The sequence below is a fragment of the Pseudomonas sp. 67(2021) genome, assembly GCF_017491835.1.
Lineage (GTDB): Bacteria > Pseudomonadota > Gammaproteobacteria > Pseudomonadales > Pseudomonadaceae > Aquipseudomonas > Aquipseudomonas atacamensis.
Window position 1 is genome coordinate 1 of sequence record NZ_JAFGYL010000017.1, and the last position, 115,343, is coordinate 115,343.

General features: G+C 60.3%; 98 protein-coding genes and 1 pseudogene (1 of these 99 running past the window's edge). 59 read left to right on the forward strand and 40 right to left on the reverse strand.

Annotated features, from left to right (window positions below):
• Positions 1-283 (forward strand): DUF6124 family protein (locus tag J5M66_RS19635; RefSeq protein ID WP_207817497.1); only part of this gene is annotated, 283 nt, incomplete at its 5' end.
• 63 nt (positions 284-346) lie between these two features.
• Here J5M66_RS19635 and J5M66_RS19640 read toward each other — a convergent pair.
• The 8 genes from J5M66_RS19640 to J5M66_RS19675 all read right to left on the reverse strand — a co-directional run bounded on the left by J5M66_RS19640 (position 347) and on the right by J5M66_RS19675 (position 14,777).
• Complete coding sequence (locus tag J5M66_RS19640; protein ID WP_207809063.1) at positions 347-6,064, reverse strand: membrane-targeted effector domain-containing toxin; 5,718 nt, start codon at positions 6,062-6,064, stop codon at positions 347-349.
• Between the two features lie 129 nt (positions 6,065-6,193).
• Entirely contained in the window at positions 6,194-7,909 is a 1,716-nt protein-coding gene (nagE, locus tag J5M66_RS19645; protein ID WP_130900367.1) for an N-acetylglucosamine-specific PTS transporter subunit IIBC, read from the reverse strand.
• 23 nt (positions 7,910-7,932) lie between these two features.
• On the reverse strand, positions 7,933-10,446 hold the full coding sequence (gene ptsP / locus J5M66_RS19650) for a phosphoenolpyruvate--protein phosphotransferase (RefSeq protein ID WP_207809060.1): 2,514 nt from the start codon (positions 10,444-10,446) through the stop codon (positions 7,933-7,935).
• 34 nt (positions 10,447-10,480) lie between these two features.
• Positions 10,481-11,503: an SIS domain-containing protein gene (locus J5M66_RS19655; protein ID WP_207809058.1), complete on the reverse strand. Its 1,023-nt coding sequence runs from the start codon at positions 11,501-11,503 to the stop codon at positions 10,481-10,483.
• Positions 11,484-12,590, reverse strand: a complete 1,107-nt coding sequence (nagA, locus tag J5M66_RS19660) for an N-acetylglucosamine-6-phosphate deacetylase (protein ID WP_016771551.1) — start codon at positions 12,588-12,590, stop codon at positions 11,484-11,486. Before nagA ends, J5M66_RS19655 begins: the two co-directional genes overlap by 20 nt.
• A gap of 29 nt (positions 12,591-12,619) precedes the next feature.
• Positions 12,620-13,351: a GntR family transcriptional regulator gene (locus J5M66_RS19665; RefSeq protein ID WP_016771550.1), complete on the reverse strand. Its 732-nt coding sequence runs from the start codon at positions 13,349-13,351 to the stop codon at positions 12,620-12,622.
• A 282-nt stretch (positions 13,352-13,633) separates the two neighbouring features.
• Entirely contained in the window at positions 13,634-14,149 is a 516-nt protein-coding gene (locus tag J5M66_RS19670) for a L,D-transpeptidase family protein (RefSeq protein WP_016771549.1), read from the reverse strand.
• A 76-nt stretch (positions 14,150-14,225) separates the two neighbouring features.
• Complete coding sequence (locus J5M66_RS19675) at positions 14,226-14,777, reverse strand: NUDIX hydrolase (protein ID WP_016771548.1); 552 nt, start codon at positions 14,775-14,777, stop codon at positions 14,226-14,228.
• 147 nt (positions 14,778-14,924) lie between these two features.
• Between J5M66_RS19675 and J5M66_RS19680 the strand changes: the two genes are divergently transcribed.
• From J5M66_RS19680 to purT, 5 genes are all read left to right on the forward strand, one after another.
• Positions 14,925-15,524 carry a CoA pyrophosphatase gene (locus tag J5M66_RS19680; protein ID WP_016771547.1) on the forward strand — a complete coding sequence of 200 codons (600 nt, stop codon included), beginning with the start codon at positions 14,925-14,927 and terminating at the stop codon, positions 15,522-15,524.
• A gap of 39 nt (positions 15,525-15,563) precedes the next feature.
• Positions 15,564-16,088, forward strand: coding sequence for a gamma carbonic anhydrase family protein (locus J5M66_RS19685; protein WP_207809056.1), 525 nt, complete (start codon positions 15,564-15,566; stop codon positions 16,086-16,088).
• Positions 16,085-16,300 (forward strand): DUF1289 domain-containing protein, encoded by a 216-nt coding sequence (locus J5M66_RS19690; protein ID WP_039759143.1) that lies wholly within the window; start codon positions 16,085-16,087, stop codon positions 16,298-16,300. The genes J5M66_RS19685 and J5M66_RS19690 overlap by 4 nt, the downstream gene beginning before the upstream one ends.
• A gap of 154 nt (positions 16,301-16,454) precedes the next feature.
• Positions 16,455-16,922, forward strand: coding sequence for a VUT family protein (locus J5M66_RS19695; protein WP_016771544.1), 468 nt, complete (start codon positions 16,455-16,457; stop codon positions 16,920-16,922).
• A gap of 100 nt (positions 16,923-17,022) precedes the next feature.
• Positions 17,023-18,204 carry a formate-dependent phosphoribosylglycinamide formyltransferase gene (gene purT, locus J5M66_RS19700; protein WP_024011715.1) on the forward strand — a complete coding sequence of 394 codons (1,182 nt, stop codon included), beginning with the start codon at positions 17,023-17,025 and terminating at the stop codon, positions 18,202-18,204.
• A gap of 98 nt (positions 18,205-18,302) precedes the next feature.
• Here the strand turns inward: purT and J5M66_RS19705 are convergent, their stop codons facing one another.
• The 3 genes from J5M66_RS19705 to ccsA form a co-directional block, all read right to left on the reverse strand.
• Complete coding sequence (locus tag J5M66_RS19705; RefSeq protein WP_122692785.1) at positions 18,303-19,619, reverse strand: MFS transporter; 1,317 nt, start codon at positions 19,617-19,619, stop codon at positions 18,303-18,305.
• A 232-nt stretch (positions 19,620-19,851) separates the two neighbouring features.
• Positions 19,852-21,093, reverse strand: a complete 1,242-nt coding sequence (locus tag J5M66_RS19710) for a CNNM domain-containing protein (protein WP_207809054.1) — start codon at positions 21,091-21,093, stop codon at positions 19,852-19,854.
• A 12-nt stretch (positions 21,094-21,105) separates the two neighbouring features.
• Complete coding sequence (gene ccsA / locus J5M66_RS19715; protein WP_016771539.1) at positions 21,106-21,918, reverse strand: cytochrome c biogenesis protein CcsA; 813 nt, start codon at positions 21,916-21,918, stop codon at positions 21,106-21,108.
• Positions 21,919-22,128: 210 nt separating this feature from the next.
• On the opposite strand from ccsA, the gene ffh reads away from it, so the two are divergent.
• The 5 genes from ffh (at position 22,129) to rplS (ending at position 25,699) form a co-directional block, all read left to right on the forward strand.
• On the forward strand, positions 22,129-23,505 hold the full coding sequence (gene ffh, locus J5M66_RS19720; RefSeq protein ID WP_007967791.1) for a signal recognition particle protein: 1,377 nt from the start codon (positions 22,129-22,131) through the stop codon (positions 23,503-23,505).
• A gap of 249 nt (positions 23,506-23,754) precedes the next feature.
• On the forward strand, positions 23,755-24,006 hold the full coding sequence (rpsP, locus tag J5M66_RS19725; RefSeq protein WP_003185073.1) for a 30S ribosomal protein S16: 252 nt from the start codon (positions 23,755-23,757) through the stop codon (positions 24,004-24,006).
• A gap of 5 nt (positions 24,007-24,011) precedes the next feature.
• Positions 24,012-24,548, forward strand: a complete 537-nt coding sequence (gene rimM / locus J5M66_RS19730) for a ribosome maturation factor RimM (protein ID WP_016771538.1) — start codon at positions 24,012-24,014, stop codon at positions 24,546-24,548.
• 2 nt (positions 24,549-24,550) lie between these two features.
• Complete coding sequence (gene trmD / locus J5M66_RS19735; RefSeq protein ID WP_038860625.1) at positions 24,551-25,303, forward strand: tRNA (guanosine(37)-N1)-methyltransferase TrmD; 753 nt, start codon at positions 24,551-24,553, stop codon at positions 25,301-25,303.
• A gap of 45 nt (positions 25,304-25,348) precedes the next feature.
• Positions 25,349-25,699 carry a 50S ribosomal protein L19 gene (rplS, locus tag J5M66_RS19740; RefSeq protein ID WP_003175895.1) on the forward strand — a complete coding sequence of 117 codons (351 nt, stop codon included), beginning with the start codon at positions 25,349-25,351 and terminating at the stop codon, positions 25,697-25,699.
• Between the two features lie 164 nt (positions 25,700-25,863).
• On the opposite strand, the gene J5M66_RS19745 is transcribed toward rplS, so the two are convergent.
• On the reverse strand, positions 25,864-27,672 hold the full coding sequence (locus J5M66_RS19745) for a sodium:proton antiporter (protein WP_130899440.1): 1,809 nt from the start codon (positions 27,670-27,672) through the stop codon (positions 25,864-25,866).
• Between the two features lie 108 nt (positions 27,673-27,780).
• Here J5M66_RS19745 and xerD point away from each other — a divergent pair, with 108 nt between their 5' ends.
• The 7 genes from xerD to J5M66_RS19780 all read left to right on the forward strand — a co-directional run bounded on the left by xerD (position 27,781) and on the right by J5M66_RS19780 (position 35,190).
• Positions 27,781-28,677: a site-specific tyrosine recombinase XerD gene (gene xerD / locus J5M66_RS19750; protein ID WP_071174488.1), complete on the forward strand. Its 897-nt coding sequence runs from the start codon at positions 27,781-27,783 to the stop codon at positions 28,675-28,677.
• Between the two features lie 366 nt (positions 28,678-29,043).
• Complete coding sequence (dsbC, locus tag J5M66_RS19755) at positions 29,044-29,775, forward strand: bifunctional protein-disulfide isomerase/oxidoreductase DsbC (RefSeq protein ID WP_016771534.1); 732 nt, start codon at positions 29,044-29,046, stop codon at positions 29,773-29,775.
• Between the two features lie 131 nt (positions 29,776-29,906).
• Complete coding sequence (locus tag J5M66_RS19760) at positions 29,907-31,211, forward strand: homoserine dehydrogenase (RefSeq protein ID WP_207809051.1); 1,305 nt, start codon at positions 29,907-29,909, stop codon at positions 31,209-31,211.
• Positions 31,212-31,317: 106 nt separating this feature from the next.
• Positions 31,318-32,727: a threonine synthase gene (gene thrC / locus J5M66_RS19765; protein WP_024011723.1), complete on the forward strand. Its 1,410-nt coding sequence runs from the start codon at positions 31,318-31,320 to the stop codon at positions 32,725-32,727.
• Positions 32,728-32,847: 120 nt separating this feature from the next.
• The gene (locus J5M66_RS19770; RefSeq protein ID WP_122706120.1) at positions 32,848-34,221 is read left to right on the forward strand and encodes a transporter substrate-binding domain-containing protein; all 1,374 of its coding nucleotides are present in this window, start codon (positions 32,848-32,850) and stop codon (positions 34,219-34,221) included.
• 117 nt (positions 34,222-34,338) lie between these two features.
• On the forward strand, positions 34,339-34,746 hold the full coding sequence (locus J5M66_RS19775; protein WP_016771531.1) for a response regulator: 408 nt from the start codon (positions 34,339-34,341) through the stop codon (positions 34,744-34,746).
• A 162-nt stretch (positions 34,747-34,908) separates the two neighbouring features.
• Positions 34,909-35,190 carry a DUF3509 domain-containing protein gene (locus J5M66_RS19780; RefSeq protein ID WP_016771530.1) on the forward strand — a complete coding sequence of 94 codons (282 nt, stop codon included), beginning with the start codon at positions 34,909-34,911 and terminating at the stop codon, positions 35,188-35,190.
• Between the two features lie 222 nt (positions 35,191-35,412).
• Here the strand turns inward: J5M66_RS19780 and J5M66_RS19785 are convergent, their stop codons facing one another.
• A complete protein-coding gene (locus J5M66_RS19785) occupies positions 35,413-36,612 on the reverse strand; it encodes a CaiB/BaiF CoA-transferase family protein (protein ID WP_123443083.1) in 1,200 nt (399 codons plus the stop codon).
• A 146-nt stretch (positions 36,613-36,758) separates the two neighbouring features.
• Between J5M66_RS19785 and J5M66_RS19790 the strand changes: the two genes are divergently transcribed.
• From J5M66_RS19790 to J5M66_RS19800, 3 genes are all read left to right on the forward strand, one after another.
• Positions 36,759-37,301 (forward strand): YaeQ family protein, encoded by a 543-nt coding sequence (locus tag J5M66_RS19790; protein WP_007908961.1) that lies wholly within the window; start codon positions 36,759-36,761, stop codon positions 37,299-37,301.
• 54 nt (positions 37,302-37,355) lie between these two features.
• On the forward strand, positions 37,356-39,065 hold the full coding sequence (gene recJ / locus J5M66_RS19795) for a single-stranded-DNA-specific exonuclease RecJ (protein ID WP_016771527.1): 1,710 nt from the start codon (positions 37,356-37,358) through the stop codon (positions 39,063-39,065).
• Positions 39,066-39,320: 255 nt separating this feature from the next.
• Positions 39,321-40,427, forward strand: a complete 1,107-nt coding sequence (locus J5M66_RS19800) for an NADH:flavin oxidoreductase/NADH oxidase (protein ID WP_207809049.1) — start codon at positions 39,321-39,323, stop codon at positions 40,425-40,427.
• A gap of 178 nt (positions 40,428-40,605) precedes the next feature.
• Here J5M66_RS19800 and J5M66_RS19805 read toward each other — a convergent pair whose 3' ends face one another.
• Entirely contained in the window at positions 40,606-42,234 is a 1,629-nt protein-coding gene (locus J5M66_RS19805; RefSeq protein WP_071174494.1) for a glucan biosynthesis protein D, read from the reverse strand.
• Between the two features lie 403 nt (positions 42,235-42,637).
• On the opposite strand from J5M66_RS19805, the gene J5M66_RS19810 reads away from it, so the two are divergent.
• Both J5M66_RS19810 and J5M66_RS19815 read left to right on the forward strand, forming a co-directional pair.
• A complete protein-coding gene (locus J5M66_RS19810) occupies positions 42,638-42,823 on the forward strand; it encodes a hypothetical protein (RefSeq protein WP_016771524.1) in 186 nt (61 codons plus the stop codon).
• Between the two features lie 177 nt (positions 42,824-43,000).
• Complete coding sequence (locus J5M66_RS19815; protein WP_207809047.1) at positions 43,001-43,750, forward strand: tellurite resistance TerB family protein; 750 nt, start codon at positions 43,001-43,003, stop codon at positions 43,748-43,750.
• Positions 43,751-44,077: 327 nt separating this feature from the next.
• Here the strand turns inward: J5M66_RS19815 and J5M66_RS19825 are convergent, their stop codons facing one another.
• The 7 genes from J5M66_RS19825 to J5M66_RS19855 form a co-directional block, all read right to left on the reverse strand.
• Positions 44,078-44,431, reverse strand: a complete 354-nt coding sequence (locus J5M66_RS19825; RefSeq protein WP_207809044.1) for a hypothetical protein — start codon at positions 44,429-44,431, stop codon at positions 44,078-44,080.
• Between the two features lie 223 nt (positions 44,432-44,654).
• Positions 44,655-45,056: a hypothetical protein gene (locus J5M66_RS19830; protein WP_207809042.1), complete on the reverse strand. Its 402-nt coding sequence runs from the start codon at positions 45,054-45,056 to the stop codon at positions 44,655-44,657.
• Between the two features lie 143 nt (positions 45,057-45,199).
• Positions 45,200-45,487, reverse strand: a complete 288-nt coding sequence (locus J5M66_RS19835) for a barstar family protein (RefSeq protein ID WP_207809040.1) — start codon at positions 45,485-45,487, stop codon at positions 45,200-45,202.
• 3 nt (positions 45,488-45,490) lie between these two features.
• The gene (locus J5M66_RS19840; protein ID WP_207809038.1) at positions 45,491-50,164 is read right to left on the reverse strand and encodes an RHS repeat-associated core domain-containing protein; all 4,674 of its coding nucleotides are present in this window, start codon (positions 50,162-50,164) and stop codon (positions 45,491-45,493) included.
• Positions 50,164-50,901: a DUF4123 domain-containing protein gene (locus J5M66_RS19845; protein ID WP_207809036.1), complete on the reverse strand. Its 738-nt coding sequence runs from the start codon at positions 50,899-50,901 to the stop codon at positions 50,164-50,166. Before J5M66_RS19845 ends, J5M66_RS19840 begins: the two co-directional genes overlap by 1 nt.
• Positions 50,891-52,933, reverse strand: coding sequence for a type VI secretion system tip protein TssI/VgrG (tssI, locus tag J5M66_RS19850; RefSeq protein ID WP_207809033.1), 2,043 nt, complete (start codon positions 52,931-52,933; stop codon positions 50,891-50,893). The genes J5M66_RS19845 and tssI overlap by 11 nt, the downstream gene beginning before the upstream one ends.
• Positions 52,934-53,068: 135 nt before the next feature.
• Positions 53,069-53,584, reverse strand: coding sequence for an Hcp family type VI secretion system effector (locus J5M66_RS19855; RefSeq protein ID WP_007949952.1), 516 nt, complete (start codon positions 53,582-53,584; stop codon positions 53,069-53,071).
• Between the two features lie 438 nt (positions 53,585-54,022).
• Between J5M66_RS19855 and J5M66_RS19860 the strand changes: the two genes are divergently transcribed.
• From J5M66_RS19860 to J5M66_RS19920, 13 genes are all read left to right on the forward strand, one after another.
• Positions 54,023-55,645: a methyl-accepting chemotaxis protein gene (locus J5M66_RS19860; protein WP_024011735.1), complete on the forward strand. Its 1,623-nt coding sequence runs from the start codon at positions 54,023-54,025 to the stop codon at positions 55,643-55,645.
• Positions 55,645-56,181 carry a chemotaxis protein CheW gene (locus J5M66_RS19865; protein WP_110600177.1) on the forward strand — a complete coding sequence of 179 codons (537 nt, stop codon included), beginning with the start codon at positions 55,645-55,647 and terminating at the stop codon, positions 56,179-56,181. Before J5M66_RS19860 ends, J5M66_RS19865 begins: the two co-directional genes overlap by 1 nt.
• Positions 56,178-57,452, forward strand: coding sequence for a CheR family methyltransferase (locus J5M66_RS19870; protein ID WP_207809031.1), 1,275 nt, complete (start codon positions 56,178-56,180; stop codon positions 57,450-57,452). The genes J5M66_RS19865 and J5M66_RS19870 overlap by 4 nt, the downstream gene beginning before the upstream one ends.
• Positions 57,449-58,132, forward strand: coding sequence for a chemotaxis protein CheW (locus tag J5M66_RS19875; protein WP_110600173.1), 684 nt, complete (start codon positions 57,449-57,451; stop codon positions 58,130-58,132). The genes J5M66_RS19870 and J5M66_RS19875 overlap by 4 nt, the downstream gene beginning before the upstream one ends.
• Entirely contained in the window at positions 58,129-60,399 is a 2,271-nt protein-coding gene (locus J5M66_RS19880) for a hybrid sensor histidine kinase/response regulator (RefSeq protein WP_207809029.1), read from the forward strand. Before J5M66_RS19875 ends, J5M66_RS19880 begins: the two co-directional genes overlap by 4 nt.
• Entirely contained in the window at positions 60,396-61,406 is a 1,011-nt protein-coding gene (locus J5M66_RS19885) for a chemotaxis response regulator protein-glutamate methylesterase (protein WP_110600169.1), read from the forward strand. Before J5M66_RS19880 ends, J5M66_RS19885 begins: the two co-directional genes overlap by 4 nt.
• Positions 61,407-61,454: 48 nt before the next feature.
• The gene (locus J5M66_RS19890) at positions 61,455-62,456 is read left to right on the forward strand and encodes a PleD family two-component system response regulator (RefSeq protein ID WP_207809027.1); all 1,002 of its coding nucleotides are present in this window, start codon (positions 61,455-61,457) and stop codon (positions 62,454-62,456) included.
• Between the two features lie 308 nt (positions 62,457-62,764).
• Positions 62,765-63,860, forward strand: a protein-coding gene (gene prfB, locus J5M66_RS19895; RefSeq protein WP_099758102.1) for a peptide chain release factor 2 whose coding sequence is annotated in 2 segments (ribosomal slippage) — positions 62,765-62,836 and positions 62,838-63,860 — 1,095 coding nt in all. Because the reading frame shifts where the segments join, the coding sequence is not laid out codon by codon here.
• 79 nt (positions 63,861-63,939) lie between these two features.
• Positions 63,940-65,442 carry a lysine--tRNA ligase gene (gene lysS / locus J5M66_RS19900; RefSeq protein WP_207809025.1) on the forward strand — a complete coding sequence of 501 codons (1,503 nt, stop codon included), beginning with the start codon at positions 63,940-63,942 and terminating at the stop codon, positions 65,440-65,442.
• A gap of 105 nt (positions 65,443-65,547) precedes the next feature.
• On the forward strand, positions 65,548-66,261 hold the full coding sequence (locus J5M66_RS19905) for a TetR family transcriptional regulator (protein WP_016771505.1): 714 nt from the start codon (positions 65,548-65,550) through the stop codon (positions 66,259-66,261).
• Between the two features lie 221 nt (positions 66,262-66,482).
• Positions 66,483-67,733, forward strand: a complete 1,251-nt coding sequence (locus J5M66_RS19910) for a flavohemoglobin expression-modulating QEGLA motif protein (RefSeq protein WP_166554750.1) — start codon at positions 66,483-66,485, stop codon at positions 67,731-67,733.
• A 152-nt stretch (positions 67,734-67,885) separates the two neighbouring features.
• On the forward strand, positions 67,886-68,791 hold the full coding sequence (locus J5M66_RS19915) for an alpha/beta hydrolase (protein ID WP_130901164.1): 906 nt from the start codon (positions 67,886-67,888) through the stop codon (positions 68,789-68,791).
• Positions 68,788-69,117, forward strand: a complete 330-nt coding sequence (locus tag J5M66_RS19920; RefSeq protein WP_207809022.1) for a hypothetical protein — start codon at positions 68,788-68,790, stop codon at positions 69,115-69,117. The genes J5M66_RS19915 and J5M66_RS19920 overlap by 4 nt, the downstream gene beginning before the upstream one ends.
• 173 nt (positions 69,118-69,290) lie before the next feature.
• On the opposite strand, the gene J5M66_RS19925 is transcribed toward J5M66_RS19920, so the two are convergent.
• The 3 genes from J5M66_RS19925 to J5M66_RS19935 form a co-directional block, all read right to left on the reverse strand.
• Positions 69,291-70,079, reverse strand: coding sequence for an OmpA family protein (locus J5M66_RS19925; RefSeq protein ID WP_024011746.1), 789 nt, complete (start codon positions 70,077-70,079; stop codon positions 69,291-69,293).
• 55 nt (positions 70,080-70,134) lie between these two features.
• A complete protein-coding gene (locus tag J5M66_RS19930) occupies positions 70,135-70,539 on the reverse strand; it encodes a DUF4398 domain-containing protein (RefSeq protein ID WP_024011747.1) in 405 nt (134 codons plus the stop codon).
• A gap of 378 nt (positions 70,540-70,917) precedes the next feature.
• Complete coding sequence (locus J5M66_RS19935; protein WP_016771500.1) at positions 70,918-71,262, reverse strand: hypothetical protein; 345 nt, start codon at positions 71,260-71,262, stop codon at positions 70,918-70,920.
• 213 nt (positions 71,263-71,475) lie between these two features.
• On the opposite strand from J5M66_RS19935, the gene ppc reads away from it, so the two are divergent.
• The 7 genes from ppc to J5M66_RS19970 all read left to right on the forward strand — a co-directional run bounded on the left by ppc (position 71,476) and on the right by J5M66_RS19970 (position 78,816).
• Positions 71,476-74,106, forward strand: coding sequence for a phosphoenolpyruvate carboxylase (gene ppc / locus J5M66_RS19940; RefSeq protein WP_125927845.1), 2,631 nt, complete (start codon positions 71,476-71,478; stop codon positions 74,104-74,106).
• A 300-nt stretch (positions 74,107-74,406) separates the two neighbouring features.
• Entirely contained in the window at positions 74,407-75,057 is a 651-nt protein-coding gene (adk, locus tag J5M66_RS19945; RefSeq protein ID WP_123443066.1) for an adenylate kinase, read from the forward strand.
• Positions 75,058-75,152: 95 nt separating this feature from the next.
• Positions 75,153-75,827, forward strand: coding sequence for a tRNA (adenosine(37)-N6)-threonylcarbamoyltransferase complex dimerization subunit type 1 TsaB (gene tsaB / locus J5M66_RS19950; RefSeq protein ID WP_207809020.1), 675 nt, complete (start codon positions 75,153-75,155; stop codon positions 75,825-75,827).
• 258 nt (positions 75,828-76,085) lie between these two features.
• Positions 76,086-76,394, forward strand: a complete 309-nt coding sequence (locus J5M66_RS19955) for a hypothetical protein (RefSeq protein WP_016771497.1) — start codon at positions 76,086-76,088, stop codon at positions 76,392-76,394.
• Entirely contained in the window at positions 76,394-77,254 is an 861-nt protein-coding gene (locus J5M66_RS19960; protein WP_024011753.1) for a DUF72 domain-containing protein, read from the forward strand. The genes J5M66_RS19955 and J5M66_RS19960 overlap by 1 nt, the downstream gene beginning before the upstream one ends.
• A 30-nt stretch (positions 77,255-77,284) precedes the next feature.
• Positions 77,285-78,121, forward strand: a complete 837-nt coding sequence (locus J5M66_RS19965; protein WP_123443064.1) for an isocitrate lyase/phosphoenolpyruvate mutase family protein — start codon at positions 77,285-77,287, stop codon at positions 78,119-78,121.
• Between the two features lie 2 nt (positions 78,122-78,123).
• Positions 78,124-78,816 carry an extensin family protein gene (locus J5M66_RS19970; protein ID WP_123443063.1) on the forward strand — a complete coding sequence of 231 codons (693 nt, stop codon included), beginning with the start codon at positions 78,124-78,126 and terminating at the stop codon, positions 78,814-78,816.
• A 3-nt stretch (positions 78,817-78,819) separates the two neighbouring features.
• Here the strand turns inward: J5M66_RS19970 and J5M66_RS19975 are convergent, their stop codons facing one another.
• Positions 78,820-79,440 (reverse strand): hypothetical protein, encoded by a 621-nt coding sequence (locus J5M66_RS19975; protein ID WP_056783179.1) that lies wholly within the window; start codon positions 79,438-79,440, stop codon positions 78,820-78,822.
• Between the two features lie 95 nt (positions 79,441-79,535).
• On the opposite strand from J5M66_RS19975, the gene J5M66_RS19980 reads away from it, so the two are divergent.
• Complete coding sequence (locus J5M66_RS19980; RefSeq protein ID WP_178083765.1) at positions 79,536-80,315, forward strand: class I SAM-dependent methyltransferase; 780 nt, start codon at positions 79,536-79,538, stop codon at positions 80,313-80,315.
• 77 nt (positions 80,316-80,392) lie between these two features.
• Here the strand turns inward: J5M66_RS19980 and J5M66_RS19985 are convergent, their stop codons facing one another.
• Positions 80,393-81,046, reverse strand: a complete 654-nt coding sequence (locus J5M66_RS19985; protein ID WP_207809017.1) for a TetR/AcrR family transcriptional regulator — start codon at positions 81,044-81,046, stop codon at positions 80,393-80,395.
• 94 nt (positions 81,047-81,140) lie between these two features.
• Between J5M66_RS19985 and J5M66_RS19990 the strand changes: the two genes are divergently transcribed.
• The gene (locus tag J5M66_RS19990; RefSeq protein WP_207809015.1) at positions 81,141-82,241 is read left to right on the forward strand and encodes an efflux RND transporter periplasmic adaptor subunit; all 1,101 of its coding nucleotides are present in this window, start codon (positions 81,141-81,143) and stop codon (positions 82,239-82,241) included.
• 6 nt (positions 82,242-82,247) lie between these two features.
• A complete protein-coding gene (locus J5M66_RS19995; RefSeq protein ID WP_207809013.1) occupies positions 82,248-85,316 on the forward strand; it encodes an efflux RND transporter permease subunit in 3,069 nt (1,022 codons plus the stop codon).
• 788 nt (positions 85,317-86,104) lie between these two features.
• Here the strand turns inward: J5M66_RS19995 and J5M66_RS20000 are convergent.
• The 3 genes from J5M66_RS20000 to plsB all read right to left on the reverse strand — a co-directional run bounded on the left by J5M66_RS20000 (position 86,105) and on the right by plsB (position 89,841).
• Entirely contained in the window at positions 86,105-86,794 is a 690-nt protein-coding gene (locus J5M66_RS20000) for a DUF4197 domain-containing protein (protein WP_016771492.1), read from the reverse strand.
• Between the two features lie 27 nt (positions 86,795-86,821).
• On the reverse strand, positions 86,822-87,220 hold the full coding sequence (locus J5M66_RS20005; protein WP_207809010.1) for a YbaY family lipoprotein: 399 nt from the start codon (positions 87,218-87,220) through the stop codon (positions 86,822-86,824).
• 119 nt (positions 87,221-87,339) lie between these two features.
• Positions 87,340-89,841, reverse strand: a complete 2,502-nt coding sequence (gene plsB, locus J5M66_RS20010) for a glycerol-3-phosphate 1-O-acyltransferase PlsB (RefSeq protein WP_207809008.1) — start codon at positions 89,839-89,841, stop codon at positions 87,340-87,342.
• A gap of 236 nt (positions 89,842-90,077) precedes the next feature.
• Between plsB and J5M66_RS20015 the strand changes: the two genes are divergently transcribed.
• The gene (locus tag J5M66_RS20015) at positions 90,078-90,287 is read left to right on the forward strand and encodes a cold-shock protein (protein ID WP_016771489.1); all 210 of its coding nucleotides are present in this window, start codon (positions 90,078-90,080) and stop codon (positions 90,285-90,287) included.
• An 83-nt stretch (positions 90,288-90,370) separates the two neighbouring features.
• On the opposite strand, the gene J5M66_RS20020 is transcribed toward J5M66_RS20015, so the two are convergent.
• The 4 genes from J5M66_RS20020 to J5M66_RS20035 form a co-directional block, all read right to left on the reverse strand.
• Entirely contained in the window at positions 90,371-90,748 is a 378-nt protein-coding gene (locus J5M66_RS20020) for a hypothetical protein (protein ID WP_207809006.1), read from the reverse strand.
• Between the two features lie 75 nt (positions 90,749-90,823).
• Complete coding sequence (locus J5M66_RS20025) at positions 90,824-91,633, reverse strand: putative RNA methyltransferase (RefSeq protein WP_207809003.1); 810 nt, start codon at positions 91,631-91,633, stop codon at positions 90,824-90,826.
• Entirely contained in the window at positions 91,633-92,784 is a 1,152-nt protein-coding gene (gene dapE / locus J5M66_RS20030) for a succinyl-diaminopimelate desuccinylase (RefSeq protein ID WP_024011765.1), read from the reverse strand. Before dapE ends, J5M66_RS20025 begins: the two co-directional genes overlap by 1 nt.
• A 242-nt stretch (positions 92,785-93,026) precedes the next feature.
• Complete coding sequence (locus tag J5M66_RS20035) at positions 93,027-95,618, reverse strand: glycosyltransferase (RefSeq protein ID WP_207809001.1); 2,592 nt, start codon at positions 95,616-95,618, stop codon at positions 93,027-93,029.
• 214 nt (positions 95,619-95,832) lie between these two features.
• Here J5M66_RS20035 and tcdA point away from each other — a divergent pair, with 214 nt between their 5' ends.
• Positions 95,833-96,651 (forward strand): tRNA cyclic N6-threonylcarbamoyladenosine(37) synthase TcdA, encoded by an 819-nt coding sequence (tcdA, locus tag J5M66_RS20040; protein WP_207808999.1) that lies wholly within the window; start codon positions 95,833-95,835, stop codon positions 96,649-96,651.
• 125 nt (positions 96,652-96,776) lie between these two features.
• On the opposite strand, the gene J5M66_RS20045 is transcribed toward tcdA, so the two are convergent.
• The 4 genes from J5M66_RS20045 to J5M66_RS20060 all read right to left on the reverse strand — a co-directional run bounded on the left by J5M66_RS20045 (position 96,777) and on the right by J5M66_RS20060 (position 99,938).
• Positions 96,777-97,181, reverse strand: a complete 405-nt coding sequence (locus J5M66_RS20045) for a SufE family protein (RefSeq protein WP_207808997.1) — start codon at positions 97,179-97,181, stop codon at positions 96,777-96,779.
• Positions 97,178-98,383 (reverse strand): cysteine desulfurase, encoded by a 1,206-nt coding sequence (locus tag J5M66_RS20050; protein WP_207808995.1) that lies wholly within the window; start codon positions 98,381-98,383, stop codon positions 97,178-97,180. Before J5M66_RS20050 ends, J5M66_RS20045 begins: the two co-directional genes overlap by 4 nt.
• 126 nt (positions 98,384-98,509) lie before the next feature.
• Entirely contained in the window at positions 98,510-99,544 is a 1,035-nt protein-coding gene (dapD, locus tag J5M66_RS20055) for a 2,3,4,5-tetrahydropyridine-2,6-dicarboxylate N-succinyltransferase (protein WP_003222105.1), read from the reverse strand.
• Between the two features lie 31 nt (positions 99,545-99,575).
• Positions 99,576-99,938 (reverse strand): ArsC family reductase, encoded by a 363-nt coding sequence (locus tag J5M66_RS20060; RefSeq protein WP_110600145.1) that lies wholly within the window; start codon positions 99,936-99,938, stop codon positions 99,576-99,578.
• 99 nt (positions 99,939-100,037) lie between these two features.
• Between J5M66_RS20060 and J5M66_RS27240 the strand changes: the two are divergent.
• A pseudogene (locus J5M66_RS27240) lies at positions 100,038-100,124 on the forward strand (metal ABC transporter ATP-binding protein); the annotation flags it as partial.
• 106 nt (positions 100,125-100,230) lie between these two features.
• Positions 100,231-101,862 (forward strand): Na+/H+ antiporter, encoded by a 1,632-nt coding sequence (locus tag J5M66_RS20065; RefSeq protein WP_206420990.1) that lies wholly within the window; start codon positions 100,231-100,233, stop codon positions 101,860-101,862.
• Between the two features lie 45 nt (positions 101,863-101,907).
• Here the strand turns inward: J5M66_RS20065 and dapC are convergent, their stop codons facing one another.
• From dapC to map, 3 genes are all read right to left on the reverse strand, one after another.
• Positions 101,908-103,107, reverse strand: a complete 1,200-nt coding sequence (dapC, locus tag J5M66_RS20070) for a succinyldiaminopimelate transaminase (protein WP_122610704.1) — start codon at positions 103,105-103,107, stop codon at positions 101,908-101,910.
• A 222-nt stretch (positions 103,108-103,329) separates the two neighbouring features.
• On the reverse strand, positions 103,330-106,032 hold the full coding sequence (locus J5M66_RS20075; RefSeq protein ID WP_016771478.1) for a [protein-PII] uridylyltransferase: 2,703 nt from the start codon (positions 106,030-106,032) through the stop codon (positions 103,330-103,332).
• 40 nt (positions 106,033-106,072) lie between these two features.
• Positions 106,073-106,855 (reverse strand): type I methionyl aminopeptidase, encoded by a 783-nt coding sequence (map, locus tag J5M66_RS20080; RefSeq protein ID WP_016771477.1) that lies wholly within the window; start codon positions 106,853-106,855, stop codon positions 106,073-106,075.
• A gap of 373 nt (positions 106,856-107,228) precedes the next feature.
• On the opposite strand from map, the gene rpsB reads away from it, so the two are divergent.
• The 9 genes from rpsB to bamA form a co-directional block, all read left to right on the forward strand.
• Positions 107,229-107,966 (forward strand): 30S ribosomal protein S2, encoded by a 738-nt coding sequence (gene rpsB / locus J5M66_RS20085; RefSeq protein WP_003222119.1) that lies wholly within the window; start codon positions 107,229-107,231, stop codon positions 107,964-107,966.
• Positions 107,967-108,157: 191 nt separating this feature from the next.
• Entirely contained in the window at positions 108,158-109,021 is an 864-nt protein-coding gene (gene tsf, locus J5M66_RS20090) for a translation elongation factor Ts (protein WP_016771476.1), read from the forward strand.
• Positions 109,022-109,229: 208 nt separating this feature from the next.
• The gene (gene pyrH / locus J5M66_RS20095) at positions 109,230-109,973 is read left to right on the forward strand and encodes a UMP kinase (protein ID WP_003222124.1); all 744 of its coding nucleotides are present in this window, start codon (positions 109,230-109,232) and stop codon (positions 109,971-109,973) included.
• Positions 109,970-110,527, forward strand: coding sequence for a ribosome recycling factor (frr, locus tag J5M66_RS20100; RefSeq protein ID WP_007954771.1), 558 nt, complete (start codon positions 109,970-109,972; stop codon positions 110,525-110,527). The genes pyrH and frr overlap by 4 nt, the downstream gene beginning before the upstream one ends.
• Positions 110,528-110,541: 14 nt before the next feature.
• Positions 110,542-111,297: a polyprenyl diphosphate synthase gene (gene uppS / locus J5M66_RS20105; protein ID WP_207808993.1), complete on the forward strand. Its 756-nt coding sequence runs from the start codon at positions 110,542-110,544 to the stop codon at positions 111,295-111,297.
• Entirely contained in the window at positions 111,297-112,103 is an 807-nt protein-coding gene (locus tag J5M66_RS20110) for a phosphatidate cytidylyltransferase (RefSeq protein ID WP_016771474.1), read from the forward strand. Before uppS ends, J5M66_RS20110 begins: the two co-directional genes overlap by 1 nt.
• Positions 112,100-113,290, forward strand: a complete 1,191-nt coding sequence (ispC, locus tag J5M66_RS20115) for a 1-deoxy-D-xylulose-5-phosphate reductoisomerase (RefSeq protein ID WP_207808991.1) — start codon at positions 112,100-112,102, stop codon at positions 113,288-113,290. The genes J5M66_RS20110 and ispC overlap by 4 nt, the downstream gene beginning before the upstream one ends.
• 55 nt (positions 113,291-113,345) lie before the next feature.
• Positions 113,346-114,698 carry a sigma E protease regulator RseP gene (gene rseP, locus J5M66_RS20120; RefSeq protein ID WP_110600137.1) on the forward strand — a complete coding sequence of 451 codons (1,353 nt, stop codon included), beginning with the start codon at positions 113,346-113,348 and terminating at the stop codon, positions 114,696-114,698.
• A gap of 74 nt (positions 114,699-114,772) precedes the next feature.
• A protein-coding gene (bamA, locus tag J5M66_RS20125; RefSeq protein ID WP_207808988.1) for an outer membrane protein assembly factor BamA crosses the window boundary here: on the forward strand, positions 114,773-115,343 show its 5' portion. The gene runs 1,805 nt beyond the window's last position; the window shows 571 of its 2,376 coding nt (coding positions 1-571); it begins with the start codon at positions 114,773-114,775; its stop codon lies off the right edge, out of view.

Below are 115,343 nucleotides of genomic sequence, written 5' to 3' on the forward strand. Positions count from 1 at the left end.
CGCGAAAAACCGCGAAGCGATCAAGCGCGCTCTGGATTTTTACCTGTGCCCACAGCCGAGCAAGGCGCGCCCGCCCGGCACCCTGTTTCTGATCCAGCCCGACGTCGACACCGAAACCCTGCTCGCCCATGCCTGTGAATCCCTCGCTTCAGCCAACACTCTGGCCAGTGATTTCGCCGATCAGTTGGGGCGACCGCAGCGCAATACGGCGCTGGCGATTCAGCAGATCATCATGCTCGCTGAGCTGGCGGTGAACCGTGCGCTGGATCGGGTTGATCCGTAGGCGTAAAAAAACCACCGGGCCGTCAAGCCCGGTGGTTTTCCACGACGTGCAATCGCGTGGATGTCACGTCACCTGTGTCAGCTTGACGTCCGTTACAAGCATGTCGACCAAGGTTCGCAGGTATTTGAAGCTCTGATCTTTTTTCCCCCAGCGATCAATGAAGAACAGACCTTTGTCATTGATCTGAATTGGCGTCTCAACGATCTCGCCGGACCTGGATCTATGCACCACACTGGCTTTGCGGGTATCTGCATTTTCGATCAGGAATTGGCCCTGTCGAGTCAGTCTGCTGCGACTGACAGACGGAGGCGCAGCAGGCTTTTTCGTTCCGGGGACGGCCACCTCCATCACAAAGTCGCTGCTCAAGGCCCTCACGTTGGCCTCGTGCTGGCCGCTGACAAATTCCCATGTACCGCGATGAATATCCCTGGCCAGCTCGGGGGCGGTGTCGCGCACGTGCAGGCTGACGGCTGAAAGTGTATCGGCCAGACCTGGCACGCCGAGGTTGTAATTGGTGTGCGCACTGCCGATGAGGGCCACCCATTTATGCGGGCCGTTGGCCAGTTGATCAGCCTCGATCACTTGGGTTGCAAAATAGCTGAACATCTCGTTTCGCGAGACTGCTTTGTCATGCAGGCCCTTGAGGTGGTAGGACGCTGTGCAATCGATCGCTCTGATGCGGATGTTGTATTTGGCTGCTGCCTGGTAGAGCTCCGTGTAGGTATCGCTCCCACCGTAAGCCATCATGTGCCCTCGGTCCTGACGATGCAGGTACGCCTTCAGCCTGTGCGGCATACGTTGGGTTCGCAAAAAAATGTCGAGATCGGCCTGGTGCAGATCGGTGAACAGGTGCTCGACATACAACGTGTCATAGCCTGCTTTCTTGAGCGCTTTCATGTGCTTTTTCAGCAGCGCTTTGCTCGCCACATCGGCATGGGCTTCGCCGATCAGCAGATTCAAGCGTCCGTCGGCCAGCTGCCGCAGAAAAGCCTCGAATGTGCAATCGGAGGTGAGCACCGGCAGGATCGGCGCATCGGGAGGGACGTAGTCGGTGAAGGCGTCTCTGGCGGTTTTTTCCAGGCGCTTGCGCTGGGCGATGAAAGCCTCGTAGGCCGTTCTTTCACTGGAGATCGTCGGGGTGTAATTCGAGTCCATGGAGTAGGGCTTATGCAACATTTCAGCAATATCGTCACGCAGCGGCAAAGCCACATCGAAATCGCTGAAGTGATCAACGGCGCTAGCTGCGGCGGGCGGCCTGGAGACGGGTAGAGGTGCCTTGTAGGTGCTCGGCATCTGTACCAGGAAATCACCTTGCGCAGTCGCATCGCCGGCGATGGCGCCGGGTGTATCCCTGCTTATGCGTGCCGGTTGGTACAGGTCGATGTCTTCAACACGTATGGCTACGGCCTCGTGCAGGTCGGCCAGGCCCGGCGTGTTGTCGAACGTGGTCATGCGCGACTGTTCGGTCAGGGCAATCCAGCGCTCTTCGCCAATTTCGGCCACATCGCTGGCAAGCGCCTTGTGCGAATAGAAGTTTCTGATGGAGTTGTTTCGCGGAGTCAGCGGCGAGACCTCGGACATCACCATGATCCCTTCGAGTTTATAGCTGGCCGAGCCGTCTAGCGCATGGATGCTCATGCCTTTTTCCCGGGCCCTGCGCACCAGCGCCAGGTAAGAAAAAGCTGCGTCCGGCGCATACCCCATGGCTTTGTCGAGCGCCTTCAGGTGTTTGTTGATATGAAACCAGGAGCCGTTCCTGTTGAGCTTTTCCAGTTTGAGATGAAACACGTCACCCGGCAGGTATTCGAGAAAGAGATGCTTGTAGCCGTTCGCCACGAGGACGTCGAGATGCTCGATCAATAACTGTTTGCTGGCGATCGAACCAGGTTGTGCACCGATCACCAGGTTCTTCGCGGCGAATGCATCGCTGCCGATCAACTGTGCGAATGAGGTATTGGCGGCAACCGCCGGCACTTCGGCACGGGCGGGCAGCGGTGCGAGCCGGGCAAAATGGCGCGTGGCGTCTTTGGTGAGTTTTTCGACCTGTTCCAGATAGGCTGTGCGTACCTCGCTCAACTCATCGACCACCCGGGCCATGATGGTCTGCCGCGGGATACCCATATCGCTCAGTTGCAGCAATGCCTCGCGCGATTGCGGCACCAGCAACGTTTCGACGCGCTCGCGGTAGTCGATCGCGACTCCATAATCTTTGTGCGGACCGGGTGTATCGGGCACAGCTTCGTATTTCGGTGCACCGCCGGACAGGCCGCTGCGCACCATCACCCCGTCGGAATTGCGTACGGTCAGAATGCCGGTCGAAAGCAGTCCGGAGCCATTCGGATCCGGGCGGTAGAGCAAATAACGGCCCAGCGCGTCCGGGTTGTTACTGGCGTAATACGACTGTCCTCTAAAAGCGACCGCCTGCATATCGTCCCAGACGGGTTCAGTGGCCATTTGATCGACCAATGCCAGAGCACTCTGTTGCTCATCGCCGGCAGTGGCGACAGCCTGACGCAACGGGCGCCGGACGGGCTTGAGTGACCGTAGCGCCGGACGCAGATCCGTCACCACCGCGCCGGCACTGTTGAACAGATAACCAAGCAAGTGCCGGAACGCTTCGTTGTTGTTGCCCTGACGATAGGCATGCAGGGCGAGCATCGCGTCCTTGAAGGCCAGCAACAGGCCGGTGCTCAGGCTCAACAGCGGGAAGGGCGCGGTGGCGATGGCCGCGACCCACTCAACGCTCGTCCAGATCAGGCCGGCGATCATTTCGGTACGACTGGTGGTGGTCGCGTGGACGTTGTCGATCCGCCGTTGCAGCTTCATGTCATAGAGCGCGGTGAGCAGGTCGCTGACGGCGTCGGCCGGTCGCATCGAGTCGTAGCGGGCGGGGCTGGGGGTGGTTTTGTTGAGGTCTTTGGGCAGCTTCTTGCGGATGTTGTCCAGGTGCGTGCGGACCCGGGTCTGGGCGCTGATACCCACGCGCGATGTGAAGTACTCGACCATGCCCGATTGCAGCAGCAGATAATTGAACAGGCGCGCTTCACGAAAACGCACGCCGTCCGGCGCGTCCGGCGTATACAGCAGAACCGGATTACTGCCATGGCTGAACAGCCAGGTATCGATCACCCATTCGCCGTCGATCATCAACCGGTGGATCGGGTACTTCGTCCGCGTCTGCCCCGACGTTTGATCCATGCTGGTGATGCTTTGCTGGAGCCATTGCAGGTCGCTGCTGGCGATATGTCCTTGCAGCTGGCATTCCAGCGCGGCGCTTTGCATCTGGCGCTGAGTGATCGCCAGCGTCGCGTTGCGGCGGAACGCGTAGCCTTCGCTCTGGGAATTCTGCAGCTCCTTTTTGACTTTGTCGGTATAGCGTTGGCCGATCCACACCCCTGTGACCGAGCGCGCGACATTCTGCGCGGTCAGGCTGCTGATATCGATGCCTTGCGGACCTCTGAAGCGCGCCGAGCGTGAGAATTTCTGCTCGAGAAAACCCACGCCGTCGGCATAGCCGTCGCGATACAGCCGGGTATAGGTCAACGGCTTTGGTGTCCATGAGGGCACGATCGATTTTGGCGAGTAGGCCCAGACGGTGTCAGGATCGACGTCATTGGCCGCACGTTTGAGCAAGCGGTTCAGGCTGAGCTTCGCTTGCTCGTGCACGTAGGCGTCAAATGTCTGGAAACGCCCGCCCGACAGCGGATGTTGATTGAATGCGAGCAGTGCGCCCTCGGCGTCGTCGCTCAGCGTCGTCAGTTGTCGGCGATTGGCCGCAGTGGTCGAGCGATACCATACCGGGGTGCTGAAATCGTAATCATCGATGCGTGTGGCAAGCATGTGTTCAGCCATCGCTTTGAGGCAATCGAGATGGTTGCCGAGGTGATCGAAAGTCACCTTCTGGTGCTCCGCTGCTTCTGGTTTGAAGCTCAGCCCCGACAAGACTTTGCGCAGAGCAGGACGAAAGCGCATCGGTGCGCGGCTGACCAGGTAACCGGCCATGGTTTGGGCGGCGTCACTCTGCTTGGCCCACGACAACACATGGGCCTGACATTCGCGCTCACTGTCAAAGGCCTCGAACTGTCGATCGCGTGGGGCTTGTGGCGTGCATAGCAGAACGCGTTTGAGCGCACCGGTCTGATCGTTCTGACGCAGCACCCAAAGGTCTTGGAGTTGCGCACCGTGCAAGCACAGCGTGGCGGCGCGCAACTGTGAATCGCTGCCGCTGCGCAGGCGCTGGATCATTTGCAGGTCGCTGTCGAGCAGGTGCCCTTGCAGCGCTGCGGTATGGGCGAGCGCGACGATGCGCTGATCGAGCATTTGCTCAATGGCAGGTTTGATTGCGGAGCTTGCCTGCATCTGCGTTTGCAAACGTGCGAAGTCGACGCGCGGTTCCAGCTCCAGTGCCTGCTTGATCACCCAGGCGGGCGTCACGTCCGCATACTCGTCGGCTAGCGGCAGGTCGTTGTAAGTCAGGCGGGTGTGGCTGAGAAACTCCGAGCCTGGCAACTCATCGCCGGTGTGCGGGCCGCGCAGGGTCAGCTCAAGCAGGTTGCGCTTGTGCACATATACGCCGTATCCCGGTACCCGCCGGTCGGTGGTGATTTGCAGGTTGTCCGGTTGCAGATCGTCGATTTGCAGATCATCACTCAGACGCTCCAGCCATTGCTGGCGGGCCACGGCCATCAGACTGACCGCGGGGCCCATCAGGTCAAGCAGGTTTTGCCGGGCCTGATTGTAGTTGCCCAGGTGCAAGGCCAGTTCGGCCCGCTTGGCGGCGTCGGCGCTGCGGTACCAGTCCGGGGCGCTGTTGCGCAGGTGCCGTTCGAACAGCGTTTGTGCCTGAAGGGCCAGACGCGGAGTGAGATCCGGCAGCGCAGCGCCGATGGCGCGCTCCAGCTCGGCGATCAAGCGAGCGGGATCCTGCTGCGGGTTAGCGGCGAAACTCAGTGCATATTCGATATCCAGGGTGCGTTTTTCGATCAAGGCATCGTAGATGTGTTCGAACAGCGGTTGGCTGTCGATGGGCGTCAGCTGCAATGGCCAGATTCCTGCTGTACCGATCTCGTGGTAGCGGCTGGGCAGCAGCTGCATCAACTCGTCACGGCTGATGCTGTGCTTCATGGTCTCGAGCAGATGGGCGTCGAGATCAGCCAGGGAATTGAACAGCTCCAGGCCCCTGGCGGGTGTGAACAACACGACGAAACCCGCGCTCTGGTCGGTCAGCAGATCGCTGACTTTCGGGGTGTCGTTTTGCGTAACGACAAAGGCCCCGGCGAGCTCGACGGTGGTTTGCTGATAAGTGAACTGCAACGCATACATGGCCGGACGCAAGAGCGGGCCCAGCGCCAGTTTCTTCATCAGTTCACCAGCCTGCGGGTGCAACAGGCGATCCTTGACGGCTTGTTGCGCCTCGTACTCGAGCGCGGTGAAACCGGCGTCGTATTTAAGGAAGGTTTTCGCCGGTTTGCCGTCGATCTGGTCACGCAGATCCATGTTGATCAGTTGCGTGCTGAGGCGCACCTTCAGCGTGGCGATCAGTTGCTTGCCTGCCTCGCTTTGCAGGTCGCTGGTTGCCAGCGCCTGATAGAGCGTGCGGCTGCGTTGCAGGTAGCTGTCGCGATAGGTTTTCAGCTGCTCTTCGAGGCGTTTGAGATGGGCCTGCTCGGTGCTCGGTTTGTGCTCGGGCAGCAGCGGGGTTTCGGTGTTGAAGAGCAGACGGCCGATCTGGTTGAGATCGTTTTTGATCTCATCGGGTGTGGGTGCGTTGGGGGTGCTCATAGGCACGATTTCCATGCTGGGGATGAAGGGCCAGCATGGCGAGCGGGGCGTGGAGGAGGGTGGTATCCATATATCGTGCGCGAGCCGGATTTTCCCCGCCCGCTCCAGCCCTCCCGTTACCCGCGCAGATCAAACCTGCGCGCTGACCTCCCCGCGACTCAGCAATGTCTCGATCGCCCCGCTCAAACTCGCGGCCTTGTCCCCCACCAGCAAATGCCAGACGCCGCCGTCCAACTGGCTGACACCCAGGCAGCCGAGCGCTTTGAGCTGCGCATCGGACAATGCCTTGGCATCGGCCAGTTGCAGGCGAATGCGGGTCATGGCGATGCAATCGAGTTGCAGCACATTGTCGCGACCGCCCAGTGCATCCAGCCATTGCTGCGCCTCGTTGCGGGTAAGCGCAACGGTCTTCGGCTCATCAGCAACCACTGCGGTTTCCTCCAACGCAGTTCGGCCCAGCGCAGGCATGGCCAAGCGAATCTCATCGGCGATGCTGTCAGCCAACGGCCCGACCACGACCTGCAAACTGCCGCCCTTGCCCGGGCGCACCACCGCCATCGCGCCCAACGCTTTCAGCTCGGCATCCGAAGCCTTGTTGCGGTCGACCATCTCTAGGCGCAGTCGGGTCGTGCACGCACCGACGGTGAGCAGATTCTCGGCGCCGCCCAAGGCTTTGATATACGCACTGGCGCGTTCGGTTTCCGAGAGCACGGTTTTTTCGGCGCTGGCGACGTCTTCGCGCCCCGGCGTCTTCAGATTGAAGCGGCGGATACAGAAGTCGAAGACCAGGTAATAGATGACCGCATAAGCCAGCCCGACCGGCACCACCAGCCAGCCATTGGTCGACTTGCCCCAGCCGAGAATCATGTCGATGAAACCACCGGAAAAGGTGAAGCCCAGATGAATGTTCAAGCCGTTGGTGATCGCCATCGACAGCCCGGTCAGCAGCGCGTGCAGGAGGAACAGCAGCGGCGCGAGAAACATGAAGGCGAATTCGATCGGCTCGGTCACACCGGTGAGAAACGAGGTCAGCGCCATCGACAGGAAGATCCCGCCCATCACCTTGCGCCGCTCCGGCAAAGCGTTGCGGTACATCGCCAGGCACGCGGCGGGCAGGCCGAAGATCATCATCGGGAACATGCCGGTCATGAACTGGCCGCCCTTCGGATCGCCGGCAAAATACCGCGACAGATCGCCGGTCACCAAGGCGCCCGTGGTCGGGTCGGTGAAGTTGCCGAAGACGAACCACGCCATGTTGTTGAGGATGTGGTGCAGGCCGGTGACGATCAGCAGGCGGTTGAACACGCCGAAGACGAAGGCGCCGAGGCTGCCGCTTTCCATCATCAGCGCGCCGAACGCGTTGATGCCCTGCTGGATCGGCGGCCAGATATAGCCGAACAGCACGCCCAGACCCACCGCCGCGAACCCGGTGACGATCGGCACAAAACGCCGGCCACCGAAGAACGCCAGATACTCCGGCAGCTTGATGTCCTTGAAGCGGTTGTACAGCGCACCGGCCATCAGGCCGCTGACGATCCCGGCGAGCATGCCCATGTTGATGGTCGAGTCGAGCACCTTGAGCGTGGAGATCATCACCAGATAACCGATCACTCCGGCGAGGCCGGCGGTGCCGTTGTTGTCCTTGGCGAAACCGACGGCGATGCCGATGGCAAAGATCATCGCCAGGTTGGCGAAGATCACTTGTCCGGCATCGTGAATGATCGCGATGTTCAACAGGTCCGTGTCGCCCAGGCGCAGCAGCAGGCCGGCAATCGGCAGGATCGCGATCGGCAGCATCAGCGCGCGGCCCAGGCGTTGCAGGCCTTCGATGAAGAGTTGGTACATGGCGTTTGTCCTTTTTGTTTTTGTTAGCGCAGAGGCCAATGTTGTTGACAGGCGTGGCGAACGGCGGCGGCGCTGGACAGCTTGAGCAAGTCGCGGCTCAGGCGCTGACATTCGGCTTCATGCAACTGACGTACGCGGTCCTTGATTTCACCGATCTGCACCGGGCTCACCGACAGTTCGGTGACGCCCAGACCCACCAGCACCGGCGTGGCCAGCGGGTCGGAGGCGAGGGCGCCGCAGACACCGACCCAGCGCTTGTGCAACGCCGCGCCTTCGCAGGTCATGGCGATCAGGCGCAGCAATGCCGGGTGCAGGGCATCGACCCGCGCCGCCAGCCCGGCGTGGTCGCGGTCCATGGCCAGGGTGTATTGCGACAGATCGTTGGTGCCGATCGAGAGAAAGTCGGCGTGTTCGGCCAGTTGTTCGGCTTGCAGCGCGGCGGCGGGGACTTCGATCATCACGCCGATCTCCGGGCGCTCGGTAATGCCCAGCTCAAGGCGCAAGGCATCGACGCGCTGGCGGATGTGCAGCAGTTCGTCGACCTCGGTGACCATCGGCAACAGAATCCGGCAACGCGACAACGGCTTGACCTGCAACAGCGCGCGCAGTTGCTGATCGAGAATTTCCGGGCGCGCCTGGGCCAGACGAATGCCGCGCAGACCGAGCACTGGGTTGGCCTCGGCGGGCAGCGGCAGGTAGTCGAGTTGCTTGTCGCCGCCGACGTCGATGGTGCGGATGATCACTGACTTGTCGCCCATGGCATCGATCACCGCTTGATAGGCGCTGCGCTGTTCTTCGACGTCCGGTGCCGTCTGGCGATCGACGAAGAGAAACTCGGTGCGCAACAGGCCTACACCATCAGCACCGTTGGCAAATGCGTCTGCCGCTTCGTTGCTTGAGGCGACATTGGCGACCACTTCGATGTGCACGCCATTGCGCGTTTCAGCGGGCAAATGGGCTTTGGCCTGTTGGCTGTCGCGGCGCTGCTGGCGCTCGATTTGTGCCTGTTGCACTTCGCTCAGGCGCTCGGCGTTTGGCGTCAATTCGAGGCGCCCGTCGTCAGCGTCGAGCACCACGGCCTGATCTTGCGGCTGCTCAAGCAATTGCGCGCCCAAAGCGACGATGCACGGCAGACCTTTGCCGCGCGCCAGAATCGCTACGTGCGAGGTCGCGCCGCCCTCGGCAATGCACAACCCGGCGACACCTTGCGCGCTGAGTTGCAGCAGATCCGATGGCGTCAGTTCGTGAGCGGCAACAATGGCGCCGGCCGGAACCTGATATTGCCAGGCCTCGCCAAGCAGGGCGCGCAGCACGCGTTGCTTGAGGTCGCGCAAATCGTTGGCACGTTCGGCCAGCAGCGGACTGCCGGTGCCTTGGAGCATGTCGCACTGGGTGTCGATCGACTGACTCCAGGCGTGCGTCGCAGCGGTGCCTTGTGCGATGAATTGCTGCGCGGCGTCGAGCAGGGCCGGGTCTTCGAGCAGCGCCATGTGTGCAGCGAAGATCGCTTCTTCGTCGGCGTTCTTGTGCTTTTTCGCCTGGGCGAGGGTGGCGGCGATTTCGCTGCGCACCGCGTTCAATGCCGTTTCAAGCGTCTGCTGCTGTTGCACTGGATCGTGATGGCCCGTATCCGCCGGCAAGGTGATCGCGTTCAAGCGAAACAACGGCCCGGCGACCAGCCCTGGCGCGGCGCAAACACCATGCAACACCCCAGCCTCGGCCGGACGTTTCAGCGCGGCGGTGGTGGTCGGCGCTTGCCCGTGATGATCGTCCGGCAGCGCCGTGGCCAATGCGCTGAGCAGAGCTTGCAATGCGGCATCGGCGTCCGGCCCCTGACAACTGACCTGCACTTCATCCTGCTCACCAATCGCCAGGCCCATCAGACCGATCAGACTGTTGCACGGCGCCGATTTGCCCTTGAAGTGCAGCTGTGAGTGGCTGCTGAAACCCTGGGCGGTCTGGCGGATCAGCGCAGCGGGGCGCGCATGCAAGCCGCCGCGATGAGCAACCTGCACTTGACCACGAACCTCTGGCCCAGCGCTTATATCGGTATTCGCCGCCACCACATTGCGCGCGATGATGTGCAGCAACGGCTCGCCGACTTTCACCGCTTTGAGGGTGATCGGCCGCACCTGAAAATCCGCGCTGTTGGTCAGGATCAACAGGCTGACCAGGCTTTTGCAGTGCTGACCGACCTTGTCCAGGTCATAGCGCAGCAGCGGCTGGCCAAGGCTGACGCGATCGCTTTCCTTGACCAGCATGGCGAAACCTTCGCCGTTCAGTTCAACGGTGTCGAGGCCCAAGTGCAGGAGGATTTCCGCACCGTTGTCGGCGCGCACGGTCACCGCGTGGCTGCTGCGCGCAACGTGGGTGACCACGCCGGTGCAGGGCGAATACAGCGTGTCGTTGAGCGGGTCGATGGCGATGCCGTCGCCCATCGCGCCACTGGCGAACACCGCGTCCGGGACGTTGGCGAGCGTCAGCACCGGGCCGCTGAGCGGGGCGCTGAGGGTCAGCTCTTTATTGTTGTCGGGCATGGCTGGGTCTCATCAGGTGTGCAGTCAGTCGGACTTAATGCGTGCGGGTCACTTTGCTCAAATGGCGCGGCTGATCCGGGTCCATGCCCCGCGCCACGGCCAGGCCTGCGGCCATCACGTAAAAGCTCTGGATCGCCAGAATCGGATCGAGGGCCGGGTGTTCGGCGCGAGTCAGGGTCAGGTCGCGTTCGCTGACGTCATCCGGCGCGGCGAGCAAGACCCGGGCGCCGCGCTGGCGCATTTCCGCCGCCAGGCTCAGCAGGCCGGCCTGCTCGGCGCCGCGTGGGGCGAAAACCAGCAGCGGATAGTGTTCGTCGATCAGCGCCATCGGGCCGTGACGGACTTCGGCACTGCTGAACGCTTCGGCCTGAATCGCCGAGGTTTCCTTGAACTTCAGCGCCGCTTCCTGAGCAATGGCGAAACCGGCGCCACGGCCGATCACCATCAGGCGCTCGCAATCGCGCAGGGCTTCGATGGCCACGCTCCAGTCCTGTTTCGCCGCTTCGCGCAGGCCTTCTGGCAGCGCATTGTGGGCTTGCAGCAGTTCGCGGTCCTCTTTCCAGTGCGCGATCAAACGCGCGCTGGCGCTGAGGGTGGCGATAAAGCTTTTGGTCGCAGCGACACTGCTTTCCGTGCCGGCGAGCAGCGGCAGGCTGAATTCACAAGCCGCCTCCAGTGGCGAATCGGCAGCGTTGACCATCGACACGCTCAGCGCGCCACGCTTGCGCAACAGACGCAGGCTGTTGACCAGATCCGGGCTCTGCCCCGACTGCGAAAACGCAAAGGCGACCTGACCGCTGACTTTCAGCGGCGCCTGCTGCATGGTCACCACCGACATCGGCAACGAGGCCACCGGCACGCCCAGTTGCTGCATGGTCAGGTAGGCGAAGTAGCTCGCCGCGTGGTCGGAGCTGCCACGGGCGACGGTCATCGCCACTTGCGGCGGCTGACGGCGCAGGCGCCCGGCGATCTCGATCATCGGCGCGTCAAGCTGTTGCAGTTGGGCTTGCACGGCCTCGAACGAGGACAGCGCCTCCTCAAGCATTTTTGAAGTCAATGTCTTCTCCTTCGACCATGACGGCGGTCAGTGTGAGTGAGCGATCGAGCCGCACGCAGTCGGCCCAGGCGCCGGGGGCAAGGCGCCCGCGTTCGGTGATGCCAAGGTAGTCGGCGGGAAATTGCGACAGACGCTGCGAGGCTTCGGCGACCGGCAAACCGATCTTGACCAGATTGCGCAGGGCCTGATCCATGGTCAGGGTGCTGCCGGCCAGCGTGCCGTCGGGCAGGCGCACGCCGCCCAGGCATTTGGTCACGGTGTGGCTGCCAAGCTTGTATTCACCGTCGGGCATGCCGGCGGCGGCGGTCGAATCGGTGACGCAATACAGGCACGGGATCGAACGCAGGGCCACGCGAATGGCGCCGGGGTGTACGTGCAGCAGATCGGGAATCAGCTCGGCGTATTTGGCGTGGGCCAGTGCTGCGCCGACGATGCCCGGCTCGCGGTGATGCAGCGGGCTCATGGCGTTGTAGAGGTGGGTGAAACTGCTGGCACCGGCAGCCAGCGCGGCGACGCCTTCCTCGTAGCTGCCGAGGGTGTGGCCGATCTGCATGCGGATGCCACGGCTGCTCAGCTCGCGAATCAACGCATCGTGGCCAGCGATTTCCGGGGCGATGGTGATGACGCGGATCGGCGCCAGCGCCAGATACTCTTCGACTTCGGCCATCAACGCGGTGTGGGCGAAGTTCGGTTGAGCGCCGAGTTTTCCCGGGTTGATGTAAGGGCCTTCAAGGTGTACGCCAAGCACTCGCGCGGCGCCTTTCGGACGCTGTTCGCAGAATTGTCCTACCTCTTTCAGGACATTTGAGATCTCCGCACTCGGCGCAGTCATTGTCGTGGCCAACAGCGAAGTGGTGCCGAAACGCACGTGGGTTCTGCTGATGGTTTCGAAGGCTTCGGCGCCTTCCATGATGTCTTTGCCGCCGCCGCCATGCACATGCAGGTCGATGAAACCCGGCAGCAGATAGGGCAGATCGTTAGCCGCCGGATCGCAGGGCACGCCTTCGATCGACACGACCTTGCCGTGTTCGTGAATCAGCCGGCCGCGAACCCAGCCGCTGGCGGTGAGGATGTTGTCTTCGGACATTTCGCTTCTCTCGTTTGGCTTGCTGCTGATCAGCGGCGAAGCTCTGCAACAAAGTCGTAGTAGTCGTTGCGGCAATAGGTGTCGGTGACTTCGATCGGCGTGTTGTCTTCCAGATAGCCGACCCGGGTCATCAGCAGCATGGCGGTGCCGGGGGCGATGCCGACCAGCGCGGCGAATTCGTCCGAGGCGTTGATTGCCTGGATGTGCTGAAGGGCGCGGACGATCGGTTTGCCGATGCCGTCGAGGTATTCGTAAAGCGAATCGCCCACCGCTTGCGGCCTGGGCATGATTGAGGCGGGCAGGGTGCTCATCTCGATCGCCATGACCGTGTCATCGGCTTTGCGCAGGCGCTTCATGCGCGCCACCTTGTCGTTCGGCGACAGGCCGAGGCGGATCAGTTCTTCGTGGGTCGGCAGGGTGATTTCCCGCTCCAGCCATTTCGAACTCGGTACGAAACCTTTCAGGCGCAGCATTTCGCTGAAGCCGGACAGACGCGACAGCGGTTGTTCCAGCCGTGGGGTGATGAACGTGCCCGAGCCTTGCAGGCGGCGGATCAGGCCTTGCTCGAGCAAGACTTCCAGCGCCTTGCGTGCGGTGACTCGGGAGATGCCGAGCTGGTCGCTGAGGTTGCGCTCGGACGGCATCGCCTGTTCGGCCTTCCACTGCCCGGCATGAATCGCCGCTTCCAGATTGCGCGCCAGTTGCAAGTACAGCGGCGTCGGCTGGGAGTCATCGGGACGTAGGGTTTGAAGGTCGTTCATGTAGGTCGTTTCCGTCGCGAGTATAGGATTGTTGTGGCTCGCTTGTGCGACGGAAGCTAATACCACTTGAATACCATGTCAACGCGATGAACTGGCGTCTGGCCCAATGGATTGGCGGTTGTCAGGGGTCACTGTTTAAAGTGGTATTAGTGGTGGCCCATAAAAAGCAAAAGATCGCAGCCTGCGACAGCTTCTACAGTTGAGAGTGGTATCACCCCTGTAGGCGCCGTCGCAGGCTGCGATCTTTTGATTTATTTTTTTTGCGGTGACCAGCGGTCGAGGTTACGGACGAATCTCGATCATCGTGCCGTCCGGTACCAGATTCCACACTTCACGCATGTCGACGTTGCGCATGGCGATGCAGCCGTCGGTCCAGTCGAGGGTGTGGAATAACTGCTCCGGATTGTCTGCTGAATCCGGGGTGCCGTGGATCATGATCATCCCGCCGGGCTCGACACCTTCACGGCGTGCGCGGGCGGCATCGCTGATGTTCGGGTAGGAGATGTGCATCGACAGGTTGAATTTCTCGCTGGTCTTGCGCCAGTCGATCCAATAGAAACCTTCGGGTGTGCGTTTGTCGCCCTCGATCAGTTTCGGGCCTTTCTTTGCACCCTTGCCCAAGGAGATGCGATAGGTCTTCAGCGGCTTGCCGTCGGCAATCAACTGCAGTTGGTGGGCCGATTTCAGTACCAGGACTTTTTCGATCAGCGGAGTGTTCGAGGGCGTCACGGTGGTCACGAATGACGCTTGCGAAACGCTGACGAACGACAGGCACAACAGGGCAAGCAACCAACGCATTGAAACGATTCCCCAAGAATGACGCAGACACATAGTGATAGATGCAGGTGTGGTTATCGGCAGGGTGCCGCGAAGCTCAAGTGATCGCCGGCTGCACCAGTGGCGGAATCGACTCCGAACGCACCGGGTAAACCTCGCTGCGCCGATCGGCAAAGAAACATTCCAGCGTGCGCCCGACCGTGCGGAAAGCCAGCTCGTCCCAGGGAATGTCGGCTTCTTCGAACAGCTGCACTTCAAGGCTTTCCGGCCCGGCCGCGTATTGCAGATCGGCCAGTTCGGCGCGGAAGAACACATGCACCTGGCTGATATGCGGCACGTCGATCAGCGTGTAGATGCTCAGGTTGCGCACCCGGGCGCAGGCTTCTTCGGCGGTTTCGCGGATGGCGGCCTGCTCGATGGTCTCGCCGTTTTCCATGAAGCCGGCAGGTAGCGTCCAGTAACCGAGACGGGGCTCGATGGCGCGGCGGCAGAGCAGCACTTTCGTCCCCCAGGTCGGTACGCACCCGGCGACGATATTGGGGTTCTGGTAGTGAATGGTCTGACAGCTGTCGCAGACAAATCGCAGCCGCGAGTCGCCTTCGGGAATGCGCTGGGTGACCGGGTTACCGCAGTGGCTGCAAAATTTCATGCTCGGGTTCCTGAATGCTGCGCCTATCTTGGCGTGCAGCGGGGCCGGTCGGCAAGTTGTCGTTTCGCGACACGACGGGTTTCGGGGGCTTGGGCGCTCGCTTTGATTGGTGCATGATGCGGAGCAAGGCACCGATCGAGAACACTCATGCTGGACGAGCTACTGCATAGGGTAAGCAACCACACACCGCGTACGCTGGAGACCGACGCACGTTTCCCCGAAGCCGCCGTGCTGGTGCCGATCACCCGCAGTGACGAACCGGAACTGGTCCTGACCCTGCGCGCCAGCGGGCTTTCGACCCATGGCGGCGAAGTTGCCTTCCCCGGAGGGCGCCGCGACCCGGAAGATCCGGACCTCATATTCACCGCGCTGCGCGAAGCCGAAGAAGAAATCGGCCTGCCGCCAGGTCTGGTCGAAGTCATCGGCCCGCTCAGTCCACTGATCTCCCTGCACGGCATCAAGGTAACGCCGTATGTCGGCGTGATTCCCGACTTTGTCGAATACCAGCCCAATGATGCCGAGATCGCCGCCGTCTTCAGCGTGCCGCTGGAATTCTTCCGCAAGGACCCGCGTGAGCATACCCATCGCATCGATTATCAGGGCCGCAGTTGGTACGTGCCGAGCTATCGCTTCGGCGAGTACAAGATCTGGGGACTGACGGCGATCATGATCGTCGAGTTGATCAACCTGCTCTATGACGCCAAAATCAGCCTGCACCGACCGCCGAAAAGCTTTATCGATACCTGAGCCGTCGTTCGAACGGCCGTGAGCCCTGAGGAAAACAAGATGAAATACCGCCTGGGCGACGCCCGTGTCGAAACCCATCCACAGAGCTGGGTCGCGCCCAATGCCGTGCTGGTGGGCAAGGTTCGCCTGGAAGAGGGCGCCAACGTCTGGTTCAACGCTGTGTTGCGCGGCGACAACGAACTGATCCTCATCGGCAAGAACAGCAATGTGCAGGACGGTACGGTGATGCATACCGACATGGGCTATCCACTGACCATCGGTACCGGCGTGACCATCGGCCACAACGCCATGCTCCACGGCTGCACGGTCGGCGATTACAGCCTGATCGGTATCAACGCGGTGATTCTCAACGGCGCGAAGATCGGCAAGAACTGCATCATCGGCGCCAATTCGCTGATCGGCGAAGGCAAGGAAATTCCCGACGGTTCGCTGGTGATGGGCTCGCCGGGCAAGGTTGTGCGTGAACTGACCGAGGCGCAGAAGCAGATGCTCGAAGCCAGCGCCGCGCACTATGTGCATAACTCGCAGCGGTACGCCCGCGATCTGGTCGAGCAGGAACAATGACGACTGTTGAACGACCAGTCGCCTCGCCCTGCGTGAATATCTGCGCGCTGGACGAAGATGATGTTTGCACCGGGTGCCAGCGCACGGTCGCGGAGATCACCCGCTGGGGCCGCATGAACAATGACGAGCGCCGCGTCGTGCTGGGGTTGTGTCATGAACGGGCGAAGGCGAGTGGATTGGTCTGGATGATTCCCGCGAAGTCAGGCGTCTGAACCACCGCTTTCGCGAGCAGGCTCGCTCCCACCTTGAAAATGCGTTCCACTGTGGGAGCGAGCTTGCTCGCGAAGACGTCGGTGCTGTCACCGCACCTATTGGCGCAATACCAGCGCTCAAGTAACCTGTGCGCCACATTTACAGGCCGCCCCCATGATCTTCCTCATCGCCTACATCAGCAGCGTCGTGCTGATCAACTTCGCCTTTTCCACCGCACCGCACCTGGACATCATCTGGTCGGCCTGGGGCGGCCTGGTGTTCGTGCTGCGCGACATGGTGCAAACGCGCTTCGGTCATGGCGCGATCGTGGCGATGCTGGCGGCGCTGGTGCTCTCCTACATCACGTCCGACCCTTCCATCGCGCTGGCCAGCGCCACGGCGTTCGCGGTCTCCGAGTGCATCGACTGGCTGGTGTTCAGCATTACCAAGCGGCCGTTGCGTGATCGACTGTGGATCAGTTCGGCGCTGAGCATTCCACTGGATACCTTCATCTTCTTCGGCATGATCGACGCCTTGACGCCGCCGGTGATCATCACCGCGCTGGCCTCCAAGTTTGCCGGCGTCACCGCGGTCTGGCTGATCATGGCCTGGCGTGATCGCAAACAGGCTGTCGCCAGCTGAAGCCAAACCCTCGGGTTCATGTAAAATGCCGCGCTTTCTCCCCATGGAAAGCGCACCTGCGTGGCTTTCCTCGATGATCCGCTTCCTTTGAGGACCTGAGATGACCCGTATCGGAACTCCATTGTCGCCAACCGCGACCCGCGTATTGCTGTGTGGCTGTGGTGAGTTGGGCAAGGAAGTGGTAATCGAACTGCAGCGCCTGGGCGTTGAAGTGATTGCCGTCGACCGCTACGCCAACGCGCCGGCCATGCAAGTCGCCCATCGCAGCCACGTGATCAACATGCTCGACGGCGCTGCTCTGCGTGCAGTGATCGAAGCCGAGAAGCCGCACTTCATCGTGCCGGAAATCGAAGCCATCGCTACCGCCACGCTGGTCGAGCTGGAAGCCGAAGGCTTCACTGTGATCCCGACCGCGCGTGCGGCACAGCTGACCATGAACCGCGAAGGCATCCGTCGTCTGGCTGCCGAAGAGCTGGACCTGCCGACCTCGCCGTACCACTTCGCCGACACCTTCGAGGACTACAGCAAAGCCGTTCAGGACCTGGGTTTCCCTTGCGTGGTCAAGCCAGTGATGAGTTCGTCGGGCAAGGGCCAGAGCCTGCTGCGCAGCGCCGATGACGTACAGAAAGCCTGGGATTACGCGCAGGAGGGCGGACGCGCCGGCAAAGGTCGGGTGATCATCGAAGGCTTCATCGACTTTGACTACGAAATCACCCTGCTGACCGTGCGCCACATTGGCGGCACCACGTTCTGCGCACCGGTCGGTCACCGTCAGGAGAAGGGCGACTATCAGGAATCCTGGCAGCCGCAGGCCATGAGCCCGATTGCTCTGGCTGAATCCGAGCGCGTTGCCAAAGCAGTCACTGAAGCGCTGGGTGGCCGTGGTCTGTTCGGCGTCGAGCTGTTCATCAAAGGCGATCAGGTGTGGTTCAGCGAAGTCTCGCCACGGCCGCATGACACCGGGCTGGTGACGCTGATCTCTCAGGATCTGTCGCAGTTCGCTCTGCATGCCCGCGCCATTCTTGGCCTGCCGGTACCGCTGATCCGTCAGTTCGGTCCGTCGGCGTCGGCCGTGATTCTGGTGGAAGGCCAGTCGACCCAGACTGCATTCGCCAATCTGGGCGCTGCGTTGAGCGAGCCGGACACCGCGCTGCGTCTGTTCGGCAAGCCGGAAGTGAACGGTCAGCGCCGCATGGGCGTGGCGCTGGCCCGTGATGAGTCGATCGAGGCCGCACGCGCCAAAGCGACCCGTGCGTCGCAGGCGGTTGTTGTCGAGCTGTAAACCGGGTCGCGGCAGCTATTCGCGAGCAGGCTCGCTCCCACATTTGGAATGCATTTCCCTGTGGGAGCGAGCCTGCTCGCGAAGCTTTTGATCTTCTGTCAGGCAACCTGATTCAGATCGTTATTGCGCGTCTCCTTCAAGCACAAGACCGCAATCAGACTCAACACCGCCGCCGCCGACACATACCCGCCGACATAACTCAACCCACCCATCGCCACCAGTTTCTGCGCAAAGAACGGCGCCGCCGAGGCCCCGACGATGCCGCCCAGGTTGTACGCCGCTGAAGCGCCGGTATAACGCACGTGGGTCGGAAACAGCTCAGGCAACAGCGCGCCCATCGGTGCGAATGTCACGCCCATCAAAAACAACTCGATGCACAGAAACAGCGCCACGCCCCAGGTCGAGCCCTGCGTCAGCAATGGCTCCATGAGAAATCCGGACAGAATCGCCAGCACGCCACCGATGATCAGCACCGGTTTGCGCCCGTAACGGTCGCTGGCCCAGGCCGACAAAGGCGTCGCGGCGGCCATGAACAACACGGCAAAGCACAGCAGGCCAAGGAAAGTCTCGCGGCTGTAACCCAGCGTCGATACGCCATAGCTCAGGGAAAACACCGTCGAGATATAGAACAGTGCATAGCAGACCACCATCGCCGCCGCCCCGAGCAGGGTCGGCGCCCAGTATTGGCTGAACAACTCGACCAGCGGCACCTTGACTCGCTCCTGACGGGCGATCGCATTGGCGAACACTGGCGTTTCATGCAATTTCAGGCGCACATACAGGCCGACCATCACCAGCGCCGCACTGAGCAGAAACGGAATACGCCAGCCCCAACTGCGGAACTGTTCGTCATCCAAGGTCATGGCCAAGGTCAGGAACAGGCCGTTGGCCGCAAGAAAACCAATCGATGGCCCGAGCTGCGGAAACATGCCGAACCAGGCGCGTTTGCCCTTCGGCGCGTTTTCCGTGGCCAGCAGCGCTGCGCCGCCCCATTCGCCGCCAAGGCCCAGGCCCTGACCGAAACGCAGCACGCACAGGAGAATCGGCGCCCAGGCACCAATGCTGTCGTAGCCCGGCAACACGCCAATCAAGGTGGTGCACACGCCCATCAACAGCAGCGAGGCGACCAGCGTCGACTTGCGCCCGATGCGGTCGCCAAAGTGGCCAAACAGTGCCGAACCCAGTGGTCGGGCGAGGAAGGCAATGCCGAAAGTGAGAAACGCCGAAAGCATCTGCGCCGTGCCGGAGGTCTGCGGAAAGAACACCGGCCCGATCACCAGCGCCGCAGCGGTGGCATAAACGTAGAAGTCGTAGAACTCGATGGCGGTGCCGATAAAGCTTGCCGTGGCCACGCGGGTGGCGGAATTGGTCGGCTGGGCAGGCGCGGTTTCGCTGTAAGCGGTTTGGGTCGTCATGCGGTGATCCCTGACAGTCATGAGCTCCAGTGGAGCGAATTATTATGGTCGAACACCCAGGGATGTGGGGTAGGGCGCGAGCGCTGTTTCGAGTAGGAACAGTCGTCGGTTTGCAGCGGAAACAGTCAGGATCCGGGCAGTGCCGGGTAGGCACAGGGATCGACGGCGCTTGGGTAAGCGCCTCGATTATAGGAAGGGGGCTAACGATCAAACAAGCGCAAACAATGCAGCTTTATCGAGCAGGCACCAGAGCAGGCACCGATGAGGTCAGCCAGATCAACACCTTGCTCACCCGGTTCTCCTCGGTCTCGAGGATTTCCAGTCGATAACGCCCGATCTTCAGGCACACCGCGCTTTCCGGAATGGTTTCCAGCGCTTCGGTGACCAGGCCGTTGAGCGTCTTCGGCCCGTCGCTCGGCAGGTGCCAGCCCAGGCACTTGTTCAGGTCGCGGATCGATGCGGCGCCATCGATCACCATACGCCCGTCGGCCTGTGGATGGATGTGCGGGTTGTCGAGGCTGTGCTCGCTTTCGAATTCGCCGACGATCTCTTCGAGAATGTCTTCAAGCGTGACGATGCCCAGCACTTCCCCGTACTCGTCCACGACCATGCCGAGGCGGCGTTGCTGCTTGTGGAAATTCAGCAGTTGCAGTTGCAGCGGCGTGCTTTCCGGGACGAAGTAGGGCTCGTAGCTGGCGGCCAGCAGTGCCTCGCGGGTCAATCCGCCGTTGCTCAGCAAATGGCCGATCTGGCGGGTGTTGAGCACCGCTTCGACCTGATTGATGTCGCTGTGAAACACCGGCAGACGCGTGCGCTTGTTCTCGCGCAGTTGCTCGATGATCTCTTCGATCGAATCGTCGAGGTTGATGCCGTCGACATCACTGCGCGGCACCAGAATGTCGTTGACCGTGATGTTGTCCAGCGCATGAATGCCCGATACCGGATGGCTGCGGACCGGATGCTCGTGATCCTCATCGTGATCGGTCGGCAACTCGTCCTCGCTCTGTTGCACGACCTGCGCCTTGCGCGTGAACGGGGTTATCAACAAAGCGCTGACCCGGCTGAACAGCCACGCGAACGGGTAGACGATTTTCATCGGCACGGTCAGCAGGGCATTGCCGAACGCCAGCACGGCATCCGGATAGCGCCGGGCCACAGTGCGCGGGAAATAATCGGCGAACACCAGCAGGATGCCACCGGCGCCCAGGCAGGCCGCCCACGGGCCGTTTTCTTCGCAGAGAAAAATCGCCAGCAGGGTCGCGATGATCACTGCGAGGGCGCGGCACAGGGTGTTGCAGAGGATCAGGCTGTCGAGCGGGAAGCTCAGCTTCGCCAGCGGTTTATCGCTGGCGCGCGAGGCGATACGTTGCGCAAGCAGGTGCTGCTGCGCGATTTCGACGGCGGTAAACAGCCCTGACCATAAAATCAGCAGGACAAATACCGCGAGCATCGGCCCTATGGGCAAACCGTCCATTTATGCCGCCCGTCAGATGTGCAGAATGTATTCACGAACCAGTTTGCTGCCGAAGTACGCCAGCATCAGCAGGCAGAAACCGGCGAGGGTCCAGCGAATCGCCTTGTGGCCGCGCCAGCCCAGACGGTTGCGGCCCCACAACAGCACGCTGAAGACGATCCATGCCAGGCAGGCCAGCAGGGTCTTGTGCACCAGATGCTGAGCGAACAGGTTCTCGACGAACAGCCAGCCGGAAATCAGCGATAGCGACAGCAGCGTCCAGCCGGCCCAGAGAAAGCCGAACAGCAGGCTTTCCATGGTTTGCAGGGGCGGGAAGTTCTTGATCAGCCCGGACGGGTGCTTGTGCTTGAGCTGATGGTCCTGAACCAGCAGCAGCAACGCCTGGAACACGGCGATGGTGAACATGCCGTAGGCGAGGATCGACAATAGAATGTGCGCGAGGATGCCCGGCTCTTCATCGATGATCTGCACCGTGCCGGTCGGCGCGAACTGCGCCAGCAATACCGTGATCGCGCCCAGCGGGAACAGCAGCACCAGCAGGTTTTCCACCGGGATCCGCGAACAGGCGAGCAGGGTCAGGGCGATTACCGCCGCAGCGATCAGACTGGACGCACTGAAAAAGTCCAGGCCAAGGCCGATCGGGGTCAATAGATGTGTAAGCAGGCTGGCGCCGTGGGCGAGCACGGCGAAGACGCCGAGGCTGACCAGCAGGCGCTTGTTCGCCTTGGCGCCGGTGGCCAGGCGGGTGCTTTGATAGACGGTCGCAGCGGCATAGAGCAGGGCGGCGGCGAGGGTGGTCAGCAAACTGGGTGACAAGGGGAGCATAAATCCTGTTAGGCGAGCCCGAAAGGCGCTGAGTTTGGCATAGAACCGCCACGGCACGAAAGACTCCGCAAGCTGACGGCGAGGTGTCCGCCGGCCGCAGTCTTCGCTATAATCCGCAACCTGCCCACGCCGCAGGCTCGCCGAGCACATGTTGATTCCGGTCTGGGCCGCCATTATCCCGGTTCGTACAGGGCCTGAAAGGATCGCGCAATGTTTGAAAACTTAACCGACCGTCTCTCGCAGACGCTGCGCCATGTCACCGGCAAGGCGAAGCTGACCGAGGACAATATCAAAGACACCCTGCGTGAAGTGCGCATGGCGTTGCTCGAAGCTGACGTCGCATTGCCGGTGGTCAAAGACTTCGTCAATTCGGTCAAGGAGCGCGCTGTCGGCACCGAGGTGTCGCGCAGCCTGACGCCGGGCCAGGCATTCGTGAAGATCGTCCAGGCCGAACTCGAAAGCCTGATGGGTGCGGCCAACGAAGACCTCAACCTGAGTGCCGTTCCGCCAGCCGTGATTCTGATGGCCGGTCTGCAGGGCGCGGGTAAAACCACCACCGCCGGCAAACTGGCGCGCTTTCTTAAAGAGCGCAAGAAGAAGTCGGTCATGGTCGTGTCTGCGGACATTTACCGTCCGGCCGCGATCAAGCAGTTGGAAACCCTGGCCAACGACATCGGCGTGACGTTCTTCCCGTCCGACCTGAGCCAGAAGCCGGTCGACATCGCCAATGCGGCTATTAAAGAAGCAAAACTGAAATTCATCGACGTGGTCATCGTCGATACCGCCGGTCGTCTGCACATCGACGAAGAGATGATGGGCGAGATCAAGGCGCTGCACGCCGCGATCAACCCGGTCGAAACCCTGTTCGTGGTCGACGCCATGACCGGTCAGGACGCCGCCAACACGGCCAAGGCGTTCGGCGATGCGCTGCCGCTGACCGGTGTGATCCTGACCAAAGTCGACGGCGACGCCCGTGGCGGTGCCGCGCTGTCGGTGCGCGCCATCACCGGCAAGCCGATCAAGTTCATCGGTATGGGCGAGAAGAGCGAAGCGCTCGATCCGTTCCATCCTGAGCGTATCGCCTCGCGGATCCTCGGCATGGGCGACGTGCTCAGCCTGATCGAGCAGGCCGAAGCGACGCTGGACAAGGACAAGGCCGACAAACTGGCCAAGAAGCTGAAAAAGGGCAAGGGCTTCGACCTCGAAGACTTCCGCGATCAGCTGCAACAGATGAAGAACATGGGCGGCCTCGGCGGGCTCATGGACAAACTGCCGAGCATCGGCGGCGTCAACCTGTCGCAGATGGGCAATGCCCAGAACGCCGCAGAGAAGCAGTTCAAGCAGATGGAAGCCATCATCAATTCCATGACCCCGGCCGAGCGCCGCGACCCTGAGCTGATCAGCGGTTCGCGCAAGCGCCGGATCGCCATGGGTTCCGGCACGCAGGTGCAGGACATCGGCCGCTTGATCAAGCAGCACAAGCAGATGCAGAAGATGATGAAGAAATTCACCGCCAAGGGCGGTATGGCAAAAATGATGCGCGGCATGGGCGGTATGTTGCCCGGCGGCGGCATGCCGAAAATGTAAAGACTTCGCCGGTCGTCGCACCGGCGCAGACCCTGCAAGGACGCAGGATCAACAGCAAACCCGCACTCGGCGGGAGCTGACTGGCCGTTTTTATCGACGGCTCTCTATGCAAATCTGCACGGCATGCCATGGGCGCCGGAAAAAGTCATTTGCAAAAGTCCGGATATTCCTTAGAATATGCGGCCTTTCGGGCACCCATGCCCGCTGTGCATTTAGATTTGCAGCACCGACTACAGGAACGATGTTCACATGCTAACAATCCGTCTTGCCCTTGGCGGCTCCAAAAAGCGCCCGTTTTACCACCTGACCGTAACCGACTCGCGTAACCCGCGTGACGGCTCCCACAAAGAACAGGTTGGTTTCTTCAACCCTGTTGCCCGTGGTCAGGAAATCCGTCTGTCCGTGAACCAAGAGCGCGTTGCCTACTGGCTGAGCGTTGGTGCACAACCTTCTGAGCGCGTTGCTCAGTTGTTGAAGGAATCTGCCAAGGCTGCGGCCTGAGCAATATGAACGCGACGCCAGCCCCTGCCGATGATTTGATCGTTATTGGCAAAATTTATTCTGTTCATGGCGTTCGCGGCGAAGTGAAGGTTTATTCCTTTACTGATCCGACTGAAAACCTGTTGCAGTACAAAACCTGGACGCTCAAGCGCGAAGGCAATGTCAAACAGGTCGAGCTGGTCAGTGGACGCGGGAGCGATAAGTTCCTGGTCGCCAAGCTCAAGGGTCTCGATGATCGTGAAGAAGCTCGTCTTCTGGCCGGTTATGAGATCTGCGTGCCGCGCAACCTGTTCGCTGAATTGACCGAAGGCGAGTACTACTGGTACCAGCTGGAAGGTCTGAAGGTCATCGACACCCTTGGGCAACTGCTCGGGAAAATCGATCATCTTCTGGAAACCGGCGCCAATGATGTAATGGTCGTCAAGCCTTGCGCTGGCAGCCTGGATGATCGCGAACGCCTGTTGCCCTATACGGAGCAATGCGTGTTGGCCGTCGACCTGGAAGCGGGCGAGATGAAGGTGGATTGGGACGCGGACTTCTGAACGTGGCTAACTTGCGCGTAGAAGTGATCAGTTTGTTTCCCGAGATGTTTTCCGCCATTGGCGATTACGGCATCACCAGTCGTGCGGTCAAACAGGGGCTCTTGCAGCTGACCTGTTGGAATCCGCGAGATTACACGACGGATCGGCATCACACTGTGGACGATCGCCCGTTTGGCGGTGGTCCGGGCATGGTGATGAAGATCAAGCCCCTGGAAGATGCGCTGGCTCAGGCCAAGGCAGCAGCCGGGGAGGCGGCGAAGGTGATTTACCTGTCCCCCCAAGGCCGTCAACTGACTCAGTCGGCGGTACGCGAGCTGGCACAATCGGATGCATTGATCCTGATTGCCGGCCGCTACGAAGGCATTGACGAGCGCTTTATTGAGGCTCATGTCGATGAAGAGTGGTCGATTGGCGACTATGTACTGTCTGGCGGCGAGCTGCCGGCCATGGTCCTGATCGATGCGGTTACACGACTGCTGCCTGGAGCTTTAGGGCATGCGGATTCCGCTGAGGAAGATTCCTTTACGGATGGTCTGCTGGATTGCCCGCACTACACCCGACCGGAGGTGTATGCGGATCAGCGTGTTCCCGACGTGTTGCTGAGTGGCAATCACGCGCATATCCGGCGTTGGCGTTTACAGCAGTCCCTTGGTCGGACCTATGAACGACGCGCCGATCTTCTGGAAAGCCGCTCGCTTTCTGGAGAAGAGAAGAAGCTGCTCGAGGAATACATCCGCGAGCGGGACGATAGTTAACAACGTATCGATGGTAGATCGAACGATTTACCTTAGGAGCACAGCATGACCAACAAAATCATCCTTGCACTCGAAGCAGAGCAGATGACCAAAGAAATCCCTACCTTCGCCCCAGGCGACACTATTGTCGTTCAGGTGAAAGTGAAGGAAGGCGATCGTTCCCGTCTGCAAGCGTTCGAAGGCGTTGTAATCGCCAAGCGTAACCGCGGCGTGAACAGTGCGTTCACCGTTCGTAAAATCTCCAACGGTGTTGGCGTAGAACGTACTTTCCAGACCTACTCCCCGCAGATCGACAGCATGGCTGTTAAACGTCGCGGTGACGTACGTAAAGCCAAGCTGTACTACCTGCGCGACCTGTCGGGTAAAGCAGCACGCATCAAGGAAAAACTGGCTTAAGCCCAGCTTCCGATGCAGAAAAAAGCAGCCTACGGGCTGCTTTTTTGTTGCCCGGGATTTGTGCTGCAAGGATCTTCAGTCTATCTGTGACCGAGTCGCGGCCTTCGCGAGCAGGCTCGCTCCCACCGAAGTCCGAATGTGGGGCCTGCTCGCGAATCGATCCATCAGGCGCTGGAACCTTGCGGTTGAATCAACGCCAGCAACGTCCACCCAGCCCCCGGTTTCAACGCCGTTTCCGGTGTCACCACATGCACCCAGCCGCTGTCATCACGCATGAACAGCAGCGTCGCGCGATTGCCGTGCAGCGCTTGGTAATCCTCCCAGCCGAAGCCGTCCGTCAATGTCGTGCTGTAAAGCTCCGCTCCCTGGCCCATCTGGCCGGCCAGTTTCGAATAGGTCAGTGCCTCACTGCCCAACTGATTGCCCCGGTGTTCCAGGCTCGCCCGATGTTTATCGCTGCGGCGGCTTTCATGGCCGCTGGCCAGACCGAACAGGCGCTGATGACCGAAGTCATGACGAAAGCGCATCGCCGCCAATGTGTTCAGCTCGCCCGACGGTGACAGCGCCAGCAAATGCCCCAGCCCCACCAGATCCAGATGCGCGTCGGCATGCTGCGACGCCGGGTTGCCGAAATAGGTCGGCAAGCCTTCCATGCGTGCCGCGCGGATATTCTCCCAGCTCGAATCGGTCAGCAGCACGCGGCTGCCCAGCTGTTGCAGCGACTTGCCCAATTCACGGGCCGGGCCATTGGCACCAACGATCAGAAAACCGCTTGGCGCCGGTTCAGCGACCTTTAACAGCCGTGCCAGCGGTCGCGCCGTTGCGCTTTGCAAAACCACGGTGCCGATGATTACCGCAAAGGTCAGCGGCACCAGGAGCAGGGCGCCTTCATGTCCGGATTCATCCAGGCGAATTGCGAAAATCGCCGAGACAGCCGCAGCGACGATCCCGCGCGGCGCGATCCAGCACAGCAACGCCCTTTCGCGCCAGCTCAGACTGGAACCGGCGGTGCTGAGCAAAACATTCAACGGACGGGCGATCAGCTGGATCACCAACAGCAGAATCAACACCAGCGGCCCCAGACCAAGCAAAGCGTTCAGGTCCAGGCGCGCCGCGAGCAGGATGAACAGTCCGGAAATCAGCAATACACTGAGGTTTTCCTTGAAGTGCAGGATGTGCCGCACGTCCACGCCTTTCATGTTGGCCAGCCACATGCCCATCAGCGTCACCGCCAGCAGGCCGGACTCATGCATCACCTGGTTGGCACCGATGAAGATCGCCAGCACCGCTGCCAGCGAGGCCAGATTGTGCAGGTATTCCGGCAGCCACTGACGCCGGATCACCGTCCCCAGCAGCCAACCCCCGACGACACCAAACACGGTGCCGCAGAGAATCACCCCGCCGAAGGTGAAGAGGCTTTGCTTGAGGCCATGGCCTTCAGCGCTGGCGATGATGAAGCTGTACACCACGACCGCGAGCAGAGCGCCGATCGGATCGATGACGATGCCTTCCCAGCGCAGGATGTTGGCGATCGAGGCCTTCGGCCGCACCACCCGCAGCATCGGCACGATCACGGTCGGACCGGTGACCAGCGTCAGGCTGCCAAACAGAATCGCCAGCATCCAGTCGAAGCCCAGCAGGAAATGCGTGGCTACCGCGATGACGATCCAGGTCGAAATCGCACCGAGGGTCACCAGTCGATGAACGACGCTGCCGATCTCTTTCCATTCCGACAGGTGCAGGGTCAGGCTGCCTTCGAACAGAATCAGCGCCACTGCCAGCGACACCAGTGGCATCAGCAGCGGGCCGAACATTTCCTGCGGGTCGAGCCAACCCAGCAGCGGGCCGGCCAGAATGCCGGTCAGCAGCAGAAACAGAATGGCCGGCAGCTTCAGGCGCCATGCCAGCCACTGACAACCCAGCGCCGCCGCGCCGATCCCGCCAAATGCCAAGAGAATTTGCTGCTCGTTCATTGATGCTCCCTGTTCCTTGATCTGGCTGGCTATGAAAGACTAGCGGCCATTCCCGTCGTTCACTGTCTATTTGCGCGCAGTGTTAAAAACTGCCTGCCCCGAGCACCCATGCCTGCTATCGACCATCCGCTGATTGATCAATTCCTCGACGCTTTATGGCTGGAGAAAGGCCTGTCCGACAACACCCGCGACGCCTATCGCAGTGACCTCGCGCTGTTCAACGGCTGGTTGCAGGAGAAAAATCTCGAACTGATCAATGCCGGTCGCGAGTTGATCCTCGATCATCTGGCGTGGCGGCTGGAGCAAAACTACAAGCCGCGCTCCACCGCGAGATTTCTCTCCGGGGTGCGTGGCTTTTATCGCTATCTGTTGCGGGAAAAACTGATCAGCGTCGACCCGACGTTGCGCGTCGACATGCCGCAACTGGGGCGGCCGTTGCCCAAGTCGCTGTCGGAAGCCGATGTCGAAGCACTGCTCAAGGCGCCGGATTTGAGCGAAGCCATCGGCCAGCGCGACCGCGCGATGCTGGAAGTGCTGTATGCCTGTGGCCTGCGCGTGACCGAACTGATCAGCCTGACGCTGGAGCAGGTCAACCTGCGCCAGGGCGTATTGCGGGTGATGGGCAAGGGCAGCAAGGAGCGTCTGGTGCCGATGGGCGAGGAGGCGATTGTGTGGGTCGAGCGCTATATGCGTGATGGTCGTGGCGAGTTGCTCGGTGGCCGCCCCAGCGATGTGCTGTTCCCCAGTCAGCGCGGCGAGCAGATGACCCGGCAGACGTTCTGGCATCGGATCAAGCATCAGGCCAAGGTCGCCGGGATCAGCAAGTCGCTGTCGCCGCACACCTTGCGCCACGCGTTCGCCACGCATCTGCTCAATCACGGCGCGGACTTGCGCGTGGTGCAGATGCTGCTCGGGCACAGCGACCTTTCCACTACCCAAATCTATACCCACGTCGCCCGCGCCCGCTTGCAGGACTTGCACGCCAAACACCACCCTCGCGGCTGACACATCCCATAATGTTGAAACACTGACCTGTGGCGAGGGGATTTATCCCCGTTCGGCTGCGCAGCAGTCGCAAACCCGGCTGGCTCGATTTTGACTGAAAGATCGCGGTGGATGGTTCAGGGCTGCTTCGCAACCCGGCGGGGATAAATCCCCTCGCCACAATAATGTGTGTCAGCCACATGTGGTTGTGGGTCAGTTGTACAAGCATGAAGATGTGTCAGTTGCACATGAGAGTGTGGCGACAGGCGCATTCGGCCCTCGTGACCTTATGTGTTAGGCTTTGCCGGTTTGCACGATGGACGGTTATGACCCGGTGTTTCGCACGGGCGTTCTGACCGTTTCATTGGCCCGCCCTCAGGAGTACTCATGCGTCTGACCCAGATTTTCGCCGCCGCCGCCATTGCGTTGGTGAGCACCTTTGCCGTCGCTGACGACGCGGCTGACAAAGCCATTCGTCAAAGCCTGGAAAAACTCGAACTCGAGGTTCCGGTCGAGAGCATCAGTGCCAGCCCGTTGCCTGGCATGTACGAAGTCAAACTCAAAGGCAGCCGCGTGCTGTACGCCAGCGCCGATGGCCAGTACATCGTGCAGGGCAACCTGTATCAGCTCGCGAATGGCAAACCGGTCAACCTGACCGAGAAGACCGAACGCCTGGGCATTTCCAAACTGATCAATGCCATCCCGGTGGCCGAAACAGTTGTCTACCCGGCCGTGGGCGAGACCAAATCGCACATCACCGTGTTCACCGACACCACCTGCCCGTACTGCCACAAACTGCATGCCGAAGTGCCCGAGCTGAACAAGCGCGGCATCGAAGTGCGCTACGTGGCGTTCCCGCGCCAGGGCCTGAATTCGCCGGGTGACGAGCAGCTGCAAGCAGTGTGGTGCTCGAAAGACAAGAAAGCCGCCATGGACAAAATGGTCGATGGCAAGGAAATCAAGGCCGCCAAGTGCGATAACCCGGTTTCCAAGCAATTCGCCCTCGGTCAGTCGATCGGCGTGAACGGTACACCGGCCATCGTTTTGGCCGACGGCCAGGTCATTCCGGGCTACCAGCCGGCGCCACAAGTCGCCAAACTGGCGCTGGGCGCGAAGTAATTCGCATCGTCACGGGCAACCGTTGACGATCGTGGTCCGGCGGCAACAGCGCCGGGCCATCAACAGAGAGCCGCGAGCACGCGGTTGTTTTCCGGCCGACCCTGTGTCGGCCGTTTCATGGGGAGTTCACAGTGAATCCGGTCAAAGTAGGCATCTGTGGGTTAGGGACCGTCGGTGGCGGTACCTTCAACGTACTTCAGCGCAACGCCGAGGAAATTGCTCGTCGTGCCGGGCGTGGAATCGAAGTGGCACAAATTGCCACGCGCACGCCAAAGCCTCAGTTCCAGACGACCGGTATTGCGTTTACCAACGATGTCTTCGAAGTGGCCACGAACCCTGAGATCGACATCGTCATAGAGCTGATGGGCGGCTACACCGTTGCCCGCGAGCTGGTACTCAAAGCCATCGAGAATGGCAAGCATGTGGTCACCGCGAACAAGGCGCTGATAGCCGTTCACGGTAATGAGATTTTCGCCAAGGCACGCGAGAAAGGCGTGATCGTGGCATTCGAAGCGGCGGTGGCCGGTGGCATTCCGGTGATCAAGGCGATCCGCGAAGGCCTGTCCGCCAACCGCATCAACTGGGTTGCCGGGATCATCAACGGTACCGGCAACTTCATCCTCACCGAAATGCGCGAGAAGGGCCGTACGTTTGAAGACGTACTCGCCGAAGCGCAAGCGCTGGGTTACGCCGAAGCCGACCCGACCTTCGACGTCGAAGGCATCGATGCCGCGCACAAGCTGACCATTCTGGCGTCGATTGCCTTCGGCATTCCGCTGCAATTCGACAAGGCTTACACCGAAGGCATCACCAAACTGACCACCGCCGACGTCAACTACGCCGAAGCGCTGGGCTATCGCATCAAGCACCTCGGCGTGGCGCGCAGCACTGACGCCGGCATCGAGTTGCGCGTGCACCCGACGCTGATTCCGGCCGATCGCCTGATCGCCAACGTCAACGGCGTGATGAACGCAGTGATGGTCAACGGCGACGCCGCCGGTTCGACGCTGTTCTACGGTGCCGGCGCTGGCATGGAGCCGACCGCTTCGTCGGTGATCGCCGATCTGGTCGACGTGGTTCGCGCGATGACTTCCGACCCGGAAAACCGTGTGCCGCACCTGGCCTTCCAGCCGGACTCGCTGTCGGCCCATCCGATCCTGCCGATCGAAGCGTGCGAAAGCGCTTACTACCTGCGCATTCACGCCAAGGATCATCCGGGCGTTCTGGCGCAGGTGGCGAGCATCCTGTCGGAGCGCGGCATCAATATCGAATCGATCATGCAGAAGGAAGTCGAAGAGCATGACGGCCTGGTGCCGATGATCCTGCTGACCCACCGCGTGGTCGAGCAGCGCATCAACGATGCGATCACCGCGCTGGAAGCACTGGCTGGCGTCGACGGCCCGGTTGTACGGATCCGTGTCGAACATTTGAACTAAAAGCAGCGGCAAGCTTCGAGCTGCAAGCGGCAAGAGAGAAGCAGTCTGGCTTTTACTTGCGACTTGCGGCTTGCAGCTTGCAGCTCAAACCGAAGGTTTGAAAAAAATGCGATATATCAGTACTCGCGGCCAGGCCCCGGCCCTGAATTTCGAAGAGGTCCTGCTGGCCGGTCTGGCGACCGATGGCGGTCTGTACGTCCCGGAAAACCTGCCACGTTTCACTCAGGAAGAAATCGCTTCCTGGGCCGGCCTGCCGTATCACGAACTGGCCTTCCGGGTGATGCGCCCGTTTGTCACCGGCAGCATTCCGGATGCCGATTTCAAGAAGATTCTCGAAGAAACCTACGGCGTGTTCGCCCACAGCGCCGTGGCGCCACTGCGTCAGTTGAACGGTAATGAATGGGTGCTTGAGCTGTTCCACGGCCCGACCCTGGCGTTCAAGGACTTCGCCCTGCAACTGCTCGGTCGCCTGCTCGATTACGTGCTGGAAAAGCGCGGCGAGCGCGTGGTGATTGTCGGTGCCACCTCTGGTGATACCGGTTCTGCGGCCATCGAAGGCTGCAAGCACTGCGAAAACGTCGACATTTTCATCCTGCACCCTCATCAGCGCGTATCGGAAGTGCAGCGTCGGCAGATGACAACGATCTTCGGCGAGAACATCCACAACATCGCCATCGAAGGCAACTTCGATGACTGCCAGGAAATGGTCAAGAACAGCTTCGCCGACCAGAGCTTCCTCAAAGGCACGCGTCTGGTGGCGGTGAACTCGATCAACTGGGCGCGGATCATGGCCCAGATCGTTTACTACTTCCATGCGTCCCTGCAGTTGGGCGGTCCGGCGCGTTCGGTGTCGTTCTCGGTACCGACCGGCAACTTCGGCGACATCTTCGCCGGTTACCTGGCGCGCAACATGGGCCTGCCGATCAACCAGTTGATCGTCGCGACCAACCGCAACGACATCCTGCACCGCTTCATGAGCGGCAACCAGTACGTCAAGGAAACCCTGCACGCAACGCTATCGCCGTCGATGGACATCATGGTGTCGTCGAACTTCGAGCGCCTGCTGTTCGACCTGCACGGGCGTAACGGTGCGGCGATTGCCGGCCTGATGGACTCGTTCAAAAAGGACGGCAGTTTCAGCGTCGAGCAAGAGCGCTGGACCGAAGCACGCAAGCTGTTCGATTCGCTGGCGGTGGACGATGCGCAGACCTGCGAAACCATCGCCGACGTCTACGAGCAAACCGGTGAAGTCCTCGACCCGCACACTGCCATCGGTGTGAAAGCTGCGCGCGAATGCCGTCGCAGCCTGGATATCCCGATGGTCATTCTGGGGACTGCCCATCCGGTCAAGTTTCCTGAGGCAGTGGAGAAAGCGGGTGTAGGAAAAGCGCTCGAACTACCTGCACATCTTTCTGATTTGTTTGAGCGAAACGAGCGCTGCACGGTTCTGCCAAACGACCTGAAAGCCGTGCAAGCCTTTGTCAGCCAGCATGGCAACCGCGGCAAGCCGCTCTAAGCCAGTAAAAGCTGTCACATTTTGAAGCCCGTCTCCTGACGGGCTTTTTTGTTTCTGCTGCCACACTGCTCGGGTTTTCACCCACGAAGGACGGGTGAGTCGATCACGAAGGAAATGGCAATGCTGTTTTACAGAGGTTTGAAACCGGCACTGGGCTGGTTGTTTTTGTTGGCGGTGCTGGGGTGGACACACAGCGGCATGGCAGCGCAAATGGCACTCGATCAGGCCAATGCGTCAGCCAGTGTCCAGGCTATCGAGCTGGATGCGCACGAGCAGCAATGGATACGTGACAACCCCAGAGTGACGGTGGCATCGGTGCAATATCCGTTGTACCTGTTTCAGGACGAACATGGCCAGTGGAGCGGTCTGAACAACGATGTGCTCAAGCGCGTCAGCGCAATGACCGGCCTGCAATTCGAGCACCAGGAATCGTTCTCTACCGACCATATGCTCGATCGCCTGCAAAGCGGGGTCGCGGACATCAGTACGACCTTGGCCATGAGTGATGATCGCAAGGCGTTTCTCGATTTCAGTCATGCTTTTGGAGGGGCGGGCTGGGTTTTTGTCGGACATGCCAATACCCCGCGGGTGGAGTCTTTCGAGCAACTGGCCAAGCGCGTTCTGGTGCTGCCCGCCCGTCATGCTCTGGAGGATGCGATTCGCCGCGATTATCCGTCGATTGAAATACGCTCGGTGAAAACCTACGCCGAAGCGCGGGCGCTGGTCGAGAGCGGTGAAGCCTACGCAACCATCGAAAACGAAATCGGCGCGCAGCTCTATCCGTTGGGCATGCTCAAGGTCGGTGCACTGGTAGAGGGCAAGTGGGAAGCCGATCATCTGGCTGTACGAAAAGGCATGCCGCAACTACTGAGTATTCTCAACAAGGCGCTGGAAGCGTTCCCTGCGGCGGAGTTGCGGGCGATGCGTCTCAAGTGGCTGGCGGGCGTTTCGCCGCCGCCCGTGCCCTCCGTCTGGGAACGGCTGGTCGAGTGGGCATGTTGGGCGATGGGGGTAATCGGCGTTTTCGGAATGCTGTCGCTGGTGTGGAACAGGCGTCTGGCAGCCGTAATCAAGCTGCGCTGCGCAGCGGAAAAGGAGCTGGGTGATCAACTGGCCTTTCAGCACGCCCTGATCGATTCGATGCCGGATCCGGTGTTTGTCCGTGATCTGCACGGGCGCTTGATCATCTGCAATCGCAGTTACGAGGAAGCACTGTCGGTGCGCCTGGATCAGATGCAGGGGCGCCTGCTGATCGAAGTCGATGCGTTTCCGGAAACCACTGCGCGGATGCTGCACGATGAATTCATCGCCCAGTTGCAAACCCGCAAGTCGCGCTTCAGCAAACGACAGCTGCTGTTCAAGGGCGGGTCTCGCGAGGTTTATCAGTGGACCGTGCCGTTTTACAGCGGTGACGGTAAATTGCGCGGCCTGTTGGGTGGCTGGACCGATATCACTCAGCGCAGGACCGAGAGCGGGTGTCGCTGTCTGCAGTAAAGAAGGGAAATGTCCTGCAAGACGCGGCTACTTTTCTGATGGGAGGCTTAAGACGCCTGCCCTAGAGTGAACGACAACTGCGGTGAGAGTCCGCGATGATCGCTCCAGAGGTCGCCCATGCGCTCGCTTAAAGTCCTGATTCTTGAACCCAACCCGTTCCAGCTGATGGCATTGCATCAAATGCTCAATGCCATCGGCATCTACGATGTATTGACCGCGCCTTCGCTGGCGTCAGCCTTGAGTTCACTGGGGCATCGCGGCGCGGTCGATATCGCCATTTGCGATCCGCAGCTCAAAGGTGGCGATGGGCTGGCTTTGATTCATCACCTGGCGGCGCACCATGAGGCGCGTGCCCTGATTCTGCTGGGCTCGGTCGCGCAGAGTTTGATGAGTGATCTGGAGCCGCTGCTCCGCCAGCAACGCCTGCGCCTGCTGGGACGGCTGCAAACGCCGGTTTCGGCGGTGTTGATGAGAGGTCTGCTGGACAGTTATCTGATCACCCCGCAGGAGCTCATCGAGGCCTGAAACCGGCGAATATTTTTCTGTCATCTTCGCCGTGCATGCTCTGTCAGACTAGGACCCGCAAGGTCGGGACGCGACAGGCAGAACTTTCTTCTCGGGCCGGTGGTCATTTAATGTGAACACGCCCCAGGCACTGTGTTTTCGGACTATTGAGTGGAGATCGAGATGGAAAGTATCAGTCTATTGCTCGGTGAGGCTCTGAGCCCGTATCAGGTGACGCTGACCCCTCGCGGCAGCCATGGTGAATGTCTGGTGACGCTGAAGAACAGCAGCGGCGCCATTGTGGTGGAACGCGAATTCAATCAGGCCCAGTTGAGCGACAAGCGCTTGCTGACCGACGTGGTGGACGGCCTGCACCGTGACGTGATGATCGCCGAAGGGCGGTTGGAACCCTGCGTGATTGCGGCGTTGCGCAATGCAGCTCTGGACAAGCGTCCGGCCCTGTAAAGATGAAATATTTTTTGTGGGAACCTTCCTGCATCCCTGTCAGTCAGACCCCATAACAGCGAGATCAAGCATTGTGCTCCGGTGCTTGTCGCTTGCTGCTACGGGTCTCGAAGCAGACCCCGTTTAACCCCGAGTCGTCTCCCCACTTCTCGGGGTTTCTTTTGCCCGGCGTTTGCGCAGTGCGCGGCTTGTTGCTTGAAAAACCGAAGCGCCCGGCGCTGCTCAGATGGCCCCGTCTTCACGCAGCCGAGCGATTTGCGCCGCGTCGTAGCCCAGATCGCCAAGCACCTGCGCATTGTGTTCGCCCAACTGCGGCCCGACCCATTCGGATGAACCTGGGGTTTCGGAAAGTTTCGGAACGATGCCGGGCATCTTGAAGTCCTTGCCGTCCGGCAGCTTGGCATGCAGGAACATCTCTCGCGCCAGATATTGCGGATCGTTGAACATGTCCTCGGCGCTGAAGATCCGGCTGACCGGTACGTCGGCCTGATTGAGCAAGTCGAGAACAGCCTGCAGCGGTAAGGAATTGACCCAGCGATCAATCACGCCATACAACTCGTCCCGGCGACTGTCACGCCCGTCGTTACTGGCCAGCAGTGGGTCGTTGGCAAGATCTTCGCGGCCAATCACGAGCATGAAGCGTTTGAAGATCGCATCACCATTGGCACCGATCTGCACATGCTTGCCGTCGGCGCTGGTGTGGATCGAAGACGGCGTGATGCCCGGCATGATGTTGCCGCTGCGCTCGCGGATGAAACCGAACACGTCGAACTCCGGCACCATGCTTTCCATCATCGCGAAGATAGCTTCATACAGCGCAACGTCGACCACTTGGCCCAGTCCGCCATTGACCTCGCGATGACGCAGCGCCATCAGCGCACCGATCACGCCCCACAGCGCGGCAATCGAATCACCGATGGAAATCCCGGTACGCACCGGTGGCCGATCTTCGAAACCGGTGATGTACCGCAGGCCGCCCATGGATTCGCCGACCGCGCCGAAACCCGGCTGGTCCTTCATCGGCCCGGTCTGACCGAAACCGGACAGGCGCACCATCACCAGTTTCGGGTTCAGGGCGTGCAGGGTTTCCCAGCTCAGACCAAGTTTTTCCAAGACGCCGGGGCGGAAATTCTCGATGAGGATGTCGGCTTCGCCCAGCAGTTGTTTCAGGATCGCCAAACCGTCCGGGTGTTTCAGATTGAGGGTCAGCGACTTCTTGTTGCGCGCCTGGACGAACCACCACAACGAGGTGCCTTCGTACAATTTGCGCCACTTGCGCAGGGGATCGCCGCCGTCCGGCGACTCGATCTTGATCACCTCGGCGCCGAATTCGCCGCAAATGCGCGAGGCAAACGGCCCGGCGATCAGCGTACCCAATTCAATGACTTTCAGACCCGAGAGCGGTTTGCTGGTGAACGGCATGCGAAATCCTGTAGGACAAGGCTGAACGGATACAGGGTTTTAACATAGCCGGCTGTCAGACGCCGCAGCTCGATCGCCATCAATTCGTTGATTGCCTGTGGCATCGGTTAGACTTGCCGACTTTCCTCGTATCAAGAAGCCCGTTCATGGCCCAGCCGTCCACTACCTACAAATTCGAACTGAACCTCACCGACCTCGACCGCAGCGTCTACGAAAGCGTCAAGCAGACCATCGCCCGTCATCCTTCGGAGACCGAAGAACGCATGACTGTGCGGCTGCTGGCCTACGCGCTCTGGTACAACGAGCAGCTGTCGTTCGGCCGTGGTCTGTCAGACGTGGATGAACCGGCCTTGTGGGAAAAGAGCCTGGACGACCGTGTCCTGCACTGGATCGAAGTCGGCCAGCCGGATGCCGATCGCCTGACCTGGTGCTCGCGCCGCACCGAACGCACCAGCCTGCTGGCCTACGGCAGCCTGCGTGTGTGGGAAACCAAGGTGATCCCGGCGATCAAGAACCTGAAAAACGTCAACATCGCCGCCGTCCCGCAGGAAGTGCTGGAGACCCTGGCCAAGGACATGCCGCGCGTCATCAAGTGGGACGTGATGATCAGCGAAGGCACGATCTTCGTCACCGACGATCGCGGTCAGCACGAAGTCCAGTTGCAATGGCTGCAAGGTGAGCGCGGCTGAGGTCGCGACATCACTGATATTTCCCACGAATCAAAGAGAAGCCTCCTTCGCCCCATGCGTATCGAACCTCGTCAACTGCCTGCCACGCTGCCTTTCCTCGGTGATCTGCCGCCACTGCTGACCCGCCTGTACGCGGCGCGGGGCGTGCAATCGGAAGCGGAGCTGGACAAAAGTCTGGCGCGCTTGATCCCGTTCCAGCAGCTCAAAGGCATTGATGCGGCTGTTGACCTGCTGGTGACGGCATTGGAGCAACGCCAGCGCATTTTGATCGTCGGCGACTTCGATGCGGACGGCGCCACCGCCAGCACCGTCGGTGTACTCGGCCTGCGCCTGCTGGGCGCTGCGCATGTCGATTATCTGGTGCCGAACCGTTTCGAATACGGCTATGGCCTGACGCCGGAAATCGTCGAAGTCGCGCTGACCCGTGAACCGCAACTATTGATCACCGTCGATAACGGCATCTCCAGCGTCGAAGGCGTCGCGGCGGCCAAGCGCGCCGGACTGAAGGTATTGATCACCGACCACCACTTGCCCGGCGATGAACTGCCGCAGGCCGATGCGCTGGTCAATCCGAACCAGCCGGGCTGCGAGTTTCCGAGCAAAGCGCTGGCCGGCGTCGGGGTGATTTTTTATGTGTTGATGGCCTTACGCGCACGCCTGCGCAGCCTTGGCTGGTACGAGAGCAAACCGCAACCGAACATCGGCGAACTGCTCGATCTCGTGGCGCTGGGCAGCGTCGCCGACGTGGTGCCGCTGGATGCCAACAACCGCATTCTTGTGCATCAAGGGCTGGAGCGAATTCGTGCCGGCCGGGCGCGGCCGGGGATCAAGGCGATTCTCGAAGTCGCCAAGCGAGAGGCTGCGCGGATCACTTCCACCGACCTGGGTTTTATTGTCGGCCCTCGCCTGAACGCCGCCGGGCGTCTGGACGACATGAGCCTGGGCATCGAATGCCTGCTCACTGCCGACGCCAATCTGGCGCGGGAAATGGCTGCGCAACTGGACGGCATGAACCAGGATCGCAAATCCATCGAGCAGGGCATGCAGCGAGAAGCGCTGGCGCAGCTCAAGGATCTGCCGGTCGAGTCGATGCCGTTCGGTCTGTGCCTGTTCGATCCGGAGTGGCATCAGGGCGTGATCGGCATCCTCGCCTCGCGGATGAAAGAGCGCTATTTCCGCCCGACCATTGCCTTCGCCGATGCCGGTGATGGTCTGCTCAAGGGCTCCGGTCGCTCGGTGCAGGGCTTCCATATTCGCGATGCGCTGAGCGTGGTCGCGGCGCAGCATCCGAACCTGATCGCCAAGTACGGTGGCCACGCGATGGCCGCTGGTCTGACCTTGCCGCAGGAGAATTTTCCGCTGTTCGCCGAGGCATTCGACGCTGAAGTACGTAGGCAACTTCGCGAAGAAGACCTCACTGGGCGAATGTTGTCGGACGGCACGCTGGCCGTCGAAGAGTTCCACCTCGAACTGGCCCGCGCCTTGCGCCACGCCGGGCCATGGGGTCAGCACTTTCCGGAGCCGCTGTTTCATGGCGTGTTCCAGTTGGTCGAGCAGCGCGTGGTTGGCGAACGGCATTTGAAAGTGGTGCTGAAAAGCGAATGCGGTTCGGTGAAGCTCGATGGCATCGCGTTTGGCATTGATCGCGATGTGTGGCCGAACCCGACGATTCAATGGGTTGAACTGGCTTACAAGCTCGACGTCAACGAGTTTCGTGGCAACGAGACTGTGCAGTTGATGATTGCTCATATCGAACCGCGCTGAAGATCAAAAGATCGCAGCCTTCGGCAGCTCCCACAGGGGATCGCATTCCTCTGTTGGAGCTGCCGAAGGCTGCGATCTTTTCCGGAACCCCCCAAGATCCCCGGTTGTCGACTAGGCTCTAAGCACTGCTTGATTGGCCTTGTGACGTCTTGTCGAATTCTTGCCCGCGGGGGCGGGTGCTACACCCTTTTTCTGTCACTCGTCGACTTTTCAAACAGAACCCTGGAGCCTGCCCACTGATTCGAGAGGTGCCCCATGAGTCTGCTGCTTGAACCCTTTACCCTGCGCCAACTGACCCTGCCCAACCGCATCGCCGTGTCGCCGATGTGCCAGTACTCCAGCGTCGACGGCCTGGCCAACGACTGGCATCTGGTGCACCTGGGCAGCCGCGCGGTGGGCGGTGCCGGCCTGGTTTTTACCGAAGCCACGGCGGTGACCGCCGACGGGCGCATCACCGCCCAAGACCTTGGACTGTGGAACGACGAACAGATCGAACCGCTGCAACGCATCACTCGCTTCATCACCGCTCAGGGCGCGGTCGCCGGTATTCAACTGGCCCACGCCGGGCGCAAGGCCAGCACTCACCGGCCGTGGATCGGCAAGCATGGCAGTGTCAAACCCGAGGACGGCGGCTGGACCCCGGTCGGGCCATCGCCGATTGCTTTCGACCCGCAGCACACCCAACCGAAGCAGCTGGATGAAGGGCAGATCGCCGAAGTGATCCAGGCCTTTGTCGACGCGGCCAAACGCGCGCTGACGGCGGGTTTCAGCGTGGTCGAGGTGCATGCCGCGCATGGCTATCTGCTGCATCAGTTTCTCTCGCCGCTCAGCAATCAACGCCGCGATCAGTACGGTGGTTCGTTCGAGAATCGTATCCGTCTGGTGCTGCAAGTCACTGAAGCGGTGAGGGCGGTATGGCCGGAGGAATTGCCGGTGTTTGTCCGCGTCTCGGCGACCGACTGGGTCGAAGACGGCTGGAATCCGGACGAAACCGTGGAACTGGCGCGTCGCCTTCACACGCTGGGCGCCGATCTCATTGACGTGTCTTCAGGAGGGACTGCTGCAAACGCGGAAATCCCGGTTGGACCCGGATATCAGACGCGCTTCGCCGAGCGGGTACGCAAAGAGTCAGGCATCGCGACCGGTACTGTCGGAATGATTACCGAGCCGGCCCAGGCCGAACACATTCTGCGTACCTGTCAGGCTGATATCATTTTCCTCGCGCGCGAACTGCTGCGCGATCCGTACTGGCCGCTGCACGCCGACGATGATCTGGGCGGACGCAAAGCAGTGTGGCCCGCGCAGTATCAGCGCGCGACCCATCGGGATCAGCCCATTCATGAGTCGGATTTGCGTGATTGATTGAAGGCTGGAAAGCAAAAGCCCCGAACCAGTGATGGCCGGGGCTTTTCTATTCGGCAGAAGTTTGCGTTATCCAGGCGGGCCTCTTCGCGAGCAGGCTCGCTCCCACATTAGGAATGCGGACCCCTGTGGGAGCGAGCCTGCTCGCGAATGACGCCAGAACAGCCGCCTTAGAACCTCAAGGGTATTTACGCTTGTCCGGCGCCGGCGGGAAGTACTGGTACAACCAGGTCTCGCTCAACGTGCGGTCATTGGTGCGAATGAACAGGCGCAGTTCCACCGGCTCGACACTGTCATTGGTCGGGTACCAGTCGAACAGAATCCGATAACCCTTGATGTCATCCAGCACCAGCACGCTGAAGTCCTGCACCTTGCCGTTTGAACAGGTAATCACCGGCTCGATCCCGGTGCCCTGTGGCAGGCGCTCGAGGCCGCCACCGGTGAAGTCCACGGCAAAGCGCCGCGCCCAGACTGGCGGGTAATGCTCACCCGGCGCCCAACCCTCGGTGAAGCCGCCCATGCCCGAACGCGTCGCGTGCACCCGTGCCAGTGGCGTGCCGACCGGTGGCAGGGCGCTCCAGTACAGCTTGTACCCGTAGTTCAGCGAATCACCGGCAGCCACGGGTTTCTTCGGCGTCCAGAAGGCGACGATGTTATCCAGCGTCTCGCCGGTCGTGGGAATTTCCAGCAGATCGATCGAGCCTTCGCCCCAGGCGGTTGTCGGTTCTACCCACAGGCTCGGGCGCTTGCTGTACCAGTCGACGGTGTCCTGATAGTTGGCGAATTCGTGGTCGGTCTGCACCAGGCCGAAACCCTTCGGGTCCTTGTCGGCAAATGCGTTGAATTGCAGCGTCGCCGGGTTGTTCAACGGACGGCAGATCCACTCGCCATTGCCGCGCCACATGGCCAGACGGTCGGAGTCGTGAATCTGCGGGTGAATGGTGTCGCACATCCGCCGTTCGTGGGTGCCGCAGCTGAACATGCTGGTCATCGGCGCCACGCCCAACTGTTCGATGGTGGTGCGTGCGTTGATGTGCGCGTCGATTTCCATGACCACGCGCTCGGCCTGGCAATCGATGTCGAAGCGATAGGCGCCGGTTGCGCTCGGCGAGTCGAGCAGGGCGTAGACCACAAAACGCGTGGCGTTCTTGTCAGGCGTCTCGAACCAGAACTTGGTGAAGTCGGGAAATTCTTCGCGCTTCTTCGCGTAGGTATCAATGGCCAGGCCGCGCGCGGAGAGGCCATATTGGCCAGTAGCATCGACCGCACGGAAATAGCTGGCGCCGAGAAACGACACCACATCATGCCGATCCAGCTCCGGCGCCTTGAACAGTTTGAAGCCGGCAAAACCCAGGTCGCCCTTGAGCTGCTGGGTGTCGACCGAAGTGTTCTCGTAATTGAACAGCGCCGGGCGGAAATGCACCTCGCGCGCCATGCGCGTCTTCGGATCAACGCTGTACATGCGCACCGGCTGACGGAAACCCATGCCGACGTGGAAAAACTGCACGTCCAGCTGACCTTTGTTTTCCTTCCACAAGGAATGCTCGCCGTCGTAGCGGATCGCGTTGAAATTCTGCGGAGTCATGGTCGCCAGGGTTGGCGGCAACACCTGTTTCGTATCCTGATAGGCATTGCCGGCGAGCTGCTTGGCCTGGCGCTTCAACGCCTCGAAATCGAAAGCCTGGGCCTCGCCATCGGCGGCGCCACCATTGGCCGCCCAGGCGCGAGCGGCCAACAGACCCGACGCGGAAAGACCGGTATAGGCCGCAATGGCCATGGACGCTTTGAGCAAATTCCTGCGGTGCATAAATACAACCTGTCGTGTGCAATCCAGCGCCGTTCCTGGCACCTGTCGGATCGGAAATTACGGTTCGGTCATGCCTTCGGCCAAACGCAACGGACTATAAACAGATGCCCGCTAGCTTAATCGGTTCGATTGTCGGGCAAAAAGGCTTGTTTGCGTTGCGCCATCTGGCAATGAAACAAGACATGTCTGTAATTTTTCTGACAGGGCCCTCTGATTTAGAGGGCATATCTGCTTTTTTCGATTAATTACTCTAAAAACCACTTTTCAACGCCGATTTAATTCCTATTCTATGAGCAAGACCGGATACAAGCCTTCGTGCCGGCGGGGCACACGACGCTGCTCGAAGAGGCAGGGCGATGTGAGGTTCAGCAGTTTCTTGACTCAATAGAGAAGGACATCGTCCATGGCAAAAATACAGGGCATCACCGAAATGTTGGGCATCTTTCCTTGCTTGGGCGGCGGGCGCAGAAGACGCCGTCTCAATTCCGAAGAATTGAAGCTGGTGGAGCGTTATCGAGAGCTATCGGAAAGCGACCGGATCGCCATGCGCTATCTGGTGGATGCGATGCGGAGTGTTTCGCGGTTTTAAGGAGGAGGGGAGAAGGGGGCAGGTCGAAAGGCCTGCCCCTTTTCATCGGGTAACGCTCGGAACGGGCCGTTCTGAGTGGCGAGCAACATCTCGAAGCACACTCACGGGGCGGATTGGGGCACTTTCGAACTAGGCTGAGGGCCTTAGATCCGGATAACCCTTGTTTGGAGACGGAACATGAACACCCGTGGATTGCTCGATCAACTGCTCAAGTCCGGGCAGGAAATGCTGCAGAACAAGGCCGGCGGCGCTTCCAGCAAATCGGCTGCCAGCGGACTTGGCGGCTTGCTCGGTGGCTCGTCTGGCTCCAGCGGCCTCGGCGGCCTGCTCTCCGGCGCGGGTGGCGGCGCATTGGCCGCAGGCGCGATGGGCCTGCTGCTCGGCAATAAAAAGGTCCGCAAGGTCGGCGGCAAAGTCGCGATCTACGGCGGCCTCGCTGCGCTGGGCGTACTGGCTTACAAGGCGTACGGCAACTACAACGCCCAAAAAGGCAGCGCACCCCAACGCGAACCGCAAACCCTCGACCGCCTGCCACCCGCTCAAGTCGAGCAGCACAGCCAGGCAATCCTCAAAGCCCTGGTCGCCGCCGCCAAAGCCGACGGCCACATCGACGAGCGAGAGCGCGAACTGATCGAAGGCGAATTCACAAAACTCGACAACGACCAGGAACTGCAACACTGGCTCCACGCCGAACTCAACAAACCCCTCGACCCCACCGACGTCGCCCGCGCGGCGAGCACGCCGGAAATGGCGGCGGAGATGTACATCGCCAGTGTGATGCTGGTGGATGAGGAGAATTTTATGGAGAAGAGCTATCTGGATGAACTGGCACGGCAGTTGAAATTGGAGCCGGGGTTGAAGGTGGAGTTGGAGAGGCAGGTGCGGTTGGCGGGGGAGGGAAGTTCTGGGGGGAAATCGCAGCGTTGAGTTGCGATTTTTCCTGTGTCGTTGAACGGGGCTTCAAACGGAGGTTGAAGTTTGTAATTCCGTTCTGGACCAGGCTCGATTGAAATTACGAGGTGACCAACTTGTTGGGATTTTGTTCGGGTCGTAGCGAGGGAGCGTCAGGCGGGAGCCGTTGAGGTCGATGCTGCTGAGTTGCCCGCCAGGCTGGTGGCGGTAATCGAGTTTGCTGCCATCGGGCAAGCGGCAGTGCTTGAGCTGGCCGACGCTATCGTATTCGTAGCGCAGAGTGCCCCAGTCTTGGTGTTCCTCGATGAGTCGGTCTAGCAGGTCGTATTTATAGGCACACGGCTAATCACTGCCGTCGACGTTGACTAGTCGACGCGAGCGCGTCGATGCTTTAAGTTTTTTTACTTTATCCAACGTGTTATCTAACGCTTTCTCAAGATCGTCCAAAGTTTTGGCCGTTTCGGTATATATAGGTGAATTCCAGTTTTGGTTTGCGATTAATGAGATTCTGAAGGCGCCGTGTTCACTGAATTCGGGATACCATCCAATGTCTATTATTTGCTCGTGCGGGAATGACGCCTGTAATAGATCTTCCCTTAATTTATCTGTGGGGAGCGCAATTTTCGATCCGTCTAGGCTGGTTAATTCGTCAAAAGTTATCTTTCCGTCAAGATTTTTTATCTTTTCAGTATTCATAATTTATTTGTTCTTTTTCGTTGGATTGTAGGTAGGCGCGCGTGTGGCTCCTCCGGGTAGGGTATCCTGCGTCAGGCGGTCGAGGGCATCCCATTGCTAATTAGTGATCGCACCGGATTAGTCGTTACGGGCGATTTGCCCGAATATGTATTGGGGTTAAGTTTTGTTTTCGACATTGCTTGATAATTAAATGCTATCTGGTTACAGGTTTTCTGAGGTTGTTTTAGGGATCTCGCTGCGCGAAGTGGACGCAGTCATGTTCATCTAAGTATATTAATGTGCTTAAGTTTTCAGGGGTTATCCAGAATGGAAAGCCTGTTGATTCGAAAAGTAGCGTTCTTAGGTCTTCTGTGGTTTCAAGCCTCCAAGCGTGAATATGGTCGTCTTGAACTATGAGAATAGGCTTCTCAAAATTTTCCAGTGTGTCAACTGTCTTCCAGTATTCTGGGTCGTGTTTTTTTTTGGTGTTTTCCAGAAAATATGGATCCATATTTTTCGCTTTTGATGAGAAAAATAGCGACGTTAACTTGCTTGTGAGTGCTGATAAATCATGGGTGCTGAATTTTTTATTTTTTATTTTTTGCTGTGCCAATGTTGAATCGATTTCGTTTTCAAAGTAATTCATTGGGCAATATTCAGGCGTAGTTTGCTTTGATATGAAGATTTTTGCAAGTTGTAGGCGCAAGGATGCATTGTCTAATTTGCTTTGCTCTTGATCGGGGTGTGCTTGTCGTCAAGAGAATGCCGCGGTTAAGTAAAAATTGGTTGTTAATTTAATTCGTAGTTAAATTTTTCATCTAAGCCTAGAGAAATGTCTTGGTTTTTAGTTCGTTCGAATATCGCTATTATTTTCTCATATGTTTCGCCAAGATTTTGTTTAGAGTCTCTCGAATTTCGCCATACTATATTAATCGGGCGTTCCACATTCGTGCTTAGCAGGTCCCATAAGGCGTTTAGGTTGTTTCCGTAGTATTGCGAAACGGAAAAGGCAGAAGCTATACGCTTATGAAAGTCTTGTTCGTTTAAGATTGATAAGCCATCAAGTTCAATTATCATTTGTTATTGCTTCCATGTTCCAATTGGGCTGACGGTATCATAGTGATCGCTGGTGATATATAGCAGGCCGTCATTCGAATAGAGTAACCTGGTTCCCGGTTGGTTGCTCCGTGACATTGTGTTGCTGAGGCCGACGTCGGCTTCATACCAAGTTCGGCCAGAGGCGGATGGAAGGATATTTGTATCATTATAGAAAATATCTCCTCCTATCTGCCCACCGGGGACGCTGTTGTTGACTGCCTTACCTGGTTTCCATCCGCTCTGAGCAGCCTGAGCTTTAGTAACGTAATTAGGAGGAAGCTCTCCGGTAGATCGCAGGCTTTCGACTAAGGGGTTAGCGGCCTCAGTCGTTCTAAGGTCCCGTTTCATTGCAGCGTATTTAGCAGCGTTATGGGCAGAGTTGTCATATGGTTCGGGTTGTTCACAATCTTTACTTGCAAGCCCCAACGGATCCACCCAACCCGTAGGATTAGGCACGTACTGGTAGCTATTCAACCCGCCCGCAAGCTTGATCGGATCCGGCGTCAAGAACCGGCCAGTCCCTGGATTGTAGTAGCGGTGGCGGTTGTAATGTAACCCTGTCTCGGTGTCGAAATACTGCCCTTGAAAACGCAGCGGATTATCGATTTCGCTGACATCCAGCGCTGCGAGGTTGCCGTACGCGCGATACTTCGCCGACCACATGATTTCGCCGCTGTAGTCGGTCAGTTCCTGCGGCGTGCCGAGGTGGTCGAGTTGGTAGTAGAACGGGGCCGCTTTTAGCGGGCCTTCGCCGTCGAGCATTGCCAGCGGGCGGAAGGTGCCCGGTTCGTAGATGTAACTGCGGTAGCGGTTCTCGGCGCTTTCAGCGATGAGGCGTTCGCCTTGCCACAGAAACTCGGTGGTGTGACCGTCGACTGACTTTTCAATGCGGCGGCCAAAGGCGTCGTATTTGTAGCTTGCGGTGCTGCCACCCGGCAGGCTGACGCCTATCAGGCGGTGCTGGCAGTCGTAGCGGTATTCGGTGACGAGCTTCTGGCCGGTGCCGCGACGCTCGCGGATCAGGTTGCCGTAAGAGTCGTAGTCGTAGTGGCGGTCGCCTTGCATCAGCAGGCGATTACCTTTGACGTTGGCGAGATTCGCAACGGGCAGGTCATTTTGTCCGAGCAGGTTGCCCGCCGGGTCGTGGGCGAAACTCTCTGGCATGGCGCCGCGCACGCTGATCAGGCGATCCAGCGGGTCGTAGTGATAGCTGCGGTTGCCTTTGCGGCTGTCGTCGATTCCGGCGAGGTTGCCGTTGGCGTCGTAGTTGTAGCGACGCTGGAACAGGTGCTTGTCCCGTTGGCTAACGCTGTGCGCTTGCAGACGTCCCTGTTCGTCGTATTGGTATTGGCTAAGCAGCAGACCTTGTTGGCGCTGTTGCTCTCGACCGGCGTTGAACTGATGAGAGGTCAGGCGAGAACCGTTGAGGTCGATGCTGGTGAGTTGCCCGCCAGGCTGGTGGCGGTAATCGAGTTTGCTGCCATCGGGCAAGCGGCAGTGCTTGAGCTGACCGACGCTGTCGTATTCGTAGCGCAGGGTGCCCCAGCCTTGGTGTTCCTCGATGAGTCGGTCTTGGAGATCGTATTTGTAGGCGAGCGGCCAATGGCCGTCGTCAACGTTAACGAGGCGGCCAAGCACGTCGTAGCTGTAGTGAATCTCTTCGCCGTCGGGTAGCGTTTTTACAAGCAGACGACCTGCGGCGTCACGCTGATATTCGGTGACCAGTTCGCTGCCGTCATCGCCGAACTCGGCTTTCTTCAGCAGTTGGCCGTTGAGGTCGTACTCGTAGGCGGTCCGACGACCATCGAAGCCTGTTTCCTGTTGGATCAGGCCGTTGGCGTAGTAATCAAGGTGGTAGTGCTCGCCGCGCTCGTTTTCGATTTCAGTGAGCAGCAGGCGCGAGTTGTCGTAGCGATAGCGCAGTTGGCTGCCGTCGGGATTGATTCGGCGGCTGACGAGGTGAAAATTGTCGGCATATTCATAGCGGGTGATACGGCCAAGTTCGTCGCGTTCAGCAGTGACATTGCCGTAAGCGTTGTAGCTGAATGCACGAGTGGCGCCGCCGGGCAGCGTAACTTGGGCAAGGCGATTGGCAGCGTCCCATTGGTAATGCGTAATCGCGCCTGACTCTTCCTGGCGGGTGATCTGCCTACCCAGTGCGTCGTAGCGGTACTTGCGTTGACCGCCATCAGGCAGGCGCTCTTCCAATAGCTGGCCGAGATTGTTCCAGCCCAACTGATGGCGGCTGCCGTCCGAATGACGGATTTCCAGCAGACGACCCTGAGGGTCATAGCTGTAGTGGGTGGCATTGCCGTCCGGGTCGATCTGCGCAGTAATATCGCCCTGCCGGTTGCGTTGGTACTTCCAACTGGCTTTGCCGCGCCGAACGTCGCTGACGAAACCATTGATGTATTCGTAAGTGGTGGCTTCGTCTTCCGGCGGGATGACCGCGGTCATCAATCCGTTATCGTCATAGCGATATTCGGTAACGGCGCCCAGCGGATCCTTTTCGGCGATCAATTGGCCTTTGTCGTTGTAGGCCTTGAGATGCTCGGCACCATCCGGATCGATCTTACTGATCAATCGGGCCTGATCGTCGTGGGTATAGACCTCTTCGCTGCCATCGGCGTTGGTTACGGTGACGCTGCCTTTGTCGTCCCAGACGTACTGCGCTTCCATCTGCGAAAAGTTGGCCCAGTGACGAGTGCAGCGAGACAGTTTGCCTTCGTTTTCCCATTCCCAATAGAACGCCGCGCCGCCTGCCAATTGCCGCTCGAGAATGACATGCTGCTCGTTGTAGCGATAACGCTCGGCTTCGCCCGCCGCGTTTTTCGCCTCGATCAGGCGAAGTTGCGCGTCGTAGCTATAGGTGACCAACGTCTGCACGGTATTCCAGACGTCTTCCAGATTATCGGCGGGCAGAAACTGCTGATAATCGACGGCGATGATGTGCTTGCGGTCGTAGCGCAGAAGCAGGGCGCGACCGGCGCCGTTGTCGAGGCGCTTGATGCGACCGTGGATGTCGCGAGTGACGTGCAGGCGATTGCCGTAGCTGTCGCTGATGGCGATCAGGCTTGCACCTTTGCTGTCGTGACGGAAATGGTAGAACGATGGGCGCTTGCCTGCCTGAGCCAAAATCAATTCGGCTGGATCGTCACCCAGGAAAATGGCAGCACGTGAAAGGCTGTTGGTGATGGCCGGACGCTGCTCACTTGGAAGCGGAAACACCGTGGAGCGGTTTTCCTGGTCGGTCCAGATGACTTCGTCGCCGTTGATCTCGATGCGATGAGCGAGCGCGTGGCTCCATCCATAGCCGAGACCGCAGTCGATTTCTACGGCGCTGGTTCTATAGAGGCGGGTCCATTCAAATGGCAGCAGGCCTTCGAGTTGGCCGTCAGTTAGCGTCAGTAACTCTTCGCCAGTGACCATCGAAACAGGGCAGCCGCTAGTGCAAGTATTTGCAGCAGGTTCTGCGCTCTTTTCGGCAGGATTTGTCGCCTGGCTCGATACATCATCAGCGACTTTGCCATCGGCAAGCCTGGCGTTTCTCTTGCCATCAAAACGCAACTCGGAAATCCCGTTCCTGACCTTCGCCGTCACCCCTCGGGCCGCCACTGCGGTGTACTTGGCGACATACTCCATAAAGCCGTTGATGATCTTGAACACCGACTTCACGAAGCCGATCACAGCCTTGATGACAAGCTCTCCGTACTTCTTGAGTCGGGCCGCAAGGTAGATGACGCCGGTACCTTCTGCCGCGATGGTCAATACCACGCCGATCACGATGTCGATCGCAATGCCAACGACAATGGCCGTGGTCATCTTCGCTACATCGCCCGCCATCTTCATCGGCGGCAAGCCCGCCAGCCAGATCACCGCGCTGCGCACCAGCAAAAACAAGGCCGCTTCATCACTGGCCAGCAACATGGCTTTTTTCATGATGTCAGGCGAGCTTTTGGCGACTCTGATCAGCTCGTCTGCGCCAGCGCCGAGATCCTTCGCAAACTTTCCTGGGTCCTGGAGGATGTCGAGCACGAGACTGATGCCGTCCCACACGCCCTTGATCGCTTCCCAGCCACCTTCAAGAATGCCGTTGCCGATGGCCATGGCTGTGCCGGAGGTCGAAAGATTCGACCATTGCGGTTTGAAGCCGGCCCATTCCTTGCGCAGGAAACCTTCAAGGTCCGCAGTCACGCCGCTGTAAGAACTGAAGAGGGCGTCGATCTGCGCCGGGGTCACTTCGTTATGGACGCGAATCGTGTAGAACTTGCCGGGCACACCGCCGGTCCATGCGGCTTTGCCTTGGGCGTCGAGTTTGACCTTGCTGACAGCACCACCGTCCACGGCCACGATTTCGACTTCGATATCGCCGACGGGAATGTCGTAAACCGATTCGAATTTGCTCTCGATCAGCAACGGACCCTTGAGCGGACATTGAGCCACGTTCGAGGTGAAGTTACCGTCGGTCATGCTCACCGTTTTACTGGTGTTGCCCGCCTTGATGACACGCTCCATGCCCAACAAGGACGGCATGTCCGCGGCACGGCTACCCTTGTCGAGGGCCTGTGCATACCAGGTTTTGGTTTGTTCCTGATACAGCTTCAGACTGTCCTTGAAGGTGTTCAGTTGGTTGTCAACAAAGGCAACGCGATCCATCAGCCTTGCTCCAGAATCAGGTGGTTTATCAATGCTTCTTTAAGATTTTGCGGCGCATCCGGGCGGCGCACGAAGCGGGTGATTTTCAGCTTCAGATTGTTCTCGGGCCACGCGGTGTAGAGGTCCGGGCGGTCTTCTTCCAGCCATTGCATCAGGTTGCTGACCAGCGTCGCCGGATTGTCCTTGCTCAACCCTTCCAACAACCCCTTCGGCACCTCCCACCACGGCCAGTCCCGCACCTTCGGCACCACCCTCGACCCCACCTCCAGCGCCTGACCATTGATCAGATACCGCTCAAACACCGGCAGCACTTCACCAGCCTTCTCCCCAAGCCCCCGCAAAATCGGATGAATATGCCGCCCATCCCAAAACCGGAAAAACACCTCGGTGCCATCCGGCATTTTCACCTGCGTCAGGCTGCGCAGATGTTCGAACACTTCGTTCGGCTCTGAACGCGACACCGCCAGCCAGCCCCAGTCGAGGGCGTCGGTGTCGGCGATCCAGGGCAGGAAAACGGAGTTGGCTTTGAGTTCGGTGAGGTAGGGCATCACCGGTTGCCAGGTGGAGTAGGGCGTGCCGCCCCAGATCGGGATGAGTTGGGCGGTGGGTTCGGTGAGGTACAGGGTTTTCAGGGCGTCGGCGTCGCTGGCCGCGCTGACGATCAGGTACAGGCGCTCGCCGCTTTGCAGCGGCTGTTGCGCCAGCCAGTCCTTGGGGGTGATTCGTTCAGATGGCACAGGCACCTGCCTTGCATTTTTCGCATTCTTCACAGAACGGCGCGTTACGTTTCAGGGTGTTGATTTGCGCCGGGGTCAGGACCTGGCCAGCCTTGTCGGCATCCGCCTGTTTCAGCACACCGGGCATCAACGGCGCAGCACCGGTGCCGCTGCCCGGGCTCCCGCCGGAGTTCATGTTGATCACCGGCCCGCTCATGGTCACGCCGCCGGCGTCGATCTTGATGAAGCTGCCGCCGCCGATCAGCGTGAGTTCCGAACCAGCCTCCATCACCACTTTCATGCCACTGCTCAGGTGGATTTCTTGCCCGGCGTCGATGAACTGGCCGGTGCCGATCTTGATGTGCTGATTCACACCGACGGTGAGGTGGTCGTTGGCGCGGGCTTCGACTTTGCGGTCGGCGTAGACGGTGTGGTGTTCTTCGGCTTTGAACTCGGTGTAGCTGTTCTTTTCGACGGTGTCGTGGCGTTCGTTGCCGACGCGGATCTTCTGGTCGTGCTCGATGTTCTCGTCCCAGTCGCGCTGGGCGTGCAGGTAGATTTGTTCCTGGCCTTTTTTGTCTTCGATGCGCAGTTCGTTGTAGCCGCCACCGCCCATCGAACTCAGGGTCTTGAAAGTGCTGCGGGTCTTGTTCGCCGGCAGTGGATAAGGGACGGTGTTTTCCTTGTGATACAGGCAGCCGCTGATCAGCGGTTGATCGGGGTCGCCTTCAAGGAACGTGACGAGCACTTCCATGCCGATGCGCGGGATGGCGATGCCGCCGTACTGGGCGCCGGCCCAGGCGCTGGAGACGCGCAGCCAGCAGCTGGTCTTGTCGTCGGCCTGGCCTTCGCGGTCCCAGTGAAACTGGACTTTGACCCGGCCGTATTCGTCGCAGTGGATTTCTTCGCCTTTCGGGCCGGTGACTACTGCGCTCTGGCTGCCGAGGATTCGCGGTTTCGGGTGGCGCAGCGGCGGGCGGTTGGGTACGTCCCATGGCGTGGCCTGGAAGCGGTTGCGGTAGCCCTGGTGGAAATCGTCTTTCAGCGCGGTGGTGTCACTGGTCACCGACTCCTCGAGCACTTGCGGCTGCTTGCCTTCATGCAGGACTTCGGTGAGCAGCCACAGGTCGTTCCACTTGGCTTTCGGGTGTTCGGTCAGGGCGAGGAAATGGCCGCTGACCAGCAGTGGCTGATCACTCTTGCCTTCGGCGAGCTGGAAGTCGCTGCGATGACGTTCGAGGGCGCGTTTGGCCAAATGTTTGCCGCGCTCGCGGTCGATGAAGCGGCCCGGGTAATCGTAGTCTTCGAGGTCGGGCAGGGCGTCGCCACGGTTTTCGCTTTCCAGGGTCAGGCGCGGTTTTTCGAAGTCGTAGTCGCGGCGGGTGGTGCGGCTGGTGCGGGTTTCCAGGCGCAGGTCGAAACGCTTGATCACCGGGTTGCTGGCGACCATGCCGGAGTCTTGCTGATAGGGCACAGGTGCCAGTTTCGGGAACACCGTCTGGTCGTCGCCGAACACCAACTTGTGCGCGTTGGCGCTGTGCTGGAAGTGGAAGTGAATGCCTTCTTCCTCGCACAGGCGCTGGATGAAGTGCAGATCCGACTCGTCGTATTGCACGCAGTAGATGCGCTCGGGATAGATCGAGCCGGTCTTGAATTCGTAGGCGTTGCTTTGAATGCCGTGCTCTTCGAGCACCATGCCGATGATTTTCGGCACGCTGAGGTTCTGGAAGATGCGCTGGTTGATGCGGTGCGCCAGGTACGCCAGTTGCGGGCGCAGGGTCACCGAATAACGGGTCAAGCGCTTGCCGGAATCGCCTTGCGCGGCGCGGTAGATCTGGCCATGGATGCCGCTGCCATCAGGCGACAGCTGCAGAAAGGCCGGTTTGTGCAGCAGGGTTTCGAGGTCCAGCGACGGCTGCTCACTGACCAGTTCCACCTCAAAGACAAAAGGCTGGCTGATGGCTTCCCGGCCGGTGAGGGTAAACACCTGAAAGTCGGCGGAAAGCCCTTCGATGGTCAGGGCAAAGTGGGTTTCATTGGCCGGCGCGAACATCCCTTGTTCCTCGTGCTGTACAGCGGCGCTCGTCGACGACCGCAAAAAAAGCGGCTCAACGTACGCGAAATTCTGGAGGGGCGTAAACAACATCGACCAGCAGAGCTGGCCGATGCGTGTAACGATCAGCCGTAATTAAACGACTGGAGCACGCCAGTCATCGGAACCCGAAGTACCGGATACTTCGTGGGTCCAGGTGATTTTGCGGTAGGTGAACTGCACTTCTTCCAGGTGGGTGAAGTGCGCGTTACCTGGATCCTGGCAGTTGTGCATTTTGTTGTTGATGGCGACGATGATCGCGTCTTCCAGTTTGGTGGTGTAGTAGTGCTCTTGGGTGCCTTGGGCCGAAGTGCGGTACCACTGGATAACGATTTCGCTCATGCGCTCGCCGGAAGTCAGTGCTGCTTGCAGCAGTGGCGAAGCCTTGTCGTAGACCTTGGTGATAACAACTGGCTTGTGAACGCGCTGACCGGTTGGCTGACCGGATTGCGGGTCACGCGGGATGATCACGTCGTGGGTGAAAGCCTGAACCATGACCTGGTCTTCGTGGCCTTCCTGGTAGGTGTTGCCAACGGAGTCGGCGGTGAAAGCGCCGGCAGTGATCAGGCCTTGTTTTTCGCCGGTAACCGACATGTACGCTGGTGTTGCCATGGGGTGCTCTCCTTGCGGATAAAGTTAGGGTGCCCGGAGGCGAAATCGCCCGGTGGGTGGCTGAGAGTTATCAAGGAGCGTGCCAGGTTTTGCGTGGTGCCCGGGTGGCGGAGGCGTCACGGTAGTCGATGATCACTCGGGGCGATTTTCAGCGGGAAAGTCGGGAGAAAGTGCGCAAGAAGTTGCGCAGTACTGCGCAACTTCTTGCGCACTTGGCTGCAGGGCTTGCGCCGCTTGGGCTACAGGGGATTTAGGCCCTGAAATATTACGACCAACTGCGCAACTTCTTGCGCAGTTGGGCATTTGCCGGGACCGAGGTGACTGCTTCGCGAGCAGGCTCGCTCCCCCAGGGACAGTGCTGCCAGCGAAAGCGTCTTATAAATGAAACACCGCGCTCGGCTATACTCCCCGCATTTCGATCAGGCACGAGGATTCACTGTGAAGAACTGGACGTTGCGCCAACGCATTTTGGCGAGCTTTGCGGTGATTATCGCCATCATGCTGTTGATGGTGGTGCTGTCCTACTCGCGGTTGTTGAAGATCGAGGCCAGTGAAAACAGCGTGCGCGACGATGCCATCCCCGGCGTCTATTACAGCTCGATGATTCGCGGCGCTTGGGTCGACAGTTATTTGCAGACCCAGGAGCTGCTCGGCCTCAAGGATGGCCAAGGCGTTTCCAGTGAAGACGCTGCCGACTACAAGGCGTTCGAGGCGCGTCTGCAAGAGCAGATGGCCAACTATCGCAAGACCATGGCCACCGATGAAGACCGTTCCGAATTCGCCCTGTTCGAGAAGTACCACGATACCTACATGCAGATTCAGGATGCCGTGCTGGACCTGCACAAGCGCAATCTGGAAGCCGATGCCATCAAGCTGTTCAACGAGAAGCTGACCCCGGCGTGGTACACCGGGCGCATGAAGCTCAACGACATCATTGGCGAGAACAAAGTTGTTGCCGATACCGCCATGGCCAACATCGACGACGCGGTGGCAACGGCCAAAGTCAGCATGGTCATTTCCCTGCTGGTCGCGGTGCTGGCCGCCGGCCTATGTGGTCTGCTGCTGATGCGCGCGATCATGGCGCCGATGAACCGCATCGTGACCATCCTCGACATCATGCGCACCGGTGATCTGAGTTCGCGCCTGAACCTTGATCGCAAGGACGAGTTCGGCGCAGTCGAAACCGGCTTCAACGACATGATGACCGAGCTGACGTCGCTGGTATCCCAAGCCCAGCGCTCCTCGGTGCAGGTGACCACCTCGGTGACCGAAATCGCTGCCACGTCCAAGCAGCAACAAGCCACCGCCACCGAAACCGCAGCGACCACCACCGAAATCGGCGCAACCTCTCGCGAAATCGCCGCGACCTCGCGGGATCTGGTGCGCACCATGACCGAAGTGTCCACCGCTGCCGATCAGGCCTCGGTACTCGCCGGCTCCGGCCAGCAAGGCCTGGCGCGCATGGAAGACACCATGCACTCGGTCATGGGCGCGGCGGATCTGGTCAACGCCAAACTGGCGATCCTCAACGAGAAGGCCGGCAACATCAATCAGGTGGTGGTGACCATCGTCAAGGTGGCCGACCAGACCAACCTGCTGTCGCTCAACGCGGCGATCGAAGCCGAGAAGGCCGGCGAGTACGGTCGCGGGTTTGCCGTAGTCGCCACCGAAGTCCGGCGTCTGGCCGATCAGACCGCCGTGGCCACCTACGACATCGAACAGATGGTTCGCGAGATCCAGTCGGCGGTGTCGGCCGGGGTGATGGGCATGGACAAGTTTTCCGAAGAAGTACGCCGCGGCATGTCGGAAGTGCAGCAGGTCGGCGAGCAGCTGTCGCAGATCATCCATCAGGTGCAGGCACTGGCGCCGCGCGTGCTGATGGTCAACGAAGGCATGCAGGCCCAGGCCACTGGCGCCGAGCAGATCAACCATGCGCTGGTGCAGCTGGGCGATGCCAGCAGCCAGACCGTCGAGTCGCTGCGTCAGGCCAGTTTCGCTATCGACGAACTGAGCCAGGTGGCCGTCGGCCTGCGCAGCGGCGTTTCGCGATTCAAGGTCTGATGAGCGAAATCATCGCCAAGCGTGGCGCCGCGCCAGTGGCGAAGCAGGCGCTGTTTCTGCTGTTTCGCATCGGCAGCGAGCGCTATGCTTTGCGCGCCACCGAAGTGGCCGAAGTGCTGCCGCGCCTGCCGTTGAAGCCGATTGCCCGGGCGCCGCACTGGGTGGCCGGGGTGTTCGCCTATCGCGGGGCGGTGGTGCCGGTGATCGATCTCAGCGCGCTGACTTTCGGCCGACCCGCCGAGGCGCGCACCAGCACGCGGCTGGTGCTGGTCAATTATCAGCCGGATCAAGCGCAAGCAGCGCAATGGCTCGGGCTGATTCTTGAGCAGGCCACCGACACGCTGCGCTGTCATCCGCAAGATTTCCAGCCCTACGGCCTCGATAACCGCGAGGCGCCGTACCTCGGCCCGGTGCGCGAAGATGCGCAGGGATTGCTGCAATGGGTGCGGGTCAATGACTTGCTCGATGACGCCGTGCGCAGCTTGCTGTTCCCCGATCCGCCGCGTGATCCGGCGCAGCTTGAGGCGCAGCCATGAGCAGTGAGCAGCGCTTTTTCGATTTCCTCAAGGAACGCATCGGCCTCGATGTCGCGTCGGTGGGCGCGGCGATCATCGAGCGTGCCGTGCGCCAGCGCACCACGTTGTCCCAAGCCGCCCACGCCGACGAATACTGGCAGCTGTTGCAAGGCTCGCGGGATGAACAGCAGGCGCTGATCGAAGCGGTGATCGTTCCGGAAACATGGTTTTTCCGTTACCCGGAATCCTTCGCCACCTTGGGCAAACTGGCCCGTCAGCGTCTCGCCGAGCTGAACAACATGCGCGCGTTGCGCATCCTCAGCCTGCCGTGCTCGACCGGCGAAGAACCCTATTCGATCGCCATGGCCCTGCTTGATGCCGGGCTCAAGCCGCATCAGTTCAAGGTCGACGGCATGGACATCAGCCCGTTGTCGGTGGACAAGGCGCGCCGTGCTGTTTACGGCAAGAATTCGTTTCGCGGGCAGGATCTGCAATTTCGCGATCGGCATTTCATGCCTGAGCAGGACGGCCACCGGGTCAACGAATACGTTCGCGAACAGGTGCGCTGGCAAGTCGGCAATGTCCTCGATCCGACACTGTTGGCGAGCGAGCCAGCCTTCGATTTCGTGTTCTGCCGCAACCTGCTGATCTACTTCGACCAGTCGACGCAAAAGCAGGTGTTCGAAGTGCTCAAGCGCCTGACCCATGTTGACGGCGTGCTGTTTATCGGCCCGGCGGAGGGCAGTCTGCTCGGGCGTTTGGGCATGCGCTCGATCGGCATCCCGCAGTCGTTCGCTTTCAGCCGTCATAGCGAGCCGCACCCCGAACCGCTGCCGACGCCCAAACCGGTCGCCGTGCCGGCCAGCCAACCAATGCGCAGCGCGCCGTCGCCAGCGCCAGTGCGCAATCGGCCGTTCGCTGCCGTGACGCCTTTGCCGGTGACGAAAAAAACTGCCAACCCCGACGCCGCGACGCTGCTGGCGCAAATCGCTGCACTGGCCAACGAAGGCAAAAGCGCCGAGGCCCGTGCCGCGTGCGAACACTATCTGCGCAGCCATGAGCCGGTGGCGCAGGTGTTCTACTGGCTCGGGCTGCTCAGCGATGTCGCCTGCCTGAGCCTCGAGGCCCAGGGTTTTTATCGCAAGGCCTTGTACCTCGAACCGCAACATCCCGAAGCGCTGATGCACCTGGCCGCGTTGCTGCAGGCTCAGGGCGACACGGCGGGTGCCCGACGATTGCAGGAGCGCGCCGCCCGCAGCGGGCGCACCGCCGACAGTGAGCGTAAACGATGAGCGCGTCCGACACCTTGAACGTCACCCACGAAGACGCCCGCGCCATCGACGATTGCTGGAACCGCATCGGCATTCATGGCGACAAGTCCTGCCCGTTGCTGGAAGAGCATATTCACTGCCGCAACTGCTCGGTGTATTCCGCCGCCGCCACACGCCTGCTCGACCGCTATTCGTTGCAGCAGGACCAGCGCGAAGCAGTGGTCAGCAAAGTCGAAATCGACGTCAAGACCCGCTCGCTGCTGATGTTTCGCCTCGGCGAGGAATGGCTCGGACTGGCCACGCGCACGCTTGTCGAAGTTGCGCCGTTGCAGGCGATACATTCGCTGCCGCACCAGCGCTCGCGGGCCTTGCTCGGCGTGGCCAATGTCCGTGGCGCGCTGGTCGCGTGCCTGTCGCTGGTGGAACTGCTCGACCTCGGCGCCAGCGTTGCGCCGGCCAGCGGCGGGCGAGTCATGCCGCGCATGCTGATCATCGCTGCCCATGGCGGGCCGGTGGTGGTGCCGGTGGACGAGGTCGACGGCATTCATGCCATCGACGAACGCATCCTCGATGCTGCTTCACAGTCCGGTGCGCAGGCCAGTGCCAAGTACACCCGTGGCGTTCTGCAATATCGCGGTCGCAGCCTGCGCTGGCTGGACGAAGAACAGCTGTTGTCCGCCGTGACCCGGAGCCTGACATGACCCCCGAGCAAATGCGCGACGCCTCTCTGCTCGAGCTGTTCAGCCTCGAAGCCGAAGCCCAGACCCATGTGCTCAGCGCCGGGCTGCTGGCGCTGGAGCGCAATCCGACCCAGGCCGATCAACTGGAGTCGTGCATGCGCGCGGCGCACTCGCTCAAAGGTGCGGCGCGGATCGTTGGTATCGACAGCGGCGTCAGCGTCGCCCACGTCATGGAAGATTGCCTGGTCAGCGCCCAGGAAGGCCGTTTGTTGCTGCGTCCCGAGCACATCGACGCGTTGTTGCAGGGCACCGACCTGCTGATGCGCATCGCCACGCCGGCCAATGCGCCGCAACCTGCTGACATTGAAGCCTACGTGACGCTGATGGGACGTTTGCTCGATCCGTCGGCGCCAGCCGCTGTGGTTGCCACGCCGCCGATGGCCGAGTTGTCGATCGAGCCAGCGCCAACAGCGACAGCGCCGATCATGGACGAGCCCGCCGAGCCGACTCCGCACAAAAACAAACGCACCACCGAGAGCGGCGAGCGCGTCTTGCGCGTTACCGCCGAGCGCCTGAACAGCCTGCTCGATCTGTCGAGCAAATCGCTGGTGGAAACCCAGCGTCTCAAGCCGCACCTGGCGACCATGCAGCGCCTCAAACGCATGCAGAACAACGGCCTGCGCGCACTGGAAAATCTCAATGTGCACCTGAAGGAGCATGCGCTGAGCCTGGAAGCGCTCGAGTCGCTGGAAGATGCGCGACGTTTGCTCGCCGAGTCGCAGCAACTGCTCAGCGAGAAAAACGCCGAACTCGACGAATTCGCCTGGCAGGCCAGTCAGCGCGCGCAAGTGCTCTATGACACCGCGCTGGCCTGTCGCATGCGCCCGTTCGCCGACGTGTTGAGCGGGCAGGCGCGCATGGTTCGCGACCTCGGTCGCAGCCTCGGCAAGCAGGTGCGCCTGGAGATCGAAGGCGAGAAAACCCAGGTCGATCGCGATGTGCTGGAAAAGCTCGAAGCGCCGCTGACTCATTTGCTGCGCAACGCCGTCGATCACGGCATCGAATCCCCGGAACAACGCCTGCTCAAGGGCAAGCCGGAAGAGGGCCTTATTCGCCTGCGCGCTTCCCATCAGGCCGGTTTGCTGGTGCTGGAATTGAGCGATGACGGCGGTGGCGTCGATCTGGAGAAAGTCCGCCGCAGCATCGTCGAACGGCAGTTATCCCCAGCCGAAACCGCAGCGCAATTGAGCGAAGAAGAACTGCTGACCTTCCTGTTTCTGCCGGGATTCAGCCTGCGCGACAAGGTTACCGAAGTGTCCGGGCGTGGCGTCGGCCTGGACGCTGTTCAGCATATGGTCCGCCAATTGCGCGGGGCCGTGGTGCTGGAGCAGACGGCGGGCGAGGGCAGCCGTTTCCATCTGGAGGTGCCGTTGACGCTTTCGGTGGTGCGCAGTCTGGTGGTGGAAGTCGGTGAAGAGGCTTACGCGTTCCCGCTGGCGCACATCGAACGCATGTGCGATCTGGCGCCGGAAGACATTGTGCAGGTCGAGGGGCGTCAGCATTTCTGGCACGAAGGCCAGCATGTCGGGCTGGTCGCGGCCAGCCAGTTGCTCAATCGCCCGGCCAGTCAGAACGATGGCGCTACCCTGAAAGTCGTGGTGATACGCGAGCGCGAGGCGATTTACGGGGTGGCGGTCGAGCGTTTCGTGGGTGAGCGCACGCTGGTGGTGTTGCCGCTGGACGAGCGTCTGGGCAAGGTTCAGGACATCTCCGCCGGGGCCTTGCTCGATGATGGTTCGGTGGTGCTGATCGTCGATGTCGAAGACATGCTGCGTTCGGTGGACAAACTGCTCAATACCGGGCGCCTGGAGCGCATTGCCCGCCACGGCAATCAAGCTGCCGAAGCGGCGCGCAAGCGAGTCTTGGTGGTCGACGATTCGCTGACCGTGCGCGAGCTGCAACGCAAACTGCTGCTCAATCGTGGCTACGACGTCGCGGTGGCGGTGGACGGCATGGACGGCTGGAATGCGCTGCGTTCGGAGAACTTCGATCTGCTGATCACCGACATCGACATGCCGCGCATGGACGGCATCGAGCTGGTCACGCTGCTGCGCCGCGACAACCGTCTGCAATCGCTGCCGGTGATGGTCGTGTCGTACAAGGATCGCGAAGAAGACCGCCGCCGTGGACTGGATGCCGGCGCCGACTATTATCTAGCCAAAGCCAGTTTTCATGACGACGCCCTGCTCGATGCAGTGGTCGAGCTCATCGGAGGAGCGCGGACATGAGGATCGCAATCGTCAACGACATGCCCCTGGCGGTGGAGGCTCTGCGCCGAGCGTTGGCCTTCGAGCCGGCGCATCAGGTGATCTGGGTCGCCAGCAACGGCGCCGAGGCGGTGCAACGCTGCGCCGAATACACCCCGGATCTGATTCTGATGGACCTGATCATGCCGATCATGGACGGCGTCGAAGCCACGCGGCGGATCATGGCCGAGACGCCGTGCGCGATTGTCATCGTTACCGTAGATCGTCAACAGAACGTGCACCGCGTGTTCGAGGCCATGGGCCACGGCGCGCTGGACGTGGTCGACACGCCGGCCATTGGCGCCGGCAATGCCCAGGAAGCGGCGGCGCCGTTGTTGCGCAAGATCCTCAACATCGGCTGGCTGATCGGCGACAAGGCGCCACGTGCGCGCCCGGCGCCGAGTTCGCCGCGCAGTTCGCCGTCACGTCAGCGGCTGGTGGCGATCGGTTCGTCTGCCGGTGGGCCGGCGGCGCTGGAAGTGTTGCTCAAAGGCCTGCCGAAGGATTTTCCCGCCGCGATCGTGCTGGTGCAGCATGTCGATCAGGTGTTCGCCGCCGGCATGGCCGAATGGCTGGCCAGCGCCAGCGGCCTCGATGTGCGTCTGGCCCGTGAAGGCGAGCCGCCGCAAAGTGGCGCGGTGCTGCTGGCCGGGACCAATCACCATATTCGCCTGTTGAAAAACGGCACGCTGGCCTACACCGCCGAACCGGTCAACGAGATCTATCGCCCCTCGATCGACGTGTTTTTCGAGAGCGTCGCCAGTTACTGGAACGGTGACGCCGTCGGGGTTTTATTGACCGGGATGGGGCGCGATGGCGCGCAAGGGCTTAAGCTCATGCGCCAGCAGGGTTATTTGACCATCGCCCAGGATCAGCACAGCAGTGCGGTGTACGGCATGCCCAAGGCTGCCGCGGCGATCGATGCCGCGGTGGAAATCCGCCCGCTGGAAAAGATAGCGCCACGATTGCTGGAGATTTTCCCCAAATGAACAGGTTGATCGGCAATCCAGGCCCCCGCAGTACTCAGGTGACCGCTCATGAATGATTTACAGATCGACGACATTAAAACCGACGAGAACGCCGCCATGGTGTTGTTGGTGGATGATCAGGCGATGATCGGCGAAGCGGTGCGCCGTGGGCTGTCGAATCAGGAAAACATCGACTTCCACTTCTGCTCCGACCCGCAGCAGGCCATCGCCCAGGCGGTGCGGATCAAGCCGACGGTGATCCTGCAGGATCTGGTGATGCCCGGCCTCGATGGCCTGAGCCTGGTGCGCGAATACCGCAATCATCCGGCGACCAAGGACATCCCGATCATCGTCCTCTCGACCAAGGAAGACCCGCTGATCAAGAGCGCGGCGTTTTCCGCTGGCGCCAACGACTATCTGGTGAAGCTGCCGGACACCATCGAACTGGTCGCGCGCATTCGCTACCACTCGCGTTCCTACATGACATTGCTGCAACGCGACGCCGCGTACCGTGCGTTGCGGGTCAGCCAGCAGCAGTTGCTCGACACCAATCTGGTGCTGCAACGGCTGATGAACTCCGATGGCCTGACCGGGCTGTCCAACCGTCGTCACTTTGACGAGTACCTGGAACTGGAGTGGCGCCGTTCGCTGCGCGATCAGACGCAGCTTTCACTGCTGATGATCGACGTCGATTACTTCAAGTCTTACAACGACAGTTTTGGCCACGTTGAAGGCGATGAAGCGTTGCGCAAGGTCGCCGCAGCCATCCGTGACGCCAGCTCGCGACCGTCGGATCTGCCGGCGCGTTACGGCGGCGAGGAGTTTGTGCTGGTGCTGCCGAACACCTCGCCGGGCGGCGCGCGGCTGTTGGCCGAAAAACTGCGCCAGACTGTGGCGGCGTTGAAGATTCCGCACAACACACCGGACGAGGGCTCCAGTCTGACCATCAGCATTGGTCTGGCGACCATGGTGCCCCAGGCGGGGAGTGACTGCCGGCTGCTGATTTCGGCGGCGGATCGCGGGTTGTATCTGGCCAAGAACAATGGGCGCAATCAGGTCGGGATCGAGTAACGGCCGATGCCCTCACCCCAGCCCTCTCCCGGAGGGAGAGGGGGCCGACCGAGGTGTCTCGGGCCAGACATCGACCTGAGAGATCGCAGCGATTGTGGATCTTCAGGCTTGGCGATCACGGATTCGGCGAAGCCATTCTATTTCGGCGTATGTTTCAAATATCCCCCGATCGGTCCCCTCTCCCTCCGGGAGAGGGCTAGGGTGAGGGCAGCAATCTCGGCCCATTCACCGCCAGACGGGCTGCCGCGACAGCCTGTTTACGTTATACTCGCCGGCTTTCAAAAGTTCGCCAACGAGTGCTGCCCGTCATGGAAATCAACCCGATCCTGAACACCATCAAGGACCTGTCCGAGCGCTCCGAAACTATTCGGGGGTATCTTTGACTACGATCAAAAGCATGAGCGTCTGACCGAGGTCAACCGCGAGCTTGAAGATCCGAGTGTCTGGAACAAACCTGAATACGCCCAGGAGCTGGGCCGCGAGCGTGCCGCGCTGGCGCAGATCGTCGACACCCTCGACGAACTGAACGGCGGTCTGGCCGATTGCCGCGACCTGCTGGACATGGCCGTCGAAGAGAACGACGAAGGCGCAGTGGGCGATGTCGTCGCCGAGCTGGCTCGTCTCGAGGAAAATCTGGCCAAGCTGGAATTCCGCCGCATGTTCAGCCATGAAATGGACCCGAACAACGCCTACCTGGACATCCAGGCCGGTTCCGGCGGTACCGAAGCGCAGGACTGGGCCAACATCCTGTTGCGCATGTACCTGCGCTGGGCCGACAAACGCGGTTTCGACGCGACCATCATGGAACTGTCCGCCGGTGAAGTCGCCGGGATCAAGGGCGCGACCGTGCACATCAAGGGCGAATACGCCTTTGGCTGGCTGCGTACCGAGATCGGCGTGCACCGTCTGGTGCGCAAGAGCCCGTTCGACTCCGGCAACCGTCGTCACACCTCGTTTTCCGCGGTTTTCGTCTCGCCAGAGATCGATGACAAGGTGGAAATCGAAATCAACCCGGCAGACCTGCGGATCGACACCTATCGTTCCTCCGGTGCCGGTGGTCAGCACGTAAACACCACCGACTCGGCCGTACGTATCACCCACGTACCGACCAACACCGTGGTCAGCTGCCAGAACGAGCGCTCCCAGCACGCCAACAAGGACACCGCGATGAAAATGCTGCGGGCCAAGTTGTACGAGCAGGAAATGCAGAAGCGCAATGCGGCCTCGCAGGCGCTGGAAGACACCAAGTCGGACATCGGCTGGGGTCACCAGATCCGCTCTTACGTGCTCGATGCCTCGCGGATCAAGGATCTGCGTACCAACATCGAACGCAGCGATTGCGACAAGGTGCTCGACGGCGACATCGACGAGTATCTGGAAGCCAGCCTGAAATCCGGCCTGTAACACCCTCTGTGGGAGCGGGCTCGCCCGCGATCCCCAGCCGAAGGCTGGGGGCAACGAACCTGATGGAATACTTAAAGACATGAGCGACCTACAACTCGACCCGCAAGCCCTGCAACAGGAAGAAAACTCCCTGATCGCCCTGCGCAAGGAAAAGCTTGCTGCCGAGCGCGCCAAGGGCAATGCCTTCCCGAACGACTTCCGCCGCGACAACTACTGCGATGCCTTGCAGAAACAGTACGCGGACAAGACCAAGGAAGAGCTGGCAGAGGCTGCAATCCCGGTCAAGGTTGCCGGTCGCATCATGCTCAACCGTGGCTCGTTCATGGTGATCCAGGACATGACCGGACGCATTCAGGTCTACGTCAACCGCAAGACGCTGTCCGAAGATACCCTGGCCGAGGTGAAAACCTGGGACATGGGCGACATCATTGCCGCCGAAGGCACCCTGGCGCGTTCCGGCAAGGGCGACCTGTACGTTGAAATGACCAACGTGCGCCTGCTGACCAAGTCGCTGCGCCCGCTGCCGGACAAGCACCACGGCCTGACCGACACCGAACAGCGCTACCGCCAGCGTTACGTCGACCTGATCGTCAACGAAGACGTGCGCCAGACCTTCCGCGTGCGTTCGCAAGTGATCGCGCACATCCGCAGCTTCCTGATGAAGCGCGACTTCCTCGAAGTCGAAACGCCGATGCTGCAGACCATTCCCGGCGGCGCCGCAGCCAAGCCGTTCGAAACTCACCACAACGCGCTGGACATGGAAATGTTCCTGCGTATCGCACCAGAGCTGTATCTGAAGCGTCTGGTGGTTGGCGGTTTTGAAAAGGTCTTCGAGATCAACCGCAACTTCCGTAACGAAGGCGTTTCGACTCGTCACAACCCTGAGTTCACCATGTTGGAGTTCTATCAGGCGTACGCCGATTACGAAGACAACATGGACCTGACCGAAGAACTGTTCCGCGAGCTGGCGCAGCTGGTACTGGGCAGCACCGACGTGCCGTACGGCGACAAGGTGTTCCACTTCGGCGAGCCGTTCGTGCGTCTGTCAGTGTTCGACTCGATCCTCAAGTACAACCCTGAGCTGACTGCCGATGATCTGAACGACATCGACAAGGCTCGCGCCATCGCCAAGAAGGCCGGCGCCAAGGTGCTGGGCTTCGAGGGGCTGGGCAAATTGCAGGTGATGATTTTCGAAGAACTGGTCGAGCACAAGCTGGAGCAGCCGCACTTCATCACTCAGTACCCGTTCGAAGTGTCGCCGCTGGCCCGTCGTAACGACGAGAACCCGAACGTCACCGACCGCTTCGAGCTGTTCATTGGTGGTCGTGAAATCGCCAACGCCTACTCCGAGTTGAACGACGCCGAAGACCAGGCCGAGCGCTTCATGGCGCAGGTGGCCGACAAGGACGCCGGCGACGACGAAGCCATGCACTACGACGCCGACTTCGTCCGTGCGCTGGAGTACGGCATGCCGCCAACCGCCGGCGAAGGTATCGGCATCGATCGTCTGGTGATGTTGCTCACCAACTCGCCGTCGATCCGCGATGTGATCCTGTTCCCGCACATGCGACCGCAAGCGTAAACGTTTCAGTTAAAAAGCCGCCTAAAACAGGCGGCTTTTTATTGCCTGTCTGGTACAAATGTATCAATTGGTTAATTTGGCATTAGTAGAGGAAGTGCTGTCGTGATGGGTGCATTAGCTCAAGAAGGTGCAGCGGGTATCGCCACTGCGGTCGCTGAAAGTGTTCAGTACCAGGGCCGCAAGGCCAGCCGACAGGGCAGTGAGCAGCGTCGCCAGGACATTCTCGACGCCGCGATGCGCATTGTCGTGCGCGACGGCGTGCGTGCCGTGCGCCATCGTGCGGTCGCGGCGGAGGCCGGCGTGCCGCTGTCGGCGACCACGTATTACTTCAAGGACATCGATGACCTGCTCACCGATACCTTCGCCCAATACGTTGAACGCAGCGCGGCGTACATGGCCAAGTTGTGGATCAATAACGAGGGTCTGTTGCGCGAAATGGTGGTCAGCGCCGACGGCAGCCCGGAGTCGCGCTCGCAACTGGCCGATGACATCGCGCGGCTGATGGCCGATTACGTGCACCGGCAATTGATCAATCGGCGCGAGCATCTGATGGCCGAGCAGGCGTTCCGCCAGGAAGCGCTGCTCAACCCGCGTCTGGCCATTCTGGTGCGCTCGCACCAGCAGATTCTGCTGCAGGGCACCTGCCAGTTGTTCCAGGTACTGGGCTCGCGTGAACCGCAGCAGGATGCCAAGGTGTTGACGGCGATTATCGGGCGGATGGAATATCAGGGCCTGCTCAACGACGCCGAGCCTCTGGCCGAAGAGGACATGCTCGGGATTCTGACGCGGTATATGCACCTGGTGCTGGCGTCGGTCTAGCGTTTCACGCTACACCTCGTGGGAGCGAGCCGTTGATGATCGCTCCCTCGCTCCGCGTGGGAATGCATCCTGTGACGCTCTGCGTCACGCAGCAAAAAGGGACGCGGAGCGTCCCGGGCGACATTCCCACGCAGAGCGTGGGAACGATCAAAAGACTGAGTTTCAGCACGTCACGTTTTCTACAGGAGTTTCGGGTGGACGATTACCAGCAGACGATACGCATGTTGTCCGATCGCATTGTGCTGGCGCAGACGCCGATCCGCGTGCTCGATGCGGTCAAGTGGGACGACAACGTGCGCAAGGGCTTCCTCAAGGCCAAAGGCAAGGAAATGCCGGCGGTGGATCGCGACTACTACCTCAACCGCCCGCTGTCGTTCGATTCGAGCCAGGTCAAACTGGAATTCCAGAACATCGAGCGTGACATCACCCGCCAGCTCGGCCAGTTCAACCCGGTCGGGCAGATCATGCGGCGCATGTGCAAGGAATACCGCATGGTGGTGCGCATGCTCGAAGCGCGCGGCACCGAGGACTTCGGCCTGATCTCGCAGGAGCTGTACGGCGCGGCGTCCGATGCCTTCCACGCCGGTGACCCGACCCTCGCCGACCTCGGCCTGATGATGTCCGACTACCTGAACAACATCGACGGGCGCGGCGATCTGAAGGACGAGCCGAAAATCCTCACCGCCAAAGACGCGGTGCATCTGCTGCAAACCCGACTGAACAAGGTATTCGGTGAGGCCGAAGAAACCATTCGCGTGTTCGAATCCGACGGCATCGTCGCGGATGCCGCCGCAGGCGCTGACTACATCAAGATCCGCACCGACGCGCTGTTCAACGACCGCGACGTCCGTGCATTGGAAGTCCACGAAGGCCTGGTGCACGTCGGCACCACACTCAATGGCTTGAATCAGCCGATCTGCACCTTCCTGTCGAAAGGCCCGCCTTCGTCGACGGTGACCCAGGAAGGCCTGGCGATCCTGATGGAAATCATCACCTTCGCCTCTTACCCGAGTCGCCTGCGCAAACTGACTAACCGCACCCGTGCGATTCATATGGTCGAGGAGGGCGCGGACTTTTTGCAGATCTACGAATTTTTCCGCGAGCAGGGTTTCGAGATGGCCGAAAGCTACGGCAATGCCAGCCGGGTGTTCCGTGGCTCGACGCCGACCGGTCTGCCATTCACCAAAGACTTGTCCTACCTCAAGGGCTTCATCATGGTTTACAACTACATTCAGTTGGCCGTGCGCAAGGGCAAGCTCGAGCAGATTCCGCTGTTGTTCTGTGGCAAGACCACACTGGAAGACATGCGGACCTTGCGCCAACTGGTGGACGAAGGACTGGTGGTGCCGCCGAAATATCTGCCGGACCAGTTCCGGGACTTGAATGCGTTGTCGGCGTGGATGTGTTTCTCCAACTTCCTCAACCATTTGAGCCTGGACCGGATTGAGGCGGATTACTCCAATATCCTCTAGACCCACCACCGAACCCCTTGTGGGAGCGAGCCTGCTCGCGAATGCGATTTCACCTTCAACATTGATGTCGGCTGATACACCGCTTTCGCGAGCAGGCTCGCTCCCACAGGTTTGATTTGTGTTCAGTTCTCTTCTTTGCGAGGTTTCACCGGATGAGAATCCTCGGCATCCTTTGCCTGCTCTTGACCCTCGGTGGTTGCAGTTCGCTGCTGTTCTACCCGGAACCGGGCCAGATCTTCACCCCGGACAAGGCCAAACTCGAATACCGCACCGTCACCCTGATCACCGCCGATGGCTTGAAGCTCAACGCCTGGTGGCTGCCGGCCAAACCTGGCGTCGAGGTCAAAGGCACGGTCCTGCATCTGCACGGCAACGGCGGCAATCTGCCGATGCATCTGGGCGGCAGCTGGTGGTTGCCGAAGAACGGCTATCAGGTCTTGTTGGTCGACTATCGCGGCTACGGTTTGTCCGAGGGCAAGCCGAGCCTGCCGGCGATCTACCAGGACATCGACGCCGCGTTCGCCTGGCTCGACAACGCGCCCGAGGTCAAAGGCAAACCGCTGGTGCTGCTCGGGCAGAGTCTGGGCGGCGCGATGTCGGTGCATTGGCTGGCGCAGCACCCGGAGCGGCAAAAACAACTCAAGGCCCTGGTACTGGATGGCGTGCCGGCCAGTTATCGCAGTGTCGGCCAATTCGCCCTCAGCACTTCGTGGCTGACCTGGCCATTGCAAGTGCCGCTGTCGTGGTTGGTGCCGGACGGCGACAGCGCAATCAACTCGATGGCGCAGCTGACCGGCGTGCCGAAGCTGATCTTCCACAGCATCGACGATCCGCTGGTGCCGATGGCCAATGGCATTCGCCTGTATCAGGCAGCGCCGCCGCCGCGCGTGTTGCAGCTGACCCGTGGTGGTCATGTGCAGACCTTCGGCGACCCGGTGTGGCGTCAGGTCATGCTGCGCTATCTCGACGACCCCGAACACTTCGACGGCCTGCGCCGCCTCGGCGAAATCCCCAATTATCCGAAAGCCCCGAATTCTGAAGATGAGAGTCCGCAATGAGTGAAGAACGTAACGCCATCCCACTGATCATCACCGGTATCTGCAGCATCCTCGGCACCGTCGGGGCGCTGTGGTACTACGGCTACCTGCACTTTGCCAAGCCGGAGGATGCGTTGCTGCTCAGCGAATTCACCATGCTCAAGACCGTGCCGGGCGAGGACTACAAAGTCTCGCTGACACCTGCGCCGCAAGTGGCGCAGTGCATTGATGGCGTGCTGGTGCTGTTCGATACCGAACAGAAAGGCCTGACCGGGGTGCTGGTTAATGCGCAGAAGAAAGCTGTGCGTTGCATGGGTGAGGAAACTCCGCAGAAGCTTGAGCAGTAACCCCATCAAATGTGGGAGCGAGCCTGCTCGCGAATACGGTTTCACCTTCAACATTGATGTGAATGACACTCCGCTTTCGCGAGCAGGCTCGCTCCCACACGGAATCTCTGGTCGTGCATGAAAAAGCCCCGCCTGATCAAGTCAGGCGGGGCTTTTGCGTTACCGGGTGAAGCTTAGTTCGAGCTCACCGAAGAACGCGGTGCTACTGGCTGGTTGTCGTTGGAGATGGTCACTTCCACACGACGGTTCATCGCACGACCCGAAACGCTGCCGTTATCCGCTACCGGATATTCCTTGCCATAACCCTGGGCAACGATGCGCGAAGGATCGACGCCCATCTTGATCAGAGCCATCTGCACGGAAGTCGCGCGGCGCTCGGACAGCGACTGGTTGTAGCTCGCGGTGCCGGTGCTGTCGGTGTAACCCTCGACGATCACTTTGCGATCCGGGTTTTCCTGAAGGAATTGCGCCAGTTTGTTGATGTTCACCAGGCCGCTGGATTTCAGATCAGCCTTGTTGGTGGCGAACAGCACGTCACCGAAAGTCACCAGCGTACCGCGATCAGTCTGCTTGGCGTTGAGGCTGTCCTGCAGCTGTTTGATCTGCTGGTCACGGGCATCCAGACGGGCCTGGGCACGTTGGGCTGCGGCGTTTTTCAGGTTGTTTTCAGCGGTGCGCAGAGCGATTGTCTGCTTGGCCACTTCGACGCGCTGGTTGGTCAGGTAAGCCAGTTGGTCGACCTTGGCGGCGTCTTCCTTGTCCAGATAAGCCTTGTCGGCCTTGTCCAGGTAATCGCTGGCGTCTTTGGTTTCCAGTGCCGCGACTTTGCTCGCCTGTGGGTTGGCCTGCAGGCCGGCGTAGTTGGTGCGCGCCTGTTCCAGGTTCGGGTTAGGCGGGGTGGAGCAGGCAGCCAGTGCAACGCTTGCGGCCAGAAGAGCGGGAATCATCAGTTGCTTACGCATAATTTGTCGTCCTTTCTATCGGTAAGAGTTTCAGCTTTGCGGTCGGGATGCGCGCTTACTGCACAGTGCGCTGGCTTTCCTGACGCAGTTCCTGAACACCTTTCTGGGAATCCTTCACAGCCTGTTCGGCCTTGGCGGCCTGAGCCTTGCGTTCAGCGACGCGAGCGTCCCATTCAGCCTGTTCGGACAGGCGACGGGCCTCGTCATACTTCTTGTCGTGCATGGCGATTTCAGCTTGTTTCAGTTTGTCCTGAGCCTGCTTCATTTCCACCGCAGCGAATTCGGTACCGCCAGCGCTGACGGCGCTGTTGACGGCCGATTGAGTGACAGCGTACTGCTCGGTCGGAGGATTACCGGCGCAACCGGCCAGTACGAAGCTGGTGCCGATGGCCAGAGCGGCCAGTTTCAGACCGCGCAGGTGGGAAAACGAGGTTTGGGTTTTCATGGTCTTCAACTCCATTAGGCATCTCCTGAAAATACAACTGAATCCATCCTGGCAGAGGAGACGAAAGCATCGCTTGTAGACGCGAATTGAAACGCTCGTTCCAGGCGTGGTTACCTGTTCCGACCGGCGGCATTTTTGAAAAGTTCAGAAAAGATGGCCTATCGCCAAAAATTAAATTGACCGTTTGGACAAGGCTCTGGGACGGGAACTTTAGCGGTTTGGAGCGGTACGCGCGGGTGTAATTTGTCCGTTGATAAAACAATTTTCGAACTGGAATACAGCCTATGTGGGAGCGAGCCTGCTCGCGAATGAGATGTGTCAGTCAGCGCAAATGCTGAATGAAAATCCGCATTCGCGAGCAGGCTCGCTCCCACGGTTTTGATGTGTGTCGAATCAGTGCTTCTGCTTGTTCTCAGCCGAGGACAAATCATGCAGATGCCGTCGCGACAACGCCAGAAAACGCGGCGTCGGGCCGACATCCTCATACAACGGATCACCTTCCTCATCGGTCGCCACCACCGTTGAACCCTTCACGTACGGCAGGCTCGCCTCGAACTCCTCAAGCGCGGCGCCGATCAGTTCGCCGAGCAGTTCCTCGGGATGACGTTTGGGATACATCTCGGCAATTGCCGCCAGGCGCGCGGCGGCCTCGACGTCCAGATGAATCGTGTAGCCGGTGTCGGTCAGGCGACCTTTGGCGTTTTCTTCCCAATGCTGGGCGAGTTCACGAATTTTCATGATGACCTCATTTAGCGCCTGCTGATGGCAGGCCTGGGTGAGTGTCCGGCAGCGCCGGCGGCGGGCCGTCGTACGGCTTACTGTTGAGACTAGCTTTCGCCGGCAAGGTTTAAAGTCAATTCGTCGCCTGCTTGTAAGAAGCGGCGCAGAGCGGCACTCTCTGGCAAAGCATTCGTTTCTGCGCTGTCCCCGATTACCGCTGGAGAACTGCTGATGACCGATATTGATGCACGCTTGCGCGAAGATGTTCACCTGCTCGGAGAGCTGTTGGGCAACACCATTCGAGACCAGTACGGCGAGGCGTTCCTCGAAAAGATCGAGCAGATTCGCAAGGGCGCCAAGGCCGACCGGCGCGGCTCGATGGACGCTGAACTGAGCGCCAGCCTCAATCAATTGAGTGAAGACGAATTGCTTCCGGTCGCGCGGGCCTTCAACCAGTTTCTCAACCTGGCCAACATCGCCGAGCAATATCAGCTGATCCATCGCCGCGAGGAGTCGCAACCGGCGCCGTTCGAATCGCGGGTATTGCCGGAACTGCTCGCGCGCCTGCGCAGTGAAGGGCACAGCGCCGAATCTCTGGCCCGGCAGCTGGCGCGGCTGGAAATCGAACTGGTGCTGACCGCGCACCCGACCGAAGTGGCGCGACGCACGTTGATCCAGAAGTACGACGCGATCGCCGCGCAACTGGCGGCGCAGGACCATCGCGACCTGACCAGCGCCGAGCGCGAGCAGATCCAGAGCAAACTGCAACGGCTGATCGCCGAAGCCTGGCACACCGAAGAAATCCGCCGCACCCGCCCGACGCCGGTCGATGAAGCCAAATGGGGCTTTGCGGTGATCGAGCATTCGTTGTGGCAGGCGATCCCCAACCATATGCGCAAGGCCGATCAGGCGCTGTTCGCCGCCACGGGTCTGCGCTTGCCGCTGGAAGCCGCGCCGATCCGCTTCGCCTCATGGATGGGCGGCGACCGTGACGGCAATCCCAATGTCACCGCCGCCGTCACTCGTGAAGTCTTGCTGCTGGCGCGCTGGATGGCCGCTGACTTGTACCTGCGCGACGTCGATCATCTGGCTGCCGAACTGTCGATGCAGCAGGCCAGCAATGCGCTGAAGGCCAAGGCCGGCGACAGCGCCGAACCTTATCGCGCAGTGCTCAAACAATTGCGCGAACGCCTGCGCGCCACACGCAACTGGGCGCACGCTGCATTGACCGCGCCGACCCCGGCAACCGCCGATGTGCTGCACGACAATCGCGACCTGCTCGAGCCTTTGCAGTTGTGTTTCAACTCGCTGCACGAGTGCGGCATGGGCGTCATCGCCGACGGGCCGTTGCTCGATTGCCTGCGTCGGGCGGTGACGTTCGGCCTGTTTCTGGTGCGCCTCGATGTGCGTCAGGATTCGACCCGGCACAGCTCGGCAATGACCGAAATCACCGATTACCTCGGCCTCGGCCGCTACGAAGATTGGGATGAAGAACAGCGCATCAACTTCCTCACCGAGGAGCTGAGCAACCGTCGACCGTTGCTGCCCGCGCATTTCAAACCATCGGCGGACACCGCCGAAGTGCTCAACACCTGCAAGGAAATCGCCGCCGCGCCCGCTGCGTCGCTGGGCTCCTACGTGATCTCCATGGCCGGCGCCGCTTCCGACGTGCTCGCGGTGCAACTGCTGCTCAAGGAATCCGGCGTACTGCGGCCGATGCGCGTGGTGCCGCTGTTCGAAACCCTCGCCGACCTCGACAACGCCGGACCGGTGATGGAACGTCTGCTGCTATTGCCGGGCTATCGCGCGCGTTTGCATGGCCCGCAGGAAGTGATGATCGGCTATTCCGACTCGGCCAAGGACGCCGGCACCACTGCTGCGGCGTGGGCGCAATATCGCGCGCAGGAGCGCCTGGTGGAAATCTGCCGTGAGCAGCAAGTCGAACTGCTGCTGTTCCACGGTCGTGGCGGCACCGTTGGCCGTGGCGGCGGTCCGGCGCATGCGGCGATTCTGTCGCAACCACCGGGTTCGGTGGCCGGGCGTTTCCGGACTACCGAACAGGGCGAAATGATTCGTTTCAAATTCGGCCTGCCGGACATCGCCGAGCAAAACCTCAATCTGTATCTGGCCGCCGTGCTCGAAGCGACCTTGTTGCCACCACCGCCGCCGACTCCGGAATGGCGCCATCTGATGGACGAATTGGCGGCGGACGGTGTCAGCGCTTACCGCCAGGTGGTGCGGGAAAATCCGCAATTCGTTGAGTACTTCCGTCAGTCGACCCCAGAGCAGGAGCTGGGACGTTTGCCGCTCGGCAGTCGCCCGGCCAAACGCCGTGCCGGCGGTATCGAAAGCCTGCGGGCGATCCCGTGGATCTTCGGCTGGACCCAAACGCGACTGATGCTGCCGGCCTGGCTGGGTTGGGAGACTGCGCTGAGCAAAGCGCTGGAGCGCGGCGAAGGTGAGTTGCTGGGGCAGATGCGCGAACAGTGGCCGTTCTTCCGCACTCGTATCGACATGCTGGAAATGGTTCTGGCCAAGGCCGACGCGGATATCGCGCAGTCCTATGACGAACGTTTGGTCGAAGCCGATCTGCTGCCGTTGGGCGCGCAGTTACGCGACCTATTGTCGCAGGCGTGCACCGTCGTGCTCGGTCTGACCGGGCAGTCCCAACTGCTGGCGCACAGCCCGGACACCCTCGAATTCATCCGCTTGCGCAACACCTACCTCGACCCGCTGCATCTATTGCAGGCCGAGCTGTTGGCGCGTTCGCGGCAGCAGGATGTCGAGCAGGGCAGCCCGGTGGAACAGGCGCTGCTGGTGTCTGTAGCAGGGATTGCCGCCGGATTGCGCAATACCGGCTAAGGTTGCTGAGCACCTCTGGCGGCGTTCGCGACAAGGGTCGGATGCCGCTTCTCCTGGCGTAGGAAAGTGCCGCGAAGCGACAGTTATTGATGGGGTTGCGACTTGGGTTACCGCGTCGCGAGGTCACGGCGGGCGTCGGTTTCTCCGACTTTTGGCGTCTTGTGTGGGCGCAGCCTGCTGTGTATCTTGATCAGCCTTTGGCCGTTTGTGCGGCCACGACCCGTATTTTCAGGATCCGCCTGTTACGAGCGAATCCTTTGTTTTGTAAAGCTTTTATATAAAAAATTGAGGAGCACATCGATGCGCGTCATTCTGCTGGGAGCTCCCGGGGCCGGTAAAGGTACTCAGGCAAAGTTCATCACCGAGAAATTCGGCATTCCGCAAATCTCCACCGGCGACATGCTGCGCGCTGCGGTCAAGGCTGGCACTCCACTGGGCGTGCAAGCCAAGAGCATCATGGATGCCGGCGGCCTGGTGTCGGATGACCTGATCATCGCGCTGGTCAAGGACCGCATCGCTCAACCTGATTGCGCCAAAGGTTTCCTGTTCGACGGCTTCCCGCGCACCATTCCGCAGGCTGAAGCGCTGGTCACTGCCGGCGTCGAGCTGGACGCTGTGGTTGAAATCGCTGTTGAAGACGAAGAAATCGTCCAGCGCATCGCCGGTCGCCGTGTTCACGAAGCCAGCGGCCGCGTTTACCACATCGTCTACAACCCGCCGAAACTGGCTGGCAAGGACGACATCACCGGCGAAGAGCTGGTGCAGCGCAAGGACGACACCGAAGAAACCGTGCGTCATCGCCTGTCGGTCTACCATTCGCAGACCAAACCGCTGGTGGATTTCTATAAGAACCTTTCCGCCAGCAACGGCGGCAAGCCAAAGTACAGCCACATCGAAGGCGTGGGTTCGGTCGATGCAATCACCGCCAAGGTGTTGGCCGCGCTGAGCTGAAAAGTCTGATCGGCTGCATCATCCACGGCCCGCTTGCGGGCCGTAGTTGTTTATACTGACGCACTTTTTTCCCCACCCCTGTTTTGGAAACATCGATGAGCACCTTGCTGGCCCTGGACACCGCGACTGAAGCTTGCTCCGTTGCCTTGCTGCATGACGGCAAGGTCACGAGCCATTACGAGGTGATCCCGCGTCTGCATGCGCAGAAGCTGCTGCCGATGATCCAGCAATTGCTCGCCGATGCGGGCACCACGTTGCAAGCTGTCGACGCAATTGCCTTCGGCCGTGGCCCGGGCGCGTTCACCGGTGTGCGCATTGCCATCGGTGTGGTGCAGGGTTTGGCCTTTGCTCTGGATCGTCCGGTATTGCCGGTATCCAACCTTGCCGTGCTGGCGCAGCGTGCCTTTCGTGAGCAGGGTGTAAGCCAGGTCGCGGCTGCGATCGATGCGCGGATGGACGAAGTGTATTGGGGCTGCTATCGCGAGACGGCGGGGGAGATGCGTCTGGTTGGTGCCGAAGCGGTGTTGCCGCCGGAGGTGGCTGCGCTACCGGCCGGTGCCACAGGTGACTGGTTCGGTGCCGGTACCGGTTGGGGCTACGGCGAGCGCATTGCGGTCAATCTGAGCGGCTCCGACGCCGGCATGCTGCCCCACGCCGAAGACCTGTTGACCCTGGCGCGTTTCGCCTGGGAGCGCGGTGAGGCGATCCCGGCAGATGACGCCCAGCCGGTCTACCTGCGCGATAAAGTAGCCACCCCGAAAGCCCGATGATTCGACAGTTTCTCCTGTAGGAGCGAGCCTGCTCGCGAAGGCTTCTGGTCAGTCAATGCATGTGTTGAATGTGCTGGACCCTTCGCGAGCAGGCTCGCTCCCACAGGTTCGCTGGTCACATACAAATATCGCCAATCGTCAGTTTCTGCCCCCTCGCTTAAAACCTTTTGCGCTTTATGTGTTCTAGTTATCACTCGGCAGTTTGCTAAGTCGGTCAAGTGCCGCTAAATTGCCATCATCGATACCGAGCATGACATTATGCGTATAGACGGCGTTTCCACTCAGTCCTACCCCATCAAGCGCAAGCCGCGTAAAGGCAATGCGGCGCTGGATGAGTCCGTCGAGATTATCGATGGCGAGCTGGAATTTCCGAGCGAGGAGCAACTGGCTGCTCGCGCCGCGCAAGCCACCGCGCAACGCCTGAGCAACCTGCCTGCCCGTCAACAAGACATGATCTACCACCGCGCGATGAAGAAGAGCGTAGCCATGGCTCTGGCCAGCTACCTGAGCACCGCCGGTTTTGTCGATTGGGACGCAGACGTGCTGGGCCTCGATCTGTATATCTGATGGATCTGCCTTACTACCTCGGTTGCCCGTCCTGGAGCGAAAATGCCTGGCGCGAGTATCTGTATCCGGTAGACGCAAAAACCTCCGACTTTCTCGCTCTCTACTGCCAGGTGTTCAACGCCGTCGAAGGCAACACCACCTTCTACGCCAGTCCATCGCCGGCTACCGTCCAGCGCTGGGCCGAGATCATGCCGGCACACTTTCGCTTCACTGCCAAATTCCCCGGCGACATCAGCCACAGCGGCGACTTGCGTGAGCAACTGACCGCTGCCGAAACCTTCCTGCAATTACTCAAGCCGTTAGGCGAACGTGTTTCGCCGCTGTGGCTGCAACTGTCGAAAAGCTTCACGCCGCAGCGTCTGCCGGAGCTCGCGGCGTTTATCGATGCACTGGATTGCCCGCTTGCGGTCGAGGTGCGCAATGAACAGTTCTTCGCCAAGGGCGAGAGCGAGCGTCTGCTCAATCGTCTGTTGCTGGATCGCGGTGTCGAGCGCATCTGTCTCGACCCGCGCGCGCTGTTCAGCTGCTTGTCGACCGAGTCCTCGGTGATCCACGCGCAGTCAAAAAAACCGCGTGTACCGACGCGTCCGGCGGCGTTCACGCAGTTTCCACAGGTGCGTTTCATCGGCCATCCCGAGCTTGAGGCCAACGATGCGTTTCTTGTGCCGTGGGTGGCGAAAGTCGCTGAATGGATCGAAGAGGGCCGCACGCCCTACGTCTTTCTGCATACCGCCGACAACCTGTTGGCAGCGAAACTGGCGCAACGTTTTCACGCACAACTGATGCAACGTTTGCCTGGCTTGCCCGCGCTGCCTGAGCTATACAGAGAACCCGCCGCCGAGCAGCTTGGCTTGCTCTGAGGCGGGTTTTTTCTGCCCGGGAGCCCGTCGATGAACGTCCAAGTCAGTCAGCAGCAACTCCTCAAAGCCCAAGCCTTCAAGGCCCTGCATGATCGCCAGAGGATCTTCGTCATCCCCAATCCGTGGGATGCCGGCTCGGCGAAGATGCTCGCCAGTCTTGGTTATCAGGCCTTGGCCACCACCAGCGCCGGTTACGCGTTTTCCCAGGGCAAGGCTGATGGCGCACTGAGTCTCGACGAGACCTTGGCCAATGTCCGCGCGATTGTCGCGGCGACGGATCTGCCGGTGGCGGTGGATCTGGAAAACGGCTTTGCCGATGATCCGCTGGAGTCTGCGCAGAGTCTTCTCCGTGCCGCCGAGGCGGGCGCGGTGGGCGGGTCGATCGAGGACGCTACGGGACGTCCGGACGCGCCGATCTATTGCTTCGAACACGCCGTCGCACGGATTGAAGCCGCCGTCGCGGCGGTGCGCACCCTGCCGTTTCCCTTCATCCTCACGGCTCGCGCGGAAAATTACCTGCACGGTAATCCCGATCTCGACGACACCATTCGCCGTTTGCAGGCATTTGCCGCGGCGGGTGCCGACGTGCTCTATGCGCCGGGTTTGCGCAGCGCCGAAGAAGTGCTGGCAGTGGTGCGAGCCGTGGCGCCGAAGCCGATCAACGTTTTGATGTCTGGCGGTTTGAAACTGACCGTGCAACAGCTCGAGGAACTGGGCGTACGCCGCATCAGCACCGGCTCGGCACTGGCGCTGGCGGCGTTCGGCGAGCTCTTCCGCGCTGCTGAAGAAATCCAGCAATCCGGCACCTTTGGTTTCACGTCACAGTCGATGCCGTACGCCAAGGCCAATCAATTCTTCAAGGACTGAGCATGGGACGTTGGCTGTTCTGGGGGGTGTTGCTCGCGATGGGTGGCGCAGCGGTGAGTGTCTGGCGCGGCTGGCTGGAGGTGCCGCCGCAGTGGAACCCGTGGGCGCCATTGGACATAAAAGCCGCGCCCAACTGGCTGACCGGTTACAAACTCATGCGCCTGCGCAGTGATCCCGAGCTTTGCGCACAGGCGCTGAGCAGCTCGGATCTGCGCGTCAGCCCCCAGGCCGACAGCCCGGGCGCCAAGTGTCCGCTGATCGCTGCTCTGCGGGTGCAGGGCGGTGAAGTGGCGCTGAGCAGCAGTTTCATCGCCAGTTGCCCGCTGGCGGTGGCCTACGCAATGTTTGAACACCACACCCTGCAACCGGCGGCGCAATCGCTTTATGGACAGAAAGTGGCGCGGGTCGATCACCTCGGCAGCTTCGCCTGTCGCAATGTCTACAACCGTGAGAGCGGCGCTCTCAGCCGACATGCGAGTGCCGACGCGCTGGACATCGCTGGTTTCCGCCTGGCTGACGGACGCACGATCAGCGTGCTCAAGGATTGGCCCAAGCAGAATCAGGACGCAGAGTTTCTGCGCCAGCTGCGTGACGGCGCCTGCGAGTCATTCAGTGTGGTGTTGAGCCCGGATTACAACGCCGCTCATCGCAATCACTTTCATGTCGATGTCGGGCGCTGGAGCGTGTGTCGCTGAGGATCAGGCGGCGAGGCGCAGGTTCTGCAGAACGATCGGGCGCGCCCAGCCATTATCGAAGTCCAGGGCTTTCTGTTGCTCGACGATTTCTTCCGGCGGGAACGGCGGGTAAGGCTTCTGCAGCAAGTCCAGGTCGAACTCGGCGATCGGCAGGTACAACGGACGTTTCTGCGGAGCAGGGCCTGGCTCCGGCACTGGCTGGCCATTGTTGATCACAATCGGGCGTACCCAGCTGCTGTCGAAATCCTGTTGCTCTTGCTGGGCTTTGAGTTCTTCTGGCGGGAACGGTGGGAACGGCTTGTCCAGCAGCTCCATTTCGAACTCGGCGATCGGCAGGAACAGTGGCTCTGGCGGGCGAACCTGGGTTTCGACCACATCGCACTCACGCTGGCTGACGATGTGCGCGTGCAGCTCGCTGCCAACGGTTGGTTCTTCCGGGCTGTTCAGGTCAACCGGTGGAAACGTGCCACAGGCAGGCACCACTTCACTCGTCTGTTCGGCCAGGGCCTGGGCAAAGAAATCCTGCCACAGGTGACTGACGCCGCTCAGTGCTTGAGTGTTATGACGGCTGAAGTCGCCATGGGGCGAAACGTAGCCAATCGATGTGGGAAGAATGCCTGACATTTTTTTCGGTTGACGCTCAGCTCTGGCAAAATGCGCGTTGAATGGTTTATCGGCGGTTTTTGTCGATCCTTAACTTTTTTGAGCGTTTTTTCATGATCGAGTCACCCGCGGCCTGCCGCATCCATGTCCAGGCCCTCGCCCCAGCGTTTCAAACGCAAGCCGCACACTGGGCCGAACGTCTCGGCCTGCCGCTCGGCGAGGCCGACGGTGAGTTCGCCTTGCAGGTCGGCGAGCAGGGTTTGCAGTTGCAGCAGCTTGGCCCGGACGCCCCGGGGCCGGTGCGGGTCGACTTTGTCGAGGGCGGTGCGGCTCATCGTCGTTTGTATGGCGGCGGCAGCGGGCAGATGATCGCTAAAGCGGTCGGCATCGCCCAAGGCGTGCGCCCGCGCGTCCTCGATGCCACGGCGGGGCTGGGCAAGGACGCGTTTGTGTTGGCCAGTCTCGGTTGTGAAATGAGCCTGATCGAGCGCCAGCCGCTGATCGGCGCACTGCTTGAGGACGGCTTGGCCCGGGCGGCAGAAGATTTCGATGTAGCGCCGATCGTGGCGCGGATGAAATTGCTCAAGGGCAACTCCATCGAAGTGATGCGCAGTTGGGAAGGGGAGGCGCCGCAGGTGATCTACCTCGATCCGATGTTCCCGCATCGCGAGAAAACCGCGCTGGTGAAAAAGGAAATGCGCCTGTTCCGCCCGCTGGTTGGCGATGACCCGGATGCCCCGGCCTTGCTTGAAGCCGCGCTGGCGCTGGCCACGCACCGGGTGGTGGTCAAGCGCCCGCGCAAGGCACCGTGCATCGAAGGGCCGAAACCGAGCCATGCGCTGGATGGCAAATCGAGCCGGTATGACATTTATCCGAAGAAAGCGCTGAAGCCTTAGAAGCAGCTGCAAGCTGCAAGCTGCAAGCTGCAAGCCAGAGCCAAGTCACTGCTTTTGCTTTTTCTTGCAGCTTGTAGCTAGAAGCTCGCAGCTGCTCCTCCCCCATAGGCCCTGATAAACAACCCCACCACCTCGCGCACATGCCGTTCCGCTGCTTCTCCAGTCAGCGGCTCGCCGCAGCCGTACAACAAACGAAAATTTCCCGCCCCTTTGATCAGGCAGAAGAAGTGCTCGGCGGCGTTGCGTGGCTGGTCGATGCTCAGCGCGCCGGTTGCATGGATTTTCGCCAGGAGACCTTCCATGCCGTTGACCACGCGCTCTGGGCCGGCCTCGAAGAAGATCAGCGACAGCTTCGGGTCCTGACTGCCCAGCGCCATGATCAGACGATGCAGGTTTACCGATTCATCGCTGTTGATCAGGTGGTGGAAGCCTCGGGCAATGTTCAGCAATACATTTTCCACCGGGATGCCGTCCGGCAATTCGAAGAACAGCGGTGGCAATTGTTCCTCGCATTTGGCGACGACGGCGGCGGAGAACAGCGTCTCCTTGTCATTGAAATGGCTGTAGACCGTCAGCTTCGACACGCCGGCCTCGCTGGCCACCGCGTCCATGCTGGTGTTGGCGTAGCCATGGCAGAGAAACAGGGTTTTCGCCGCATCCAGGATCGCTTGGCGTTTGGCCAGATCCTTGGGGCGGCCCGGGCCGTTTGGAGCTGAAAGATTGTTCGACATTCTTCGCTTTTAATACTGGACTGGTGAGTTTGCTATTAATACCATACCCGCCAGTATAAATATTCCAAGCCTCATTCGCGAAAGGTCCGTCACCATGTTCCGCCATGCGTTGTCCTTTGCCGTGCCAGTCAGTCTGGCGTTCCTGTTATCGGCGTGCGGTCAGGAAGAGGTGACCAAAGTCACCGTACGCCCGGCCATGGTGGTACAGCCCGAGCCTTCGGCGCAGGCGATGGAGAGTTATCCGGGCGAGGTGCGAGCCCGCTATGAGCCTGATCTGGCGTTCCGCATTGGCGGCAAAGTCAGCCGACGACTGGTCGACGAAGGCCAGCGCGTCAAAGCCGATCAGCCGTTGGCCGAACTCGATCCGCAGGATGTGCGCCTGCAACTGGAAGCCACCCGCGCGCAGGTCGCCGCCGCCGAGGCCAATCTGAATCTGGTGCGCGCCGAGCGCGATCGCTATAGAACCCTGATGGATCGGCAGATGGTCAGCCGCTCGGCCTACGACAACGCCGAAAATCTATATCGCTCCGGCGAAGCCCGCCTTAAACAAATCAAAGCCGAATTCAACGTTTCGACCAACCAGGCCAGTTACGCGGTGCTGCGTGCGCCGCAGGATGGTGTGGTGGCCAAGCGTTCGGTGGAAGTCGGTCAGGTGGTCGCTGCCGGGCAAACCGTGTTCACCCTCGCCACCGATGGTGAGCGCGAAGTGTTGATCAGCCTCCCGGAGCAAAGCTTCGGCCGCTTCAAGGTCGGTCAACCGGTTACCGTGGAATTGTGGGCACAGCAGAATCAACGCTTCGCCGGGCAGATCCGCGAGTTGTCGCCGTCCGCCGATCCGCGTTCGCGCACTTTTGCTGCGCGTATCTCGTTCACCAGCGGCAAAGTCCCGGCTGAACTGGGGCAGAGCGCCCGGGTGTTCGTGCAAGCGGCTGACAGTGTCTCGCTGTCCATACCGCTTTCCGCGCTGACCGCTGAAAACGGCGCGACCTACGTCTGGGTGGTCAACGGCAACAACACGTTGAAGAAAACTCCGGTACGGGTCGGTCCGTTCGGCGAGAAAAGCGTGGCGGTGCTCGAAGGCCTGAATGCCAGCGACTGGGTGGTGGCTGCCGGCGTTCACGTATTGCTCGACGGCCAGCAGGTGCGACCAGTGGATCGCTCCAATCGTGTGGTCAATCTGGCGAACAAGGAGTAAGTCCCGATGCGCTTCAACCTCTCCGAATGGGCGTTGCGTAATCGCCAGATCGTACTGTTTCTGATGCTTTTGCTCGCCGTTGTCGGCGCGTTGTCCTACACCAAACTCGGCCAGAGTGAAGACCCGCCGTTCACGTTCAAGGCGATGGTCATTCAGACCCGCTGGCCCGGTGCGACCGCGCAGGAAGTCTCGCGCCAGGTCACTGAACGTATCGAAAAGAAGCTGATGGAAACCGGCGAGTACGAACGCATCATGTCGTTCTCCCGCCCCGGTGAATCGCAGGTCACCTTCATCGCCCGCGACTCGATGCACTCCAAGCAGATCCCTGATCTCTGGTACCAGTTGCGCAAGAAGGTCGGCGACATTCGCCAGACTTTGCCGCCGGGAATTCAGGGGCCGTTCTTCAACGATGAGTTCGGCACCACCTTCGGCAATATCTATGCGTTGACCGGCGACGGTTTCGACTACGCCGTGCTCAAGGATTACGCCGACCGCATCCAGATTCAGCTGCAGCGGGTCAAGGACGTCGGCAAGGTCGAACTGCTTGGGTTGCAGGACGAGAAAATCTGGGTCGAGCTGTCCAACGTCAAACTCGCCACTCTTGGCTTGCCGCTGGCGGCGGTGCAGCAGGCGCTGGAGGAACAGAACGCGGTATCCACGGCGGGGTTCTTCGAAACCGGCAGCGAGCGCTTGCAGCTACGCGTCTCGGGGAATTTTCAGACAGTCGATGAGATAAAGAACTTTCCGATCCGCGTCGCCGATCGTACGTTCCGCATCTCCGATATCGCCGATGTGCGTCGCGGTTTCAGCGACCCACCGGCGCCGCGCATGCGTTTCATGGGCGACGACGCGATCGGTCTGGCCGTGGCGATGAAGGACGGCGGCGACATTCTGGTGCTGGGCAAGGCACTGGAGGGCGAGTTTTCGCGCATTCAGAAAAACCTTCCGGCCGGCATGCAGCTGCGCAAGGTGTCCGATCAGCCGGCAGCGGTAAAAACCGGCGTCGGCGAGTTCGTTCAGGTGTTGGTCGAAGCGCTGGCGATCGTCTTGCTGGTGAGCTTCTTTTCCCTCGGTGTGCGCACCGGCATGGTCGTCGCGCTGACCATTCCGCTGGTGCTGGCGATGACCTTCGCTTGCATGTATTACCTCGGCATCGGTCTGCACAAGATTTCCCTCGGTGCGCTGGTGCTGGCGCTGGGGCTTCTGGTGGACGACGCGATCATTGCCGTGGAAATGATGGCAATCAAAATGGAGCAGGGCTTCGATCGCATTCGCGCGGCGAGTTACGCCTGGACCAGCACCGCATTCCCGATGCTTACCGGCACGCTGATCACCGCCGCCGGCTTCCTGCCGATTGCCACTGCGCAGTCTGGCACCGGCGAATACACCCGCTCGATTTTCCAGGTAGTGACCATTGCCTTGCTCGCCTCATGGGTCGCGGCGGTGATGTTCGTGCCGTATCTGGGGGAAAAACTCCTGCCGGATCTGGCGAAAATTCACGCGGCAAAACACGGCACTGGCGATGGTCAACCGGATCCGTATGCCACGCCGTTCTATCAGCGCGTCCGGCGTCTGGTGGAGTGGTGCGTGGCCCATCGCAAGACGGTGATCGTGCTCACCGTGGGCCTGTTTATCGCCTCGGTGATGTTGTTCCGTTTCGTCCCGCAGCAGTTCTTCCCGGCTTCGAACCGGCTGGAGTTGATGGTCGACCTGAAACTGGCCGAAGGTGTTTCGCTGGCCAACACCACCAGTGAAGTCAAACGCCTCGAAGCGCTGCTCAAGGAGCACGCCGGCATCGACAATTATGTGGCCTATGTCGGCACCGGTTCGCCACGCTTTTATCTGCCGCTGGATCAGCAACTGCCGGCGGCGAGTTTTGCTCAGTTCGTGGTGTTGGCAAAAACCATCGAAGAGCGTGAAGCGCTGCGCAGCTGGTTGATCGAAACCCTCAACGAACAGTTCCCGGCCCTGCGTTCGCGGGTCACCCGTTTGGAAAACGGCCCGCCGGTTGGCTATCCGGTGCAGTTCCGCGTCACGGGCGAGCACATCGAAGAAGTCCGTGCGTTGGCGCGCAAGGTGGCAGCAAAGGTTCGCGAGAATCCGCATGTGGTCAACGTGCATCTGGACTGGGAAGAACCGAGCAAAGTTGTTTATCTGAACATTGATCAGGATCGCGCCCGCGCCCTCGGTGTGAGCACCGCCAATCTGGCGAAATTCCTGCAGAGTTCGCTGGTCGGCTCGACCGTTAGCCAGTACCGCGAAGACAACGAGTTGATCGAGATTCTGCTGCGCGGCACCGTGCACGAGCGCACTGAGTTGTCGTTATTGCCGAGTCTCGCGGTGCCGACCGATAACGGCCGCAGTGTGGCGTTGTCGCAGATTGCCACGCTGGAATACGGCTTCGAGGAAGGCATCATCTGGCACCGCAATCGGCTGCCGAACGTGACCGTACGCGCGGACATTTATGGCAAGGAGCAACCGGCGACGCTGGTCAAGCAGATCATGCCGACGCTGGACCCGATTCGCGCCGAATTGCCTGATGGTTATCTTCTGGATGTCGGCGGCACGGTGGAGGACTCCGAGCGCGGGCAGAAGTCGGTGAATGCCGGGGTGCCGATGTTCATTGTCGTGGTGCTGACCTTGCTGATGGTGCAGTTGCGCAGTTTCTCGCGTACGGCGATGGTGTTTCTGACGGCGCCGTTGGGCTTGATCGGGGTGACGTTGTTTCTGATGGTGTTCCGCCAGCCGTTCGGGTTTGTGGCGATGCTCGGGACGATCGCGTTGTCCGGGATGATCATGCGCAATTCGGTGATTCTGGTCGATCAGATCGAGCAGGATATTGCATCGGGGCTCAGGCCCTGGCAGGCGATTATCGAGGCTACGGTGCGGCGCTTCAGGCCGATTGTGTTGACGGCGCTGGCGGCGGTACTGGCGATGATTCCGCTGTCGCGCAGTGTGTTTTTCGGGCCGATGGCGGTGGCGATCATGGGCGGGTTGATTGTTGCGACTGCGCTGACGCTGTTGTTTTTGCCGGCGTTGTATGCGGCCTGGTTCAGGGTTCGTCGGGAGGGTTGAGTTTCTTTGTCGTGGCGGCCTTCGGGCCGACCATGACTTGGGGTTTTGGGTGAGTATCCGTTGCTGTGGGTGTTGCTGATTACGGTTCCGCCCTTACGGCGGGTCACCTTTTTCAAACGCCGGAGTGCCGGCCCAGCAAAAAGGTAACCCAAAACGCTTGCTCCTACGTTCGGCCCTCGCAGGCTCGGGTTCCTTCGCTGCGGGATCGATCCGGGCGCAGCGGCTCCGGTTTGCTTCGCTGCACCTCCTTCCGCTGTGTCTGGCTGCGCCAGACGGTCGCTGCGCTCCCACGCCCGGATCAGTCCCTCCACTCAGCCTTCCGACGTCGCCGGTGGATCAAGATCAAGAGCAGGCGAGCTGACACTCGGCCTATTGAGTGGTGAAAAGCGTGGGTGTTCGGCTTTTGATTTGTGTTGTTGCTGCCCCTCACCCCAGCCCTCTCCCGAGGGAGAGGGAGCCGATTTTGGGCGTTCCAAAATCTGCATTCGACTCGGTATCGCAAGTCGGCGTATTTCGCCTGAACACCTCGGTCAGTCCCCTCTCCCTCCCGGAGAGGGCTAGGGTGAGGGGCTTTTGATCTGTTTCTTTTGCGGATACTGACTCGGTATCTCAAGCCGACGTGCTCTGGTAATCAGCCCGACTTCCCGCTATGACTGCGCATCGGCAGAGGATTTCCCTTGCTGAACTGCGGTGAATCGTGTCCTCGGTCCGGTCGATCCACAAAGCGGATGCGCAAAAAAAACCGCTGAACCGAGGAAGTTGAGCGGGCTTTTTTTGTGGTTCGGAAATTACAACGTACCAAACACCTTCTTCGCCAGACTCGTCGCCGCAGCGGCCGGGTTCTGACGAATTGTTTCTTCCTGCTTGCCGATCATCTCGAACAAACCATTGAGTGCCTGTTCGGTGACGTAGCTTTCAACGTTGGCGCTCTTGGCGTCGACGACACCGAAAGCCGCAGCTTGACCTGCAAAGGCGTTGTACTTCTGCGCGACGCCGACCTTGTCGGTGGCTTGCTTGACGATGGGCAGGAATTTCGCGCGGATCTGTTCGCGGCTGGATTTGTTCAGGTATTGGGTCGCCGAATCGTTGCCGCCGCTGAGGATGCCTTTGGCGTCGGCCACGCTCATTTTCTTTACTGCATCGACGAGGATTGGCTGGGCCTGGGTCACGGCGGATTCGGCGGCTTTGTTCATCGCGGTTTCCAGTTCTTCGACCTGGGCGCCCATGCCGAAGGCTTTCATCTTGCTCGCGGCTTTGCCGAGTTTGCCCGGCAGTTCGATTTTCACTTCGGGGTTGTTGCTGAAGCCACCCGGGGTGCCGAGTTGTTTCACGGCGATCTGTGCGCCTTGGGTCAGGGCGTCCTTGAGGCCGCCGGTGGCGTCTTGTTGCGACAGGTCGTTGAGCGACAAGGCCAAGGCGTTGGCGGAGATCAGCAGACCGGCGCAGGCGGCGGCGAAGCGAAGGGTAGGGCGGCGCATGGCGGCTTCCTTGTGGCGAAAAATGGATTAACGAACGGCGTCGACGCGGATTTTCAGCGGCTGCGGGTCGTTGCCGTCGAGTTGCACGGCGTGGTTTTCGGTGGTGATGAACATCAGCTCGCCGTTGACTTCAATGCGCGCGCTGACCGAGTAACGGTGGCCGGATTTGACCTGCGCCGGATCGTAGCTCAAATGGAATGGCAGCGGCACCTGGCCTTTGATCGGGCCTTTCTGTTCGGCGAGGACGATGGCCGTTGCATCGGCCAGCGACACATCTTGCAGGCTCACGCTCAGGGTCGCGCTAGGGGGCAGGGCGATGCGTTGCAGGTAGAAGACTTCGCCGTCGAGGCTGGCCTTGCCGGCAGGTGTGGTTGATTGGCAGGCGCTGAGCAGGGTGGCGGCGGCGAGGGTCAGCAGTTTTTTCATGGGTGGAACTCCTTTCAATGTGGGAGCGAGCCTGCTCGCGAAAGCGCTGGGTCAGTCAAACTAAATGTCGACTGACATTCCGTCTTCGCGAGCAGGCTCGCTCCCACAGGTCTGAGGCTTCAAGCCTCAGGCTGTGGCGTGATCTGATCCGCCGCATCTTCACTGCGATGCAGCGCGACCTGGCGGATCGACAGGCGAATCTCCGCCGGCAGCACGCGCTTGGCCGCGCCTTCGGCCAGCTCGCCAAGCAGTTCGTGATAGCTGAGCTTGCCGGCTTCGTCGCGGCGCAGGACATCGAGGTCGAGCAGGGTCTGGATGAAGTGGCGGAACAGACTCTTGTCGAAAAACTCTGGGGCGTTCAGACCGTGGAGGATCGACAGGCGTTGCGCCATCACTGTGCAGAGGTCTTCCAGCTCTTCGGCGCTGATGCTGTTCTGGCCGCTGTTGAGCAGCAAAGATACGGTCATGTAGAACCGCTGCAGGGTCTGCGCGATGCTTTTCGACAGCAGCGTCAGCAGCACGAAATGCCGCGAACTCGGTGCCGGACGCAGGTACAGGTCTTTCTCGAAACGCAGCAGGCCCTGCTCGACGAAGGCTTCCAGCCACTTGTCGATCACTGCATCTAGTTCGTCCAGACTCCAGCGGATGAACAGCTCCGATTGCAGGTACGGATACAGCGCGCGGGTGTAGCGCAGGATCTGCTCGCGGCTCATGCGCGAGGTGCTCTGGAAGAAACTCGCCAGCAACGACGGCAGAGCGAAAATGTGCAGGACGTTGTTGCGGTAGTAAGTCATCAGGACCGCGTTCTGCTCGTCCAGATAGAGAATCTTGCCCAGCGCATCGTTCTGCTCGGCGAGCAGATCCATGTCTTTCACATGCTCGATCAGCGCCCGGCCATCGCCCTCCGGCAAGGTCGTGTGCGGCGAATACGGAACTTTACGGAGCAGCGCCAGATACAGATCCAGCACCCGCGCCATGGCTCGATCATCCAGCGCCAGGCGCGTGGTCGACAGCAGGGCCAGCGCTACCAGATTCACCGGATTGATCGCCGCCGCTTCGTTGAGGTGCCGGGCGACTTTCTCGCCGAGGCGGTTGGTGGTTTCGTTGAGCCACGCCGGTTTGAACTGCGGGCCGAGCTCCTGCTGGCGCCAGTCCGGTTGCTCGGCGTCGAGAAACTCCGCCAGTTTGATCGGCTCGCCGAAGTTCACCGCGACCTGGCCAAAGCGCTGCTTGAGCGCACCGATCACTTTGAAAATATCGAAGATCGATTCTTTTTTCTTGCTCGCCCCGCGCAGTTCGCCGAGGTAGGTGCGGCCTTCGAGCACGCGCTCGTATCCGATGTACACCGGCACAAACACGATCGGCATCCGCGACGAACGCAGGAAACTGCGCAGGGTGATCGCGAGCATGCCGGTTTTCGGTTGCAGCATGCGCCCGGTGCGCGAGCGACCGCCCTCGACGAAATACTCGACCGGGAAACCTTTGGTGAACAGCGTGTGCAGGTATTCGTTGAACACCGAGGTGTACAACGGATTGCCCTTGAAGGTGCGGCGCATGAAGAACGCACCGCCGCGACGCAGCAGGCTGCCAATCACCGGCATGTTCAGGTTGATCCCGGCAGCAATGTGCGGCGGGGTCAGGCCGTTGCGGAACAGCAGATACGAGAGCAGCAAGTAATCAATGTGGCTGCGGTGGCACGGCACGTAGATCACTTCGTGACCTTGCGCGACGTTCTGCACGCCCTCGATGTGGTTGACCTTGATGCCGTCGTAGATCTTGTTCCAGAACCAGCTCAGCACCACTTCGAGAAAACGGATCGCGGTGTAGGTGTAGTCCGAGGCGATCTCGTTGCCGTAGCGCAGGGCCTGGGCCTTGGCTTTTTCCGGCGAGATTTTTTCGCGCTCGGCTTCGTCGAGGATCGCCTGTTTGACCAACGGCTGATTGAGCAGGCCTTTGACCAGATTGCGCCGGTGGGAAATGTCCGGGCCGATCACCGCAGCTTTGAGATTGCGGAAGTGCACGCGCAGGATGCGCTGGGCCATACGCACGGTGCGCTCGTGGCCCTTGTTGTGATCGATCAGTTCGCGCAGGTGAATCGGCGCGGAGAACTGCACGCGGGTTTTACGCCCGAGGACGATGATGCTCAGCAGCCGGCGCAGACGGCCGGTGACTGCCCAGCTGTCGGCGAACAACAGTTTCCACGGACTGTTTTCGCTGTCCGGCGACTGGCCCCAGAACACGCTGACCGGAATGATCTGCGCGTCTTCGGCAGCGTTCTGTGTCAGCGCGCTGACCAGACGGGTGAGGGTCGGCGGCGCGCCGCGTTTGTCCTGGCGGCCGAGCCAGTCCGGGTCCGGTGTCAGATAAAAAAACGCCGCAGGTTCGATCAGCGTACCGACCGACACCGCCAGCACCGGGCGTGGCAAACCGGCCTTGGTGCACTCTGTGTCAACCACCGCCAGATCGGTCAGCGAAGGGTTTTGCAGGACGTAGAACACCGGACGACTGCGGTCGAGGTTAAGAGTGAACGACGACTGATTGATGGTCTCGGAGCGAACCCAGAGATACAACAGGCGGCGCAGGGTGCCAAACACAAGACGGCGGAACGGGGAACGGGTCATACGGCTTCTGCGTGAGTGAATAAAACCGAGCAGGCGCTCGGGGCGGACAGTTTGCCGTATTAGGCGAAAATCGGCAAAAAAGCGCCGAAGTAATCTCCTGTTGAGAGTTTCCGCACCTGTCATATACTCGGCGCTCTGTTGCCGGTGCCCTGTCATGGACGTCGGACGCAGGCTGACGTTCCTCGAAGGCTTTCCTGCGAAAAGCCCGTTCAATAATAAAAAAGGAGTATGAACAGATGGCAACACGCGAAACCGGCAACGTGAAGTGGTTCAACGACGCCAAAGGCTATGGCTTTATCCAGCGCGACGACGGCGTGGACGTGTTCGTGCACTACCGGGCGATTCGCGGTGAAGGGCACCGCTCGCTGACCGAAGGTCAACAGGTTGAGTACGCGGTGATCACCGGCGAGAAGGGATTGCAGGCTGAGGATGTTGTAGGTCTGTAACAGCAGCTTCAAGTTTCAAGCTGCAAGCCACAAGCTATAAGCAGTTCCGCTTGAGGCTTGCAGCTCGTAACTTGCAGCTGCTTTTAAGCCGTTTTCCAGTTGATCTCTTCTTCTCCGTCTTCGCTGATGCGAATCCAGCGATCCGCCGTCTCTTCACCTTCTTCTTCGACCCACGTCCCCGGTGCACAACGCACTTCGACGTTCAGTGCCTCGAAAGCTGCGCGGGCGCAGGCGATGTCGTCGTCCCAGGGGGTCTGGTCGCTTTCCAGGAACAGGCTATTCCACTTGCCCACGGCTTTCGGCAGCCAGGTCACCGGCACGTTGCCGGCCTTGCACTTGTACGTCTGGCCCTTCTGTACCCAGTCGCTGCACGGGCCCAGCGCGGCGCCGAGCCAGGCGGCGATGGCCTTGTGGTCGACGTCGGCGTCTTTCAGGTAAATCTCGATGTCCGGTTGGCGCATGGATGTCCTCACTGCGGGTCTGAAAAATCCATTCGCGGATTTAGCCGGCCCCGGGCCTGTGCCCGAGACCAAATGTTATTGAAGAACGAAATAATCGTAGCGCATCGACACGGTGGTCTCGAACGGCTCGGCCTGTTCGATCACCGCCGCGCGACGCTCGGCACTGGCACGCCAGCCGTGAGGCGTCATCGCCAACAGGTTGGCGCGGTCCTCGGGCTTGTCCAGAGTCAGCTTGAATTCCAGGGTTTCGCTGTGCGCCAAGGCCATGCCTGCCGGCACCAGGGCCAGGTGCTTGTCGTCGGTGTACTCGCGCACTTCGTCGTACAGGCGTTCGCGCAATTCCATCAGATGGCCACGGGTCGGGCCGACTTTCATCAGCCCGCCGCCGACGCTGAGCAGACGCTTGGCTTCCTCCCAATCCAACGGACTGAAGACGCTGGCGAGAAATTGGCAACTGCCTGAGGCCAATGGCACACGGGCCATGCTGGCGATCAACCAGGTAATCGCCGGGTTGCGCTTGCAGGCGCGTTTGACGGCTTCGCGGGAAATGTCCAGCGCGTAGCCGTCAGCATTGGGCAAAGCCTCGGCGATTTGCGCGGTGTAGTAACCCTCGCCACAACCGATGTCGACCCAGCGCTCCGGCGCATAACTCGCCGCCAATTCAGCCAGACGCTTGGCCACTGGCGCGTAATGCCCGGCGTTGAGGAAATCACGCCGCGCCTCGACCATCGCTTGATTGTCGCCCGGGTCGCGGCTGTTCTTGTGCTGCACCGGCAACAGGTTCAGATAACCCTGACGCGCACGGTCAAACCGATGCCCGGCGGGGCAGACCACGCCGTTGTCGACCGCGTTGAGCGGCTCACTGCAGATCGGGCACGCGAGCATCAGGCGAGCAACTTGATCAGGGTCTGGTAATAGATTTCGGTCAGCACGTCGAGATCGGCTGCCAGCACGCGCTCGTTGACCTGGTGGATGGTCGCGTTGACCGGGCCCAGTTCAACCACTTGCGTGCCCATGGTCGCGATGAAACGGCCATCGGAGGTGCCGCCGCTGGTCGACGCCTTGGTCTCGCGACCGGTGATGTCCTTGATGCTCGACGACACCGCATCAAGCAGCGCGCCCGGTTCGGTGAGGAATGGCAGGCCGGACAGCGCCCAGTCGATGTGCCAGTCCAGACCATGCTTGTCGAGGATGTCGGCCACACGCTTCTGCAGGCCTTCGACGGTCGATTCGGTGGAGAAACGGAAGTTGAACACCGCCACCAGATCACCCGGGATCACGTTGGTCGCGCCGGTGCCGGAATTGAGGTTGGAAATCTGGAAACTGGTTGGCGGGAAGAAATCGTTGCCGTGGTCCCAGTGCTCGGCGGCCAGCTCTGCCAGCGCCGGAGCGGCGAGGTGGATCGGGTTCTTCGCCAGATGCGGGTAGGCCACGTGGCCCTGCACGCCTTTGACCGTGAGCTTGGCGCCGAGGGAGCCGCGACGGCCGTTCTTCACCACATCGCCGACCAAGGTGGTGCTCGACGGTTCGCCAACGATGCACCAGTCCAGACGCTCGTTGCGCGCGACCAGACGTTCGACGACAGCCTTGGTGCCGTGATGCGCCGGGCCTTCTTCGTCGCTGGTGATCAGGAAAGCGACCTTGCCTTTATGGTTCGGATAGTCGGCGACGAAACGTTCAGCGGCGACGGTCATCGATGCCAGGCTGCCTTTCATGTCTGCCGCGCCACGGCCGCAGAGCATGCCATGTTCGTCGATCACGGCATTGAACGGATCGATCTGCCATGCGGTAACCGGACCGGTCGGCACCACGTCGGTGTGACCGGCGAAGCACAGCACCGGGCCGTCGTTGTTGCCGTGAGTGGCCCAGAAGTTATCCACATCTTCGATGCGCATCGGCTCCAGGGTGAAACCGGCATCGCCCAGGCGCTGCATCATCTGCTTCTGGCAGTCGGCATCGATTGGGGTCACGGAAGGACGGCGGATCAGGTCGATGGCCAGTTGAAGGGTCGGCGATAGGTCGGCGTGGGCCGTCATGGAAAACTCCGGGATCATGGGGTATGAGCTTGGGCTTCTAATGTGGGAGCGAGCCTGCTCGCGAAAGCGGTCTACCAGGCACCTTAAAGGTTGAATGTTACAACGCCTTCGCGAGCAGGCTCGCTCCCACAAGGGACAGGGGTGGTCAGTCAGACCGGTTATCACGCCAAGGCCCGCAAAATGGCGGTTATCTTAAAGCAAAACGGCGACCATTGGCCGCCGTTTAGTGCTGCGTTGCGGATTTAGACGACCGGTGCCGGCTCAGCCTTGGCCACAGGTTTGGGCAGCGACGACAGGAACGCCATGATCAGCGCCGCCAGATACGGCAGCGACTGCACCAGCAGCATGGTTACCCAGAAGCGCATGTCATTGCTCGGAATGCCCTGCACGAGGAAGATCCCCAGCGCCGCGCCCCACAGCAACAGCATGATGAACAGCTCCTCGCGAGCCTCGCTGATCGCCACCCAGAAACCGTGGTTGTCAGCGTTTTTCGGCGTGCGGAAGAACGGAATGCTGCTGGTGAAGAAACCGTACAGCACCGCTTTGGCGATGGTGTGCGATAACGCCAGGCCGGCCAGCGCCGCGCAGAACGCATCTTTCAGATTCACGCCGACGGCGCGGCGGTAGAGGAAGATGATCTTGCCGACCTTGAACACGAACAGCGCCAGCGGCGGGATTGCGAAAATCAGCAGCGGCGGATCGACCCGTTGCGGCACGATGATCATCGCCGCCGACCACAGCAACGCGCCGACGGTGAAGAAGATGTTCATGCCATCGGCGACCCACGGCAGCCAGCCAGCGAGGAAGTGATAACGCTGACCGCGAGTCAGTTCGGTGTCCTTGCCGCGCAGCAGGCTGCGGGTGTGGCGCTTGATGATCTGGATCGCGCCATAGGCCCAGCGGAAACGCTGTTTCTTGAAGTCGATGAAGGTATCCGGCATCAGGCCCTTGCCGTAGCTGTCGTGGTAATACGCCGCCGACAGGCCTTTCTCGAATACGCGCAGGCCGAGTTCGGCGTCTTCACAGATGCACCAGTCAGCCCAGCCCAACTCTTCCAGCACGGAACGACGGGTCATGGTCATGGTGCCGTGCTGAATGATCGCGTCACGGTCGTTGCGGGTGACCATGCCGATGTGGAAGAAGCCCTTGTATTCGGCGTAGCACAGCTTCTTGAAGGTGCTTTCGTTCTGGTCGCGATAATCCTGCGGCGACTGCACCACGGCGATTTTCGGGTCGGCGAAGTGCGGCACCATGTGCTTGAGCCAGTTCGGGTGCACGCAGTAATCGGAGTCGATCACCGCAATGACTTCGGCGTCCTTGGCGGTATGCGGAATCAGGTAATTCAGCGCGCCGCCCTTGAAACCGGCCAGCGGCGAAACGTGGAAGAACTTGAAGCGCGGGCCGAGGGTTGCGCAGTAATCGCGCACCGGTTCCCACACCGCCGGGTCCTTGGTGTTGTTGTCGATGATCAGGACTTCGAAGTCTGGATAATCGAGCGCGGCCAGTGCGTCGAGGGTCTGTTTGACCATCTCTGGCGGCTCGTTGTAGCACGGCACATGGATCGACACTTTCGGTCGGTAATCGGAATCGCCCAGCACCGGCAGGAATTCCCGCCGGCGCTTGTGAATCCACACCGCTTCGGCCAGTTCATGGGCCTCTGTGAGCAGGACGATGAATACCCCGAGCGCACCGAGCGCCAAGAGGAATCCGACCGTGAGGCTGAACCACGTGCTGTATTGCTGGCTGTAGTCGTAACCGATGTACACCAGCACCGAACCGCAGAGGAACGCGATAAACGTCAGGAACGTGCGACCGCGCTGGCGCAGCGCCGAGCCGTCGATCATCAGCAGCGTCAGCGACAGCAGCGCAAGCACCACCGAGCCGATGGCCAGCACGCGCCATTGCGGAATCGCCACCACCGGGCCGTCGAAATTGAATTTCTGCTGGCGCGCGGCGTTGAACACGCCCCAGTAGGCGCCGACCGAACCTTCATCGCTGGCCTTCCACGGCTGATCGAACGCTTCGATCACGAAGTAGTTGAAGCCTTGGCGATTGAGCTTGTTGACCAGCGTGCGCAGATAAATTGCCTGATCTGCCGGCGAGGCATCGGCGCCACCGCGCATGCGACCGTTGCTCGGCCAGCCGACCTCGGAGAGCAGCAGCGGTTTTTTCGGAAACAGTTTCTTCAGATCGCGGGCACGGTCGAAGACGAACTGGCCGGCCTTGTCCACCGGAATGAATTCCCAGTAGGGCAAGACGTGGGCGGCGATCAGGTCAACGTGCTTGGCCAGTTGTGGGTATTTCTCCCAGATATGCCATTGCTCGGAGGTGGTCACCGGTACTTTGACCGCAGCGCGCACCCGATCCAGCAGAACAATCAGGGCTTCCGGGGTGATCTCTTCGCGAAACAGCGCCTCGTTGCCGACCACCACGCGCACGACGCTTCTGGAGGTGTTGGCCAGCTCGATGGCTTTGGTGATTTCCCGTTCGTTGCGTTCCTGGTCCGGGCTTATCCAGATGCCGAGGGTGACACGCAGGCCGAATTCTTCAGCCAGTTTCGGGATGTCTCCAAGCGAGCCGTCGACCGAATAGATACGAATGTTGTCGGTCAGCTTGCTCATGATTTCCAGGTCACGGCGCATTTCGTCGTCAGACGGATACTGATCCTTCTGTGGGAATTGCCCCTGCTGGAATGGCGAATACGAGAAACCGGAGATTTGCTGCGGCCAGTTCGGCGCCGTGACCGGGCGATTGACCAGCGCCCAGAAACCGGTGAACAAGGCAGCGATGGCCAGCACCACCACCAGGTTGAGTCCAAATTTACGCGATGACATAGCTGTTTCGGGTTCCAAAGGCTGTGGAACGAAGGATCGGTCGGATAGACGCCCGAGGGGCGCGCATCCTACACCGGCGGTTAACCAGCCGTACAACTGACGGGAAAATGCCTGACGTTGGGCAGCCGTCTCTGACTTAAGTTCTTACACTTGTCGCTTGCAGCTTAAAACTTGTCGCTGCGTAGCCCTATAATGCGCGCCGGTTTTTGGGGTAATGGTCATGAGTACAGAAGATCCGCGGTTTGCAGGCATCGCCCGTTTGTATGGCATCGAGGGCCTGGAACGCTTGCGCGCCGCCCATGTGGCGATCGTCGGCGTTGGTGGCGTCGGTTCCTGGGCGGCGGAAGCCATGGCCCGTTGCGGGGTTGGCGAGATTTCGCTGTTCGACCTCGACGACGTCTGCGTCAGCAATGCCAACCGCCAGTTGCATGCGCTGGACAGCACCGTCGGCAAACCCAAGGTCGAGGTGATGGCCGAGCGTCTGCGCGGGATCAACCCCGATTGCACGGTGCACGCCGTGGCCGATTTCGTCACCCGCGACACAATGGCTGAATACATTACGCCGGACATCGACTGCGTGATCGACTGCATCGATGCGGTCAATGCCAAAGCGGCGCTGATCGCCTGGTGCAAACGCCGCAAGATTCAGATCATCACCACCGGCGGGGCGGGCGGGCAGATCGATCCGACGCTGATTCAGGTCTGCGATCTGAACCGCACCTTCAACGATCCGCTTGCCTCGAAAGTCCGTTCGACCTTACGCCGTGACTACGGCTTCTCCCGCACCGTGACCCGTCACTACAGCGTGCCGTGTGTGTTTTCCACCGAACAGCTGCGCTACCCGAAACCGGACGGCAGCATTTGTCTGCAGAAGAGTTTTGTCGGCGACGGCGTGAAGCTCGACTGCGCCGGCGGGTTTGGCGCGGTGATGATGGTCACGGCGACGTTTGGCATGGTCGCGGCGACCAAGGCTGTGGACAAGATTGTCGCTGGTGTACGGCGCCCGGCAGACCGGGTCAAACCTCAGATTTGATGCTGCGGCTTTGATCGTTCCCACGCTCCGCGTGGTAATGCAGCCCGGGACGCTCCGCGTCCCATCCAGAGCCGAACGCGGAGCGTCCGTTGAGGCATTCCCACACAGAGCGTGGGAACGATCAGTCAGCGAGCCAACTCATTCATCCGCTGGAGCACCGCATTCAGGCCATTGCTGCGCGAAGGCGACAACTGCCGCGACAACCCCAGCTGATTGAACCACTCCGGCAAATCCACCTGCTGCAGCTCCACTGCCGACAAGCCGTTGACCCGCAACAGCAACAACGCCACCAACCCGCGAATCATCCGCGCATCGCTGCTTGCCTTGAACTGCCAGTGTCCGTCGCGCAAATCCCCGACCAGCCACACCTGACTCTCACAGCCATGCACCCGGTTGGCCTCGCACTTTTGCGCGTCATCCAGCGCCGGCAAGCGATCGCCGAACTGCATCAGCAACCGCGCCCGCTGTTCCCAGCCAGCCGCATTCTGAAAGATCTGCAGCGCCTCAGCCGCTTCAACCGGCAGGCTCATCGCAACATCTCCAGCGCCTGATCCAGCGCCTCGAAAAAGCGCTCCAGATCTTCCGAACCGTTATACAGCGCCAGCGACACGCGAATCGCGCCGGCCAGTTCGAAGCTTTTCATCAATGGCATGGCGCAGTGATGCCCCGCGCGCACGGCAATGCCTTGTTCGGTGAGCAGGTGCGCCAGATCAGCGTTGTGCACGCCTTCGACGACAAAACTGGCCAGCGCCAGTTGCGGCTTGCCGAGCAGGCGAATGCCATTGCGTGCGGCGAGGCCGCGCAGCAGATAGTCGTGCAGCGCCGCTTCATGGGCAGATACGGCGTCCTGATCCAAACCGGCCAAGTAGTCGAGGGTCGCTCCGAGGCCGATGACGCTGGCGATCGGCGGTGTGCCTGCCTCGAACCCCAACGGCGCCGGGCGGAAGCGCGAATCCTGATAGTTGGCGTCGAGCACCATCTCGCCGCCGAACTGCCAATGCTGCAATTGCTCCAGCGCAGCGTTGCGCCCGAACAGCACGCCGAGGCCATCCGGGCCGTAGAGCTTGTGGCTGGAAAATACATAGAAGTCGCAACCCAGCGCCTGTACATCGTGCCGACCGTGCACCACACCTTGCGCGCCATCGACCACGGTCAGCGCGTTGTGCGCCTTGGCCATGCCCAGCAAAGCGGTCAGTGGCTGCCAGGCGCCGAGGACATTGGACAACTGGCTGACCGCCAACAAACGCGTGCGCGGGCCGATCAGATGCACGGCAGCGCCGAGGTCGATCAGGCCGTCGGCATCCAGCGGCAGGATCACCAGTTTCAGCTGACGGCGTTGCGCCAGTTGCTGCCACGGCAGCAGGTTGGCGTGATGCTCCAGAGCGCTGATGACAATCTCATCGCCCGGCTGAAACAGAGGCTCCAGACCATAAGCCAGCAGATTCAGCGCGCTGGTGGCGCCGTGGGTAAAGATGATTTGCCCGCTGTCACCGGCATTCAGCCATTGGCCAACCTTGCGCCGACTGTCTTCGAACGCTTGCGTCGCGTGGGCACCGGGCAGGTGTTGCGCACGATGCACATTGGCCGCGCCGTTGGCGTAGTAATGCGTCAGCGCGTCGAGCAGGGCCTGGGGTTTTTGCGTGGTGGCGGCGCTGTCCAGATAGGTCTGGTCTTGCCGTTGCAGCGCGGCGATGGCCGGGAAATCGGCGCGCCAGGGGGAGGGGATCATCATGGGTTCAGCCCTGTGAAATTGGGCGGGGTGTACGCCAAGCCTTGCGGGAGCGAGCCTGCTCGCGAAAGCGTCCTTGAGGACGCCAGAAGCTTCGCGAGCAAGCTCGCTCCCACAGGCCTACAGCGCTTAGTTGTGAGCGTGCAGCGCTTCGTTCAGTTCGATCGCCGATTTGTGGGTCTTGCATTCCACAGCACCGGTTTCCGAGTTGCGACGGAACAGCAGATCAGTCTGACCAGCCAGCTCACGCGCCTTCACAACCTTGACCAGATTGTTGTGCTCGTCCAGCAGCGCAACCTTGGTGCCGGCGGTCACGTACAGGCCCGACTCCACAGTGTTGCGGTCGCCCAACGGAATACCGATACCGGCGTTGGCGCCGATCAGGCAGCCTTCGCCGACCTTGATCACGATGTTGCCACCGCCCGACAGGGTGCCCATGGTCGAGCAACCGCCGCCCAGGTCCGAACCCTTGCCGACGAAAACGCCAGCGGAAACGCGGCCTTCGATCATGCCCGGGCCTTCGGTGCCGGCGTTGAAGTTGATGAAACCTTCGTGCATGACAGTGGTGCCTTCGCCGACATAGGCGCCCAGACGCAGACGTGCAGCATCAGCGATACGCACGCCGGCCGGTACCACGTAGTCGGTCATTTTCGGGAACTTGTCCACCGAGAACACTTCCAGCAGCTCGCCGCGCAGGCGTGCTTCGAGTTGCATTTCCGCCAGTTCGCTCAGGTCGATCGCGCCCTGGCTGGTCCACGCCACGTTTGGCAGCAGCGGGAAGATACCGGCCAGGCTCACGCCGTGCGGCTTGACCAGACGGTGCGAGAGCAGATGCAGCTTGAGGTAGGCCTCAGGCGTGGAGGTCAGTTGCGCATCTTCGGCCAGCAGCGTGGCGACCAGCGGCTTGTGGCTTTCGGCCAGGCGGGTCAGCAGCTTGCCTTGCACGGCGTCGATGCCTTTCACGGCTTCAGCCAGTTGCGCAGCCTGGGCGGTGGTGAAGGTGATGGCCTGGTTGCCTTCGGTGTAACCGAGGATCGGCGCAACAGCCGCGACCAGTTCGGCCGAAGGGTTGAGCAGTGGCTGGGCGTAGAACACTTCCAGCCATGCGCCTTGACGGTTCTGGGTGCCGACACCAAAGGCGATGCTGAACAGGGAATTGGACATGTGAATACCTCTACAAAGAGTGACGGGCTGCTTACTTCAGAGCGGCCGCGTAGATATCTGGCTTGAAGCCAATCAGGGTTCGGTCACCGAGATCGAGCACCGGGCGCTTGATCATCGAGGGTTGTGCGAGCATCAGTTCGATAGCTTTCGCCTGGTCGAGATCGGCTTTGCGTTCGTCGTCGAGTTTGCGAAAGGTCGTGCCGGCGCGGTTCAGCACGGTTTGCCAGCCGTGCTCGTCGCACCATTGGCTCAGGTGCTCACGGTCAATGCCGGCGGTCTTGTAATCGTGAAAGTCATAGCTGACAGCGTGTTCATCGAGCCAGGTGCGCGCCTTTTTCATGGTGTCGCACGCCTTGATGCCGAAAAGGTGCAACGTTTTACTTGAAACGGCCAAGGAATCGCCCCCTTTACAGGTGCTGGAAAAAAATGGTGACGGATTATGCCATGACCGGACGGTTTCGTCGGCCACGGTTGTCGTAACGCTGTAAAACCTGTGGGAGCGAGCTTGCTCGCGAAGGGGGCCTGTCAGTCAATTTCTGTGCTGAATGACACACCGCATTCGCGAGCAAGCTCGCTCCCACATTTAGTCCGGCGTCTGGCCGTGCGACATAGGTGCAACGGTCAGCCACAGCCTAAGGCGCTAATATGGCAGTTCAACGCTGTCGATCGCCTGAGATTCTGGTTTTATGCAAACTGCTTACACCGTCCTGATCCTGCTGATGCTGGTCAGCGTCTCCCGACTGGTCGGGCGGGTCATCCCGCTGCCGTTGCCGCTGGTGCAAATTGCTGCCGGTGCCTTGCTCGCCTGGCCGACGCTTGGCCTGCACGTCGCCCTCGATCCCGAATTGTTCCTGTTTCTGTTCCTGCCGCCGCTGCTGTTTTCCGATGGCTGGCGCATGCCCAAACGCGCCTTCTGGCAATTGCGTGGACCGATCCTGACCCTGGCCGTCGGCCTTGTTCTGTTCACCGTAGTCGGTGCCGGTTATTTCATTCATTGGCTGTTGCCGACGATTCCGCTGCCGGTGGCCTTCGCCCTTGCAGCGGTTTTGTCACCGACGGACGCCGTGGCGGTTTCAGCGATTTCGCAGAACCGTCTCCCCACGCCGCTGATGCATATCCTCCAGGGCGAGGCCCTGATGAACGATGCCTCAGGCCTGGTGACCTTCAAGTTCGCCCTCGCTGCAGCGGTCACGGGCGTGTTTTCGTTGACCAATGCCAGTCTGACCTTCGTCGCGGTCGCGCTCGGTGGTCTGGCGGTCGGTGTGGCGTTGAGCTGGCTGGTCGGACGCCTGCGCGCGTGGATGATCGCCCGTGGCTGGGACGATCCGGCCACGCATGTGGTGTTCATGTTGCTGCTGCCGTTCGCCGCTTATGTACTGGCTGAACGTCTGGGCGCTTCGGGCATTCTTTCGGCGGTGGCGGCGGGGATGATGCAAAGCTGGCTCGACCTGCTGCCGCGCCAGACCAGCACGCGATTGCTTAATCGCAGCGTTTGGGCGCTGCTCGAATTTGCGTTCAATGGCTTGATCTTCCTGCTGCTTGGCCTGCAATTGCCAGACATCATCAAGGCGGTGGTCAGCCATGAGCCGACGCTGTGGCCGACGCTGTTCTATCGCTGCCTCGATGTGTTGGCGATCTTCGTCGCGCTGGTGCTGCTGCGCTTCATCTGGGTGCAAAGTATCTGGCGCTTGTCGGTGTTGCTGCGCCGACTGCGCGGCAAGGGCGAGCTGACCCAAGTGCCGACGGCGCGTTCATGCTGGTTGCTGACGGTGGGCGGTGTGCGCGGGGCAGTGACGCTGGCAGGCGTGATGTCGGTGCCGATGCTGATCGGCGCCGAGGCTTTTCCTGAGCGCGACTTGCTGATCTTCATTGCTGCCGGGGTGATTCTGCTGTCGCTGGTCTCGGCCTGTATCGCGCTGCCCTTGCTGCTGCGCGGCATCGACAAAAGTCCCGACGACAAGCGTCGTCAGGAAGTGCGCGACGCCTGGCGCAAGACGGCCGAAGCGGCGATTCACTCGCTGGAAAGCGAAGAAGTGGTCCCGCAGGATGCCGCTCAAGCGGCGCTGGCGGCGGAGCTCAAGGCGCGGATCATGTCCGAATATCGGTATCAACTTGATGTGTTCAATGATTCCGCCGAGGCTCAGGCGCTGGCATTCCAGATGGATCTGCTTGAGCGTCGCCTGCGTTTGAAAGCACTGCGTGCGCAGCGTCTTGAGCTTTACAGTCTGAGCCGTCATCACCAGATCGGTGATGACGTGTTGCGAGAAGTGCTCGGGGAACTGGATTTGAGCGAGGCCAATCTGGGCCAGGTCAAATAACCGCTTGAGCGCTTGCAGCAGGGGACTGCCGCAAGCGCTCCGCAATCACTTCTGGCGGGTGATGAAGTCACGAATCCGTTCGGCGGCTTCGACGCATTCAGCCAACGGCGCAACCAGCGCCATGCGCACGCGGCCCGCCCCCGGATTGACGCCATCGACATCGCGAGACAGGTACGAGCCCGGCACCACGGTCACATGCTCCTGCTCGAACAGATCACGGCAGAACGCCGCATCATCGCCCTGCACATTCGGCCACAGATAGAAGCTGCCATCCGGGCGCTGTACGTCCATGACCGGGCTGAGGATGTTCAGCACCGCATCGAACTTCTCGCGGTACAGCGCACGGTTGGCGCGCACATGCACTTCGTCATTCCACGCGGCAACGCTGGCCAGTTGAGTCTGTACCGGCATCGCGCAGCCATGGTAAGTGCGATAGAGCAGGAAGCCCTTGAGGATGTCGGCATCGCCGGCAACAAAGCCTGAGCGCAAGCCCGGAAGGTTGGAGCGCTTGGACAGGCTGTGAAAGACCACGCAGCGCTTGAAGTCATTGCGGCCCAGTTCGACGCAGGCGCTGAGCAGGCCTGGCGGCGGAGTCTGTTCGTCGAAGTACAGTTCGCTGTAGCACTCGTCGGCGGCAATCACGAAGTCGTACTGATCAGCCAGGGCGATCAGCTTCTTCAGGGTCTCAACCGGAATCAGCGCGCCGGTCGGGTTGCCCGGCGAGCACAGGAACAGAATCTGGCAGCGCTGCCAGATATCCGGTGCTACTGCGTCGAAGTCCGGGTTGAAGCCGTTTTCATCCAGGCATGGCAGGTAATGCGGCTTGGCCCCGGCGAGGAACGCCGCACCTTCGTAGATCTGATAGAACGGGTTCGGGCTGACCACCAGCGCATCGTCGCCCCGATTGACCACGGTCTGGGTGAAGGCGAACAGCGCTTCACGGGTGCCGTTGACCGGTAGCACATTGCGCGCCGGATCGATCCAGCCGTTCGGCACGCCAAAACGACGCTCGCACCATCCGGCGATGGCTTCGCGCAGGGTCGGGATGCCGAGGGTGGTCGGGTACACCGCCATCTGATCCAGACTGTTCGCCAGCGCTTCGGCGACAAAGCTCGGCGAACGGTGTTTCGGCTCGCCGATCGACAGGGCGATCGGGCGTTTGTCCGGGTTCGGCGTAACGCTGCCGAGCAGGGCGCGGAGCTTTTCGAACGGGTACGGCTGGAGCTGGTTCAAAGCGTTGTTCATGGGGGCCTCTTTTAAATGCTCAAGAGCTTTCTGTGGCGAGGGGATTTATCCCCGTTGGGCTGCGCAGCGGCCGCAAAACCATTCACTGCGGTTCAACTGAATGTCCGCATACACAGGTTTTACGACTGCTTCGCAGCCGAACGGGGATAAATCCCCTCGCCACAGGGGATTGTATGTACCGGAGGAAAGCATGGGCTGCATTCACAGGGATAAACGGGTGATTCAGATACTGATCCGCGAAAGTTTGATATCCGGTTCCTGATTGACGCTCAGCTGTTCGACGATCGCATCCTGCAAACGGCTGCACAGCAGCGGATCGGACAGCGGCTGGTTGTGCGCGTCGGTGATGAAGAACACGTCTTCCACGCGCTCGCCCAGGGTCGCAATCTTGGCGTTCTGCAGCGACAGGTCGAACTCGAGGAAAATCCCCCCGACCCGCGCCAGCAGGCCCGGCCGGTCGGGCGCGGTCAGCTCCAGCACGGTCACCGGACGCTGGGCGTCGTTGTGAATGGTGACCTGCGGCGCAAAGGCAAAATGCTTGAGCTGACGCGGCACCCTGCGCTGGATGATCGTTGGGTAGTCGTCCGGGTTGCGCAGTGCCTCGGTGAGGCCTTCGCGGATCTGCTTGATCCGCGCAGGATTGTCGCCGATCGATTCGCCTTCGTTGTCGAGCACGATGTAGGTGTCGAGAGTGAACTGGCTGCTCGAGGTGATGACCCGGGCGTCGTGAATGTTCAGGTTGAGCTGGTCCATCGCCGCCACGGTCACGGCGAAGAAGTCATGCTGGTCCGGTGCATAAATGAAGATCTGCGTGCCGCCTTCAAACTCGCGCTGGGTGGTTTCCTTGATCAGCACCAGCGGCCCGCCATCCACCGGTTGCTGCAGGATCGCATCGCTGTGCCAGGCGACATCGCCGGCGGTGTGGCGCAGGAAATAGTCATCGCCCAATTGCGCCCACAGCTGCTCGACGTCGTCCGGGTCGGTGCCGCCGCGCACCAGAATGTCCAGCGCCGCGCTTTGTGTCTGGCGAATCTGCTCTTCGCGATCCACCGGGTTTTCCAGGCCCCGGCGCAGGGCGCGCTTGGTCTCGGTATAGAGCTGGCGCAGCAGGCTGGCGCGCCATGAGTTCCACAGCGTCGGGTTGGTCGCGTTGATATCGGCCACGGTCAGCACGTAGAGGTAGTCTAGGCGGGTTTCGTCGCCGACCGCCTGGGCGAAATCGTGGATCACCTGCGGGTCGGACAGATCCTTGCGCTGCGCAGTGGTGGACATCACCAGGTGGTTCTGCACCAGCCAGACGATCAGGCGGCTGTCCCACACCGGCAACTGGTGACGCTGGCAGAACGCCTCGGCATCGACCGCGCCGATCTCCGAGTGATCGCCGTGCCGGCCCTTGCCGATGTCGTGGTACAGACCAGCCATGTAGATCAGTTCAGGTTTGGGCAGCTTGGCCATGAGCTTGGCGGCCAGCGGAAATTTCTCCGAGACCTGGGTGTACTGCAGTTTGCGCAGGTGCTTGATCAGATTCAGCGTGTGCGCATCGACCGTATAAATGTGGAACAGGTCGTGCTGCATCTGCCCGACGATAAAACCGAACTCCGGCAGGTAGCGCCCGAGAATGCCGTAACGGTTCATCCGCCGCAGATTGCGGTGGATGCCGATCTTGCACTTGAACAGCTCGATGAACAGGCTGGTGTTGCGGATATCGTTGCGGAAATTGTCATCGATCAGGTGCCGATGTTCGCGCAGCAGACGAATGGTGTCGGCGCGCACGCCTTTGATTTCCGGCTGCTGGGCCATCAGCACGAAAATTTCCAGCATGGCGAACGGCGTGCGGCGGAACACGTTGTCATTGCGCGCTTCGATGTAACCGTCATGCAACTGGAAGCGCGAATTGATCGGTTGCGGCGGTGCTTCGTCTTCCGGGGCGAGGATGACTTCCTCGAAGTGCTGGATGATCAGATCGCTCAGTTGGGCGATGCTCATCACGGTGCGGAAGTACTGCTGCATGAAGTTTTCGACCGCCTGTTTGGCGTCGTCTCCTTCAAAGCCGAGCAGGCCGGCAATGGTGCGCTGATGATCGAACAGCAAGCGGTCTTCGGAGCGGCCGGCGAGCATGTGCAGGGCGTAGCGCACTTTCCAGAGGAATTCCTGGGAGGAGGCGAGCAGGGCGTTTTCGCTTTCGACCAGAAAGCCTTCGCCAGCGAGGGCGCGCAGGTTCAGGGTGCCGTACTGACGGCGGGCGACCCAGAGGATCGTCTGAATATCGCGCAGGCCACCGGGCGAGCCTTTGACGTTTGGTTCGAGGTTGTACTCGGTGTCGTTGTATTTGTGGTGACGTGCTTTCTGTTCTGCACGCTTGGCCAGGAAGAACTCCTTGGCCGGCCACATGTGCGCGGTGCTGGTGACGTCGAGCATGCGCTGGCGCAGACGCTCGGGGCCGCAGATGGTGCGGCTTTCCATCAGGTTGGTGACCACAGTAAGGTCGGCGCGGGCCTCTTCTGCGCATTCGTCGACCGAGCGCACGCTCTGGCCGACCTCCAGACCGATGTCCCACAGCAGCGTCAGAAAACGCTCGATGGAATCGCGGAAAACTTCGTGGTCGGCACTGTCGAGCAGAATCAGCAGATCGATATCAGAGTAGGGGTGCAGTTCGCCGCGACCGTAGCCGCCCACCGCCACCAGAGCGATGTCGGCGTCTTCGCTCCAGTTGAACTGCTCCCAGGCCTTTTGCAGGATATTGTCGACAAACCAGGCGCGGTCCTCAATCAGCCGGCGGATGTCGCGGCCATTGCGAAAACGCGTGTCGAGGACCTCGCGGGCCTGGCGGATCGCCTTCTTGAACGCCGCGATAGGACTCGCTTTGAGGGCCAGTTCAGCCTGGAACTGGCCGCGGTCGAAGAGTTCGGGATCCACCTGCGGCATCGATTGGCTTTCCTTCTATAGGCTGGGAGCGTTCTGGGTGTCAGGCCGAGACACGCGGGATGGTGTCATCGCTGCGCAAGGTGAAGATCTCGTAGCCGGTGTCGGTGACCAGCAGGGTGTGTTCCCACTGGGCCGAGAGCTTGCGGTCTTTGGTGATCGCGGTCCAGCCGTCGCCCAGAACCTTGGTGTCGGCCTTGCCCTGGTTGATCATCGGCTCGATGGTGAAGGTCATACCGGCCTTCAGTTCCATGCCGGTGCCGGCGCGACCGTAGTGCAGAATCTGCGGTTCTTCGTGAAAGACCTTGCCGATGCCGTGACCGCAGAACTCGCGCACCACCGAGAAACCGTTCTTTTCCGCGTGCTTCTGGATGACTTCGCCGATGTCGCCGAGGCGGCAGCCAGGTTTGACGATCTCGATCGCCTTGTACATGCATTCCTGGGTGACCTGCGACAGACGCTCGGCCCAGACCGGCACTTCGCCGACGTGGAACATGCGGCTGGTATCACCGTGGTAGCCGTCTTTGATCACCGTGACGTCGATGTTCAGGGTGTCGCCGTTTTTCAGCGGCTTGTCGTTAGGGATGCCGTGGCAGACCACATGGTTGATCGAAGTGCAGATCGACTTCGGGTAGCCCTTGTAGTTGAGCGGGGCAGGGATGGCCTGCTGCACATTGACGATGTAGTCGTGGCAAATCTGGTTGAGCTGATCGGTGGTCACGCCCGGTTTGACATGTTCGGCAATCATTTCCAGCACATCGGCGGCCAGTTTGCCGGCGACACGCATGCCAGCGATGTCCTCGGGGGTTTTGAGGTTGACGGTCATACAGGCTCTCTCTGCGCTCGGCGGCGCTTACGGATACGAATTGGGTGGCAAGCGTACATTTTGCGACCCTGAAAAACGCGATTCTACCAGACGGGAGGCGCAAATCCGCGCCTGCATGTCCAGCTTCTATCTATACAATGGTGCCCATCGAGCCGATTCCAAGGGGGCTGCGCCCGTGTCCCTGGTGCGAATACAGATTCCGGGTTCCGTTTCTGCGCACCCTGTGGTATAAAATGCGCCGCTTTCCGGGGATGCCCCGAAAAGCTTAAATCCACACACGTGTCGACACGATGACCTGGGTGCCTTGGGCTTTATGCCTCTGGTTGGTCATTGGGATACGTGGAGGCCAAACCCGACTTATCAAGGAACTATCATGTCCCAAGTCAACATGCGCGATATGCTGAAGGCCGGTGTGCACTTCGGTCACCAAACCCGTTACTGGAATCCGAAAATGGGCAAGTACATTTTCGGCGCGCGTAACAAGATTCACATCATCAACCTTGAAAAAACCCTGCCAATGTTCAACGAAGCTCTGACTTTCGTAGAGCGTCTGGCCCAGGGCAAAAACAAGATTCTGTTCGTCGGCACCAAGCGTTCCGCTGGCAAGATCGTTGCTGAAGAAGCAGCACGTTGCGGCTCGCCGTACGTCGATCACCGCTGGTTGGGCGGCATGCTGACCAACTTCAAAACCATTCGTGCTTCCATCAAGCGTCTGCGTGACCTTGAAGTTCAAGCCGAAGACGGTACTTTCGCCAAGCTGACCAAGAAAGAAGCGCTGATGCGCTCCCGTGATCTTGAGAAGCTGGATCGTTCGCTGGGCGGCATCAAGGACATGGGCGGTCTGCCAGACGCACTGTTCGTGATCGACGTTGACCACGAGCGCATCGCGATCACCGAAGCCAACAAGCTGGGCATCCCGGTCATCGGCGTTGTCGATACCAACAGCAGCCCGGAAGGCGTTGACTACATCATCCCAGGCAACGATGACGCCATCCGCGCTATCCAGCTGTACATGGGTTCGATGGCTGACGCAGTTATCCGCGGCCGCAACAACGTTGCTGGCGGTACTGTAGAATTCGCAGCTGAAGAAACTCAGGCTGCAGCTGAGTAATCGACGCCCCTGGCGTTGACTCAGTAAGCAAAAAGGGGGCTTGGCCCCCTTTTTGCCACCTCGAAAACCATTTGTCGGCGCCCACGTCTTTATTTGTCATGTGCGGCAGCCAACATGGGTGGTTCGGGAAGAATTGAACGCCCGTTCGATCGGGTGGAATGGTTGAAAACCTATCCAAGAGGAATTTGAAAATGGCAGCAATTACTGCAGCGTTGGTCAAAGAACTGCGCGAGCGTACCGGCGAAGGCATGATGGATTGCAAGAAAGCCCTGGAAAAGGCTGACGGCGACATCGAAAAAGCCATTGATGACATGCGTGCTTCGGGCGCCATCAAGGCTGCGAAAAAAGCTGGCAACGTTGCCGCTGAAGGCGCAATCGCCATCAAATCGAATGACAAGGCAGCCGTGCTGCTGGAAGTCAACTCGCAGACCGACTTCCTGGCCCTGCAAGACGACTTCAAGAACTTCGTTGCTGCCAGCGTAGAAAAAGCTTTCGACGAAAAACTGACCGACGCAGCTCCGCTGATCGCCGCTCAGGAATCGGCTCGTGAAGCTCTGGTTGCCAAAGTCGGCGAGAACGTCAACATCCGTCGTCTGGTACGCGTGGAAGGTGACGTTGTCGGCACTTACCTGCACGGTAACAAGATCGGTGTTGCTGTTGTCCTGAAAGGCGGTGACGTCGAGCTGGCCAAAGACATCGCTATGCACGTTGCTGCAAGCAACCCTGAGTTCCTGCTGCCTTCGCAAGTCTCCGACGAAGCGATCGAGCGTGAGAAAGCTGTGTTCCTGCAGCTGAACGAAGAAAAGATCAAAGGCAAGCCAGAAAACATTGTTGAGAACATGGTCAAGGGCCGTATCAGCAAGTTCCTGGCAGAAGCGAGCCTGGTCGAGCAGGCGTTCGTCAAGAACCCTGAAGTCAAGGTCGGCGAGCTGGCCAAGAAAGCCGGTGCTGAAATCGTTTCCTTCACTTACTTCAAAGTAGGCGAAGGCATCGAGAAGCCGGTCGACAACTTCGCTGAAGAAGTTGCTGCCCAGCTGGCTGCCGCCAAGCAATAAGACGGTTTTCAACTGTCGCCCGAAAGAGGCTGCCCGCTAACGCGCGCAGCCTCTTTTCAGATGGGGTACCAATTTTTTATTTGGTTTCCACCCGGAACTGACTTACAAAGCCATGTTCCGATGGCGCTGCAGCAGCGCCAAGCTAGAGTGAACGCCAGCTGTAAACAGCTCGCAAAGAATTTTAAATACGCCGCAGGAGAGATTCGCAATGGCTCAGCAGGGCAGTGGTTATCAGGCTCGCTATAAACGCATTCTACTCAAGCTTAGCGGCGAGGCCCTGATGGGCTCGGAAGAGTTCGGGATCGATCCGAAGGTGCTGGATCGCATGGCGCTGGAAGTCGGTCAACTGGTCGGCATCGGCGTGCAGGTCGGTCTGGTGATCGGCGGTGGCAACCTGTTCCGTGGCGAAGCCCTGAGCAAGGCCGGTATGGATCGGGTCACGGGCGACCACATGGGCATGCTGGCCACTGTGATGAACGCCCTGGCCATGCGCGATGCGCTGGAACGTGCCAATATCTCGGCCATCGTCATGTCGGCCATTTCGATGGTCGGTGTGACCGATCACTACGATCGCCGCAAAGCCATGCGTCACCTGAACTCCAAGGACGTCGTGATCTTCGCGGCCGGTACCGGCAATCCGTTCTTCACCACGGATTCGGCAGCCTGCCTGCGTGCAATCGAAATCGACGCCGACGTTGTGCTCAAGGCCACCAAGGTTGATGGCGTGTACACCGCAGACCCGTTCAAAGACCCGCATGCCGAGAAGTTCGATCATCTGACTTATGATGAAGTACTGGATCGCAAGCTGGGTGTAATGGATCTGACTGCCATCTGCCTGTGCCGCGATCACAAGATGCCGCTGCGCGTATTCAACATGAACAAGCCCGGCGCCCTGCTGAACATTGTGCACGGCGGCGCTGAAGGGACTTTGATCGAGGAAGGCCAACAATGATCAACGAAATCAAGAAAGACGCCCAAGCGCGTATGCAGAAATCCCTGGAATCTCTGAACCACGCGTTCGGCCAGATTCGTACCGGCAAGGCTCACCCGAGCATCCTCGGCAGCGTCATGGTGCCTTACTACGGCACTGACACTCCGCTGAGCGGCGTTGCCAACGTCACCGTGAAAGATTCGCGCACCCTGCAGGTCGTGGCCTTCGAGCGCAACATGCTCGCTGCCGTCGACAAGGCAATCCAGAGCGCCGGTCTGAACCTCAACCCGACCAACCTGGGCGAGTTGCTGTTGATCCCGATGCCTGCCCTTACCGAGGAAACGCGCAAAGGCTTCACCAAGCAGGCACGCAGCGCAGCCGAAGACGCGCGCGTAGCCGTGCGCAACATCCGTCGCGATGCCTTGGGCGAGCTGAAAAAACTGGTCAAGGACAAGGAAATCAGCGAAGACGAAGAGCGTCGTGCCATCGCCGATATCGACAAACTGACCAAAGAATCCGAGGCCCAGATCACCAAGGCCACGGACGAGAAAGAAAAAGACCTGATGGCCGTATAAGGGTCGAGCTTTAAATGGACAAGACCAAGCAGACTGCGCCGTCCGCGGTGCCGCGCCATGTCGCGATCATCATGGATGGCAATAATCGCTGGGCGAAAAAACGCTTTATGCCGGGTGTCGCCGGGCATAAAGCGGGCGTGGATGCTGTGCGGGCAGTGATCGAGGTGTGCGCTGAGGCCAAGGTCGAAGTTTTGACCCTGTTCGCCTTCTCCAGTGAAAACTGGCAGCGCCCGGCCGATGAAGTCAGTGCCTTGATGGACCTGTTCTTCAAGGCCTTGCGTCGTGAGGCCAAGCGCCTCAACGACAACAACATCAGTCTGCGCATCATTGGCGATCGCTCGCGCTTCCACCCTGAGCTTCAGGCGGCGATGCGCGAGGCTGAGGCCATGACGGTCGGTGCCAACCGCTTTGTCTTGCAGATCGCAGCCAATTATGGCGGTCAGTGGGATATCGCCCAGGCTGCGCAACGTCTGGCGCGTGAAGTCCAGGCCGGGCATTTGCGACCAGAGGACATCACCCCGGATCTGCTGCAGGCCTGTCTGGCCACCGGCGATCTGCCGTTGCCTGACCTGTGCATTCGCACCGGTGGCGAGCATCGCATCAGCAACTTCCTGCTGTGGCAGCTGGCCTACGCCGAGTTGTACTTCTCCGACCTGTTCTGGCCGGACTTCAAACACGACGCCATGCGCACCGCGCTGGCCGATTTCGCTTCCCGCCAGCGTCGCTTCGGTAAAACGAGCGAACAGGTCGAAGCTGGAGCCCGGGTTTAATGCTTAAACAACGAATCATCACTGCACTGATCCTGCTGCCGATTGCCTTGTGCGGGTTTTTCCTGCTCAAAGGTGCCGGCTTCGCGCTGTTCATTGGCCTGGTGGTGAGCCTTGGTGCCTGGGAATGGGCGCGTCTGGCCGGCTTCACCGCACAGTCGTTCCGCGTCGGCTTTGCCGCTGTGGTCGCCTTGATGCTGTTTGTCATGTACGTGTTGCCGGGCCTTGCGCCTTGGGTGCTCGGTGCATCGGTGATCTGGTGGGCGATTGCGACTTATCTGGTGCTGACGTATCCACGCTCCAGCGCGCACTGGTCCACAGCGGCAACCAAGCTGCTGATCGGCCTGCTGATCCTGCTGCCTGCGTGGCAGGGTCTGGTGCAGATCAAGCAGTACCCACTGGGTAACTGGTTGATCATGGCCGTGATGGTGCTGGTCTGGGGCGCGGACATCGGCGCTTATTTCTCCGGGCGCAAGTTCGGCAAGCGCAAGCTGGCGCCGCAGGTCAGTCCGGGCAAGAGCTGGGAGGGTGTTTACGGTGGTCTGGCGCTGAGTCTGGTGATTACCGCGATCGTCGGGCTGGTGCGCGACTGGACCGTGGCCGAGCTGCTCAAAGGCCTGATCGGCGCGGCAGTGATCGTCTTCATTTCCGTGGTCGGTGACCTTACCGAAAGCATGTTCAAGCGACAGTCCGGCATCAAGGACAGCAGTAATCTGCTGCCCGGGCATGGTGGCGTGCTGGATCGCATCGACAGCCTGACCGCAGCCATTCCGGTGTTCGCCGTATTGCTCTGGATGGCCGCCCCGTGAGTCGTCCCCAGCAGATTACCGTGTTGGGTGCGACCGGTTCGATCGGTCTGAGCACCCTGGATGTGATTGCGCGTCATCCTGAGCGTTATCAGGTTTTTGCATTGAGTGGTTTCACACGCCTCAGTGAGTTGTTCGCCTTGTGCGTGCGCCATGTGCCGCAGTTTGCCGTGGTGCCTGAAGTGGCCGCAGCGCGCGGCTTGCAGGATGACTTGCGTGCAGCCGGTTTGCCGACTCGCGTCCTGGTGGGCGAGGAGGGCCTGTGTCAGGTTGCCTCCGCGCCCGAAGTCGATGCAGTAATGGCGGCCATCGTCGGTGCGGCCGGGCTGCGTCCGACACTGGCGGCGGTCGAGGCGGGCAAGAAGATTCTGCTGGCCAACAAGGAAGCGCTGGTGATGTCCGGCGCTCTGTTCATGCAGGCTGTGCGCAAAAGCGGCTCGGTGCTGCTGCCGATCGACAGTGAGCACAACGCGATTTTTCAGTGCATGCCAGCGGATTTCGCCCGCGGCTTGAGCTCGGTGGGGGTGCGGCGGATCTTGCTGACGGCCTCTGGCGGTCCTTTCCGGCAGACGCCGATGTCCGAGCTGGCGCATGTTTCGCCGGAACAGGCTTGCGCGCATCCGAACTGGTCCATGGGGCGCAAGATCTCCGTGGATTCGGCAAGCATGATGAACAAGGGTCTGGAACTGATCGAAGCCTGCTGGTTGTTCGATGCCAAACCGACTCAGGTCGAAGTGGTGATTCATCCGCAAAGCGTGATCCATTCTCTGGTCGACTATGTGGATGGCTCGGTGCTGGCGCAATTGGGCAACCCCGACATGCGCACGCCGATCGCCAACGCCCTGGCCTGGCCTGAGCGTATCGATTCCGGCGTACCGCCACTGGATCTGTTCGCCATTGCACGACTGGATTTTGAGGCGCCCGATGAAAGCCGCTTCCCCTGCCTGCGTTTGGCTCGTCAGGCGGCCGAAGCTGGCGACAGCGCGCCGGCGATGCTTAACGCGGCCAATGAAGTGGCAGTTGCAGCGTTTCTCGACGGACGGGTTCGCTACCTGGAAATCGCGAGTATCATCGAGGAAGTCTTGAATCTGGAGCCGGTGGTGGCGCTGAACGATCTGGATGCCGTATTTACGGCGGACGCGAAGGCGCGATTGCTGGCCGAGCAATGGTTGAGTCGGCACGGCCGATAGTTTTTTGTAACGCAACGGCGACACGCGACACTGAACAGGATTGCGGAGAAAGTAGATGAGCGCGCTCTATATGATTGCCGGCACCCTGATCGCCCTGGGTGTGCTGGTCACCTTCCACGAATTCGGCCACTTCTGGGTCGCGCGTCGCTGTGGCGTCAAGGTTCTGCGGTTTTCCGTGGGCTTTGGCATGCCGTTGCTGCGCTGGCATGACAAGCAAGGCACTGAATTCGTGGTCGCCGCGATTCCCTTGGGCGGCTATGTCAAGATGCTCGACGAGCGCGAAGGCGAAGTGCCGGTCGATCAACTCGATCAGTCGTTCAATCGCAAATCGGTACGTCAGCGTATCGCCATCGTCGCAGCCGGCCCGATTGCCAATTTCCTGCTGGCGCTGGTGTTCTTCTGGGTGCTGGCGATGCTCGGCAGCGAGCAGGTGCGTCCGGTCATTGGCGCGGTCGAGTCTGGCAGCATTGCCGCCAAGGCTGGTCTGAATGCCGGTCAGGAGATTGTTTCGATCGATGGCGAGCCAACGTCAGGTTGGGCTGCGGTCAATCTGCAACTGGTGCGCCGTCTCGGTGAGAGCGGCGCCATTCAATTGCTGGTGCGCGAGCAGGGTTCGACGGCAGAATCGCCGCGCACGCTGGCCCTGGATAACTGGCTAAAAGGCGCCGACGAGCCGGATCCGATCCGCTCGCTGGGCATTCGTCCTTGGCGTCCGGCCTTGCCGCCGGTGCTTGCCGAGCTGGACCCGAAAGGTCCGGCTCAGGCGGCGGGGCTGAAAACCGGCGATCGATTGCTGGCGCTTGATGGCCAGCCGCTCGATGACTGGCAGCAAGTGGTCGATACCGTTCGTACGCGTCCTGATACCAAAATCATGCTGCGCATCGAGCGCGACAATGCTCAAATCGACGTCCCTGTGACCCTGGCGGCGCGCGGTGAAAGCAAAGCGCCAAGCGGTTATCTGGGCGCTGGCGTCAAAGCCATCGACTGGCCGCCGGAAATGATCCGCGAGGTCAGTTATGGCCCGCTGGCCGCGATTGGCGAGGGTGCCCGTCGCACTTGGACCATGAGCATTCTGACGCTGGATTCACTGAAGAAAATGCTGTTCGGCGAGCTCTCGGTAAAAAACTTGAGTGGACCGATAACCATTGCTAAAGTGGCGGGCGCTTCTGCCCAGTCGGGCGTCGCTGATTTCCTGAATTTCCTTGCTTATCTGAGTATTAGCCTGGGCGTTCTGAATTTGCTGCCCATTCCTGTACTGGATGGGGGGCATTTGTTGTTTTATCTGATCGAGTGGGTGCGTGGTCGCCCCTTGTCGGATCGGGTGCAAGGTTGGGGGATACAGATCGGTATCAGTTTGGTGGTCGGGGTGATGTTGCTTGCTCTGGTCAACGATCTGGGTCGACTGTAACGCTTCGCTGAATTGCGAATCTGCCGCATTTTGCGGCAGTTTGTTTATTGCCAGTTGGAATAAGAAAGGACTTCATGAAACGTCTGCTGCTAACTGCGGTTCTCACCGTATTGATGATCGCCGAAGTTCACGCCGAGTCCTTCACTATCTCTGATATTCGCGTCAATGGCCTCCAGCGGGTCTCCGCGGGTAGCGTCTTTGGTGCCTTGCCGTTGAACGTCGGCGAGCAGGCGGATGATCGTCGCCTGGTGGAATCCACTCGTGCGTTGTTCAAAACCGGTTTCTTTCAAGATATCCAGCTGGGCCGCGAAGGCAACGTTCTGGTCATCACCGTCGTCGAGCGTCCTTCGGTCGCCAGTATTGAAATCGAAGGCAACAAGGCGATTTCCACTGAAGACCTGATGAAGGGCCTCAAGCAATCCGGTCTGGCCGAAGGCGAAATCTTCCAGCGCGCCACCCTCGAGGGTGTGCGTAACGAACTGCAGCGTCAGTACGTTGCCCAGGGTCGTTACTCCGCTACCGTCGACACCGAAGTGGTTTCGCAGCCGCGTAACCGCGTGGGTCTGAAGGTGAAGATCAACGAAGGTACCGTTGCCGCCATCCAGCACATCAACGTGGTAGGCAATACGGTTTTCCCTGAGGAAG

Bases quoted from the DNA above. Each gene is read 5' to 3' on its own strand.
- lysS (WP_207809025.1), top strand. From the start codon at position 63,940: ATGAGCGACCTACAACTCGACCCGCAAGCCCTGCAACAGGAAGAAAAC.
- J5M66_RS19970 (WP_123443063.1), top strand. From the start codon at position 78,124: ATGGGACGTTGGCTGTTCTGGGGGGTGTTGCTCGCGATGGGTGGCGCA.
- J5M66_RS19920 (WP_207809022.1), top strand. From the start codon at position 68,788: ATGAGTGAAGAACGTAACGCCATCCCACTGATCATCACCGGTATCTGC.
- J5M66_RS19995 (WP_207809013.1), top strand. From the start codon at position 82,248: ATGCGCTTCAACCTCTCCGAATGGGCGTTGCGTAATCGCCAGATCGTA.
- J5M66_RS19865 (WP_110600177.1), top strand. From the start codon at position 55,645: ATGAGCGAAATCATCGCCAAGCGTGGCGCCGCGCCAGTGGCGAAGCAG.
- J5M66_RS19955 (WP_016771497.1), top strand. From the start codon at position 76,086: ATGCGTATAGACGGCGTTTCCACTCAGTCCTACCCCATCAAGCGCAAG.
- J5M66_RS19935 (WP_016771500.1), bottom strand. From the start codon at position 71,262: ATGAAAATTCGTGAACTCGCCCAGCATTGGGAAGAAAACGCCAAAGGT.
- J5M66_RS19815 (WP_207809047.1), top strand. From the start codon at position 43,001: ATGAACACCCGTGGATTGCTCGATCAACTGCTCAAGTCCGGGCAGGAA.
- J5M66_RS19975 (WP_056783179.1), bottom strand. From the start codon at position 79,440: ATGTCAGGCATTCTTCCCACATCGATTGGCTACGTTTCGCCCCATGGC.
- map (WP_016771477.1), bottom strand. From the start codon at position 106,855: ATGACCGTCAACCTCAAAACCCCCGAGGACATCGCTGGCATGCGTGTC.
- J5M66_RS19830 (WP_207809042.1), bottom strand. From the start codon at position 45,056: ATGAATTACTTTGAAAACGAAATCGATTCAACATTGGCACAGCAAAAA.
- J5M66_RS19705 (WP_122692785.1), bottom strand. From the start codon at position 19,619: ATGACGACCCAAACCGCTTACAGCGAAACCGCGCCTGCCCAGCCGACC.
- J5M66_RS19990 (WP_207809015.1), top strand. From the start codon at position 81,141: ATGTTCCGCCATGCGTTGTCCTTTGCCGTGCCAGTCAGTCTGGCGTTC.
- J5M66_RS20020 (WP_207809006.1), bottom strand. From the start codon at position 90,748: ATGCGCCAACCGGACATCGAGATTTACCTGAAAGACGCCGACGTCGAC.
- purT (WP_024011715.1), top strand. From the start codon at position 17,023: ATGACCCGTATCGGAACTCCATTGTCGCCAACCGCGACCCGCGTATTG.
- J5M66_RS20000 (WP_016771492.1), bottom strand. From the start codon at position 86,794: ATGCGCCGCCCTACCCTTCGCTTCGCCGCCGCCTGCGCCGGTCTGCTG.
- J5M66_RS19840 (WP_207809038.1), bottom strand. From the start codon at position 50,164: ATGGATCGCGTTGCCTTTGTTGACAACCAACTGAACACCTTCAAGGAC.
- thrC (WP_024011723.1), top strand. From the start codon at position 31,318: ATGCGATATATCAGTACTCGCGGCCAGGCCCCGGCCCTGAATTTCGAA.
- J5M66_RS19905 (WP_016771505.1), top strand. From the start codon at position 65,548: ATGGGTGCATTAGCTCAAGAAGGTGCAGCGGGTATCGCCACTGCGGTC.
- ccsA (WP_016771539.1), bottom strand. From the start codon at position 21,918: ATGCTCCCCTTGTCACCCAGTTTGCTGACCACCCTCGCCGCCGCCCTG.
- J5M66_RS20110 (WP_016771474.1), top strand. From the start codon at position 111,297: ATGCTTAAACAACGAATCATCACTGCACTGATCCTGCTGCCGATTGCC.
- J5M66_RS19790 (WP_007908961.1), top strand. From the start codon at position 36,759: ATGGCCCAGCCGTCCACTACCTACAAATTCGAACTGAACCTCACCGAC.
- J5M66_RS20025 (WP_207809003.1), bottom strand. From the start codon at position 91,633: ATGCTCGCGTGCCCGATCTGCAGTGAGCCGCTCAACGCGGTCGACAAC.
- J5M66_RS19710 (WP_207809054.1), bottom strand. From the start codon at position 21,093: ATGGACGGTTTGCCCATAGGGCCGATGCTCGCGGTATTTGTCCTGCTG.
- J5M66_RS19890 (WP_207809027.1), top strand. From the start codon at position 61,455: ATGAATGATTTACAGATCGACGACATTAAAACCGACGAGAACGCCGCC.
- rplS (WP_003175895.1), top strand. From the start codon at position 25,349: ATGACCAACAAAATCATCCTTGCACTCGAAGCAGAGCAGATGACCAAA.
- J5M66_RS20015 (WP_016771489.1), top strand. From the start codon at position 90,078: ATGGCAACACGCGAAACCGGCAACGTGAAGTGGTTCAACGACGCCAAA.
- tsaB (WP_207809020.1), top strand. From the start codon at position 75,153: ATGAGCACCTTGCTGGCCCTGGACACCGCGACTGAAGCTTGCTCCGTT.
- J5M66_RS19910 (WP_166554750.1), top strand. From the start codon at position 66,483: ATGTTGTCCGATCGCATTGTGCTGGCGCAGACGCCGATCCGCGTGCTC.
- J5M66_RS19870 (WP_207809031.1), top strand. From the start codon at position 56,178: ATGAGCAGTGAGCAGCGCTTTTTCGATTTCCTCAAGGAACGCATCGGC.
- J5M66_RS19640 (WP_207809063.1), bottom strand. From the start codon at position 6,064: ATGAGCACCCCCAACGCACCCACACCCGATGAGATCAAAAACGATCTC.
- ppc (WP_125927845.1), top strand. From the start codon at position 71,476: ATGACCGATATTGATGCACGCTTGCGCGAAGATGTTCACCTGCTCGGA.
- pyrH (WP_003222124.1), top strand. From the start codon at position 109,230: ATGGCTCAGCAGGGCAGTGGTTATCAGGCTCGCTATAAACGCATTCTA.
- J5M66_RS19835 (WP_207809040.1), bottom strand. From the start codon at position 45,487: ATGATAATTGAACTTGATGGCTTATCAATCTTAAACGAACAAGACTTT.
- tssI (WP_207809033.1), bottom strand. From the start codon at position 52,933: ATGTTCGCGCCGGCCAATGAAACCCACTTTGCCCTGACCATCGAAGGG.
- J5M66_RS19780 (WP_016771530.1), top strand. From the start codon at position 34,909: ATGGAAAGTATCAGTCTATTGCTCGGTGAGGCTCTGAGCCCGTATCAG.
- J5M66_RS19745 (WP_130899440.1), bottom strand. From the start codon at position 27,672: ATGAACGAGCAGCAAATTCTCTTGGCATTTGGCGGGATCGGCGCGGCG.
- J5M66_RS19785 (WP_123443083.1), bottom strand. From the start codon at position 36,612: ATGCCGTTCACCAGCAAACCGCTCTCGGGTCTGAAAGTCATTGAATTG.
- J5M66_RS19930 (WP_024011747.1), bottom strand. From the start codon at position 70,539: ATGGAGTTGAAGACCATGAAAACCCAAACCTCGTTTTCCCACCTGCGC.
- J5M66_RS19985 (WP_207809017.1), bottom strand. From the start codon at position 81,046: ATGTCGAACAATCTTTCAGCTCCAAACGGCCCGGGCCGCCCCAAGGAT.
- dapE (WP_024011765.1), bottom strand. From the start codon at position 92,784: ATGACGGCCCACGCCGACCTATCGCCGACCCTTCAACTGGCCATCGAC.
- J5M66_RS20045 (WP_207808997.1), bottom strand. From the start codon at position 97,181: ATGAGCCTGCCGGTTGAAGCGGCTGAGGCGCTGCAGATCTTTCAGAAT.
- dapD (WP_003222105.1), bottom strand. From the start codon at position 99,544: ATGTCCAATTCCCTGTTCAGCATCGCCTTTGGTGTCGGCACCCAGAAC.
- rseP (WP_110600137.1), top strand. From the start codon at position 113,346: ATGAGCGCGCTCTATATGATTGCCGGCACCCTGATCGCCCTGGGTGTG.
- J5M66_RS19775 (WP_016771531.1), top strand. From the start codon at position 34,339: ATGCGCTCGCTTAAAGTCCTGATTCTTGAACCCAACCCGTTCCAGCTG.
- J5M66_RS19965 (WP_123443064.1), top strand. From the start codon at position 77,285: ATGAACGTCCAAGTCAGTCAGCAGCAACTCCTCAAAGCCCAAGCCTTC.
- nagE (WP_130900367.1), bottom strand. From the start codon at position 7,909: ATGTACCAACTCTTCATCGAAGGCCTGCAACGCCTGGGCCGCGCGCTG.
- J5M66_RS19695 (WP_016771544.1), top strand. From the start codon at position 16,455: ATGATCTTCCTCATCGCCTACATCAGCAGCGTCGTGCTGATCAACTTC.
- J5M66_RS19675 (WP_016771548.1), bottom strand. From the start codon at position 14,777: ATGAAATTTTGCAGCCACTGCGGTAACCCGGTCACCCAGCGCATTCCC.
- J5M66_RS19925 (WP_024011746.1), bottom strand. From the start codon at position 70,079: ATGCGTAAGCAACTGATGATTCCCGCTCTTCTGGCCGCAAGCGTTGCA.
- J5M66_RS19825 (WP_207809044.1), bottom strand. From the start codon at position 44,431: ATGAATACTGAAAAGATAAAAAATCTTGACGGAAAGATAACTTTTGAC.
- tsf (WP_016771476.1), top strand. From the start codon at position 108,158: ATGGCAGCAATTACTGCAGCGTTGGTCAAAGAACTGCGCGAGCGTACC.
- nagA (WP_016771551.1), bottom strand. From the start codon at position 12,590: ATGTCCGAAGACAACATCCTCACCGCCAGCGGCTGGGTTCGCGGCCGG.
- J5M66_RS19885 (WP_110600169.1), top strand. From the start codon at position 60,396: ATGAGGATCGCAATCGTCAACGACATGCCCCTGGCGGTGGAGGCTCTG.
- J5M66_RS19875 (WP_110600173.1), top strand. From the start codon at position 57,449: ATGAGCGCGTCCGACACCTTGAACGTCACCCACGAAGACGCCCGCGCC.
- J5M66_RS19805 (WP_071174494.1), bottom strand. From the start codon at position 42,234: ATGCACCGCAGGAATTTGCTCAAAGCGTCCATGGCCATTGCGGCCTAT.
- ffh (WP_007967791.1), top strand. From the start codon at position 22,129: ATGTTTGAAAACTTAACCGACCGTCTCTCGCAGACGCTGCGCCATGTC.
- J5M66_RS19670 (WP_016771549.1), bottom strand. From the start codon at position 14,149: ATGCGTTGGTTGCTTGCCCTGTTGTGCCTGTCGTTCGTCAGCGTTTCG.
- J5M66_RS19880 (WP_207809029.1), top strand. From the start codon at position 58,129: ATGACCCCCGAGCAAATGCGCGACGCCTCTCTGCTCGAGCTGTTCAGC.
- rimM (WP_016771538.1), top strand. From the start codon at position 24,012: ATGAACGCGACGCCAGCCCCTGCCGATGATTTGATCGTTATTGGCAAA.
- adk (WP_123443066.1), top strand. From the start codon at position 74,407: ATGCGCGTCATTCTGCTGGGAGCTCCCGGGGCCGGTAAAGGTACTCAG.
- J5M66_RS20075 (WP_016771478.1), bottom strand. From the start codon at position 106,032: ATGCCGCAGGTGGATCCCGAACTCTTCGACCGCGGCCAGTTCCAGGCT.
- J5M66_RS19800 (WP_207809049.1), top strand. From the start codon at position 39,321: ATGAGTCTGCTGCTTGAACCCTTTACCCTGCGCCAACTGACCCTGCCC.
- J5M66_RS19680 (WP_016771547.1), top strand. From the start codon at position 14,925: ATGCTGGACGAGCTACTGCATAGGGTAAGCAACCACACACCGCGTACG.
- frr (WP_007954771.1), top strand. From the start codon at position 109,970: ATGATCAACGAAATCAAGAAAGACGCCCAAGCGCGTATGCAGAAATCC.
- J5M66_RS20005 (WP_207809010.1), bottom strand. From the start codon at position 87,220: ATGAAAAAACTGCTGACCCTCGCCGCCGCCACCCTGCTCAGCGCCTGC.
- recJ (WP_016771527.1), top strand. From the start codon at position 37,356: ATGCGTATCGAACCTCGTCAACTGCCTGCCACGCTGCCTTTCCTCGGT.
- J5M66_RS19960 (WP_024011753.1), top strand. From the start codon at position 76,394: ATGGATCTGCCTTACTACCTCGGTTGCCCGTCCTGGAGCGAAAATGCC.
- dapC (WP_122610704.1), bottom strand. From the start codon at position 103,107: ATGAACAACGCTTTGAACCAGCTCCAGCCGTACCCGTTCGAAAAGCTC.
- J5M66_RS19810 (WP_016771524.1), top strand. From the start codon at position 42,638: ATGGCAAAAATACAGGGCATCACCGAAATGTTGGGCATCTTTCCTTGC.
- rpsP (WP_003185073.1), top strand. From the start codon at position 23,755: ATGCTAACAATCCGTCTTGCCCTTGGCGGCTCCAAAAAGCGCCCGTTT.
- J5M66_RS19665 (WP_016771550.1), bottom strand. From the start codon at position 13,351: ATGAACGACCTTCAAACCCTACGTCCCGATGACTCCCAGCCGACGCCG.
- J5M66_RS20065 (WP_206420990.1), top strand. From the start codon at position 100,231: ATGCAAACTGCTTACACCGTCCTGATCCTGCTGATGCTGGTCAGCGTC.
- uppS (WP_207808993.1), top strand. From the start codon at position 110,542: ATGGACAAGACCAAGCAGACTGCGCCGTCCGCGGTGCCGCGCCATGTC.
- tcdA (WP_207808999.1), top strand. From the start codon at position 95,833: ATGGTCATGAGTACAGAAGATCCGCGGTTTGCAGGCATCGCCCGTTTG.
- J5M66_RS19685 (WP_207809056.1), top strand. From the start codon at position 15,564: ATGAAATACCGCCTGGGCGACGCCCGTGTCGAAACCCATCCACAGAGC.
- rpsB (WP_003222119.1), top strand. From the start codon at position 107,229: ATGTCCCAAGTCAACATGCGCGATATGCTGAAGGCCGGTGTGCACTTC.
- dsbC (WP_016771534.1), top strand. From the start codon at position 29,044: ATGCGTCTGACCCAGATTTTCGCCGCCGCCGCCATTGCGTTGGTGAGC.
- J5M66_RS19690 (WP_039759143.1), top strand. From the start codon at position 16,085: ATGACGACTGTTGAACGACCAGTCGCCTCGCCCTGCGTGAATATCTGC.
- ptsP (WP_207809060.1), bottom strand. From the start codon at position 10,446: ATGCCCGACAACAATAAAGAGCTGACCCTCAGCGCCCCGCTCAGCGGC.
- J5M66_RS19855 (WP_007949952.1), bottom strand. From the start codon at position 53,584: ATGGCAACACCAGCGTACATGTCGGTTACCGGCGAAAAACAAGGCCTG.
- J5M66_RS20035 (WP_207809001.1), bottom strand. From the start codon at position 95,618: ATGTCATCGCGTAAATTTGGACTCAACCTGGTGGTGGTGCTGGCCATC.
- xerD (WP_071174488.1), top strand. From the start codon at position 27,781: ATGCCTGCTATCGACCATCCGCTGATTGATCAATTCCTCGACGCTTTA.
- J5M66_RS19915 (WP_130901164.1), top strand. From the start codon at position 67,886: ATGAGAATCCTCGGCATCCTTTGCCTGCTCTTGACCCTCGGTGGTTGC.
- plsB (WP_207809008.1), bottom strand. From the start codon at position 89,841: ATGACCCGTTCCCCGTTCCGCCGTCTTGTGTTTGGCACCCTGCGCCGC.
- J5M66_RS20050 (WP_207808995.1), bottom strand. From the start codon at position 98,383: ATGATGATCCCCTCCCCCTGGCGCGCCGATTTCCCGGCCATCGCCGCG.
- J5M66_RS19770 (WP_122706120.1), top strand. From the start codon at position 32,848: ATGCTGTTTTACAGAGGTTTGAAACCGGCACTGGGCTGGTTGTTTTTG.